The organism is Microbacterium sp. ER1, from assembly GCF_023383675.1.
Lineage (GTDB): Bacteria > Actinomycetota > Actinomycetes > Actinomycetales > Microbacteriaceae > Microbacterium.
The window spans coordinates 168,412-280,601 of sequence record NZ_QCXO01000137.1; the positions used below are offsets into that span (position 1 = coordinate 168,412).

107 protein-coding genes and 5 tRNA genes (2 of these 112 only partly in view) are annotated in these 112,190 nt (G+C 69.9%); 46 read left to right on the forward strand and 66 right to left on the reverse strand.

The genetic code is table 11. The features are described from left to right. The 6 genes from BV453_RS12690 to BV453_RS12715 form a co-directional block, all read right to left on the reverse strand. A protein-coding gene (locus BV453_RS12690; protein WP_249521751.1) for a DUF1206 domain-containing protein crosses the window boundary here: on the reverse strand, positions 1–206 show its start. It extends 598 nt beyond the left edge of the window; only the first 206 of its 804 coding nucleotides appear in the window; it begins with the start codon at positions 204–206; its stop codon lies off the left edge, out of view. Positions 207–276: 70 nt separating this feature from the next. Continuing rightward, positions 277–912, reverse strand: coding sequence for a GyrI-like domain-containing protein (locus BV453_RS12695; protein ID WP_249521752.1), 636 nt, complete (start codon positions 910–912; stop codon positions 277–279). 86 nt (positions 913–998) lie between these two features. After that, positions 999–1,862 (reverse strand): AraC family transcriptional regulator, encoded by an 864-nt coding sequence (locus tag BV453_RS12700; RefSeq protein WP_249521753.1) that lies wholly within the window; start codon positions 1,860–1,862, stop codon positions 999–1,001. A gap of 84 nt (positions 1,863–1,946) precedes the next feature. Next, a complete protein-coding gene (locus BV453_RS12705; protein WP_085603954.1) occupies positions 1,947–2,081 on the reverse strand; it encodes a methionine/alanine import family NSS transporter small subunit in 135 nt (44 codons plus the stop codon). After that, positions 2,078–3,697, reverse strand: coding sequence for a sodium-dependent transporter (locus BV453_RS12710; protein WP_085603957.1), 1,620 nt, complete (start codon positions 3,695–3,697; stop codon positions 2,078–2,080). Before BV453_RS12710 ends, BV453_RS12705 begins: the two co-directional genes overlap by 4 nt. 51 nt (positions 3,698–3,748) lie before the next feature. Beyond that, entirely contained in the window at positions 3,749–4,540 is a 792-nt protein-coding gene (locus BV453_RS12715) for an SDR family NAD(P)-dependent oxidoreductase (protein ID WP_249521754.1), read from the reverse strand. Positions 4,541–4,656: 116 nt separating this feature from the next. On the opposite strand from BV453_RS12715, the gene BV453_RS12720 reads away from it, so the two are divergent. After that, on the forward strand, positions 4,657–5,148 hold the full coding sequence (locus BV453_RS12720) for a MarR family winged helix-turn-helix transcriptional regulator (protein WP_249521755.1): 492 nt from the start codon (positions 4,657–4,659) through the stop codon (positions 5,146–5,148). Between the two features lie 315 nt (positions 5,149–5,463). On the opposite strand, the gene BV453_RS12725 is transcribed toward BV453_RS12720, so the two are convergent. Beyond that, a complete protein-coding gene (locus BV453_RS12725; RefSeq protein WP_249521756.1) occupies positions 5,464–6,498 on the reverse strand; it encodes a bifunctional NAD(P)H-dependent oxidoreductase/GNAT family N-acetyltransferase in 1,035 nt (344 codons plus the stop codon). 54 nt (positions 6,499–6,552) lie between these two features. Here BV453_RS12725 and BV453_RS12730 point away from each other — a divergent pair, with 54 nt between their 5' ends. After that, positions 6,553–7,047: a MarR family winged helix-turn-helix transcriptional regulator gene (locus tag BV453_RS12730; protein ID WP_249521757.1), complete on the forward strand. Its 495-nt coding sequence runs from the start codon at positions 6,553–6,555 to the stop codon at positions 7,045–7,047. Here BV453_RS12730 and BV453_RS12735 read toward each other — a convergent pair. Next, entirely contained in the window at positions 7,024–7,602 is a 579-nt protein-coding gene (locus BV453_RS12735; RefSeq protein ID WP_126893485.1) for a TetR/AcrR family transcriptional regulator, read from the reverse strand. The two genes, BV453_RS12730 and BV453_RS12735, sit on opposite strands and share 24 nt — an antisense overlap. Positions 7,603–7,675: 73 nt before the next feature. On the opposite strand from BV453_RS12735, the gene BV453_RS12740 reads away from it, so the two are divergent. Then, on the forward strand, positions 7,676–8,083 hold the full coding sequence (locus tag BV453_RS12740) for a VOC family protein (protein ID WP_126893486.1): 408 nt from the start codon (positions 7,676–7,678) through the stop codon (positions 8,081–8,083). A 31-nt stretch (positions 8,084–8,114) separates the two neighbouring features. Here BV453_RS12740 and BV453_RS12745 read toward each other — a convergent pair whose 3' ends face one another. Genes BV453_RS12745 through BV453_RS12755 form a run of 3 tightly spaced genes read right to left on the reverse strand, consistent with a single transcriptional unit; the run spans position 8,115 to position 9,978 of the window. Beyond that, entirely contained in the window at positions 8,115–8,909 is a 795-nt protein-coding gene (locus BV453_RS12745) for an ABC transporter permease (RefSeq protein ID WP_249521758.1), read from the reverse strand. Then, positions 8,906–9,622, reverse strand: a complete 717-nt coding sequence (locus BV453_RS12750) for an ABC transporter ATP-binding protein (protein WP_126893488.1) — start codon at positions 9,620–9,622, stop codon at positions 8,906–8,908. The genes BV453_RS12745 and BV453_RS12750 overlap by 4 nt, the downstream gene beginning before the upstream one ends. Continuing rightward, positions 9,619–9,978 (reverse strand): hypothetical protein, encoded by a 360-nt coding sequence (locus tag BV453_RS12755; protein WP_126893489.1) that lies wholly within the window; start codon positions 9,976–9,978, stop codon positions 9,619–9,621. Before BV453_RS12755 ends, BV453_RS12750 begins: the two co-directional genes overlap by 4 nt. Before the next feature lie 72 nt (positions 9,979–10,050). On the opposite strand from BV453_RS12755, the gene BV453_RS12760 reads away from it, so the two are divergent. Further along, positions 10,051–10,578, forward strand: a complete 528-nt coding sequence (locus tag BV453_RS12760; RefSeq protein WP_126893490.1) for a helix-turn-helix domain-containing protein — start codon at positions 10,051–10,053, stop codon at positions 10,576–10,578. 37 nt (positions 10,579–10,615) lie between these two features. Further along, entirely contained in the window at positions 10,616–11,281 is a 666-nt protein-coding gene (locus BV453_RS12765; RefSeq protein WP_126893491.1) for an SGNH/GDSL hydrolase family protein, read from the forward strand. Between the two features lie 94 nt (positions 11,282–11,375). On the opposite strand, the gene BV453_RS12770 is transcribed toward BV453_RS12765, so the two are convergent. Continuing rightward, positions 11,376–11,467, reverse strand: a tRNA-Ser gene (locus tag BV453_RS12770). 163 nt (positions 11,468–11,630) lie between these two features. On the opposite strand from BV453_RS12770, the gene BV453_RS12775 reads away from it, so the two are divergent. Next, complete coding sequence (locus tag BV453_RS12775) at positions 11,631–12,338, forward strand: potassium channel family protein (protein WP_082802896.1); 708 nt, start codon at positions 11,631–11,633, stop codon at positions 12,336–12,338. A gap of 3 nt (positions 12,339–12,341) precedes the next feature. Here BV453_RS12775 and BV453_RS12780 read toward each other — a convergent pair whose 3' ends face one another. Next, entirely contained in the window at positions 12,342–13,346 is a 1,005-nt protein-coding gene (locus BV453_RS12780; protein WP_249521759.1) for a LacI family DNA-binding transcriptional regulator, read from the reverse strand. A gap of 148 nt (positions 13,347–13,494) precedes the next feature. Between BV453_RS12780 and BV453_RS12785 the strand changes: the two genes are divergently transcribed. Genes BV453_RS12785 through BV453_RS12825 form a run of 9 tightly spaced genes read left to right on the forward strand, consistent with a single transcriptional unit; the run spans position 13,495 to position 24,131 of the window. Beyond that, positions 13,495–15,012 (forward strand): sugar ABC transporter ATP-binding protein, encoded by a 1,518-nt coding sequence (locus tag BV453_RS12785; RefSeq protein ID WP_126893492.1) that lies wholly within the window; start codon positions 13,495–13,497, stop codon positions 15,010–15,012. Continuing rightward, positions 15,009–16,028, forward strand: a complete 1,020-nt coding sequence (locus BV453_RS12790; protein WP_249521760.1) for an ABC transporter permease — start codon at positions 15,009–15,011, stop codon at positions 16,026–16,028. Before BV453_RS12785 ends, BV453_RS12790 begins: the two co-directional genes overlap by 4 nt. After that, positions 16,025–17,128, forward strand: a complete 1,104-nt coding sequence (locus BV453_RS12795; protein ID WP_249521761.1) for an ABC transporter permease — start codon at positions 16,025–16,027, stop codon at positions 17,126–17,128. Before BV453_RS12790 ends, BV453_RS12795 begins: the two co-directional genes overlap by 4 nt. Continuing rightward, complete coding sequence (gene rhaS, locus BV453_RS12800; RefSeq protein ID WP_025104566.1) at positions 17,125–18,156, forward strand: rhamnose ABC transporter substrate-binding protein; 1,032 nt, start codon at positions 17,125–17,127, stop codon at positions 18,154–18,156. The genes BV453_RS12795 and rhaS overlap by 4 nt, the downstream gene beginning before the upstream one ends. Positions 18,157–18,212: 56 nt before the next feature. Further along, positions 18,213–18,593, forward strand: a complete 381-nt coding sequence (locus tag BV453_RS12805; protein WP_085603978.1) for an L-rhamnose mutarotase — start codon at positions 18,213–18,215, stop codon at positions 18,591–18,593. Further along, positions 18,590–19,756 carry an L-rhamnose isomerase gene (rhaI, locus tag BV453_RS12810; RefSeq protein ID WP_085603981.1) on the forward strand — a complete coding sequence of 389 codons (1,167 nt, stop codon included), beginning with the start codon at positions 18,590–18,592 and terminating at the stop codon, positions 19,754–19,756. Before BV453_RS12805 ends, rhaI begins: the two co-directional genes overlap by 4 nt. 4 nt (positions 19,757–19,760) lie before the next feature. Continuing rightward, positions 19,761–20,609, forward strand: a complete 849-nt coding sequence (locus BV453_RS12815) for an alpha/beta hydrolase fold domain-containing protein (RefSeq protein ID WP_249521762.1) — start codon at positions 19,761–19,763, stop codon at positions 20,607–20,609. 46 nt (positions 20,610–20,655) lie between these two features. Beyond that, positions 20,656–22,692, forward strand: a complete 2,037-nt coding sequence (locus BV453_RS12820) for a bifunctional aldolase/short-chain dehydrogenase (protein ID WP_249521763.1) — start codon at positions 20,656–20,658, stop codon at positions 22,690–22,692. Continuing rightward, complete coding sequence (locus BV453_RS12825) at positions 22,689–24,131, forward strand: rhamnulokinase family protein (RefSeq protein WP_249521764.1); 1,443 nt, start codon at positions 22,689–22,691, stop codon at positions 24,129–24,131. Before BV453_RS12820 ends, BV453_RS12825 begins: the two co-directional genes overlap by 4 nt. A 7-nt stretch (positions 24,132–24,138) precedes the next feature. On the opposite strand, the gene BV453_RS12830 is transcribed toward BV453_RS12825, so the two are convergent. From BV453_RS12830 to serS, 4 genes are all read right to left on the reverse strand, one after another. Next, a complete protein-coding gene (locus tag BV453_RS12830; protein WP_249521765.1) occupies positions 24,139–25,407 on the reverse strand; it encodes an LCP family protein in 1,269 nt (422 codons plus the stop codon). Positions 25,408–25,455: 48 nt separating this feature from the next. Then, positions 25,456–25,540 (reverse strand) — tRNA-Ser (locus BV453_RS12835). Between the two features lie 42 nt (positions 25,541–25,582). Continuing rightward, complete coding sequence (locus BV453_RS12840; RefSeq protein WP_249521766.1) at positions 25,583–26,404, reverse strand: HAD family hydrolase; 822 nt, start codon at positions 26,402–26,404, stop codon at positions 25,583–25,585. Continuing rightward, complete coding sequence (serS, locus tag BV453_RS12845) at positions 26,401–27,705, reverse strand: serine--tRNA ligase (RefSeq protein WP_249521767.1); 1,305 nt, start codon at positions 27,703–27,705, stop codon at positions 26,401–26,403. The genes BV453_RS12840 and serS overlap by 4 nt, the downstream gene beginning before the upstream one ends. Before the next feature lie 98 nt (positions 27,706–27,803). On the opposite strand from serS, the gene BV453_RS12850 reads away from it, so the two are divergent. Beyond that, positions 27,804–28,802, forward strand: coding sequence for a diacylglycerol kinase family protein (locus tag BV453_RS12850; protein ID WP_249521768.1), 999 nt, complete (start codon positions 27,804–27,806; stop codon positions 28,800–28,802). A gap of 14 nt (positions 28,803–28,816) precedes the next feature. Here the strand turns inward: BV453_RS12850 and BV453_RS12855 are convergent, their stop codons facing one another. The 3 genes from BV453_RS12855 to BV453_RS12865 all read right to left on the reverse strand — a co-directional run bounded on the left by BV453_RS12855 (position 28,817) and on the right by BV453_RS12865 (position 31,341). Beyond that, complete coding sequence (locus BV453_RS12855) at positions 28,817–29,563, reverse strand: hypothetical protein (RefSeq protein ID WP_249521769.1); 747 nt, start codon at positions 29,561–29,563, stop codon at positions 28,817–28,819. Between the two features lie 57 nt (positions 29,564–29,620). Next, positions 29,621–31,081, reverse strand: coding sequence for a cardiolipin synthase (gene cls, locus BV453_RS12860; protein WP_025104577.1), 1,461 nt, complete (start codon positions 31,079–31,081; stop codon positions 29,621–29,623). 86 nt (positions 31,082–31,167) lie between these two features. Further along, a complete protein-coding gene (locus tag BV453_RS12865) occupies positions 31,168–31,341 on the reverse strand; it encodes a hypothetical protein (RefSeq protein WP_164498164.1) in 174 nt (57 codons plus the stop codon). Between the two features lie 112 nt (positions 31,342–31,453). On the opposite strand from BV453_RS12865, the gene BV453_RS12870 reads away from it, so the two are divergent. Further along, positions 31,454–32,563, forward strand: coding sequence for a DUF4192 domain-containing protein (locus tag BV453_RS12870; protein WP_249521770.1), 1,110 nt, complete (start codon positions 31,454–31,456; stop codon positions 32,561–32,563). Between the two features lie 11 nt (positions 32,564–32,574). Here the strand turns inward: BV453_RS12870 and lysS are convergent, their stop codons facing one another. Then, positions 32,575–34,107, reverse strand: a complete 1,533-nt coding sequence (gene lysS, locus BV453_RS12875) for a lysine--tRNA ligase (RefSeq protein ID WP_085604003.1) — start codon at positions 34,105–34,107, stop codon at positions 32,575–32,577. 86 nt (positions 34,108–34,193) lie between these two features. On the opposite strand from lysS, the gene BV453_RS12880 reads away from it, so the two are divergent. Further along, the gene (locus BV453_RS12880; RefSeq protein ID WP_249521771.1) at positions 34,194–36,047 is read left to right on the forward strand and encodes a DUF2207 domain-containing protein; all 1,854 of its coding nucleotides are present in this window, start codon (positions 34,194–34,196) and stop codon (positions 36,045–36,047) included. A 27-nt stretch (positions 36,048–36,074) separates the two neighbouring features. Here BV453_RS12880 and BV453_RS12885 read toward each other — a convergent pair whose 3' ends face one another. The 10 genes from BV453_RS12885 to hpt all read right to left on the reverse strand — a co-directional run bounded on the left by BV453_RS12885 (position 36,075) and on the right by hpt (position 44,913). Continuing rightward, the gene (locus tag BV453_RS12885) at positions 36,075–36,767 is read right to left on the reverse strand and encodes a DUF2520 domain-containing protein (RefSeq protein WP_025104581.1); all 693 of its coding nucleotides are present in this window, start codon (positions 36,765–36,767) and stop codon (positions 36,075–36,077) included. Positions 36,768–36,769: 2 nt separating this feature from the next. Beyond that, positions 36,770–38,848, reverse strand: a complete 2,079-nt coding sequence (locus tag BV453_RS12890) for a PH domain-containing protein (protein ID WP_249521772.1) — start codon at positions 38,846–38,848, stop codon at positions 36,770–36,772. Beyond that, positions 38,845–39,426: a PH domain-containing protein gene (locus BV453_RS12895; RefSeq protein WP_060921542.1), complete on the reverse strand. Its 582-nt coding sequence runs from the start codon at positions 39,424–39,426 to the stop codon at positions 38,845–38,847. Before BV453_RS12895 ends, BV453_RS12890 begins: the two co-directional genes overlap by 4 nt. Next, positions 39,377–39,859: a DUF3180 domain-containing protein gene (locus tag BV453_RS12900; RefSeq protein WP_249521773.1), complete on the reverse strand. Its 483-nt coding sequence runs from the start codon at positions 39,857–39,859 to the stop codon at positions 39,377–39,379. The genes BV453_RS12895 and BV453_RS12900 overlap by 50 nt, the downstream gene beginning before the upstream one ends. Further along, positions 39,856–40,395 carry a 2-amino-4-hydroxy-6-hydroxymethyldihydropteridine diphosphokinase gene (gene folK, locus BV453_RS12905; protein WP_085604017.1) on the reverse strand — a complete coding sequence of 180 codons (540 nt, stop codon included), beginning with the start codon at positions 40,393–40,395 and terminating at the stop codon, positions 39,856–39,858. The genes BV453_RS12900 and folK overlap by 4 nt, the downstream gene beginning before the upstream one ends. Beyond that, complete coding sequence (gene folB / locus BV453_RS12910) at positions 40,392–40,787, reverse strand: dihydroneopterin aldolase (protein WP_085604020.1); 396 nt, start codon at positions 40,785–40,787, stop codon at positions 40,392–40,394. The genes folK and folB overlap by 4 nt, the downstream gene beginning before the upstream one ends. A gap of 34 nt (positions 40,788–40,821) precedes the next feature. After that, the gene (gene folP, locus BV453_RS12915) at positions 40,822–41,631 is read right to left on the reverse strand and encodes a dihydropteroate synthase (RefSeq protein WP_102207986.1); all 810 of its coding nucleotides are present in this window, start codon (positions 41,629–41,631) and stop codon (positions 40,822–40,824) included. Further along, positions 41,628–42,239, reverse strand: a complete 612-nt coding sequence (folE, locus tag BV453_RS12920) for a GTP cyclohydrolase I (RefSeq protein WP_025104588.1) — start codon at positions 42,237–42,239, stop codon at positions 41,628–41,630. The genes folP and folE overlap by 4 nt, the downstream gene beginning before the upstream one ends. 1 nt (position 42,240) lies before the next feature. Further along, on the reverse strand, positions 42,241–44,241 hold the full coding sequence (gene ftsH, locus BV453_RS12925; RefSeq protein ID WP_025104589.1) for an ATP-dependent zinc metalloprotease FtsH: 2,001 nt from the start codon (positions 44,239–44,241) through the stop codon (positions 42,241–42,243). A gap of 120 nt (positions 44,242–44,361) precedes the next feature. Then, positions 44,362–44,913 carry a hypoxanthine phosphoribosyltransferase gene (hpt, locus tag BV453_RS12930; RefSeq protein ID WP_017204674.1) on the reverse strand — a complete coding sequence of 184 codons (552 nt, stop codon included), beginning with the start codon at positions 44,911–44,913 and terminating at the stop codon, positions 44,362–44,364. A gap of 121 nt (positions 44,914–45,034) precedes the next feature. Here hpt and BV453_RS12935 point away from each other — a divergent pair, with 121 nt between their 5' ends. Further along, a complete protein-coding gene (locus BV453_RS12935; RefSeq protein WP_249521774.1) occupies positions 45,035–45,625 on the forward strand; it encodes a DUF937 domain-containing protein in 591 nt (196 codons plus the stop codon). A 26-nt stretch (positions 45,626–45,651) separates the two neighbouring features. Here the strand turns inward: BV453_RS12935 and tilS are convergent, their stop codons facing one another. Further along, the gene (tilS, locus tag BV453_RS12940) at positions 45,652–46,644 is read right to left on the reverse strand and encodes a tRNA lysidine(34) synthetase TilS (RefSeq protein WP_249521775.1); all 993 of its coding nucleotides are present in this window, start codon (positions 46,642–46,644) and stop codon (positions 45,652–45,654) included. A 67-nt stretch (positions 46,645–46,711) separates the two neighbouring features. Between tilS and BV453_RS12945 the strand changes: the two genes are divergently transcribed. Together BV453_RS12945 and ppa are read left to right on the forward strand one after the other, a co-directional pair. Further along, positions 46,712–47,368, forward strand: coding sequence for a TMEM175 family protein (locus BV453_RS12945; RefSeq protein ID WP_249521776.1), 657 nt, complete (start codon positions 46,712–46,714; stop codon positions 47,366–47,368). 44 nt (positions 47,369–47,412) lie between these two features. Then, entirely contained in the window at positions 47,413–47,904 is a 492-nt protein-coding gene (gene ppa, locus BV453_RS12950) for an inorganic diphosphatase (RefSeq protein ID WP_025104593.1), read from the forward strand. Positions 47,905–47,991: 87 nt separating this feature from the next. Here the strand turns inward: ppa and BV453_RS12955 are convergent, their stop codons facing one another. Beyond that, the gene (locus BV453_RS12955; protein WP_249521777.1) at positions 47,992–49,341 is read right to left on the reverse strand and encodes a M23 family metallopeptidase; all 1,350 of its coding nucleotides are present in this window, start codon (positions 49,339–49,341) and stop codon (positions 47,992–47,994) included. Positions 49,342–49,552: 211 nt separating this feature from the next. Between BV453_RS12955 and BV453_RS12960 the strand changes: the two genes are divergently transcribed. The 3 genes from BV453_RS12960 to BV453_RS12970 all read left to right on the forward strand — a co-directional run bounded on the left by BV453_RS12960 (position 49,553) and on the right by BV453_RS12970 (position 49,871). After that, positions 49,553–49,625: transfer RNA gene (locus BV453_RS12960), tRNA-Glu, on the forward strand. Between the two features lie 31 nt (positions 49,626–49,656). Further along, positions 49,657–49,730, forward strand: a tRNA-Asp gene (locus tag BV453_RS12965). Between the two features lie 68 nt (positions 49,731–49,798). Further along, positions 49,799–49,871 (forward strand) — tRNA-Phe (locus BV453_RS12970). 44 nt (positions 49,872–49,915) lie between these two features. Here the strand turns inward: BV453_RS12970 and BV453_RS12975 are convergent. After that, a complete protein-coding gene (locus BV453_RS12975; protein ID WP_249521778.1) occupies positions 49,916–50,950 on the reverse strand; it encodes an alpha/beta hydrolase in 1,035 nt (344 codons plus the stop codon). 35 nt (positions 50,951–50,985) lie between these two features. After that, positions 50,986–51,729 carry a phosphotransferase gene (locus BV453_RS12980; protein WP_249521779.1) on the reverse strand — a complete coding sequence of 248 codons (744 nt, stop codon included), beginning with the start codon at positions 51,727–51,729 and terminating at the stop codon, positions 50,986–50,988. Between the two features lie 107 nt (positions 51,730–51,836). On the opposite strand from BV453_RS12980, the gene BV453_RS12985 reads away from it, so the two are divergent. Then, positions 51,837–52,274, forward strand: a complete 438-nt coding sequence (locus BV453_RS12985; RefSeq protein WP_249521780.1) for a hypothetical protein — start codon at positions 51,837–51,839, stop codon at positions 52,272–52,274. A gap of 7 nt (positions 52,275–52,281) precedes the next feature. On the opposite strand, the gene BV453_RS12990 is transcribed toward BV453_RS12985, so the two are convergent. Both BV453_RS12990 and BV453_RS12995 read right to left on the reverse strand, forming a co-directional pair. Then, positions 52,282–53,127 carry a transposase gene (locus BV453_RS12990; RefSeq protein WP_249521781.1) on the reverse strand — a complete coding sequence of 282 codons (846 nt, stop codon included), beginning with the start codon at positions 53,125–53,127 and terminating at the stop codon, positions 52,282–52,284. 41 nt (positions 53,128–53,168) lie between these two features. Continuing rightward, entirely contained in the window at positions 53,169–54,494 is a 1,326-nt protein-coding gene (locus tag BV453_RS12995; RefSeq protein WP_249521782.1) for a VCBS repeat domain-containing M23 family metallopeptidase, read from the reverse strand. A 178-nt stretch (positions 54,495–54,672) separates the two neighbouring features. On the opposite strand from BV453_RS12995, the gene BV453_RS13000 reads away from it, so the two are divergent. The 3 genes from BV453_RS13000 (at position 54,673) to BV453_RS13010 (ending at position 57,131) form a co-directional block, all read left to right on the forward strand. Then, a complete protein-coding gene (locus tag BV453_RS13000) occupies positions 54,673–54,978 on the forward strand; it encodes a hypothetical protein (RefSeq protein ID WP_025104600.1) in 306 nt (101 codons plus the stop codon). Between the two features lie 23 nt (positions 54,979–55,001). Further along, positions 55,002–55,526, forward strand: a complete 525-nt coding sequence (locus tag BV453_RS13005) for a hypothetical protein (RefSeq protein WP_249521783.1) — start codon at positions 55,002–55,004, stop codon at positions 55,524–55,526. A gap of 201 nt (positions 55,527–55,727) precedes the next feature. Next, positions 55,728–57,131 (forward strand): hypothetical protein, encoded by a 1,404-nt coding sequence (locus BV453_RS13010; protein ID WP_025104602.1) that lies wholly within the window; start codon positions 55,728–55,730, stop codon positions 57,129–57,131. A 64-nt stretch (positions 57,132–57,195) separates the two neighbouring features. Here BV453_RS13010 and BV453_RS13015 read toward each other — a convergent pair whose 3' ends face one another. The 3 genes from BV453_RS13015 to BV453_RS13025 all read right to left on the reverse strand — a co-directional run bounded on the left by BV453_RS13015 (position 57,196) and on the right by BV453_RS13025 (position 59,838). After that, complete coding sequence (locus tag BV453_RS13015) at positions 57,196–58,263, reverse strand: fatty acid desaturase (RefSeq protein ID WP_374209033.1); 1,068 nt, start codon at positions 58,261–58,263, stop codon at positions 57,196–57,198. Positions 58,264–58,414: 151 nt separating this feature from the next. Then, complete coding sequence (locus tag BV453_RS13020; protein WP_146008213.1) at positions 58,415–58,693, reverse strand: hypothetical protein; 279 nt, start codon at positions 58,691–58,693, stop codon at positions 58,415–58,417. A 194-nt stretch (positions 58,694–58,887) separates the two neighbouring features. After that, on the reverse strand, positions 58,888–59,838 hold the full coding sequence (locus BV453_RS13025) for an intradiol ring-cleavage dioxygenase (protein ID WP_085604055.1): 951 nt from the start codon (positions 59,836–59,838) through the stop codon (positions 58,888–58,890). Positions 59,839–60,205: 367 nt separating this feature from the next. Here BV453_RS13025 and BV453_RS13030 point away from each other — a divergent pair, with 367 nt between their 5' ends. Further along, positions 60,206–60,820, forward strand: a complete 615-nt coding sequence (locus BV453_RS13030; RefSeq protein ID WP_172400043.1) for a TetR/AcrR family transcriptional regulator — start codon at positions 60,206–60,208, stop codon at positions 60,818–60,820. Between the two features lie 9 nt (positions 60,821–60,829). Here the strand turns inward: BV453_RS13030 and BV453_RS13035 are convergent, their stop codons facing one another. Further along, a complete protein-coding gene (locus BV453_RS13035) occupies positions 60,830–61,975 on the reverse strand; it encodes a low temperature requirement protein A (protein WP_249521810.1) in 1,146 nt (381 codons plus the stop codon). 354 nt (positions 61,976–62,329) lie between these two features. Between BV453_RS13035 and BV453_RS13040 the strand changes: the two genes are divergently transcribed. After that, on the forward strand, positions 62,330–63,856 hold the full coding sequence (locus BV453_RS13040; protein ID WP_025104608.1) for a sugar transferase: 1,527 nt from the start codon (positions 62,330–62,332) through the stop codon (positions 63,854–63,856). A gap of 4 nt (positions 63,857–63,860) precedes the next feature. Further along, positions 63,861–64,796 carry a glycosyltransferase family 2 protein gene (locus tag BV453_RS13045; protein ID WP_025104609.1) on the forward strand — a complete coding sequence of 312 codons (936 nt, stop codon included), beginning with the start codon at positions 63,861–63,863 and terminating at the stop codon, positions 64,794–64,796. A 56-nt stretch (positions 64,797–64,852) separates the two neighbouring features. Here BV453_RS13045 and BV453_RS13050 read toward each other — a convergent pair whose 3' ends face one another. Continuing rightward, a complete protein-coding gene (locus BV453_RS13050) occupies positions 64,853–70,228 on the reverse strand; it encodes a PKD domain-containing protein (RefSeq protein WP_249521784.1) in 5,376 nt (1,791 codons plus the stop codon). A 187-nt stretch (positions 70,229–70,415) separates the two neighbouring features. Beyond that, complete coding sequence (locus tag BV453_RS13055; RefSeq protein WP_025104611.1) at positions 70,416–71,396, reverse strand: glycosyltransferase family 4 protein; 981 nt, start codon at positions 71,394–71,396, stop codon at positions 70,416–70,418. Positions 71,397–71,509: 113 nt separating this feature from the next. On the opposite strand from BV453_RS13055, the gene BV453_RS13060 reads away from it, so the two are divergent. Beyond that, a complete protein-coding gene (locus tag BV453_RS13060; RefSeq protein WP_249521785.1) occupies positions 71,510–72,697 on the forward strand; it encodes a DUF1972 domain-containing protein in 1,188 nt (395 codons plus the stop codon). On the opposite strand, the gene BV453_RS13065 is transcribed toward BV453_RS13060, so the two are convergent. Together BV453_RS13065 and BV453_RS13070 are read right to left on the reverse strand one after the other, a co-directional pair. Next, on the reverse strand, positions 72,694–74,046 hold the full coding sequence (locus BV453_RS13065; RefSeq protein WP_249521786.1) for a lipopolysaccharide biosynthesis protein: 1,353 nt from the start codon (positions 74,044–74,046) through the stop codon (positions 72,694–72,696). The two genes, BV453_RS13060 and BV453_RS13065, sit on opposite strands and share 4 nt — an antisense overlap. Before the next feature lie 6 nt (positions 74,047–74,052). Next, positions 74,053–75,438: a polysaccharide biosynthesis tyrosine autokinase gene (locus BV453_RS13070; RefSeq protein ID WP_025104614.1), complete on the reverse strand. Its 1,386-nt coding sequence runs from the start codon at positions 75,436–75,438 to the stop codon at positions 74,053–74,055. 69 nt (positions 75,439–75,507) lie between these two features. Here BV453_RS13070 and BV453_RS13075 point away from each other — a divergent pair, with 69 nt between their 5' ends. After that, positions 75,508–76,203 (forward strand): hypothetical protein, encoded by a 696-nt coding sequence (locus BV453_RS13075; RefSeq protein ID WP_081811609.1) that lies wholly within the window; start codon positions 75,508–75,510, stop codon positions 76,201–76,203. A gap of 10 nt (positions 76,204–76,213) precedes the next feature. Here BV453_RS13075 and BV453_RS13080 read toward each other — a convergent pair whose 3' ends face one another. From BV453_RS13080 to BV453_RS13100, 5 genes are all read right to left on the reverse strand, one after another. Further along, a complete protein-coding gene (locus BV453_RS13080; RefSeq protein ID WP_025104616.1) occupies positions 76,214–77,362 on the reverse strand; it encodes a glycosyltransferase in 1,149 nt (382 codons plus the stop codon). Between the two features lie 68 nt (positions 77,363–77,430). After that, complete coding sequence (locus BV453_RS13085) at positions 77,431–79,941, reverse strand: right-handed parallel beta-helix repeat-containing protein (RefSeq protein ID WP_249521788.1); 2,511 nt, start codon at positions 79,939–79,941, stop codon at positions 77,431–77,433. Between the two features lie 163 nt (positions 79,942–80,104). Next, the gene (locus BV453_RS13090) at positions 80,105–81,451 is read right to left on the reverse strand and encodes a phenylacetate--CoA ligase family protein (protein ID WP_102208731.1); all 1,347 of its coding nucleotides are present in this window, start codon (positions 81,449–81,451) and stop codon (positions 80,105–80,107) included. Next, positions 81,448–82,506 carry a hypothetical protein gene (locus BV453_RS13095; RefSeq protein ID WP_025104619.1) on the reverse strand — a complete coding sequence of 353 codons (1,059 nt, stop codon included), beginning with the start codon at positions 82,504–82,506 and terminating at the stop codon, positions 81,448–81,450. The genes BV453_RS13090 and BV453_RS13095 overlap by 4 nt, the downstream gene beginning before the upstream one ends. Then, positions 82,499–83,242 carry a CDP-alcohol phosphatidyltransferase family protein gene (locus BV453_RS13100; RefSeq protein ID WP_029989676.1) on the reverse strand — a complete coding sequence of 248 codons (744 nt, stop codon included), beginning with the start codon at positions 83,240–83,242 and terminating at the stop codon, positions 82,499–82,501. Before BV453_RS13100 ends, BV453_RS13095 begins: the two co-directional genes overlap by 8 nt. Positions 83,243–83,334: 92 nt before the next feature. Here BV453_RS13100 and BV453_RS13105 point away from each other — a divergent pair, with 92 nt between their 5' ends. The 3 genes from BV453_RS13105 to BV453_RS13115 are packed head-to-tail and all read left to right on the forward strand — an operon-like array spanning position 83,335 to position 86,255. Next, on the forward strand, positions 83,335–84,261 hold the full coding sequence (locus BV453_RS13105) for a glycosyltransferase family 2 protein (protein ID WP_025104621.1): 927 nt from the start codon (positions 83,335–83,337) through the stop codon (positions 84,259–84,261). A 51-nt stretch (positions 84,262–84,312) separates the two neighbouring features. Next, positions 84,313–84,954: a hypothetical protein gene (locus BV453_RS13110; protein WP_249521789.1), complete on the forward strand. Its 642-nt coding sequence runs from the start codon at positions 84,313–84,315 to the stop codon at positions 84,952–84,954. A 14-nt stretch (positions 84,955–84,968) separates the two neighbouring features. After that, positions 84,969–86,255, forward strand: coding sequence for a hypothetical protein (locus BV453_RS13115; RefSeq protein WP_249521790.1), 1,287 nt, complete (start codon positions 84,969–84,971; stop codon positions 86,253–86,255). Here the strand turns inward: BV453_RS13115 and BV453_RS13120 are convergent. Then, the gene (locus BV453_RS13120) at positions 86,252–87,433 is read right to left on the reverse strand and encodes a glycosyltransferase (protein WP_249521791.1); all 1,182 of its coding nucleotides are present in this window, start codon (positions 87,431–87,433) and stop codon (positions 86,252–86,254) included. The genes BV453_RS13115 and BV453_RS13120 overlap by 4 nt on opposite strands. Positions 87,434–87,599: 166 nt before the next feature. Between BV453_RS13120 and BV453_RS13125 the strand changes: the two genes are divergently transcribed. Continuing rightward, a complete protein-coding gene (locus BV453_RS13125; protein ID WP_060922253.1) occupies positions 87,600–88,055 on the forward strand; it encodes an adenylyltransferase/cytidyltransferase family protein in 456 nt (151 codons plus the stop codon). Between the two features lie 7 nt (positions 88,056–88,062). On the opposite strand, the gene BV453_RS13130 is transcribed toward BV453_RS13125, so the two are convergent. Next, a complete protein-coding gene (locus BV453_RS13130; protein ID WP_249521792.1) occupies positions 88,063–88,455 on the reverse strand; it encodes an SIP domain-containing protein in 393 nt (130 codons plus the stop codon). Between the two features lie 109 nt (positions 88,456–88,564). On the opposite strand from BV453_RS13130, the gene BV453_RS13135 reads away from it, so the two are divergent. From BV453_RS13135 to BV453_RS13155, 5 genes are all read left to right on the forward strand, one after another. Further along, on the forward strand, positions 88,565–89,065 hold the full coding sequence (locus BV453_RS13135; protein ID WP_249521793.1) for a hypothetical protein: 501 nt from the start codon (positions 88,565–88,567) through the stop codon (positions 89,063–89,065). Continuing rightward, complete coding sequence (locus BV453_RS13140) at positions 89,062–90,039, forward strand: cation transporter (protein WP_249521794.1); 978 nt, start codon at positions 89,062–89,064, stop codon at positions 90,037–90,039. Before BV453_RS13135 ends, BV453_RS13140 begins: the two co-directional genes overlap by 4 nt. Continuing rightward, entirely contained in the window at positions 90,036–90,941 is a 906-nt protein-coding gene (locus BV453_RS13145) for an alpha/beta fold hydrolase (RefSeq protein ID WP_249521795.1), read from the forward strand. The genes BV453_RS13140 and BV453_RS13145 overlap by 4 nt, the downstream gene beginning before the upstream one ends. 9 nt (positions 90,942–90,950) lie before the next feature. Continuing rightward, positions 90,951–91,214, forward strand: coding sequence for a glutaredoxin domain-containing protein (locus BV453_RS13150; protein ID WP_025104627.1), 264 nt, complete (start codon positions 90,951–90,953; stop codon positions 91,212–91,214). A 67-nt stretch (positions 91,215–91,281) separates the two neighbouring features. Next, positions 91,282–93,045 (forward strand): aldehyde dehydrogenase family protein, encoded by a 1,764-nt coding sequence (locus tag BV453_RS13155; RefSeq protein WP_249521796.1) that lies wholly within the window; start codon positions 91,282–91,284, stop codon positions 93,043–93,045. A gap of 10 nt (positions 93,046–93,055) precedes the next feature. Here the strand turns inward: BV453_RS13155 and pip are convergent, their stop codons facing one another. Further along, on the reverse strand, positions 93,056–94,027 hold the full coding sequence (gene pip / locus BV453_RS13160; RefSeq protein ID WP_085604949.1) for a prolyl aminopeptidase: 972 nt from the start codon (positions 94,025–94,027) through the stop codon (positions 93,056–93,058). A 70-nt stretch (positions 94,028–94,097) separates the two neighbouring features. Next, positions 94,098–94,976 (reverse strand): neutral zinc metallopeptidase, encoded by an 879-nt coding sequence (locus BV453_RS13165; protein WP_249521797.1) that lies wholly within the window; start codon positions 94,974–94,976, stop codon positions 94,098–94,100. 51 nt (positions 94,977–95,027) lie between these two features. Here BV453_RS13165 and BV453_RS13170 point away from each other — a divergent pair, with 51 nt between their 5' ends. Together BV453_RS13170 and BV453_RS13175 are read left to right on the forward strand one after the other, a co-directional pair. Further along, complete coding sequence (locus BV453_RS13170) at positions 95,028–96,017, forward strand: malate dehydrogenase (RefSeq protein ID WP_249521798.1); 990 nt, start codon at positions 95,028–95,030, stop codon at positions 96,015–96,017. Between the two features lie 53 nt (positions 96,018–96,070). Next, a complete protein-coding gene (locus tag BV453_RS13175; RefSeq protein ID WP_025104632.1) occupies positions 96,071–96,547 on the forward strand; it encodes a dehydrogenase in 477 nt (158 codons plus the stop codon). A 9-nt stretch (positions 96,548–96,556) separates the two neighbouring features. Here BV453_RS13175 and BV453_RS13180 read toward each other — a convergent pair whose 3' ends face one another. From BV453_RS13180 to BV453_RS13235, 12 genes are all read right to left on the reverse strand, one after another. After that, positions 96,557–97,318 (reverse strand): hypothetical protein, encoded by a 762-nt coding sequence (locus BV453_RS13180; protein WP_249521799.1) that lies wholly within the window; start codon positions 97,316–97,318, stop codon positions 96,557–96,559. Next, complete coding sequence (locus tag BV453_RS13185; RefSeq protein ID WP_025104634.1) at positions 97,315–98,526, reverse strand: hypothetical protein; 1,212 nt, start codon at positions 98,524–98,526, stop codon at positions 97,315–97,317. Before BV453_RS13185 ends, BV453_RS13180 begins: the two co-directional genes overlap by 4 nt. Beyond that, positions 98,526–98,822, reverse strand: a complete 297-nt coding sequence (locus tag BV453_RS13190; RefSeq protein ID WP_062635420.1) for a hypothetical protein — start codon at positions 98,820–98,822, stop codon at positions 98,526–98,528. Before BV453_RS13190 ends, BV453_RS13185 begins: the two co-directional genes overlap by 1 nt. Next, on the reverse strand, positions 98,819–99,121 hold the full coding sequence (locus BV453_RS13195; RefSeq protein WP_085604937.1) for an SAV_915 family protein: 303 nt from the start codon (positions 99,119–99,121) through the stop codon (positions 98,819–98,821). Before BV453_RS13195 ends, BV453_RS13190 begins: the two co-directional genes overlap by 4 nt. A gap of 19 nt (positions 99,122–99,140) precedes the next feature. Next, the gene (gene eccCa, locus BV453_RS13200; protein ID WP_126893567.1) at positions 99,141–103,115 is read right to left on the reverse strand and encodes a type VII secretion protein EccCa; all 3,975 of its coding nucleotides are present in this window, start codon (positions 103,113–103,115) and stop codon (positions 99,141–99,143) included. Continuing rightward, a complete protein-coding gene (locus BV453_RS13205; RefSeq protein WP_249521800.1) occupies positions 103,112–104,347 on the reverse strand; it encodes an FHA domain-containing protein in 1,236 nt (411 codons plus the stop codon). The genes eccCa and BV453_RS13205 overlap by 4 nt, the downstream gene beginning before the upstream one ends. Beyond that, positions 104,344–105,708 carry a hypothetical protein gene (locus BV453_RS13210; RefSeq protein WP_249521801.1) on the reverse strand — a complete coding sequence of 455 codons (1,365 nt, stop codon included), beginning with the start codon at positions 105,706–105,708 and terminating at the stop codon, positions 104,344–104,346. Before BV453_RS13210 ends, BV453_RS13205 begins: the two co-directional genes overlap by 4 nt. A 122-nt stretch (positions 105,709–105,830) precedes the next feature. Continuing rightward, the gene (locus BV453_RS13215) at positions 105,831–107,225 is read right to left on the reverse strand and encodes a hypothetical protein (RefSeq protein ID WP_249521802.1); all 1,395 of its coding nucleotides are present in this window, start codon (positions 107,223–107,225) and stop codon (positions 105,831–105,833) included. Next, a complete protein-coding gene (locus tag BV453_RS13220; RefSeq protein WP_231729395.1) occupies positions 107,215–108,552 on the reverse strand; it encodes a S8/S53 family peptidase in 1,338 nt (445 codons plus the stop codon). The genes BV453_RS13215 and BV453_RS13220 overlap by 11 nt, the downstream gene beginning before the upstream one ends. A gap of 11 nt (positions 108,553–108,563) precedes the next feature. Beyond that, entirely contained in the window at positions 108,564–108,911 is a 348-nt protein-coding gene (locus BV453_RS13225) for a hypothetical protein (RefSeq protein ID WP_025104642.1), read from the reverse strand. Between the two features lie 124 nt (positions 108,912–109,035). Beyond that, a complete protein-coding gene (locus BV453_RS13230; RefSeq protein ID WP_081811619.1) occupies positions 109,036–109,317 on the reverse strand; it encodes a WXG100 family type VII secretion target in 282 nt (93 codons plus the stop codon). Positions 109,318–109,358: 41 nt separating this feature from the next. Beyond that, positions 109,359–109,673, reverse strand: coding sequence for a WXG100 family type VII secretion target (locus BV453_RS13235; RefSeq protein ID WP_025104644.1), 315 nt, complete (start codon positions 109,671–109,673; stop codon positions 109,359–109,361). A gap of 323 nt (positions 109,674–109,996) precedes the next feature. Here BV453_RS13235 and eccD point away from each other — a divergent pair, with 323 nt between their 5' ends. Together eccD and eccB are read left to right on the forward strand one after the other, a co-directional pair. Further along, a complete protein-coding gene (gene eccD, locus BV453_RS13240) occupies positions 109,997–111,331 on the forward strand; it encodes a type VII secretion integral membrane protein EccD (protein WP_060923226.1) in 1,335 nt (444 codons plus the stop codon). A 3-nt stretch (positions 111,332–111,334) separates the two neighbouring features. After that, positions 111,335–112,190, forward strand: partial view of a type VII secretion protein EccB gene (eccB, locus tag BV453_RS13245; protein ID WP_249521803.1) — the 5' portion only. Its footprint extends 500 nt past the window's final position; the window shows 856 of its 1,356 coding nt (coding positions 1–856); it begins with the start codon at positions 111,335–111,337; its stop codon lies off the right edge, out of view.

Sequence of the window (112,190 nt, forward strand, 5' to 3'; positions counted from 1 at the left end):
AGCAGCAGTCCGCCGATGGGGTTGTTGCGCACCTGCTCCATCGCGCCGTCCTGGTCGGCGTCCCCCGACCCGCCGGCCGCGATCGTGATGGCGATCGCGCCGATGATGATGTGGATGATGCCGAGGACCACGAATCCCGCGCGGGCGGTCCGCCGGAACGCGGTGGAGTCCTTCGCCACGCGCGCCGCATGCTTGACGGTGCTCATGCTCGAAGAGTATCCGCCGCGGCGCGTCCCGATCAGGGGGTTGCTTTCCGGACCCCCGGTGCGACAGCGCTCAGGTGATCCGTTCGACGGGCTGCCGCAGGATGGTGCGCAGCTTCTCCGGAGCCGTTCGACGACGGTCACTGAGGTAGATCTCGTGGTGCCGCCCGCGCATCTGCAACCCGTTCTCCGGGACGAAGCGCTCGTGCAGCTCCTCGAGCACGGGTCCTTCATCGTCGAACGGCCCGATGTGCAACGTCTGCACGCAGAGGCCCTCGTCGAGGACCTCCCGCCGAACGGCGGCCAGCGCCGGAAGCTCTTCCCCCTTCTTCGCGCTCTTCGCCGCGACCGTCTCGACCGCGCGGTCGAACAGGGCGGGAGTGACGTGATCGCCCACCATGATCATGAGCGTCCAGAGCCAGGTCGACTTGTCGCGCCGGGTGGTGAACGACGCCATGTCGGGCGCGTGCCACAGGCCTTCCAGGGGCATCACGACCTGATCGATGCCGAGCTCGGCGCGACTGGCGAACTTGAGGGTGTACGCCAGCGGGTAGAGCGCCGCGACCGCATCGAAGAAGGCCGGAGCGGTGTTCGGATCTCCGGCGCCGTTGATCATCAGATAGGTCAGCGGTGGCACCTCGAGGACACGGAAGGCACCCCGCTTCGCCTGATACGCGTCGAGCGTCTTCTTGGGATCGATCGCCGTCATGGCCCGCCTCTCGGTACGTCGTGCGGTCAGTGTGCCACCGGGCACCGACATCGGGTCGAGCCCCAGAGGCCCGACCCGATGGGCGGTCAGCTCTGCTCGACGGGGAGCCAGAGCTCGCAGGAGGCCGTGTCGCCGGTGAACTCCCGGTAGCGGACGATCGAGGGCCCGGGCCGCAGCCGCCATGGGTTCGACGGGAACCACTCGGTCGCCGTCGCCGCCCACAGATTCTGCAGGGTCTCGGGGAAGGGTCCGCTCGCGCCGAACACGGCCCAGGTGCCCTCCGCCACGCGCAGGGCGTCGAGGTCGTCGGGAACCGCGGTGTCGGCGCGCACGGCCACCCCGTGCAGGTACGTCAGCGGCGTCCCCTCCGGGGCATCCGGATCGATGTCGGCGGTCACGGCGAGGATGCCCGCGGGCTCCTCGTTCCCGAGGGCTTTGAGTCGGGCGTGCTCCTCCGGCGGGATGCCGGCGATGTGCGCCTGGATGTGCGGATTGACGCCGACGTGGATCAGCGGGACCTCCGCGGCATGGCCGACGAGGACGAACGCGGGGCGGTGGGTGATGGTGACATCCATCGGGGTGCTCCCTTCGACGCTCAGGCGGAACCGGAGCGTGGGTTGTGTGCGGAGAGGACCCCCGTGCCGACGCGCGTCCGCCGGCCCGATGCCGTGCACGGCGCGGAACGCCCGGGCGAACGCCTCGGTCGAGCTGTAGCCGTGCCGAACGGCGACATCGAGCAGACTCGGCGCGCCGGCGGCGAGCTCCGCGCCGGCGAGCGTCATCCGACGACGCCGCACATACTCGGTCAACGGCATCCCGGCGAGCGCCGAGAACATCCGTCGCAGGTGGTACTCGGTGGTGCCGTGCGCACGGGCGAACGCGGCGACGTCGATCTCCTGACCGTGGTCCGCGTCGACGAGGTCGACCAGGGCGTTGAGCGTGCCGATCACGGGGGCCCTCCTTTCCCCACCATCGTTTCGCCGCAGTCCCCGCCTGCACCCGATCGTCGTGGTCCGATGCGATCGGGCCGGGGATCAGAGCTCGACCGGGACCGCCGGCTCGGCGTCCTCCACCTCGGGATGGCGGGCGAGGTTCACGACGGCGGCGATGAGGCCGCCCCACACCGTGACCATGGCGATGATCATCATGACGATCGCGGTGGTGGTCATGCTCCCGCTCCCTTCGTCTGCGCCGCCGGGACGGCGATGCTCGTCGTCTCCGGGTCGGCGGCGTACTCCTCCTGGTCGAGGAAGTCGTCGTACCCGACGTCGTCCTTGGCGCGCGAGCGCCTGCTCCACGGCACCAGCGACAGCAGCACTCCGCCGACCACCAGCGCGATGACCATGCCCCAGCCGAACACGCCGAGGAACCAGCCGGGGTAGCCGCTGTACGGCTCGGCGATCTTCGTCAGGAGTTCGGTGATGAGCAGGTAACCGAGCACGAGCGGGGCCAGCACACCCACGAGCAGGCGCCAGAGCAGCCCGACCCGGAAGCTGGATCGCCGGTTGAGGTGCTCCTGCAGCTGCGGCAGCCTGTGCAGCACCCACGCCACCACGATCACCGCGACGAGGGCGACCGCCATGATGCCGAAGGCGTTGACGAAGGCGTCGGTGGTGTCGAGCACCGACAGCGCGGTGGTGGTGGAGAACAGGGCCATGGAGATGACGGCGAGCGGGATGGAGACGATGAGGGTGGTGCGCACCCGTCCCCACCCGAGCTTGTCCTGCAGGGCGGCCACGATCACCTCGAGGATCGAGATGAGCGAGGTCACCCCCGCGAAGACGAGGGCACCGAAGAACAGCACGCCGATGATCGAGCCGCCGGTCGCCTGCGACACGATCGTGGGGAAGGCGACGAACGCGAGACCGATGCCCGAGGTCGCGACGCCGGAGACATCCGTGCCCTGCGCCTGGGCCATGAACCCGAGGGCGGCGAAGACGCCGATGCCGGCGAGGATCTCGAAACCGGAGTTGGCGAACGCGACCACGAGACCGGAGCCGGTGAGGTCGGTCTTGCGCTTGAGGTAGGACGCGTACGTCACCATGATCCCGAACGCGACGGACAGCGAGAAGAAGATGTGCCCGTAGGCGGAGGCCCACACGGCCGGATCGGCGAGCGCCTCCCAGTTCGGCGTGAAGAACGCGTTCAGACCGTCCAGCGCGCCAGGGAGGAAGAGGGCCTGAACGACGAGCACCGCGAACATGAGGGTGAGCAGCGGCATCAGGATCATGTTGGCGCGACCGATGCCGCGCTTGACGCCGAGCGCCATGATGATGATGACGATCAGCCACACCGCGATCAGCGGCAGGCCCACCTGCGGCACGAACTCGCCGGAGAGGCCGACCTCCCCGACGTCGGCGGACTTCAGGAAGTCGACGAAGAAGAAGTCGTTCTCGTTGCCCGCACCCCAGGTGAGCTGCGCGGAGAACCAGGTGTACATGCCCGCCCACGCGACGATCACGGCGTAGTACACCGCGATGACGACGCAGATCAGCACCTGCCACCAGCCCAGCGGTTCGGCGGCCCGGTGCAGGCGTCGGAACGCGAGGGGCGCGGAGCCCCGGAACCGGTGGCCGATCGCGTAGTCGAGGAACAGCAGCGGGATGCCGGCGGTCAGCAGCGCGCACAGGTACGGAATGAGGAACGCACCGCCGCCGCCTTCGTAGGCGACGTAGGGGAAGCGCCAGATGTTCCCGAGACCCACGGCCGAGCCGATCGCCGAGAGGATGAACACGTTCCGCGAGCCGAAGGCCTCGCGCTGCGGGGTCTGGGTCGGTTCAGGCATGCCCGCGAGGATACCCGAACCGGGACACCCGGGCGACTCGCCCGGCCACGCTCACAGCATCGCGGTCAGCACCCCGCCGTCCGCCCGCAGCGCGGCGCCGTTCGTCGCCGATGCGCGGACGCTGGAGAGGTAGACGACGAGGTCGGCGACCTCGGCCGGATCGAGGAAGCGCCCCAGCAGTGTGGTCGTGTTCTGTCCGATGATCGCCTCCTTCATCACCTCCTCGGAGACGGACCGGGCCTCGGCGACCGCGGCGACACTCGCCGCGACCCCCTCCGAGTAGGTCGGGCCGCCTAGGACGGTGTTCACCGTCACGCCGGTGCCGCGGGTGAGTTTGGCCAACCCGTTCCCGAGCGCGATCATCGCGGCCTTCGTCACGCCGTAGTGCACCATGTCGGCCGGGACGTTGACGCCGGACTCGCTGCTGACGAAGACGATGCGCCCCCAGCCCCGTTCCCTCATCCCCGGCAGGAGAGACCGGGAGAGGCGCACGCCGCTCATCACGTTCACCTCGAAGTAGTGCGCCCAGTCCGCATCGGCGACGTCCGCGAAGTCGGCGAGACCGAAGAGACCGACGTTGTTGACGAGGATGTCGACGTCACCGAGCCGCTCCGTCAGCCGCGCCACCTGCGACGGGTCGGTGAAGTCCGCGGCGATCCCGGACACGGTCACCTCCGGGTGCGCGAGGGCCAGCACGCCGACCGCCGCGTCGACCCGCCCCTCGTCGCGACCGTTGATCACGACATCGACACCCTCGGCGGCGAGAGCCGACGCGACCGCGTATCCGATCCCCTGGCTCGATCCGCTGATGAACGCCCTCTTGCCGCGCAGCCCCAGTTCCATCCGTCTCCCTCTCACTTCCGCGGACGCCCCGCATCACTTGCCTGAGCAAGTCATACTAGCCTCCAGTCACTTTCCTGAGCAAACGAAGAGCACGGCTCGACCGCTACGGTGGAGGAATGTCGTCATCCTCCCCCGCCCCCTTGAGCACCGAAGAGATGGACGTCTGGTCGGCACTCGCGACGCTCCTCGAACGGCTCCCCGCGGCCCTCGACGCGCAACTGCAGCGCGACAGCGGACTGACCCACTTCGAGCACGGCATCCTCTACGCCCTCGATGCGGCACCGGAGCGCACGCTCCGCCTCAGTGTCCTCGCGGGCTACGCGAACAGCACGCTGTCCCGACTCTCCCGTGCGGTCACCCGCCTGGAGGCGAAAGGCTGGATCCGGCGCGAGGTCGATGCGGAGGACGGGCGCTTCACCCTCGGCATCCTCACCGACGCCGGCCACCGGAAGGTCGAGGAGTCGACCCCCGCACACCAGGCCCTCATCCGCCGCGTCGTCTTCGACACCCTGACCCCGGCGCAGGCCCGGCAGCTCGGCGCGGCCAGCCGGAAGATCTCCGCCGCACTCTCCCCCGACCCGACCTGGATGCCGGGGACGCGGGCGTGAGGAGGGCCCGCCCGCACGCGAGAACACGAAAGCCCCGGCGAGCGGACTCGTCGGGGCTTCTCAGTGCGGAGACGAGGGGATTTGAACCCCTGGTCCCCGTAAGGGGACTCCACCTTAGCAGAGCCCGCGACGTATGCAGTTGTCGAATGATCCCGGTGACCGCTGCCCCCACCCGTATCGAGCACCTCGCGTGGAGCAGCTTCAATCCCGCCCCTGCGGCAAGAGCATTCCTCGAAAGCCTGCCGATTCCTCAACCGGGCGACGACAAGTAGGTGCATGGGCAGGAAGCCGAGTGCCAGTCCGTCGGGTTTCGCTTCAGAAGCGCTTGACGAGTTCGACTGTTCCTTCGGGGTTCTCGGTGTGCTGGACGAACCCTTCGCTCGTGTACAGATGGATGTTCTTCGTGCTCCGCGATCCGGTGCTGAGCTCGATACGGTCGCAGGAGCTCGCGAGAGCATCCGTCGCGTGCCGGAGGAGCCAGCGCCCGATTCCCCGCCCGTAGAGATCGGGAACGACGGCGAGTCTGCCGATGTGCCCTGTTCGCGATGCGCGTCGAGCGCGAACCATTCCGATGAGACGCCCGTGGAGCCAGAGTCCGATGGTCTCCCAGTCGGTGAGCCAGGTCTGCACGTCTTCGAGGGTCTCGGTGAACGGAGCGAGGTCTAGTGTTTCGTTGCTCAACGCCTCGTCGACCCAGCAGCATCGCTGCAGAACCAGTACGTGCGGGGCGTCGTCGGGAGTCAACGAGCGTGTGTAGCTTCCGGGCAACGGCCCAACGTCGATACCGGGTCGTGCAGCCTCCCGCATGGGCTTGAGCGCGTGAGCTAGTCTGACCAGCTCCTCCAGCAAGCCCTTCGCCGACGCGGTCAGCTGTACACTCGGACGAACCCCAGTCGAATCGATCGTGTCTTTCAGCCGCAGGGCGACGGTCGAGCCGAGCGGGACGAGACGAAGCGTCGTTGTCACCTGTTTCGCGTGCTGTACGGATCGGGTGCCTGCTGACGTGTTGCCGTAGCTCACGAATCCCATGGGCTTCCACGCCCATTCATGGCTCAGGTAGTCGAGGGCGTTCTTGAGCGTTGCGGGCATGCCGTAGTTGTACTCAGGTGTGACCGCGATGAAGCCATCCGCCTCGTCGACGATCTTGCTCCACGCTTTGGTGTGCGGGTTTCGATAGGCGCCGAGAGCAGGATGATCCTCCTCGTCGAAGAACGGGAGATCGAGATCGCGCAACGACACATGCTGAAGCTCGACGTCGAGTGCGTCAGCGCGGGGGGTGAGGGCTTGCAGGAGCCAGTCTGCAACCGCCGGGCCCATCGCTCCGGGCCTGGTGCTGCACGTGAGGATCACGACTCTAGGCGATATCGTTGACATGTAAACGAGCATAGATCGTAGAATGATTACATGTCAACGAAAAGGATCGGGTCGGCGGCGCCTTGGTTGAGCGAGGACGAGGAGGTCGCCTGGCGCGCGTTTCGTCGCATGACGATCGCAGTGCAGGCCGGTGTGGTGCACGACCTTGCTGCATCAGGTCTCTCGGAGCCCGACTACGAAGTACTCAGCACCCTGGTCGAAACGCCGGAGATGACGAGCACACTGCATGCCCAGGCGCAGAAGATGGGGTGGTCGCGAAGCAGGCTCTCGCGTCAGGCCGGCAGGATGGAAGCGCGAGAGCTGATTCGCCGTGACCCCGACCCGGCAGACGGTCGCGGCTGTCTGCTCGTACTCGCCCCACTCGGGCTCGACGCCCTTCGCGGAGCGACTGCCGTGCACCTGGAATCCGTGCGCCGCCGCTTCGCCGATCGGCTCGACGCGCGCGACCTCCTTGATATCGTGCGAATCTCTGGAAAGCTCGCCCATGCCCCAGAACCGGCTCTACGACACGTAGGCCGTGAGTAGTCTGTCGAGAACCTTATGAGATTGCCGACGAGCCAGGTCGGTGTCCTCGTGTTGGGCCGTCCAGAGAGCCGCCTCGTTCATCGCGCCGGAGAGCTGCGCGGTCGACGCATCGAGGATGTCTTCTGCAACTCCCGCCTCACGTAGTGCCTCTCGCAGATGCGTCGCCGAGTTCTCCGCGTCGAGTCGGCGCCATTCCTGCCAGCCGGTCACCGCTGGTGCATCGATGAGCAGGATTCGCATGGCCGCCCCGTTCGTGATCGCATCGAGGAACGCGTGCGACCCGGCCCTGAGCTGTTCGAGAGGCTGCGGGTCTGCCTTCTCTGCTGCCGCGACGACAGCTCGTGCGACGTCGGCTTGGAGGCGGGCGACGACCTCGCCGAACAGTGCGACCTTGTTCCGGTAGTGGTGGTAGACCGCGCCTCGCGTGACCCCGGAGTCCCGGGCGACGTCATCGACCGAGACTTCGCTGAAGCCTCGTGCCGAGAAGAGCTCCTTCGCCGAATCGAGGATGCGTTGGGCTGTCTGGGCGGCGTCGGCCGCGGAGGCGCGAGGCATGGTCCTCTCCCTTTACGTACAGTGTGTATGTATACTGACTTCGTTACATTCATATCGTACGTAAAGGAGTGCAATGTCCGTCACCAGCCTCTATCCCGTGCTCATGTCTCGCGATGTCGACGCCGCGGCGTCCTTCTACCGCGACTTCATCGGTTTTGAGACGACCTTTGAATCCGACTGGTATGTCAGCTTGCGCTTAGGGGAGTTCGAGCTGGCGATCTTGGCTCACGATCACCCCACGGTGCCGGACGGATACCGTGAGCTTCCCCGAGGAGTGATCGTCAACCTCGAAGTCAGCGACGTCGATGCCGTCCACACGCAGCTGGCCGGCAAGACAGAGGCGAACGTGGTGTTACCGCTTCGCGATGAGGACTTCGGTCAGCGGCACTTCATCGTTGCCGCCCCCGACGGCGTCCTGCTCGACATCATCCAGCCCGTGGCCCCCAGCGAGGACTACGCGAGCGCGTATGTGCAGACATAGAGGCTTTCGTTCGGCGAGACCCTGGATCCGTTCACCTCAGGTCTCGCCGAAGGGGAACGAAGACGGCGAGAATCGCCGCGATGACCGCGTATGCCACGAGAATCGCAGCGCCGAGCACAGGTGAGACCATCGTCGCAGGCGTCAGCGCTGTCTGGCTCGCGATCGCGCCGGTGAGGAAGTCAAAACTCGTCAGCGATGCCGTCGCGCCGCCCGGCAGGAACGGGTAAATCGCGTTGACGCCGGGAACCAGCATCAGGATGTACTCGACGAACAGGAAGTAGCCGAGCACGACGCCGATCGCGACGAAGGGTGAACGCGCCAACGCGCCGATACCTACTCCGAGCAGCATGTAGGCCGCAGCGGCGAGGGTGAGCTGTATGGGGGCCGGCGCCAGATCCACCGCATCGACGCCCAGCGGTACACCGCGCACCCATGCTGCGACGATCAGGGCGAGCAATGCCGACAGAGATGCGATCATTCCGTAGACGATGCCCAGCGCTGTGTACACGGCGAGCTTGGCTGTTAGTACTCGACCCCGTCGAGGAACGACGAGGAGCGTCGTGCCGATCGTGCGGTGTCGATACTCGCTTGTGATCGCGATGGTCCCGACCAGCGCGGGGATGAACAGAAGCACGGTCCCGATGCCGAGCACGAATCCAACGCCTTCGGGGGTGTCGATGTCCGGCATGGGAGGCTGGGCGTTCTGCGGTCCGGTGAGCGCAAGGAGAAGCGTCAATCCGCCACCACACGCGAGCGCAACCACTGCCGACCACAGTGCTACTCCGGTGGCGCGCAGTCGCACGACCTCTCCGTAGACGGCATTCATGAGAGAGGTCCTTTCTGCGTGAGGTGCAGGAATGCTTCCTCGAGAGGAGCATCTTGCGCCACGAGTCGTTCGAGCGCGCCCGTCCAGACGGTGCGGCCCTGGTCGATGAGGATGACGTCGTCGATCGCGTGCTCGATCTCATGAAGCACATGGCTGGAGAGCAGTACGGCGCCGCCAGCATCGGCGAACCCGCGCAGGAATGTGCGGAGCCACGCGATTCCGCTTGGGTCCAGACCGTTCGACGGCTCATCGAGCACGAGGATGTCCGGGTCGCCGAGCATCGCGGTGGCCAGCGCGAGGCGCTGCCGCATCCCGGTGGAGAAGGCGCCGATTCGACGATCGGCGTACGACTGCGCCCCCACGAGGGATAGCACGGTGTCCACCCGCGACCGGTCCATTCCTCCGAGTGCCGCGTAGGTGTGAAGGTGAGCGCGTGCTGTCATGCGTGGATGCGCTGACGCGATGTCCAGGACCGCGCCCACGGTACTTGCGGGCGCAGACAGGTGGGCGTAGGGCAGGCCGGCGATGAGCGTCTCACCGCTGTCTGAGCGGATCAGGCCGAGTAGCGCGCGCATCAGCGTCGATTTCCCTGCCCCATTGGGCCCGAGAAACCCGACGATGCGCCCATACTCGACTTTCACGTTCACATCTTCGAGTGCAACGACGTTTCCGAACCGCTTGGAGAGCGCCTCTACCTCGATCGCAGCGTTCAAGAGTGCACATCCGATCGGAGGTCTGCCGCGATCGACGCTGCAGCATCGGTGCTCAGGAGGATCTCGTCGAACCCGACGGCAGCCCGGTCGACGGCGATCCGCAGCAGCGGGTGCCCGCGCTTCATTGAGACCAGGCGCCGCACCCCGGAAGGGTGCCTAAACGTGCCCAGTTTGCGGTAGCCGGAGATGACGAGACCGGACTTCATCCCGAGGATCTCGGAAGTCCATCCCTGTTCGCTCGCGACACCACGGATCGCCGACCTCGGAATCAACAGCTTCGGCAAGCCCGTCATCGTCGACTCCCAACCGGGAAACTGCACGTGCACTCCGGCTCGGTCGTATGTGATGTTCGTCATCGTTCTCTCCTCGATCGCTAGAGTGGAATCGTACTGAGAACATTATCATCGTGATAACAGTGAGGAGTCAACGTGCCCGACGGGACTGCTCTGGCAAAGGTCGTACTGCACCCGGTGCGATTGCGGATCGTCCAGCAGCTGGGTGGCCGCAACCGCACGACGGCGCAGTTGCGCGAGGCGCTCCCGGATATCCCGCAGGCCACGCTCTACCGACATGTGGCTGCCCTCCTCGATGCCGAGGTTGTCGCAGTGGTCGACGAGCGCAGATCTCGTGGTGCGATCGAGCGAACCTTGGCGCTGGGCGACCGGATGGCAGCCATTGACCACGCTGAGCTTTCTGCGATGAGCAGCGCGCAGCTGAGCACTGCCTTCCTGGCTTTCCTGGGAGACGTCACGGGTGACTTCGATCGCTTCCTCAGCGCGGATTCTCCCGAAGCCCGCGAGCTGGTCGGATTCGCCCGAACGCCCTTGTACGTGAGCAGGGAGGATCTCGCCACGATTCAGGCAGGCCTCGCTGAGCTACTCACTCCTTACCTGACGGAACGGGAGGACGGTCAGCAACGCGTCAACCTCGCCACGATCCTCCTTCCAGACCCGTGAACGCAAAAAGAAACGACGGCAACGCAAAGGAGCCAAGATGCCAACGACGAAGCACATCCTTGTGTACTCGGACTCGCTGACCTGGGGCATAGTCCCGACGACTCGGCAGCGACTTCCTTTCGAAGAGCGCTGGCCCGGAGTTCTGCACGCCGCGCTCAACGCGGGATGGGACGGTCACATCCGGCTCACGGAGGACTGTCTCAACGGGCGCCGCACCGCCTTCGACGACCCATACAAACCGGGGCGGAACGCCCTCAGCGGCATCCAACAGGTCATAGAAGCGCAATCACCGCTCGACCTCGTGATTCTCCTACTCGGCACCAACGACTTCCAATCCATGCACCAGCACAAACCCTGGCACTCCGCGATGGGCATCGCAGCGCTCATCAACGCGATCAGGACAGCACCGATCGAGCCCGGGATGCCTACCCCGCCGATTCTCGTCATCGCGCCCCCGCAGCTGGAGAACCCTCGAGGACCGATCGGCCCGAAGTTCGCGGGCGGGGATATCGCCGCACAGGGTCTCGCGCAGGCAATTCGACAGGTCAGCGAAGACACCGGCTGCGTCTTTTTCGACTCGAACACGATCACCACCAGCAGCAAGCACGACGGCGTGCATCTCGACGCCGACCAGCACCACGCCCTGGGCGTCGCACTCGCGCCGGTCGTCGCGCACCTGATGGCAGACCGCAATGCTCGCTGAAGCTCCGCTGTCCAGCAACGAGGGTCGGGGCTATCTCGGTAACGGTGGTTCCGGCGGTTTCCCGGAAGAAAACCGGATCTGACCAGGAAAAATTTGGCGGAGACGAGGGGATTTGAACCCCTGGTCCCCGTAAGGGGACTCCACCTTAGCAGGGTGGTGCACTAGGCCGGACTATGCGACGTCTCCAGGCATCCGGCTCGAGAGCACGGATGCACCCCACCATCATAACGGGTCCGGCGCGTGGTCACGAACCGCCGATCTCGGATGCTCCCGGGAGCCGGCCGCATGCCCTGCGATACTGGCCGCACGTTGCGAGGGTCCGGCGCCCGCGGACGCGAGAGGAGACGCCATGTCCGAGCCATCGGGAGCGCACGTCCGCGCGGGGTTCGCCGCCCCGGCCGACCCGAGGCGCGGCGCCCTGGGCTATGCCGCGGTGCTCGCCCTCCTCATCGTGTCGTACGGGCTGTGCGCGGCCCAGCCCGGCACGGTCCCCAGCCCCTGGGCGTTCCTGGCGATGCTGGTCACGGTCGCGATCGTGTTCCGCGTGACCAGGGCGCACGCCCTGGTGCAGCGGGTGTCGTGGGTCGTGCTCTCGGCCGCCGGCCTGGCCGCCCTCCTCGCGGCGTTCTTCGCCACGGACAGTCCGGCGCTCGCCGTGGCGCTCTCCGCCGCCTCCATGATCGCGCTGCTCGTGGCGCCGTGGGCCATCATCGCGCACCAGGTCACCCGCCGAGGCCTCGACGTCGAGGCCCTCCTGGCCGCGGTGACCGCGTACATCCTCGTCGGCATGTTCTTCGCCTTCGTCTACAACCTGCTGTCGCTGCTGCTGCCGACGCCGCTGTTCGGAGATGCGGCGAACGACTCGCTCGGCAATCAGCTCTTCTTCTCCTTCACGGCACTGACCACGACGGGCTACGGGAACCTCGTCCCCGTCGGACCGGGCGTGCAGGCGGTGGCCGTCGCCGAGGGGATCACCGGGCAGCTCTTCCTCATCACCGCCGTCGCCCGCATCATGCGGGGTGCGAGCGCCCAACGCACCACATCGACGCCGGCCTGACGGTCACTCCCCGGTCGTCGAGCGGCGGGCGACGAGCTCCGGCCGGAACAGCACGTGCTCAGGCGCCGGCGCCACCTCGTCCTGGCCTCGCAGCAGCAGGTCGACGGCGGTCGAGCCGATGAGAGCGGCCGGCTGCCGCACCGAGCTGAGCGGGATCACGGCGGCCGCCGCGAAGTCGATGTCGTCGTAGCCCACGAGTGCGATGTCCTCGGGGACCCGGGCGTCGCCGGTCATCACCAGGCTCTGCAGGAGGCCCAGGGCCAGGAGGTCGTTCGCCGCGAAGACCGCGTCAGGCCGGTCCCCGGGGGCGCGGTCGAGGATCTGCGCACCGGCCCGGCGTCCCTCCTCGACGGTGAGCGCGGAGGTCGGGATGAACTCCAGCCCGATCCCCGCCGCGGCCGCCGCGGCCTGCGCGCCGCTCAGGCGGTCGGAGACCTGGCGCAGCGCGACCGGGCCGCCGACGAAGGCGATCCGGCGACGACCGACCGCCAGCAGGTGCTCGGTCGCGATGCGTCCGCCCTCGACATCGTCGACGGCGACGGAGGCGAACCGCTCGTCCTGCGATTCCCGGTCGACGAGCACGGCGTGCGTCCCGCGCTCATGCATCCGCACCAGCCGCGGCAGGGACTCCGCCACGGGAGTGACGAGCACGCCGGTCACCCGCTGCTCCTCGAAGAGATCGAGATGCATCGCCTCCCGCTCCTGCTTCTCGTCGCTGTTGGCGACGAGGACGGAGAGTCCGTGCTGGTCGGCGCGCTCCTCGGCTCCGCGGATCACCTCGGCGAAGAACGGGTTGCGGATGTCGAGCACGACGAGGCCGATCGTCCGACTGCGCCCCGCACGGAGCTGCCGTGCCGCGTCGTTGCGCACGAACCCGAGGCGGTCGATGGACGCCTGCACACGCGCGACGGTCTCCACGGCCACCTTCTCCGGCCGGTTGAGCACGTTCGAGACGGTCCCGACGGAGACACCCGCGTCCTCGGCGACCTCCCGCACACTGACGGCCATCGCGCCCTCCCTCCGGTTCCCGCCGCTGAAACGACTCATCCGCGGGGATCGCCTCAGACTCTCATGCCGTATTGACACGCGTCAACACAGCCCCTAGTCTCATCTCCATCAGGGTTTGAAACGATTCATTCCCTCAATGGAGAGAGAAATGATGTCCTCACCCACGACGGCGCCCGTGCTCGAGCTCGCCGACGTCCAGAAGGCGTTCGGGTCGGTGATCGCCCTGCGCTCCGGCACCATCGCCGTCCGCCCCGGCTCCATCCACGCGCTCGTCGGCGAGAACGGGGCCGGCAAGTCCACGCTCGTGAAGATCGTCGCCGGCCTCTACCAGCGCGACGGCGGGGTCTTCCGGCTTCGCGGCGAGGACGTGGACTTCACCTCGACCGCGCAGTCGAAGGCGGCCGGCGTCGCGGTCATCTACCAGGAGCCGACACTCTTCCCCGATCTCTCCGTCACCGAGAACATCTTCATGGGGCGCCAGCCGACCGGGCGGTTCGGGCGGATCGACCGCAAGGCCATGCGCCACGAGGTCGAGCGGCTCTTCACCCGCCTCGGCGTCACCATCGATCCCGACCGCCCCGCCGAAGGGCTGTCGATCGCCGACCAGCAGGTCATCGAGATCGCCAAGGCGGTCTCCCTCGACGCCACGCTGCTCATCATGGACGAGCCCACCGCGGCGCTCTCCGGCGTGGAGGTGGAGCGCCTGTTCGCGATCGCCCGGAGCCTGCGCGACGAGGGCCGCGGCCTCATCTTCATCTCGCACCGGTTCGACGAGGTGTTCGCGCTCTGCGACACCGTCACGGTCATGCGAGACGGCGCGTACATCGCGACCTCCGCCATCGCCGACACCACGGTCGACGAACTCGTGCACCAGATGGTCGGCCGCGAGGTGTCCGAGCTGTTCCCGAAGCAGGAGGCGACGATCGGCGAGCCGCTGCTCGAGGTCGAGGGGCTCACGAGCCCCGGCCTCTTCCACGACATCTCGTTCTCCGTCCGTGCGGGCGAGATCGTCGGGCTCGCCGGCCTCGTCGGCGCCGGGCGCAGCGAGGTCGCGCGCGCGGTCTTCGGCGTGGACGGGTACCGCGAGGGCAGCGTGCGCATGAAGGGCCGCCGGATCCGCGCGCGCCGTCCGGTCGACGCCATGCGCGCCGGTCTCGCCCTCGTCCCCGAGGACCGCCGGAAGCAGGGCCTCGTCATCGAAGCCGGCGTCGGCGGGAACATCACCCTCGCGATCCGTCGGCGTCTCGCCCGCCTCGGCCTGCTCACCACAGCGATGGAGAACCGCGCCGCCCGGGAGTGGGCGTCGCGGCTCGAGGTGAAGACCCACGCCCTGGACACCGTCGCCGCGACGCTCTCCGGCGGCAACCAGCAGAAGGTCGTCCTCGCGAAATGGCTCGCCACGCAGCCGCAGGTGCTGCTCATCGACGAGCCGACCCGCGGCATCGACGTCGGCACCAAGTCCGAGGTGCACCGCCTGCTGTCCCAGCTCGCCGGTCAGGGCATGGGCATCCTCATGATCTCGTCCGAGCTGCCCGAGGTGCTCGGCATGGCCGACCGGGTGCTCGTGATGCGCGAGGGTCGCATCACGGCCGAGATCCCCCGCTCGGAGGCCACCTCCGAGAACGTCATGTTCGCCGCGACGCACGCATCGGAGCTCAGCTCGTGACCACCGCCATCCCCGTCTCCGCGCTCACCAAGCGCATCTCCGGTCTCGGCAGGGCCCGCGAGTTCGGCATCCTCCTGGCCCTCGTGCTCGTGGTGACCGCCGCGACCCTCAACAATCCAAAGTTCCTGTTCAGCGCCGACGGCTGGCGCGACCTGCTGCTGACGCCGTCGATCCTCGTGCTCGTCGCCGTGGGACAGGCCATCGTCCTCATCACGCGCAACGTCGACCTGTCCGTGGGTTCCGTGATGGGTCTGACCGCGTACCTGACCGGTCGGCTCTTCATCGACATCCCCGGCATCCCGACCGTCCTGGTCGTGGTCGCCGCCGTGGTGCTCGGCGCTCTGCTCGGCCTCATCAACGGCGCGCTCGTCGCGTACGCCAAGGTGCCGGCGATGGTGATCACCCTCGGCACCCTCTACGCCTACCGCGGCATCAACGTGCTGTGGACCGGCAGCGACCGCGTGAACGCCTCCGACATGCCGCGCGACTTCCTCGCCCTCGGCACGGGGCAGGTCCTCGGCATCCCGATCCTCGCGATCGTCGCGGTCGTCGTGCTCGCCGTCGCCGCCTGGTACATGAAGAACACCCGCGGCGGCCGGGAGTTCTACGCGATCGGCTCCGATCCCGCGGCGGCCGAGCTCTACGGCCTGCGCGTCACCCGCCGCGTGCTCACCGCGTTCGTCCTGTCGGGAGCGCTCGCCGGACTCGCCGGCGTCTTCTACGCGGCCCGGTACGGCACCATCAACTCCCAGGCGGGAGCGGGATGGGAGCTGGACGCGGTGGGCGCGGCCGTCATCGGCGGCGTCGCGATCACCGGCGGCATCGGCTCGGTGTGGGGCGCCGCGATCGGCGCCGTCCTGCTGCTGACCATCAACCGCGCTCTGCCGATCCTCGGCATCCCCGACTTCTGGCAGCGTGCCGTCGTCGGCCTGCTCATCATCGGCGCCATCGTGCTCGACCGCGTGCTCGCGGTGCGGCAGAGACGGCGGCTCATCGAGGCGAGGGACGAATCATGACCACCGCGACCGCCACCGCGACCACCCGCGTCATCCGCGACTACGACAAGCCCCTGTGGCGCCGGCTCCTGCTCACGCGCGAGGCCGCGATCGTCGGTCTGCTCCTGCTCGTCGCGGTCGTCTCGGCCTCCAGCATCCGCGGGTTCGGACAGCCCATCACGCTGACCTACCTGCTGCTCGACATCGCGCCGATCCTCCTGATCGCCCTGCCGATGACCCTCATCATGATCACCGGCGAGATCGACCTCTCGGTGGGCAGCATGGTCGGACTGTCCAGCGTCGTCACCGGCGCTCTGGTGCAGTCAGGGATCCCGTTCGAGCTCGCGGCCCTCGCCGCCCTCGTCGTGGGCGTGGTCGGCGGCGCGTTCAACGGCTTCCTCGTGACGGTCGTCGGCTTGCCCTCGCTCGCCGTCACGATCGGCACGCTCGCCCTCTTCCGCGGCCTCGCCGTCGGGCTGCTCGGCACGGCCGCGGTCACCGACTTCCCGGAGTTCTGGACGGCTCTCGCCAAGGCGAAGATCGCGGGCACCCCGATACCCGTCATCACGATCCCGTTCCTCGTGCTCGTCGCGGTCTTCGCGGTCCTGCTGCACTTCACGCCGTTCGGCCGCGGGGTGTACGCGATCGGTCTGTCGAAGGACGCGGCGCACTTCTCCGGTGTGCACGTCGAGCGCACGAAGCTCATCCTTTTCGTGCTGTCCGGAGCGGTCGCCGCATTCGCCGGCATCTTCTACACGCTCCGCTACGGCAGCGCCCGCGGCGACAACGCCACCGGCCTCGAGCTCCAGGTCATCGCGGCCGTCGTGCTCGGCGGGGTGTCGGTGTTCGGCGGTCGCGGCAAGATCTACGGCGTCATCGCCGCCGCCTTCCTCATCGGCGCGCTCGCGAGTGCGCTCCGCCTGGTGAACGTCACCTCCGACGTCATCAACATCATCACCGGCACGCTTCTCGTGATCTCGGTGGTGGCCGCAAGCTTCCTGGCCTGGCTGCAGAAGGCACGCCGCCGACCGGGCAGACCCCCCGCCGGTGCCGCCACAGCGACGAAGGCACCGATGGACGCCGCATCCGCGGCATCTCCCGACGAAAGGAACGAACAATGACGTTTGCACGCAAGCGTGTCACCGCCTTCGCCGCCCTCGCGGTGGCGGCGGCGGTCGCACTGACCGGCTGCGCCGGCTCCACCGACGGCGGAGGAGACGGCGGCGGCGACGGGGCGGACGCCTCGATCACCTTCCTGCCCAAGAACCTCGGCAACCCGTACTTCGACACGTCCAGCGAGGGCGGCAAGAAGGCCGTCGAGGAGTTCGGCGGCACGTTCTCCGAGGTCGGCCCTGCCGAGGCCACGCCCGACGCCCAGGTCAGCTACATCAACACGGCCACGCAGCAGGGTGTCGGCGCCCTCGTCGTCTCGGCCAACGACCCGCAGGCCATCTGCGACGCGTTGAACGAGGCCAGGGACGCCGGGGTCAAGGTCGTCACCTTCGACTCCGACACCAACACGGACTGCCGCGACTTGTTCATCAACCAGGCCGACTCCGAGGGCATCGCGAAGGTGCAGATCGACCTCATCGCCGAGCAGATCGGCGGCGCCGGGGAGATCGCCATCCTCTCCGCATCGGCCAACGCCACGAACCAGAACGCCTGGATCGAGCTGATGGAGGAGTACGTCGCCAGCGAGTACCCCGACATCACGATCGTCGAGACGGTCTACGGCGACGACGACGACCAGACGTCGTTCGACAAGACGGCCGCGCTGCTGCAGACCCACCCGGACCTCAAGGGCATCGTCTCGCCCACCACGGTCGGCATCGCCGCCGCGGCGCGCTACCTGTCAACGTCCGACTTCAAGGGCCAGGTCGCGCTGACCGGACTCGGCACGCCCAACCAGATGCGCGAGTACGTGGAGGACGGCACCGTCACCGCCTTCGCGCTGTGGAACCCGGCCGACCTCGGCTACCTGGCCGCTTACGCCGCCCAGGCCCTGATCGCCGGCGACATCACCGGCGAAGAGGGCGACACCTTCGAGGCCGGCGACCTCGGCGAGTACACCGTCGGCGCCGACGGCGTCGTCCTGCTGGGCGACCCGTTCGTGTTCGACGCCGACAACATCGGCGACTTCGACTTCTGAGTCGCCTCCGGCCGGCGCTCCCCGCGGGCGCTGGCCGGACCCCCGAGAGGAATCGCATGACCCGCGTCGCCTTCCAGCTCCAGGTGAAGCCCGAGCTGCTGCCCGAGTACCTCGCCCGTCACACGCCGGTGCGCCCGGAGATGCTCCGCGAGATCGCGGCCGCCGGACGGCGCGACTACAGCCTCTTCCTCGGAAGCGGTGGGGTGCTCTTCGGCTACTACGAGACCGATGACGATGCGGCCGCGCAGGCGTACCTCGCCGCCTCCCCCGTCGCCGCACGCTGGGAGGCCGAGATGGCCCCCTTCTTCCTCGACCTCGACGGCCGTCCCGATCAGGCCGCCACCCCTCTCACCGAGGTGTTCCACCTCGAAGACCAGCTCGCCGCCGCCGGCGAGAGCGTCACACCCGCCACCGACAACGAAGGCCGTGCATCGTGAGCATCCTCACCCCCGACATCCTCGCCGCGCTCGAGAAGCAGAGCATCGAGCTGCCCAGCTGGGCGTTCGGCAACTCCGGGACCCGGTTCAAGGTGTTCAGCACTCCCGGCACGCCCCGCGACCCGTACGAGAAGATCGCCGACGCCGCGCAGGTCCACGCCCACACCGGGCTCGCCCCCACCGTGGCGCTGCACATCCCGTGGGATCTGGTTGACTCCTTCGACGACCTGCGCCGTCATGCCGAGGACCACGGCGTCGCCCTCGGCACCGTCAACTCCAACACCTTCCAGGACGACGACTACAAGTTCGGCGCCCTCACCCACGAGGATGCGGCCGTGCGCCGCAAGGCCATCGACCACCACCTGGCCTGCATCGACGTCATGGACGCCACCGGCAGCCGCGACCTGAAGATCTGGCTGGCGGAGGGGTCGAACTACCCCGGTCAGGCCGACCTGCGCGGACGGCAGGATCGCCTGCACGACTCGTTGCAGCAGATCTACGCGCGTCTCGGCGACCACCAGCGCCTCGTGCTCGAGTACAAGTTCTTCGAGCCGGCGTTCTACCACACCGACGTCCCGGACTGGGGGACGTCCTACGTGCAGGTGACCGCCCTCGGCGACAAGGCGATGGTCTGCCTCGACACCGGTCACCACGCGCCGGGCACCAACATCGAGTTCATCGTGATGCAGCTGCTGCGCCTCGGCAAGCTCGGCTCGTTCGACTTCAACTCCCGCTTCTATGCGGACGACGACCTCATCGTGGGTGCGGCCGACCCGTTCCAGCTGTTCAGGATCCTGTTCGAGGTGATCCGGGGCGGCGGGCTGAACAACCCCGACGTGGCCTTCATGCTGGACCAGTGCCACAACATCGAGGACAAGATCCCCGGACAGATCCGCTCCGTCCTGAACGTGCAGGAGATGACCGCGCGGGCGCTGCTCGTCGACCGGGATGCGCTGACGACTGCCCAGCGCAGCGGCGACGTGCTCACCGCGAACGCCGTCTTCATGGACGCCTTCTCCACCGACGTCCGCCCGGCCCTGGCCGCGTGGCGAGAGGAGCGCGGGCTGCCCGCCGACCCGATGGCGGCGTACGCGGCCTCCGGGTACGGGCAGCGGATCGCGGAGGAGCGCGTGGGCGGCGTGCAGGCGGGCTGGGGAGCCTGAGCGTATGAGCGCGCGCGACATCCACGATCACGTCTTGGACGGGCCGCACGGGCCGCTGCGTGTGCGCGTCTACTCCCCGAAGTCGCCGAGCGGCCACGGCCTGGTGTGGGCTCACGGCGGCGGATTCGCGGGCGGCGACATCGACATGGCGGAGGCCGACACCGTCGCGCGGGCGTTCGTCGACCACGGGATCGCCGTGGTGAGCGTGGACTACGCCCTCGCCCCGATGACAGCCGAGTGGAGCGCACGCCTCGGCGCGGAGAAGCGCGGCGGCGTGCACTACCCCGTCCCGCACGACGAGATGGTCTCCGCGTTCCGCTGGGCCGCCACGTCGGACGTCGCTTCGCGAGGTTGGGCGATCGGCGGAGCCAGCGCAGGCGGCAACCTCGCCACCGGCGCGGCGCTCCGCCTCGCGCACGAGGGCGGCGTGGTGCCCGCACTCGCGGTCCTCGCCTACCCGACCCTGCAGGCGGTGCAGGCCGCTCCCGACCCGGAGCTGCGTGCCCTGCTCGACGGAGATCCCTCCGCTGACGTGTTCACCCCCGATTTCGTGCAGGGCATGTACGAGAACTACCTCGGGAGCGACCCCGACACGGCGGACGTCTATGCCGTCCCCGGCACCGCAGAGCCGACGGCACTCGCCTCTTTCCCGCCCACCATCATGGTCAACGACGAGATCGACGAACTCCGTGTGTCCGGCGAGGCGTTCGCCCGCTCCCTCGCCGCCGCCGGCGTCGAGGTCGACGTCGTCGTCGAGCCGGGCACCACCCACGGGCACCTCAACCGCCCCGAGGAATCCGCCTTCGCCGCGACGATGGATCGGTTCGCGACTCGGATCCTGCAGCTCCCCTGACTCTCCGGCGTCGACCGGCATCTTCACTCACGAACCGAGGACTCACATGACGAACCCCACCGCCGCCGACCTGATCGCGCGGAGCAACCGCCTGGGCGCCGACCCGAAGAACACGAACTACGCGGGCGGCAACACCTCCGCCAAGGGCACCGAGATCGACCCGGCGACGGGGCAGCCGGTCGAACTCCTCTGGGTGAAGGGCTCCGGTGGTGACCTCGGCACCCTGACCGAGGCCGGTCTCGCGGTCCTCCGCCTCGACCGCGTGCGCGCGCTCGTCGACGTCTATCCGGGGGTCGAGCGGGAGGACGAGATGGTCGCCGCCTTCGACTACTGCCTGCACGGCAAGGGCGGCGCCGCCCCCTCGATCGACACCGCGATGCACGGCCTGGTCGACGCCCCGCACGTGGATCACCTCCACCCCGACTCGGGCATCGCGATCGCCACCGCGGCCGACGGCGAGGAACTCACGACGACGATCTTCGGCGACCGCGTGGTCTGGGTGCCGTGGCGCCGCCCCGGCTTCCAGCTCGGACTGGACATCGCGCAGATCAAGGCGGAGAACCCGCAGGCCATCGGCACGATCCTCGGCGGCCACGGCATCACCGCGTGGGGAGACACCTCGGAGGAGGCGGAGGCGAACTCCTTGTGGATGATCGACACCGCCGCCGCCTACATCGCGGAGCACGGCTCCCCCGCGCCGTTCGGCGGCACGCGATCGGGCTTCGAGGCCCTGCCGGAGCCGGAGCGCCGCGCACGGGCGGCCGCCCTCGCCGGCACCGTCCGCGGTCTCGCGTCGACGGACAAGCCGATGGTCGGCCACTTCACGGACAGCGACGTGGTCCTCGACTTCCTGGCCTCCGAGAAGGCTCCGGCCCTCGCCGCCCTCGGCACGAGCTGCCCCGACCACTTCCTGCGCACCAAGGTCAAGCCGCTCCTCCTCGACCTGCCCGCCACCGCGACCCTGGAGGAGCAGACGGAACGCCTGCGGGAGCTCCACGCCGCCTACCGCGCCGACTACCAGGCCTATTACGACGCCCACGCGACCGCCGAATCCCCCGCGATCCGAGGCGCGGATCCGCTCATCGTCCTCGTGCCCGGCGTCGGGATGTTCTCGTACGGGGCGAACAAGCAGACCGCACGGGTCGCCGGCGAGTTCTACGTCAACGCGATCAACGTCATGCGCGGTGCCGAGGCCCTGTCGACCTACGCCCCCATCTCCGACGCGGAGAAGTTCCGCATCGAGTATTGGGCGCTGGAAGAGGCGAAGCTGCAGCGGATGCCGAAGCCGAAGTCCCACCAGGGCCGCATCGCCCTCGTCACCGGTGCCGCGAGCGGGATCGGCAAGGCCATCGCGACCCGCCTCGCCGCGGAGGGCGCCTGCGTCGTCGTCGCCGACCTCGACCTCGACAAGGCCAGAGCCGCGGCCGCCGAGCTCGGGAACGAGGACGTCGCCATCGGCGTGGCCGCCGATGTCGCCGACGCCGACGCGGTGCAGGCGGCGATCGACGAAGCGGTGCTCGCGTTCGGCGGCCTCGACCTCGTCGTGAACAACGCGGGCCTCTCGCTGTCGAAGCCGCTGCTGGAGACGACCGAGAAGGACTGGGATCTCCAGCACGATGTGATGGCGAAGGGCTCGTTCCTCGTCTCGAAGGCGGCAGCCCGGGTGCTCATCGATCAGGGGCTCGGCGGCGACATCATCTACATCTCCTCCAAGAACTCCGTCTTCGCGGGTCCGAACAACATCGCCTACTCGGCGACGAAGGCCGACCAGGCGCACCAGGTGCGGCTGCTCGCGGTGGAACTCGGCGAGCACGGCATCCGGGTCAACGGCATCAACCCCGACGGTGTGGTCCGCGGTTCCGGCATCTTCGCCTCCGGGTGGGGAGCGAACCGGGCGGCCACGTACGGCGTCAAGGAAGAGGACCTCGGCCAGTTCTACGCCAACCGCACCATCCTCAAGCGCGAGGTCGTGCCGGAGAACGTCGCGGATGCCGTCTTCGTGCTGACCGGACCGGAGCTGAGTCGGACCACCGGGCTGCACATCCCCGTCGATTCCGGCGTCGCCGCGGCGTTCCTGCGATGACCGACGACCGCTCGCCCGCAACCGCACGGCACGTCCGTGCGGTCGCGGCGGTGGATCTCGGCGCCACGAGCGGCCGCGTGATGATCGGCCGCGTGGGGCCGGGCGTCCTGGAGCTCGAGCCGGTCTCCCGCTTCCCGAACGGCCCGGTCGCCCGCGCCGACGGTCTGCACTGGGACTTCGACGCGCTCGTCGCCCATGTCCTCGACGGCCTGGCCGAAGCGGTCCGCCGGGAACCGGGCATCGAGTCGATCGGGATCGACTCGTGGGCTGTCGACTACGGCCTCCTCCGCGCCGGCGAGCTGCTCGCGGAGCCGTTCCACTACCGCGACGACCGCACCGCCCGCGGGGTGGACGAGGTGCACTCCCTCGTCCCGTTCGACGACCTCCACGCACGCAACGGCCTGCAGTTCCTCCCGTTCAACACGCTCTACCAGCTCCGGGCGGACGAGCTCCGGCACGACGCCGATACCGCGCTCCTCATCCCGGACCTCCTCGCCTTCCTCCTCACCGGCGCCCGCGTCGCCGAACGGACCAACGCCTCGACGACGGGGCTGCTGGATGTGAGGGCCGGCACCTGGGATCAGGCGCTCGCGACCCGCCTCGGCATCGATGCCTCCCTCCTGCCGGACCTCGTCGATCCCGGCACGGTCATCGGTCGGCTGCGCCCCGGGGTCGCGGAGCGCATCGGCGCGGATCTGCCGGTGATCGCCGTGGGCTCGCACGACACCGCCTCGGCGGTGGTCGCCGTCCCGATGACGTCACCCCGTGCCGCGTACATCTCCTGCGGCACCTGGGGACTGGTCGGGGTCGAGCGGGTCGAGCCGATCCTCACGGCGGCGGCGCGGGACGCCAACTTCACCAACGAACGCGGCGTGGACGACCGCTTCCGCGTCCTCCACAACGTGACCGGACTGTGGCTCCTCAGCGAGACCGTGCGGGCCTGGGAGGCCGAAGACGGAGAACCCATCGATCTGTCGGGACTGCTCGCCGAGGCCGCCGCCGCGGAGCCGCCGTCGGCGGTGTTCGATGCGAACGACCCCGCGCTCTCGGCCCCCGGCGACATGCCGGCGCGTATCGCCGATCGCCTGCGGGCGAGCGGCGTCGCCGCCCCCACCTCGCGCCCGGCCTTCGTCCGGCTCGTCGTGGAGAGCATCGCGGCCGCGTTCGCCGACGCCGTCGGGACGGCGGGCCGGCTCTCCGGGCAGCCCCTCGACGTCGTCCACCTCGTCGGCGGCGGGTCTCTCAACCGGCTGCTGTGTCAGGCGACCGCGGACCGCACCGGGCTTCCCGTCCTCGCCGGTCCTGTCGAGGCGACCGCTCTCGGCAACGTCCTCGTCCAGGCGCGGGCCCGGGGAGCGGCGCCGGCCGCGCTCTCGGAGCTCCGCGCTCTCGTGGCGACGACGCACCCGCCGACGGTCTACCGCCCGCGGGGCGCCTGAGGGCCGATCAGCGCACGTTGCCGTTCGAGCAGGTCTGCTGGGCGGCGGAGTTGCCCTTGATCGAATCCGGCAGCGCCACGACGTCCGGAGCGGTCGTCGGGGCCGGCGTCGCCTCCTGCGTCGGTTCGGCGGGCTCGGTCGGCTCGGTCGGCTCGGTCGGAGTCGTCGGGTCCTGCACGACGACGCCGTCGTTGCTGGTGTTCTCGTGGGTGATCTGCAGCTGGGCGTTGGCCTCGATCGCGTCCCAGAGCGCGACGGCGGCCTCCTCGTTCGGCACGACCTTGTTCGGGTCGTTCCAGTCGGTCAGCGTCGGGTACTGCACGAACACGATGTCCTCGAACGGCACCGACTTCACGGCGAGCGCGATCTGCACGATCATCATGGGATCGGCGAGCGACGTGCTCGTCTCCAGGTTCTGGATGCCGGTGTTGGCGAGCTTCAGCATGACCGGCACGTTGCCCAGCACCTCACCGCTGATGAGCTTGCGCGCGAGGCTGGACATGTACTGCTGCTGGTTGCCGATGCGGCCGAGGTCGCTGCCGTCGCCGACACCGTGCCGGGTGCGGAGGAACTGCAGGGCTTCGAGACCCTGGACGGTGTGGGTGCCGGCGGCCATGTCGAGACCGGTGTAGCGGTCGCGGATCGGGTTGGCGAGGCAGACGTCGACGCCGCCGATCGCGTTGGTGATCTCGATGACGCCGCCGAACGTCACGGAGGCGGCGAACTGCACCTCCTGGTCCGTGAGGGCGGAGATCGTGCGGACGACGCAGTTCAGCCCGCCGTCGGTGTACGCGACGTTCAGGGGCTGCTTGCTCATCGCGGCAGTGGCGTTGCCGTCCTCGTCCTCACAGGACGGGATCGGGATCATCAGGTCGCGAGGGAAGCTGACGACCGTGATCCGCCGCGGCTCCTCCGAGACGTGCACGAGCAGGTTCACGTCGTTGAGGGTGCCCTCGGCGTCGCCGCCCGTGCACCGGTCGCCGAAGTACTGCTTGTAGTCGTCCTCGCACGTGTCGACGCCGGTGAGGACGAGGTTGAACCCGCCCTTGTACGCGCTGATGTCCGGCGGGAGGTCTTCCTGGCCGTCGAGATCGACGGCGTTCGCCGAGACCGTGCTCGAGAAGTCGAACCAGATGTAGGCCGCGACCCCGATGCCGCTGACGAGCACCACCGCCATGCTGATCGCGAGGAGCTTGAGCAGCTGACTGGCGGCGCCGGGCGAGCGCAGCTGACCATGTCGCGCGACGGTGCGGCGGCGGCGGGTGTTCTCGCTCACTCGGGCCCTTTCGAATTCAGCGACGGCGGGGGTACCGCGCTCAGGAAGCGGAGGGTGTGGGATTCGAACCCACGAGACATCTCTGCCCACTGGTTTTCAAGACCAGCTCCATCGGCCGCTCGGACAACCCTCCCGACAGAAACATCTGCCGACCAGGCGCGAGTCTAGCCGAGTTCTATTCTCCTGCGTCGACCTGGGCGGGTGCTGGAAGCGTGTTCAGCGCCGCCGCCAGCCCTCCCTGCTCGACGTCGGCGGTCACCTCACCCGCGGCGTCCTTCACCTCGGCGGGCGCCTGTCCCATGGCCACGGCGCGGCCGCCGCCGGTGCGCGCCCAGCCGAACATGCCGATGTCGTTGCGTCCGTCCCCGGCGACGAGGACCCGGGCCGCGTCGAGGCCGAGCTCGTCGCGCACGCGCTCCAGCGCCGTCCCCTTGTCCACGCCCTGCGGGGCGATGTCCAGCCACGCCGTCCAGCCGATCGCATACGAGACCTCGTTGAGCCCGGCGTCGGCGACGAGTCGGTGGAAGTCGTCCTCGTCGTGTCCGGGCGAGACGACCACGATGCGGGAGACGGGGAGGGCCCCGAGCTCCTCGAAGTCGACCTGGCGGCCGCCGTCGAGCGTCCAGTCGTCGAGCTGCTCGGTGAACAGCCGCTGCCCCGACCCGAGCTCGACCATGTAGCGCGCGTCCGGAAGGCGCTCCTGGAGCAGGGCGAGCACCGGCGTCGGGTCGAAGGTCTCGACGTGCCAGCGCTCCCACTCGTCGCCGTCACGGCGCATGGTCACCGCACCGTTGGAGCACACCACGTAGTCCGCGGTCAGCCCGAGCTCCTCCACGTAGCGGCGGGTCGCCATCCAGCTGCGTCCCGTCGCGATGGTCACCACATGACCCGCGTCCCGCACCCGGGCGACGGCCTCGGGCACGCCGGGGCTCATCGTCTCGTCCTGCAGGAGGATGGTCCCGTCGACGTCGAGGCCGACCAGCCAGGGCACTGTCATCGGGCGGCCTGATCGTCGGCGAGCGGGCGGATCACCTCGAGTCCGCCGAGGTAGGGGCGCAGGACCTCGGGGACGCGCACCGAGCCGTCCGCCTGCTGGTGCGTCTCGAGCAGAGCGACGATCCAGCGCGTGGTCGCGAGCGTGCCGTTGAGCGTCGCGACGTGCTGGGTCTTCGGCGCCGTGCCGCCGTCCTCCGCGGCCGGGCGGTACCGGACGTCGAGACGCCGCGCCTGGAAGGTCGTGCAGTTCGACGTGGAGGTCAGCTCGCGGAAGGCACCCTGAGTGGGCACCCAGGCCTCGATGTCGTACTTCCGCGCCGCGCTCGACCCGAGGTCGCCTGCGGCGACGTCGATCACCCGGTAGGCGAGGCCGAGCGAGGTCAGCATCTCCTCCTGCAGCGCGACGAGCCGCAGGTGCTCCGCCTCCGCGTCCTCGGCGGTCGTGTAGACGAACATCTCCAGCTTGTTGAACTGGTGCACACGGATGATTCCGCGGGTGTCCTTGCCGTGCGAGCCGGCCTCCCGGCGGTAGCAGGTCGACCATCCGGCGTAACGGAGGGCCCCACGCGCGAGATCGACGATCTCGTCCTTGTGGTACCCGGCGAGCGCGACTTCGCTGGTGCCGACGAGGTAGAGGTCGTCGTCCTTGTCGAGGTGGTAGACCTCATCGGCGTGCTCGCCGAGGAAGCCGGTGCCCTGCATGATCTCCGGACGCACGAGCGTGGGCGTGATCAGCGGGACGAAGCCGTTCTGCAGCGCCTTGTCGAGGGCGAGGTTCATGAGCGCGATCTCGAGGCGGGCACCGATTCCGCGGAGGAAGTAGAACCGCGCACCGGAGACCTTGGCACCACGCTCCATGTCGATCGCGCCGAGCATCTCCCCGAGCTCGAGGTGATCCCGCGGCTCGAAGTCGAACGCCGGCACCTCCCCGACGCGCCGCAGCTCGACGAAGTCCTCCTCACCGCCGGCGGGAACACCGTCGATGACGACGTTCTCGATCCGGGCGAGGGCCGCAGCCGCGGCGTCGGCGGCCTCGTTGGCCGCGTGCTGGGCCTGCTTGACCCGGTCGGCGAGGTCCTTGGCCTGCGCGACCAGCGCGGCCTTCTCCTCCTTGGGCGCCTTCGCGACCTGCTTGCCGAAGGCGTTCTGCTCCGCGCGCAGCTCCTCGAACGCGGCCAGTGCCGCGCGGCGCGATCGGTCGGCCTCGAGTGCGACGTCGACGGTGCTCTGGTCGTTGCCACGGGCAGCCTGCGAACGGCGGACGATCTCCGGATTTTCGCGGAGGAGTGCGAGGTCGATCATCCCGCAAGTCTACGAGGTGCGCGGCGCGGGACCGGGCGTCCTGGTTTTCCCTCCACCGGCGTCCCGCCCCTCGGCGGATGCCGGTCTAGAGTAGCGCCATGACCACGAGTCCCCGCGTTCTGAAGCAGGCGGCGCTCGTGTACAACCCCGTGAAGGTCGACGGGAAGCGCCTGCGCGCGCAGGTCCGCGATCTGTCCCGAGAGGCGGGATGGGATCACCCCGCCTTCTATCCGACGACCGTGGAGGATGCGGGCCAGGGGGCGACGGCCGAGGCACTGGCGCGCGGCGTGGATGTGGTGCTCGTGGCCGGCGGAGACGGGACGGTGCGCGCCGTCGCGGAGGCCATCGCCGGCACGGGGGTCCCCCTCGCCATCCTGCCGAGCGGCACCGGGAACCTCCTCGCCCGGAATCTCGGGCTGCCGCTGGCCGACCCGGCGGAGATGATCCGCGCCGCCCTCGGCGACTTCCGTCATCCGATCGACATCGGCTGGGCGCGGATGACCAGGGAGGACGGCTCCGAGGAGGAGCATGCCTTCGTCGTGCTCGCCGGCATCGGCCTCGACGCCGACATGATCGCGAACACCCGTGCCGATTTGAAGAAGTCCGTCGGCTGGATCGCCTACGTCGACGGCGCCGCCCGATCCCTCCCCCGCGCCAAGCCCTTCCGGGCGGTGTACCAGATCGGCACGGGGCGCCTGCATTCCACCAAGGTGCACAGCATCCTGTTCGCGAACTGCGGCACGCTTCCGGCCGGCATCTCCCTCATCCCGGACGCCTCCATCACCGATGCGACCCTCGACGTGGCGGTCATCCAGCCGACCGGCGTGCTCGGCTGGCTCGGGGTCTGGCGCAAGATCTGGTGGGACAACTCCGTGCTGCGCCGCTCACGTGCCGGTCGGTTCGTGCTCGAGCGCCGCGGCACGGATGCCTCGGTGCACTACTTCCGCGGTGCCCGCGCCGAGGCCGCCGCCTCCGCCCCCACACCCGTCGAGCTCGACGGCGACGAGCTCGGCGAGGCCGTGCACCTCACGTGTCGAGCCGACCCCGGCGCGCTTCTGCTCGCGCTGCCCACCGGTCACCCGGTGCACATCCTCTGACGAAGGCGTCGGGCTCAGCGGACCTCGACCGTGCCGTCGAGACCGCCGCCGACGAGCGTCAGCTTAAACGAGGCGTCGTCGTCGACCTCGTCCTCGGCGAACTCGACCACCGTGGCCCGCGGCGCCATGTCCATGGTGCACACCTGATCCTCGTCCGTGACGAAGGTCACGGTTCCCGTCGAGCCGTCCGCTTCGACGGAGTCGACGACCGGAGCACAGCTGGAGGAGCCCCAGGTCAGCAGCACCAGACCGCCGTCGTCGAACCAGGCCGCGGACGGCTGGTACTCGGTCGACGAACCGGGAGTGGCCGTGGCGGCGGGGTCGCCGTCGACGTCGATCTCGTCGATCAGGTCGCCGTACGTCACCACCAGCGTCACGTCCTTGGTCGGGTCGACGCCGTCCGGCAGCGCTCCGAGGCTGGCCCGGGGCGCGAGGTCCGCCGTGCAGGCCTGCTCCGTGGCGCCGTCGCCTTCCGGCTCGACGAGCGTCACGGAGACCCGCTGCCCCTCGGCGGACACCTCGTCCACCTGGGGGAGGCAGGTCGACGACCCCCAGCTGACGACAGCGAACATCCGCCCCTCGTCGAGGAGCGCTCCGTCCATGTCGTCCTGGTCGTCCGCGCTCCCGGCACTTCCCGGGCCGCTGGAGGGGTCGGACGTCGAACGCGGTGCGGCTCCGCCGGGACCGACCGTGCAGCCGGCGAGGACGAGGGCCGCGGCGAGCGCGGAGGACACGGCGAGCACGAGCCTGCGGGGAGTCATGCCCTCAGGGTAGCGGCGGGTTCCGCTCCCCGAAACCGGGGTTGACGGATCGCGCGATCACTGCAGAGCGGAGGTGAGCCGCGCGAGGTTGTCGAGCACGGTGGAACGCAGCGGCTGCTGCAGCCACTCCTCGAGCGTCAGCTCCCGGCTCAGCGACCGGTACTTGTCCTCGACCTCGCGCATCTCGGCGACGAACTCCTCGCCGCGTACGAGCATCGACACCTCGAGATTCAGGCCGAACGAGCGCATGTCCATGTTGCTGGAGCCGATGACGGCCACCTCGTCGTCGATCGTGAGGCTCTTGGTGTGGAGGATGTAGGGCTTCCGATACATCCAGATCCGCACCCCCGCCCGGAGCAGCGCCTCGTAGTAGCTGCGCTGGGCGTGGTAGACCATCGCCTGGTCGCCCTCTTCCGAGACGAAGAGCTGCACCTCGACACCGCGATCGACGGCCGCGGTGACCGCGAGCAGCAGGGCCTCGTCCGGGACGAAGTACGGACTGACGATCATGATCTGCTTCTTCGCCGCGTACAGGAGGGCGAGGAAGAGCCGCAGGTTGTTCTCCACCTCGAAGCCCGGGCCGGACGGCACCACCTGGCAGTCCAGGTCGCCGGAGCCGATGTTGGCGTGGGAGATGTCGATCTCCTCGAGCACGACGTCCGTCTCGCTGTACCAGTCGCTGAGGAAGATCGCGTTGACGCTCAGCACCACCGGCCCGTCCAGGCGGACCATCAGGTCGACCCAGTGCAGGCCCCGCCGGATGTTCTTCGGCAGGTTGTAGGTGGAGTCCGTGATGTTCTGCGACCCCAGGAAGGCGATGTTGCCGTCCACGACGAGGAGCTTGCGGTGATTGCGTAGATCCGGGCGCTGCATCTTGCCCTTGAGCGGCTGCACGGGAAGCATCAGGTGCCACTCCGCACCCATGTCGTTCAGGCGGGCGATGGTCTGGCGGTAGCGCGGCTTGCCCCGGTTCGCCCAGTGGTCGAGGAGCACGCGCACGGCCACACCCCGCGCAGCCACCTCTTCGAGGGCGCGGAAGAAGTTGTCCGTCGAGTCGTCGGACTGCAGGATGTAGAACTCGACGTGCACGTACTCCTGCGCCGTGCGGATGGCCTCCGCCATCTCGTCGAGCGACTCCTGGTAGTCGGAGATGAGGTGGGCGCCGTTGTCGCCGGAGAGCGGCAGGGCACCGAGACGCTGGTTCATCTGCACGATCGGCCCGAACCAGGCGGGGGCGTTCGGCCGGAGCGTCCCGAAGTGGAGGTGCTCGCTGGTCTCCGCGATGTACTGGTTGATCTGCTCCTGCTTGCGGCGCCGTGCGCGCGGCAGGCGGGGATTCCCGATCAGCAGGAACAGGAAGACGCCGACCACCGGGATGAAGAACACGGCGAGGAGCCAGGCCATCGCCGCGGTGGGACGGCGGTTGCGCGGGATGACGATGATCGCGGTGACGCGGATGATGATGTCGAGCACCAGGACGAAGGCGGCGACCCACCATCCCCAGGACTCCGCGGTCATCTCGCCCCCTCACCCACACCGAGGATGATCACCCCGGGGCGCGCCGGACCGGGCGCGCTCGCTTCACAGTAGCGGATGGGTCGGACTCAGGGGCGCGGCGGCAGCCCACGCGCGGCGCGTTCCTCGGCCTCGATCTGCGCGTGCACCTTGCGCTCCGTGCGATCGAACCGGAGGATGCCGCGAAGCACGACGAAGAAGACGATGCTGACGCCGACCGTCGGCAGGAGCGACCATGCCGCGGCGAGCCAGAAGTTGTCCATGCGTCCATCGTACGCGAGCGACTACTCGTGCACAGGTGGCGCTTCCCAGGATTCTCATCCACAGCGCCCCTCCGGTGCCCCGTCACGTGCGCAGAAACGTCACCCTCTCCTCATGACAACCGTGCTCCGCGCCTCCGACTCCGCCCAGTTCCTGTCCATCGTGCCCGCCCTCGCCGGCTTCACGCCACGCGAGAGCATCGTCCTCCTCCCGTTCCGGGGCTCCCGCAGCGACGGGGCGATGCGCCTCGACCTCCCCGATCACGTCATCCCCGTCCTCCACTACGCCACGGCGGCGGTCGACCTGGTCGTCCGGGTGCCGGGGACCGACGCCCTGGCCGTCGTCGTCTACACCGACACCCCGGCGGAGCAGACGCCGGACGGCCTCGTGCTTCCGCACGCGGTGGCGGTCGACACGCTTCTGGGTTGCGCCGAGGGCGCGGGGCTCCGAGTGGTCGAGGCCCTGTGCGTGACGCCGGAGGGCTGGAGCCGGTACGAGGACACCGATCCGGTGCTGCATCCGCTGACCGACATCGTTCCGCCGCCCGGGGCCGCCGCGCTCGGCGATGTCTCGGGAGACCAGTTCTCCGGAGCGGCGTTGCCATCCGCCCCTGCGGCGGAGGCCCGCCAGGTCGCCCGCATCCTGCACGGCCTCGACCGTGCGCTCGGTCCGGAGCGCACGACGCGCGCCGGCGAGCCGCAGGTGATCGCCGCCGCCGCTCTGCTCGACGACATCCCCGCGTTCCTCGAATCGGTTCTCGAGGCCTCGGATCCGCTCCCGCCCCTCACCGCCGCCGCGCTCGTGTGGTGCCTGGGGCGACCACCGGTCCGCGACACGGCGATCGCGCAGTGGGCGACCGATCACCGTCAGGGCATCCGCACCATGGAGGCGCAGCTCGCCTTCACCGCCGCCGGGGCACCCGTGCCCGACGACATCGGGCGTGTGTTCCTCGGCCGCGGCACGGCGCCGGACGGCGAGCGACTCCGCACCGCGCTTCGTGCCGTACGCGAGGCCACGGCACGAGCCCCGCGGGAGGCACGCCCCGGCCCGCTCACCGTCGCGGCCTGGTTGTCCTGGGCGCTCGGACGCGCCACGCACGCGGGCCGCTACCTCGAGATGGCGCGGGAGATCGACCCGACGTACAGTCTCGCGCTACTGCTCGACGCCATGATCGGCGGTGCGGTCCTGCCGGAGTGGGCCTTCCGTGGGCGGCGAGGAGAATGAGCGCCCCGCTGCTACTTGACGAGCGGGAAGAGGATGGTCTCGCGGATCCCCAGGCCGGTGATCGCCATCAGGAGACGGTCGATGCCCATGCCCATCCCTCCGGACGGCGGCATGCCGTGCTCCAGAGCCCGGAGGAACTCCTGGTCGATCGGCATGGCCTCGACGTCGCCGCGGGCGGCGAGCTTCGCCTGCTCCTCGAACCGCTCACGCTGGATGACCGGGTCCACGAGCTCGGAGTACCCGGTCGCCAGCTCGAATCCACGGATGTAGAGGTCCCACTTCTCCACGACGCCCTCGACGGAGCGGTGCTCCCGCACGAGCGGGGAGGTGTCGACGGGGAAGTCCATGACGAACGTCGGCCGGACGAGGTCGCCCTTCACGAAGTGCTCCCAGAGCTCCTCGACGAGCTTGCCGTGCGTGGCCTGAGGCGGCACGTCGACGCCGTTCGCCTCGGCGAAGGCGATCAGGTCCGCGACGGCGTCCGTCGGCGTGACGGTCCGCCCGGACGCGGCCGACAGCGACTCGTACATCGAGATGCGGTCCCACTCGCCACCCAGGTCGTATTCGGTGCCGTCCGCCCACGTCACCGTGGTCGACCCGGCCACCGCGATCGCCGCCTGCTGCACGAGTTCCTGCGTCAGTGCCGCCATCTGGTTGTAGTCGCCGTAGGCCTGGTAGGCCTCGAGCATCGCGAACTCCGGGCTGTGCGTGGAGTCGGCGCCCTCGTTGCGGAAGTTCCGGTTGATCTCGAAGACCCGCTCGATGCCGCCGACGACCGCGCGCTTGAGGTACAGCTCCGGGGCGATGCGGAGGTAGAGCTCCGTGTCGAACGCATTGGAGTGGGTGACGAACGGGCGAGCGGACGCGCCGCCGTGCTGCACCTGCAGCATGGGCGTCTCCACCTCGAGGTAGCCGTGGGAGGCGAACGTCGCCCGCAGGCTCGCGTTCACCGCCGCACGCGCACGCACGGTCGTCCGCGCCTGCTCCCGGACGATGAGGTCGAGGTAGCGACTGCGGACGCGTCCTTCTTCGCTCAGCTCGGCGTAGGCGTTGGGCAGCGGGAGGATCGCCTTCGACGCGATGGCCCAGTCGTCCGCCATGATCGACAGCTCGCCTCGACGGCTGGAGATGACCTCACCGTGCACGAAGACATGGTCGCCGAGGTCGACGTACTCCTTCCAGTCCGCGAGCGACTCCTCGCCGACGTTGGCGAGGGAGACCATCGCCTGGATCCGGGAGCCGTCGCCGGCCTGGAGCGTCGCGAAGCAGAGCTTGCCGGTGTTGCGGCTGAACACCACGCGGCCGGCGACACCGACGACGACGCCGGTCTCGGCGCCGGGCTCGAGGTCTCCGTACTCCGCGCGCAGCGCGGGAATGCTGTGCGTCACGGGCACCGCGACCGGGAACGCACCGCCGCCGGCGTCCGTGCGCTTCTCGATCAGACGCTCGCGCTTGGCGAGGCGGACGGCCTTCTGCTCGTGGATGTCCTCTTCGGCGGAAGGGGCGGCCGAGGCCGTTTCGGGCGCGGCGGGCGCGTCAGTCATGTGCGGGGCTCCTTGAAAGTCCTCCCCAGTTTACCGAGATGGCGCGGGACGTCCTCGCCGCGCGGCGTGCTGGGTAGCCTCGAGGCATGGCCCCCACTCGGATCCTCCGCGCGAGCGCCGTCGTCGCTCTCGCCACCGTCCCCGTCCTCGCGCCGGAGATCGCCATCGCGGCGGCCCCGACGACCGCGACCACCGTCGTCTCCGCCGCCGACGTGGACGACTTCTCCTACGCCTCCTGGGACGCGGTGTACGACGTCGGGCTCGACGAGGACGGGCGGGCGCGCATGCAGGTGACGGAGACCGTCGTCGCGCGATTCCCCGACGCCGACCAGAACCGCGGCATCGTGCGGGGGCTGGCCACGACGTACAAGGACGCCGCGCTCGACACCCGGGTGCTCGCGGTCACCGACGAGGACGGAGCCGCCGTCCCGTACGAGACCGACGAGGACGACGGGACGCTCTTCATCCTCACCGGTGACGACGACTTCGTCCACGGCCTGACCACCTACGTCATCGAATACGAGATGCGCGACATCATCGTCGGCAGCGCTCCGGACGCGTCGGGTTCCCGCACCGCGGACGAGTTCTACTGGGATCTCCTCCCCCTCGACAGCACGCAGCCGATCGAGGCGTTCCGGGCCGACATCCGCTTCGACGCGGCCCTGGCCACCCACCTCACCGGCGCGACGAGATGCTACATCGGCCCTGCCGGATCCACGGCTCCCTGCGAGCTCGCGGGGCCGATCGCGGGCGGGGAGGGCGCGACGTTCCGTGTCGAGGCCCGGTCGCTTCCCGCCGGGGACGGGGTGACGGTGGCCGTCGGCTTCGCACCGGGGACCGTGACCCAGCCGGCCGCCCGCCAGCCCGATCCCGTCGCCGACCTCGGGCCCGTGCTCGCTGCGGTCGGCGCCGTCGGCCTATCCGCGGCCGGGTGGGCGGCCACGGTGAGCTCGGGACGACGTCGGCGCCGCGCCAGCGGGATCATCGTGGCGCAGTACGAGGTCCCCGACGACCAGCCTCCCCTCCTCGCGGCCGCGCTCCTCCCTGGTGCCGAGAACGTGGTGCCCGCCGAGATCGTGCACCTCGCCGTCCGCGGCGCCCTGCGCATCGAGGAAGGCGCGTCAGCCGAAGCGCCCCGGCTGCGACGACAGCCCCACGGCAGCGCGCCGAGCCCCCTCGATCAGGCTGCGCTCGACGCGCTCTTCCTCCACGCGGATGCGGACGGCGTCGTGGACCTGCCGACCGAGAGCGAGGCCTTCGCGACGCGGATGACCGCGCTGACGACGAAGGGCCAGGAGGAGGCCTCCCGCCGCGGTCTGACGACCACGGCGCGCAGCCGCGCTGCCGTCATCCTGCAGTCCGTGGCCATCGCCGTCGCCGTGGCCGGTCTCGTCGTCGCCATCGTGGCCGTGGCATCCGGACGCCTGTCCGCCGGCCCCGCGCTTCTCGCCATCTCCGTCGGGACGCTGCTCGTCGCGGCCTCGAGTTTCTTCACCTTCTCGCGGCACACGGTGCTGACGCCGGAAGGTGCGCAGGCGTACGAGCATCTGCAGGGGGTGCGCGAGTTCATCCGGGTCGCGGAGGCGGATCGGTTGCGGATGCTGCAGTCCTACACCGGCGCGGAACGGCGCACCGAGGAGGGGGCGGACGTCATCCATGTCTACGAGCGCCTCCTCCCCTACGCGATGCTGTTCGGCATGGAGGACGAGTGGGGCCGGGTGCTGGAGAGTGCGTACAGCCGGGAGGCGCACGGCCCGACCTGGATCGGCGACCCCACGTCCTTCGCTCTCCGCACGTCGCTCGTGGCGTTCATGAGCTCCTCGACCGCGGCCGCGACCTACTCGGCCCCGTCCACCGGCACCTCGTCCGCTACCGGCGGCTCGTTCGGCGGCGGGTTCTCCGGGGGCGGAGGCGGAGGCGGCTTCTCCGGCGGACGCTGAGCCCGAGACGCCGCGCCGGGACGGCGATCAGACCAGCGGGGGCGGGTCCGAGGCGTCGCGCAGCGCCCGCTCGACCGTCGACTGCACCAGAGCCGACAGGAAGCCACCCGGGTTCTCGACCCCGATGTCACGGAGCCGCGAGGTCGACTGTCCGATGATCGAGCGGGAGAACTCCGTGGCCGTGGCGATCGCGTCGGCGTAGACGGCACGGTCGGCTTCCGCGATGACCACCGGTTCGCACCCCATCTCCACGGCCAGCGCCTGGGCGATCGGGAGCACGGCGGCGGGAGCGGTGACCGCCGCGAAGCCCGCCTGCAGCTGTCGGAGGTCGATCGAGGTCCCCGTGAACGTGATCGCCGGGTGCACCGCCAACGGGATGGCACCGCGCTCCGCCGCCGGGCGCAGGACCTCGATGCCCTGCGCCGGATCGGTGTGCAGGACGAGCTGGCCGATCTGCCACCCGCCGACCTCCGCGATGCCCGAGACGAGGGACGGAAGCTCGGCGGAGGGGACCGCGAGGATCACCAGTTCGGCGCGCCGCACGACCTCCTGCGTGTCCAGCACCGGGACGCCAGGGAGCACCGCGGACGCACGCTCGTCGTCCGATCCGCTCGTGATCCCGATGATCGCGTGCCCGGCTCCGGCCAGTGCCGCGCCGATCACCGGACCGACGCGCCCGGCCCCGACGATGCCGACGCCCAGGCGCCCGTCGCGCACCACGCTCACTCCTCGCGCGACGTGTCCGGTCGCGCCGGCGGGGTGGGTGGCGGGGTCGGAGCGGTCGGCGCCGGAGAGGTCGAGGGGGCAGCCGTCTGCGGCGGTGGCGGCGCGACCGGCGGAGCGGGCGGCGGCGCGACCGGGGGCGCCGTGACCGGCGGGGCCGGCGGCGGCGCGACCGGAGGCGCCGTGACCGGCGGAGCCGGCGGCGGCGTCACCGGAGGAGTCCGGACGGGCGGGACCGGCGGAGTCGCCGACCCCGGAACACCGGTCGGCGGAGCAGGCGGCGCGAACGGAGCCGGTGGAGCGGGCGGAGCAGGCGGAGCGGATGCCGCCCCTCCGAACGCGGGAGACGCCGGCGTCGCAGGACCACCGAACACCGGCGGAGCGGGCGGCGCCACCGGATCTCCCGCGGCGTGCTCGCTCCAGCGGTGCGTGTGGTCTCGGGACGCCGCCTCGGCCGCGGCGACGCTGACCTCGTTGAGCAGTGCGAGGGCGTCCGCGCGCTCGAGCCCGGAGAGGAGGCCGGTGATCGGCCCGGGCACGGTGTGCACCTGTGCACCGGAGACCCCCTGGGCCCGGTCGATAGGCCCCTGGCTCAGCGAAACGCCCTGGAGACGCGCGAGCGGGAAGACCGCGAGCTTGCGCCACACGATGCCGCGGCGCAGGAGCAGGCCGTCCGTCGTCACCGTATAGCCGTGGCGCTTCCAGGAGAACGGTCGCCGCCACCAGGCCCGGCGCGGCATCGTCCGGTAGGGGTCGGCGTCGGTCGGACCGACGACGCCCTGGTCCCACAGCGCGGGGATGCTCTCAGCCGGCACGTCGGGCAGCACGAGCGACAGCACCCGCTCCACGTCCGCGCGCTTGCCGACCGGAAGCACGACGTTGAACTGCTGACCGCTGCTCGACGACTGCTGCGCGGCACTCTTGCCGCTCATCCGGTTGATCTTGATGGTCCACCAGCCGAACGGCCGCCAGAGCAGGGACTGCGACACCTCGACCGCGAAGATGCGGCCGGGCGGCAGGGTCTCGGTGACGGTGGTGAGCAGCCCGTAGGTGATGCGCACGCCGTCGGGGGTGGGTGCGATGGAGTAGCGCAGCGACTTGGAGATCTGCGCCCACGTGATACCGACCACGGCGATGACCATGGGGACGCCCATGCCGAGACCGATGCCGAGGAGGACGATCCCGCCGTCGGGATCGCCGTCGACGAGGATGCCGATGAGGGTGCTGCCGATCGCGATCGCGAAGATCACGCCGAAGAAGACCAGCCACAGCAGCCCGGAGATGAGCTGCGAGCCGATCAGCCGGCCGGCCGGGATCTTGACGACGCTCTCGGGGACGACGTCCTGCAGGTCCACACCGGCGAGCAGGCCGTTGACGCCCTCGTTCATCGAGCCGACGAGCTGTGCCCGGGTGGAAGCCGGAGCGGTCCCGCCCGGCGTCGCTGCGCCCTGCGGATCCAACGCCGCGTGCCGCGCGGCACGAGCCCCGGAGGCCAGGCGCAGGATCTCGGCGCGCACGCCTTCGGCGCGCGGCGTCGCCAGGTACTCGAGCGCGACGTTCGCGTCGGTGCCCGCGCCGACGACCTCGAGCTTCGCGAGGCCGATGATGCGTGCCGGGAACGGCCGCGTGAGGTTCACACCCTGCACACGGTCGAGCGGGGCGCGACGGTGCGACCGGAAGATGATTCCCTTGCGCACCTCGACGTGCTCCCCGGTGATCCGGAACTGCTGGAAGCGCCAGACGAACCAGAAGACGGCCACGAGCACCACGACGAGCGCCAGGACACCCAGCAGCGCGATCAGGGCGAAGTTGTTGGCGATCACCCAGTCCACCGGGTCGCCGCCGGTGTAGTCGTCGTAGTGCGCCTCCTCCGGCGCGAACTGCCCGACGAGCCAGGCGATGACGCGGTCGCGCATGTTCGCGATCACGATGCCGCCGACGATGATGAGCGCCAGGCCGCCCTTGAAGAGCGGCGTCAGCGGATGCATCCGATGCCATTCGCCGTCCGCGAGGTGCGTCGACGGTGCGCCCGCGGAGGTCTGCCCCGGCGCGGCGGTGGGGAGCTGCGACTCGCTCACAGTCCGGTCCGGCGGGTCTCGGCGACCTGGATGAGCGTGTCGCGCAGCGCCTCGGCCGCCGCCTGGGTGAGGCCGGGGATCTGCACGCCGGTGGTGGCCGCCGCGGTGACCATCTTGAGCTGGGAGATGCCGAACGCCCGGTCGAGAGGCCCCTGGGTGATGTCGACGAGCTGCATGCGACCGTACGGCACGGCGATCATGCGCTGCCAGAGGATGCCCTTGCGGAACACGATGTCGTCCGCCCGCAGCATGTAGCCGATCGCCCGCGCCTGACGCGGGAGGATCACCAGCGTCACGAGGGTGATGAGGATGATGACCCCGGCCGGGATCCACACCCAGTCCTGTTCGAGCACGATGTTCAGCACGACGGCCGCCGCCACGACGATCGCCAGGAAGATGACGTTCTGCACGATCTGCGACACCACGTAGCGCGGCGAGATCTGGTGCCAGGTGCCGTCGAGCTCGAGGCGGGCCTCGTTGCGCGCCGTGCGCAGGCCCGTGTAGGTGCCCTGGTCGAGGGCGCCGAGGTCAGTGCCCTCCGCCGGGTTCAGGGGCGCGGTCTCTGGGTTCTGAGTCATCAGGATCCTTCGGCAGGGTGCAGAACTGTTCGGCGACGAGAGCGGCGATGACGAGCACGACCGCACTCGCGATCAGCGCCACCATGGCCACAGTCGACCCTATCGGGGGATCGATGGGGCGCGTGAGGAGGAAGGCCAGCAGTCCTGCCCCGAAGCCCGCCAGGATCGCCCCCAGCAGACTCGACGCCCGCGCGAGGGTCGCGGCCCGGAGGGCACGGAACGGGTCGATGCGCACCCCGGAGCGGACGCTGCGCCGCACCGGCCAGGCCACCCCGAGCGATGCGCCCGCGATGAGGACGAGCAGCACCGGGAGGAAGAGGGACGGCGTGAACGTGGCCCGCCCCGACGCCGTGAGCATCTGGTCGAGGATGAAGCCGGCCCCGGCGCCGACGAGCGCGAGGACGGCGAGAAGTCCGGCGGAGGTGCGCTTCATCCCTCGCCTCGCGCGCGAAGGTCCGCCGCCAGATCGGCGACCCGGCCGCGCCCCACGAGCTCGGCGTCGGGGTCGACGTCGAGCCACGGCTCCAGGACGAACAGCCGCTCCGCCGCCCGCGGATGCGGCAGCTGGATGCGGGGGTCGTCCGAGACGACGTCGCCATAGGCGATGAGGTCGAGGTCGAGGGTGCGGTCGCCCCACCGCTCGCCGCGCACGCGGCCGTTCTCGTCCTCGATGGCGTGAAGCATGCCGAGGAGGATCTCGGGAGCGAGCCGGGTGGTCACCAGGGCCACCGCGTTCACGTACCCGGGGGCGTCCGGATCGGGGCCGTCCACGCGCAGCGCCACCGTCTCGAACAGGCGCGACAGGCGCACGTCCGAGACGAGCGGCAGCCGAGCGATGCGCGCGGCCGCGGCGCGGATCGTCTCCTCGCGGTCTCCGAGATTGGCGCCGAGCGCGACGACCGCCACCGTCTCGGGGCGCGGAGCTCGGGGGCCCGGCACCTCCGGCGGGCGGGTGAGGTTGCGGCTCATGTGGTGATGTCCTCCAGCGACTCCGGAGCCCGCGTCCGATGCACCGTCACAGCCACGTCGCCGAAGGTCAGGGCGATCGGCGCCTGCGGCTTGTGCACCGTGACGGTCACCTGCTGCACGCGGCGGTCACCGAGGGCGACGTCCGCGATCCGCTCGGCCAGGGTCTCGATGAGGTTCACCGGCTCCCCCGCGACGACGGCGGCCACCCGCTCCGCGAGCTCGCCGTAATGCACGGTGTCGGCCACATCGTCGGACGCGGCGGCCTGTTCGAGGGAGAGCCGCAGCCGGAGGTCGACCGTGAACTCCTGTCCGTTCTCCCGCTCGTGCGGGTAGACGCCGTGGTGGCCGAACACGGTCAGCCCTGTCAGCACGATCTCGTCGAGGAAGTCCATGCCTCTAGGGTACGGCGACGCTCCGACCTCGCACTCAGCCTTCCCAGGCGCGGGTGATCGCGAGGGCGTCGCGGGTGGCCGCGACGTCGTGCACGCGCACCGCCCAGGCGCCGGCGCGCATCGCGAGCGCACTCGTCACCGCGGTGGCCAGGTCCCGGCGCTCCTCGGACACGCCGTCACCGCCCGGGGCCGCCTCCTGCAGGACGTCGGCGAGGAAGCGCTTGCGCGACGTCCCGACCAGCACGCGGAAGCCGAGACCCACGATCTCGTCGAGGCCCCGCAGCACGTCCCAGTTCTGGGCACCGGCCTTGGCGAACCCGATACCGGGGTCGACGATCAGGCGGGAGGGCGCGATCCCGGCGGCGGCCGCCTCCCCGATGCGCTCGCGCAGTTCGCCGGCCACCTCTCGGGCGACGCGGCGGTAATCGGCGTTCGCGTACATGTCGGCGGAGAAGCCCCGCCAGTGCCCGATCGCGAAGTCGGCACCCGACTCCGCCACCGCGGCGCGCATGTCGGGGTCGGCCAGTCCGCCGGAGACGTCGTTGACGATGCGCGCCCCCGCGCGCACGGCGGCCGCGGCGGTCGACGCGTTGAGGGTGTCGATGCTGACGACGGCGCCGGCCGCCGCGAGCTGTTCGACCACCGGAAGGACGCGGCGCTGCTCCTCGTCCACCCCGACGCGTTCCGCGCCCGGCCGGGTCGACTCGCCCCCGACGTCGAGGACGGACGCCCCTTCCGCGCGCAGGCGAAGGCCGTGGGCGACCGCGCGGTCTGCGTCGAGATACCGCCCGCCGTCGCTGAACGAGTCGGGGGTGACGTTGACGATGCCCCAGATGCCGGTCATGCGCGCGACGTCCCGGCCCCCGGCACGGTCATGCCGATCAGGGTCACCAGCTCCGCGCGTGCCACGGGATCCGTGTAGACCCCGCGCGCCGCGATGGTCAGCGTCGAGGCCTCGGTCTGCCGCCCGCCCCGCATCGTCACGCAGCCGTGGCTGGCATCGAGCACGACGAGCACGCCGCGCGCGTCGAGGTTCTCGGCGATCGTGTCGGCGATCTGCTCCCCCAGCCGCTCCTGCACCTGCGGCCGCGCGGCGAGGATCTCCACGACGCGCACGAGCGCACCGAGGCCGACGACCTGCTCGCCCGGAAGGTAGGCGATGTGCGCGTGCCCTGCGAAAGGCAGGAGGTGGTGCTCGCACACCGAGCGGAAGCGGATGTCGCGCAGCAGCACCGCGCCGGACGGCAGGGTGTCCGGCGCCGGCCCGCGGGTCACGCTGATCGTGTGGGCGAGCGGCTCGGCGGGATCCTCGCCCACCCCGGCGAAGAACTCCGCGTAGAGCTCGGCCATCCGGGAGGGCGTCTGCTTGATCCCCGGACGATCGGGGTCCTCGCCGATCGCCTCCAGGAGTTCCCTGGTGAGCCGCTCGACGCGTCCCTTGTCGACGGTCACGTCACGCCGTCGCGGGACGAGGGTTGCCCGCTCCGGCGGAGCCCTGCTGCGGACGCGGCGGGGCCGTCGGCGCCTCGACGGAGGCGGCGAGCGAGACGTCCTTCTTCGGGACCTCGATCGGCGGCCGCTCCGAGACCGGGCGGTCCTCGCTGGACAGCCACAGCGGACGCTCGGGGAGCTTCTTCACCTCGGTGAAGATCTCGGCGATGCGGTTGTGGTCGAGGGTCTCCTCCTCGAGGAGCGCGAGGGCGAGACGGTCGAGGATGTCCCGGTTCTCGCTGAGCACCGCGTACGCCTCGTTGTGCGCCTGCTCGATGAGCGCTCGCACCTCGGCATCGACACGCTCCGCGACCTTCTCGGAGTACTCGCGGCCACGGCCCATGTCGCGCGCGACGAACATGTCGCCGCCCTCGGTGCCGAGCTTAACCGGACCGACCTGCGTCGTCATGCCGTACTCGATGACCATCTTTCGGGCGATCGAGGTCGCCTTCTCGATGTCGTTGGAGGCGCCGGTGGTGGGGTCGTGGAAGACGAGCTCCTCGGCCACGCGACCACCCATCGCGTAGGTGAGCTGGTCCTGCAGCTCGTTGCGGGTCACGGAGTACTTGTCGTCCAGCGGCAGCACCATCGTGTAGCCCAGCGCCTTGCCGCGGGGCAGGATCGTGATCTTCGTCACGGGGTCGGTGTAGTTCATCGCCGCCGCCGCGAGCGCGTGTCCGCCCTCGTGGTACGCCGTGATGAGCTTCTCCTTGTCCTTCATCACGCGAGTGCGACGCTGCGGACCGGCGATGACGCGGTCGATGGCCTCGTCGAGGGCGCGGTTGTCGATGAGCTGCGCGTTCGAGCGGGCCGTGAGCAGCGCGGCCTCGTTGAGCACGTTCGCCAGGTCGGCACCGGTGAAGCCGGGGGTCTTGCGAGCGACGACCTCGAGGTCGACGTTCTTCGACAGCGGCTTGCCCTTGCTGTGCACCTCGAGGATCTTCTGGCGGCCCTTGAGGTCGGGGGCGTCGACACCGATCTGACGGTCGAAGCGGCCGGGGCGCAGCAGTGCGGGGTCGAGGATGTCGGGACGGTTGGTGGCCGCGATCACAATGACGTTCGCGTTCGGGTCGAAGCCGTCCATCTCGACGAGCATCTGGTTCAGCGTCTGCTCGCGCTCGTCGTTGCCGCCGCCCATGCCGGCGCCGCGGTGACGGCCGACGGCGTCGATCTCGTCGATGAAGATGATGGCGGGAGCGTTCTCCTTGGCCTGGCTGAACAGGTCGCGCACGCGGGAGGCGCCGACGCCGACGAACATCTCGACGAAGTCGGAACCGGAGATCGAGTAGAACGGGGCTCCTGCCTCGCCGGCGACGGCGCGGGCGAGGAGGGTCTTCCCGGTTCCGGGAGGGCCGTACAGGAGCACGCCCTTCGGGATGCGGGCGCCGATGGCCTGGAACTTCGCCGGGTCCTGCAGGAACTCCTTGATCTCGTGGAGCTCCTCGATGGCCTCGTCGGCACCGGCGACGTCGGCGAAGGTGACCGTCGGGGTCTCCTTGTTGACGAGCTTGGCCTTGGACTTGCCGAACTGCATGACCTTGCCGCCGCCGCCCTGCATGGACGACAGGAGCCACCAGAACAGCAGGCCGAGCAGCACGAGGGGAAGCAGCAGGGAGAGGAAGCCGTCGAACCAGGTCGCGCGCGGCACGGCGTCGTTGAAGCCGTCCTTCGGGGCGGCCGCATCGATGGCGGAGACCACCTCGTCGGCCCGGGCCTCGACGTAGTAGAACTGGACGTTCTCGGAGCCCTCGAACGGCTTGGACAGCGTCATGTCCACGCGCTGATCGCCGTCGGTGGTGACGACCTCGGTCACGGTCTTGCCGGAGAGCAGCTCGAGCCCCTCCTGCGTCGTGATCTGCTTCGGCGCACCGAGGTTCGAGATCAGCAGGAATCCGCCGAAGAGCAGCACGCCGATCAGAGCGACGTAGATCAGCGGATTGCGGGTGAGCTTCTTCACATCCATGGTCGGATCAGCGTATCGCCTCCGTGCTAGGGGGCCGCTGTGCGTTCACCCACGGCGCAACGCCCTCGGCGCTGCCGCCCGGGTCCTGGGCCCGCCTGGGCCGCTGAGCCTGTCGAAGCGTCAGCTGTAGACGTGCGGTGCCAGCACGGCGACGTCGCGGAGGTTGCGGTAGCGCTCGGCGTAGTCGAGCCCGTAGCCGACGACGAATTCCACGGGGATGTCGAAGCCGACGTACTTGCAGTCGATCTCGACCTTCGCGGCCTCCGGCTTGCGCAGCAGCGCGAGGACCTCGATCGACTCCGCACCGCGGGACTCGAAGTTCTCCAGGAGCCAGCTCAGGGTGAGGCCGGAGTCGATGATGTCCTCGACGATGAGCACGTGCTTGCCGTGCAGGTCGGTGTCGAGGTCCTTCCGGATCTGCACGACACCGCTCGACTTCGTGCTGGCGCCGTAGCTGGACACCGCCATCCAGTCCATCGGCGCGTGGAAGGGCAGCGCGCGTGCGAAGTCGGCCATGACCATGACCGCGCCCTTCAGCACGCCGACGAGGATGAGGTCCTTGCCCTCGTAGTCCTTCGCGACCTGCGCCGCGAGCTCGTCGAGCTTGGCGTGGATCTCCTCCTCGGTGACGAGGATCTGTGCAAGGTCGTCCTGGATCTCCGCGGCGCGCATGGATCGATTTTAGGCGACGCGGCAGTGTGCTGCGGTCGCGGGCGCGTACCCTCCCCCGCAGGGCGACACCGCACTACTCTGACGGTGACGCGGGCGCACGCCCCGACGGAAGGAGATCCCCATGGCGACCCAAGACATCCTCAGCCAGGTCCCCCTCGACGACATCGCGCAGAAGCTCGGAGTGTCGCGCGACGAGGCCAAGGTCGCGGTCGAGCAGGGCGGCGCCGTGCTCCTCGGCGGGCTGGCCAAGAACGCGGAGAGCTCCGAGGGGTCGGCGGCCATCGAGAAGGCCCTCGGCAAGCACCGCGGCGCGTCGAGCCCGGCGACGATCGACGACATCGATCAGGAGGACGGCGAGAAGATCGTCTCCCACATCCTCGGCGGGAAGGAGAAGGAGGTCACGAAGGAGCTGACGGATTCGAAGGCGACTCCGGGAATCGACTTCGGAAAGCTCCTCCCCATCCTCGCGCCCATCGTGATGGGCCTCATCGCCAACGCGACCAAGGACAAGACGGCGAAGGCGGACGCGGGCACGGAGGGCTCCGGCGGGATCGGCGACGTCATCGGCGGCATCCTCGGCGGCGGCGACTCCGGCTCCGGCGGCGGGTTGGGTGACGTGCTGGGTGGCCTCCTCGGCGGCGGCAAGAGCGGCTCCGGCGGCGGCATCGACCTCGGCGGCATCCTCGGCGGCCTCTTCGGCGGCAAGAAGTAGGACGCGACGCCGCCGCGGCCCGCGGTTCAGCGGGTCGCGGCGGTGAACACGATCCGGCCGCCCTGGCGCACGGCGGCGCACCCCGGCAGGTCGATCGGGCCCTGACCCGACCAGTCGGTCACGAGGCGGGCGACCTCGATCGTCTGCGCGCGGCTCAGGCTCGCCCCGAACTCGCTGTCGACCACGAGACGGATGATGCGGTTGCGCAGCGCGGCCGGGTTGGCGGCGAGCGCGGCGACGCTCACCGAGATCCCGGCCTCGGCGTGCTCGACGATGTCCTCGATCGTCTCGTGGATCATCTCGTCGAACGCCTCCGCGTCCTCCCGGAGCTGCTCGGCCGTGCGCGCCAACGCCTCGGCGATGCCCGGGCCGAGTTGCGTCTCCAGCACCGGGAGCACGTGGCGACGCACCCGCACGCGCGTGTAGCGGTCATCGGTGTTGTGGGGGTCGTCCCACGGCTGCAGCTCCGCCGCGGCGCAGAACGCACGGGTGGTCTCGCGGCGCACGCCGAGCAGCGGGCGCAGCCACCGGAGGCCGTCATCGTCCTCCCGGTCCGGCGCCATGCCCTGCAGGCTCGTCGCCCCGGAGCCGCGGGTGAGTCCGAGCAGGACCGTCTCCGCCTGATCGTCGAGCGTGTGACCGAGCAGGACCGCCCGCGCGCCGATGTCGCCCGCCGCGTCCCGGAGCACGCGGTAGCGCGCGTCGCGCGCGGCCGCCTCCGGACCACCGTCGCCGTCGACCTCGACGCGGACGACGAGCGCCTCGAGCCCGAGCCGTCCGGCGATGCGCGCCGTCTCCGCCGCGACGTCGGCGGACCCGTCCTGCAGACCGTGGTCGACCGTCACCGCGGTCGCACGCACCCCGACTTTCGCGGCCTCGAACGCGGTGGCCGCCGCCAGTGCGAGCGAGTCGGCACCGCCGGACACCGCGACGACGACGGTCGAGCCCTCGGGCAGGTCGGCGAGCGCGGTGCGCACGGCGAGGCGGATCTCGGCGACGGCGGGGTCGAGGGATGGCATCCCTCCACGCTAGGGCACCGTCTCGGCTGCCGTGTCGCCCGAAACCGCGCAGGGCTATCCTGGCGCCGTGACCGGTCGCTCCCCTGCTCCGTCGTTCCGCCCTGAGCGCTTCAAGGCGTTCGTCGATGCGGTCGTGGCGATCGCGATGACGTTGCTGATCCTGCCGCTCACGGACTCGGTCGCCGAGGCGGCCGCCGATCACCTGGATACGGCAGAGTTCCTCGCCGCACACGCGGGCCAACTTCTGAGCTTCGGATTGAGCTTCCTCCTCATCGCGGTGTTCTGGATGGGGCACCACAGTCAGTACCGGGACGTCCAGGCGGTCACGCCGGCGCTGCTGTGGATCAACGTGGCGTGGATGGCGACCATCGTGTGGCTGCCAGTGCCGACGGCGATGATCGGTCAGATGGAGCCCGACCCTCTGCAGGCGGTCCTCTACATCGGCACGCTCCTTCTGACGCAGGTCACGACGCTCGCCGGCTGGCTCTATCTGCAGCGGCACGGGGAGCTCATCACGACACCCCCGGCGGTGATCCGCGGCGGAATCGCCGGTGATCTCGCGGCGATCGTCCTTTTCGCGATCGCCCTGGTCATCGCCGTCGCCGCGTCGCCGAACGGATACCTGGGGTTGCTGGTCCTCCTGTTGAGCAGTCCTCTCTCACGCCTCCTGAACCGGATCGTCCAGCGGCGGCACCGGGACAGCCATCCCGCGACCCCCGAGTAGGCTGGTCCGCGGCATCCCAACCGATCTTCCTGAGGAGCACACGCATGGGCGCACACGACGCCGTCATCGAGATCCCGCGCGGCAGCCGCGTGAAGTACGAGGTCGACCACGAGACCGGGCGAGTGCACCTCGACCGCGTGCTCTACACGACCTTCGGCTACCCGGCCGACTACGGCTACTTCGACAACACGCTCGGCGAGGACGGCGACCCGCTCGACGTGCTGGTGCTCCTCGACCACCAGATCTACCCCGGCGTCGTCGTCGAGGTCCGCCCCGTCGCCGTGCTGAAGATGAGCGACGAGGCCGGCGGAGACGACAAGCTCGTCGCCGTGCTCTCCAAGGACCCGCGCTGGGCGCACATCCAGGACATCGACGATGTGCCGGAGTACACGAAGAAGGAGATCGCGCACTTCTTCGAGCACTACAAGGACCTCGAGCCCAACAAGTGGGTCAAGGTCGACGAGTGGGGCAACGCCGCCGAGGCGCAGCGCATCCTCGACGAGGCCATCGTCCGCTTCGGCGAGCAGGGCCACTGACCCGACCCTCTCTGGGTCGCTGAGCCTGTCGAAGCGAAGACCCCCGGACGCCAGGCGTCCGGGGGTCTTCTGCTGTCCAGCCGTCCGTCAGACGGAGATGCCCTTGCCCGCCATGAAGTCGATGGGGTTCGTGTAGCGGCCGTTGATGTAGACCTCGAAGTGCAGGTGACAGCCGAAGGAGCCGCCGGTGTTGCCCGCGTAGGCGATGACCTGTCCGGCCTCGACCCACTGGCCGCTGCGCACGGCGAACCCGCCGGGCTTGATGTGCGCGTAGCCGGTGGCGATGCCGCCGCCGTGCTGGATGCGGACGTAGTTGCCGTAGCCGCCGTTGTAGAAGGCCGCGTCGACCGTGCCGGAATGGGCCGCGTAGATCGCCGCGCCGCAGCCGTTCGCGAGGTCGACGCCGTAGTGCCAGCTCGAAGAGCAGCCGTTGGCGTTGCACTGCTGCGAACGGGGGCCGTAGCCGGAGCTGCGGTAGCCGCCATGCGGACGCACCCAACCGCCGCTTCCCGGGGTTCCGCCTCCGCCGCTGTTCCCCCCGGCGTTCGCAGCGGCCTCGGCGGCTTCGCGGCGCTTGCGCTCCTTCTCGCGCTCCTCGACGCCCTTCTGGTACCCGGCGACGGTGGTCGCGGTGGTGTCCTTCAGCGCGGCGAGCTGGGCCTGCATCGTGGCGAGGTTCGCCGACTGCTCGTCGAGAGCGGCCTGGGCGGCGTCGGCGGCCTGCTGCGCTGCGACCATCTTCTCTTCGGCGATCTTCTGGAGCCGGTCGCGCTCGTCCCGGGCGACGACCGCCTGGTCGCTGAGGGACTGCGCGGAGTTCCGCGCGGCGACCGCGTCGTTGTAGACGGTCTGGTTGTACTCGAGGAGCTTGTCCATCGAGCCGAGGCGGGCGAGGAGCTCGTCGGCGTTGGCTGCGGAGCCCGCGAAGAACAGCTCCAGCGAGGTGTCGTCACCGCCGTTGCGATAGAGCTGGGCGGCGACCTGACCGGCCTTGCGGGCGGACTCGTCGGCGACGGCGGCCTGCGCGTCCGCCTTCTCCTGCAGCGAATCGGCCTCCGCGATCGCGGCGAAGTAGGCCTGCTGCGCGTTGTAGAACTCGGTCGAGGCGACCTCGGCGGCGGCCTGCGTCTCGGAGACCTTCTGCGTGAGCGACTGGATCAGCCCCTCGATGCGCTTCACCTCTGCAGCCTTGGAGGCCTCGTTCTGCTTGGCTTTCTGCACGTCGTCCCAGCTCGGGTACGACGCGGCGTGGGCGGCCGTGACTCCGGACGTGATGCCGAACGCGCTGAGGGCGACGACGCTGAGCGCGCCGAGTCCGAGAGCGCCGCGGCGGCTGATGCCGTCGCCGAAGAGGGTACGTCGCTCCGTCGGGGTGGGCGCACACCCGCAGTCCGCGGATGCCGCGAGTGCCGCATCCTGCGTGGTCTTGTCGTTCACACGGCCCCTTCCGCCGGTTTCACAGATGCCACAGTAACAACAACTTTCACACCAGCACCAGACTCCTGGAGCGGCGTGAACGGCATCCCCGGCCCCTCCATGGTCCCGCTCGAACACGCCCGGGGGAAGCGGGTTCCGGCCTCGATTCGCGATTTGCCCGGATGATCCCTTATGCTTGAGCGTCGGCAAGGAAGTCCCCCGGGACTGACTCGGCCCCATCGTTTAGCGGCCTAGGACGCCGCCCTTTCACGGCGGTAGCACGGGTTCGAATCCCGTTGGGGTCACTCCATCCGATACAATTGAAAACACCAGTATGGCCCTGTAGCGCAGTTGGTTAGCGTGCCGCCCTGTCACGGCGGAGGTCGCGGGTTCAAGTCCCGTCAGGGTCGCTCCGTGCGACGAGCTCTTTCTTCGGAGAGGGCTCTTCGTCTAGGACGCGGCAGCATCATCGCCGCGCGGCTCTGTAGCTCAGTTGGTAGAGCGTTCGACTGAAAATCGAAAGGTCACCGGATCGATGCCGGTCGGAGCCACAAGGCTGATCATTACAATCAGCCCAGAAACCCTCGCCTAGCTTCTACATGGCGGGGGTTTTGCTTTGCCCTGCGGCGACCGCATGCGGCAGCGCGTGGGTCACGAGGCTCACCAGGAACTTCCCCGGTTCCTCGAACATGCAGAGGTGCGCGGAGTTCTCGAACCACACGACGTGCGTCGACGGCGCCGTCACGGTCTCCAGCCAGCGGGCGACCGGCCCGGTGGGGGTCGTCCAGTCGTGCCGGCCGAGGAACTGGAGCATCGGCACCTCGAACGCCGTCTGATGGCGGGCGTCGAAGCCGAGCAGGGCGGGCAGCACCGCGGGCATGGTCGCCCGCTGCCCGACACCGATGAGGCCCAGGTCGGCGTCCGTGTAATACGGGGACAGCTCCTGCGACTCGGTGAAGTACGCGAAGTCGGAGCGATACGCCGAGAGGCCGCCGTAGTACTGCGCCCATCTCCGGCAGGTCACGATGCGTTCGACGGTCAGCGGCTCCTCGCCGGGATACTCCCCGAGCGCCCGCAGCTCGGAGATCGCCCGCTCGTTCCCGTCCGCGACAGCACTCCGCATCGCGTGGCGGAAGCTCTCCTCCTCGTTCTCGGGACCGGAGATGACCTGGCCGACGCCGACGTACGCCCACAGCAGGTCGGGACGCCGTCGGGCGAGGGTGAGCCCGAGGACCGTCCCCCAGCTGTGCCCGAGCACCCCGACCTTCTGCACGCCCAGCTCGCCCTGTAGCCACGCGATCAGGTCCACGAGATCGTCGACGTACCGGTCGACGCTGAGGTCCACGTCCTCGGACACGGACTCCGCGGACTTGCCGCTCGCGCGCTGGTCGTAGTTGACGACCGTGAAGTAGTCCTCCACGCCGCGTTGCCAGGCCCACGACGAGGGCAGCGACGGGAGGGCAGGACCGCCGTGACAGACGACGAGCACGGGGTTCCGTGTGCTGCGACCACGGATGGAGACGAACTGGGAGACACCGCCGAGGTCGACGTACGTCGTCCTGTCGATCGACTCCGGGTTCGGGATCCGGCACAGATCTGCGATCACTGCGCGGCCGACGTCGTCACTCATGTCGATCACCCTAGGAGAAGCAGACCGGCGGAACGTCATCCCAGCGCGCGCTGCCATACACCCCGATGCGCGGTGACGTAGTCGAGCACCGCCGCCCAGTGCGCCCCGTGACCCGTGCGGTACATGGTGCCCCACGGCTCGCGCCCCGTCTCCGCGGACGAGCGCAGCAGGTCGAGCATCGCCTGCGTGCGCCGGCGCATCATGTCCGGGAGCACCGCGCGCAGCTCCTCGTCGGCGCCGTATCCGTCGATGAACGCCGCGAGGTCGGCGGCGGAGCGCTCCGGGTCCCGGGTCGGATTCGGAAGCGCGAACGTCTGCGCGGAGAAGGCGAGGTCCCATGAGCGGGTGCTCGGGGAGGCGCCGTCCCAGTCGATGAAGACCCAGCGGTCGCCGAGCATCAGGTTCCACGGCGCCAGGTCGTTGTGGCAGATGAGCTCCTGCGCGGGCGCCGAGAGGGGCGGCTCCCAGATCGCGTCGGCAGCAGGGACGTACCGCGCCGAGACGTCATGGATCCGGCGGACCATCCCGCCCACGCGGCCGAGCTCGGCGGCGGAGAGCGGTGCGGCGTCCATGGCGAGCGTCCCGGGGAGGAACTCGATGATCTGCCGCCCCTGCGCGTCTCTGCCGAGCGGTTCGGGCGCGTCGACGCCGCCATTCCGCAGCGCCCGCACATAGGCGATGACGTGCGGGGTCGCGGGTGTCCACGCCTTGCGGACGGTGTCCCCGACCCGCACGACGGGTCCGCTCGCATTGCCGCCCTCGAGGACTTCCTCCCGCATCCCCCGAGGCTATCGGAGGCGCCTTCGGCAGAGATCACTCCTCCGGGCGACGAGGGATACCTCCCCCGGCGGACGCCGCCCGCGAGCCGCGACCGCAGAGTGGAGGTATGACACGACGACACCTCCTCCCCGCTGCCGCCCTGCTCCTCAGCGGCACCCTGCTGCTCGGCGGATGCGCCGCCGTGGAGGGTCTCGTGCACAAGCAGTCGACCACGACCTTCGACGACGCCGAGGCCTTCCGCGCGGACACGCCGGTCAACGCGGACTGGGTTCCGGACGACGCGACCGCTCTCACGCTCCGGACGTCGACCCTCGAGGATGCCGACGACGCCGTGCTCCTGCTGACGAGCACGACGGCGCTGCCGGACGAGTGCGTGGAGACGGAGCGGACCTCCGCCCCGACCTGGACTCTCGACGACGGCCCGTCCGCGTACAAGGCGAAGACCGTCTTCGTCTGCGGGGACTGGAGCATCATCCCGTCCGACGACGGCTGGTTCGGTTGGACACCGAACTCCGACGAGGAGAAGGCCTCCGCCGGCAGCTGAGGCCCGCTCAGAGGTCGTCGAGGGCCTCGCGCGCCGACTCCACGGCCTCGGCAGCGGCGTCCTTCTTCTCCGCGGCCGCCGTGCGCCTCTGCTCCGCGGCAGGACGGTCGCGCTCGACGCGATCGGCCTCCTGACGCAGCTTCTCCAGCTGCGCCTCCACCTCGGCGATGCCGTCCGCAAGCTCCTCGGCGCTGTCGCTCAGTGCCCGCACCGCCTCGTCCTCCTTCGTGAGAGCCCGCTCCGCCTCGGCCAGGGCCTTCTCCGCCGCGGCCACCTGCCGCTCCGCGTCTCGCCGCTTCCGCCGCTCCTGCAGTTCGTCCCGCGGGCGCGGGGGTTGCGGCTGCAGGGTGGGGAGCGTGCCGGCCACCGCGTCGCGGATGTCGTCCGCGGTCCCCGACGGCTCCAGAGCCCTCACGAGTCGTCCGGATGCGACGGCCGCGGCGGCATCCTGATCGAAGAACGCCGCGGAGATCGTCTGCTCGACGGCGTCCCGCGTGGCCGCCGTGACGCGCTCGCCCCGCGACCCCGCGAGGTCCGCCGCACTCTCGGCGAGCCGTCGGGTCAGGGCACGGCGCTGCCGGCTGAGCGTGGTCAGCGCGGCGGCATCCAGGTCTTCCTGCGCCTCGCGCAGCTCCCCGGCCAGCGCCAGGGCCTCCCCGAGCTGGGCGGCCCGCTCCTGCGCGAACACGTTGACCACCCAGGCCGCGACCGACGGCTTCCGCAACGCCTTCACCGCCGCGGCGAGCGCAGCGTCCTCGATCTCCTTCGCCCTGGCGTTCCGGCTGGCGGTGAACGCTTCCGGCGGCCCCGCGTACAGCGCCGCTGCGATGTCGTCGAACGTCCCCGCGGCCATGCGCCCACGATACGCGCCCCGGAGTGCTCGACTCCGGCCGGTCACTCGATCGCGAGGTAGTCCGCGGCGTCGGAGGCGACGAGCACTCGCGCGCCGAAGGCGCCGTTCCCGTTCCCCGGATAGAGGTAGAGCTGTCCGGCCGGGGTGCGCGCGAGCAGGTCGGCGCGCCCGTCGCCGTTGTAGTCCACGCCTCCGGTGACCTCGGTGAACTCCTGCCAGCCCACGCCCACCTGTCGCACCGTGCGCAGGCCTGACGCCCCGGTGTAGAGGAGGAGCTGACCGTCGGCCGCGACTGCGACGATGTCGCCGCGTCCGTCCCCGTCGAAGTCGCCCGCGATGAGGTAGTGGACGCTCTCCCAGCCGCCGCCGATCATCGTCTGCGAGGAGGTCAGGCCGCCGCTGCCGTTGCCGTGGTAGACCCTCAGGTTGCCGGACCCGGAGACCCCGAGGATGTCCTGACGTCCGTCACCCGTGAAATCCGCACCCGAGGCGATGTGCCGCATGCTGTACCACCCCGAGCCCAGCCCGACCGCCCCACGGAAGCCCCCGCGTCCGTTTCCGGCGTAGAACTCCAGGACCCCGTCGGAGCGTGCCACGAGGAGGTCGGCATTGCCGTCGCCGTTGAGATCGGTGTGCGTGATGTGTCGCCGCGAGTTCGCCCACCCGCTGGCGAACAGCGTGGTCGGGCCGGCGAGGCCGCCGCGTCCGTTGCCGGCGCGCAGCCGCAGATCGCCGTTCCCCGCGACCACGAGGAGGTCGACCTTGTCATCGCCGGTGAAGTCTCCGGCGCTGACGCCGGCGGGCGATCCGGCACCGAGACCGGGGAAGAACAGCGGGATGGTCCCCCCTCGTGTGACGTCGGAGAGACACGTGAAGCCCTGGTTGATCTGCGAGTAGACCTTGCCGTTCAGCCACACCTCGAAGTGCAGGTGGTACGCGGCCGAGTTGCCCGTGTTGCCGACGACGCCGATCTGCTGCCCGCGGAGGACCTTGGTTCCCGGTGCGAACCACCCCGGAGCCGCCATGTGCGCATAGCGGGTCACGTATCCGCCCGCGTGCTGCACGTCCACGTAGTTGCCGTAGCCGCCGTTCGACGTACGACTCTTGATCACCCCGTCGTACGCGGCGAGGATGGGCGTGCCGCCGTTGCGGGAGATGTCGATGCCGTCGTGCGCGCGGTAATTGTTCCGGCAGCCGTCGCCGACCTTCGACTGGATGTTGCCGGACGCCGGGTAGACCATGTAGCCGTCGGACGCGGCGGTCGCGGTGCCAGCCGTGGAGACAGCGGGGACGAGCGCGCCGACCACGATCGCGAGCACGGCGACGATCCCGATCCGGCCCCGGCGCCAGCGGGACGTGCGCGTCATCTCGAAGCTCTCTCTTGGTCTGCGGGCCCCAGGACAGGTTGTCTCCCGCGGTCACCGTACCAAGAGCGGGCCCTCCGCGACGCGAACGCCACTCCCCCGGTCGGCCGGGATGCCCTCCGCGACCGGCGCGGGCGCACAGGATCCGTACGCCCCCGCGCTCGGGTGTACCGTCAGCATCATGGGAAGACTCCGGTACGACGGGCACTCGGATCCGATCCTCATCGAGGACGAGACGCTCGCGCATCTGAAGATCGTCATCGGCACGAAGCTCCGCCGGCAGGAGAGCTTCATGATGACCTGGCGGCCCGTCGAGGGGGGCGTCGACCGGCGCGCGAGCGTGTGGATCCATCCCGCCATCCCGCTGCAGTTCGGGTTCGACGACGCCGAGCCGCCGACGGTGGACCCGCACCGCATCCAGGAAATCATGCAGGCCCTCAACGCCTCCGGCGAACTGGTCCTCGATCACCTGTCCGGCCCGCGCTGACGCGCGACCGGGAGGTCGTCTCCATGGACACCGTCCTCACCGTCGTTCTCGTCGTCGTCATCATCGCTCTCCTCGTCGGCGCGGCCTTCCTCCCTCGATGGGTGCGACGCAGCTCCACCGCGGCCGGCGCCCGCGCGGGCGCGCGATTCACCGCAGAGCGGATGACGCAGCTCCTCACCGAGCTCGGCACGACGCTCCGGATCCAGGCGCCGCCGGAGGTCGCGGCCGCGCTCCTGCACGCGGCGGTCGCCGGGCACGAGAAGGCCTACGCCGTCCTCGACGACGGCACCGTCGGCATCCGCTTCGTCGAACCGGACGACACCGTCGTGCGGCTCGGTCCCGACGCCGAGGGGACTCTCCTGCGCGTGGAGACGTTCCGCGACTACCTCGGCTTCCCGCAGACCGCGCCGCTGTGGCGGGAGCTGCGGGAAAGGGTGACCGCAGAGGCGGCAGCGCGCCGGATCGAGGTGAGCGACGGACCCGTCTCCATGTTCGAGCGCGGAGACCTGCTCGACGACCGCAACGCCCGCTGGTTCCGCCGCGCCTGATCGTGCCGCTGCCCGCCCGTGCAAATGGGGGTCACGATTCACAGGCGACGCAATTAGGCTAGACGCGCGCCGCGCCCCGCAGGGACTCCGATGAGGACCCGGACGCGGTGCACGCCGGGGCCTCCTTCCCCGTGCTTGCGAACCCGTCCACGGAAACGAAGACCGCTTCGTGTCGCGGACACGCCAGAAAGGCTTGAACCCATGAGCGATTCCTCGGGCACCCCCCGCGACGACGACCGGTCGCCGGACTTCTTCGATCAGCTGATCGAGACCACTCCTCGCGAGTCGTCCTCCTCGTCCACCTCGGCGTTCACGATCGGCTTCCGGGGCTACGACAAGAACGAGGTCGACGCCGCGCTGGCGTCGATGCGCACGCAGCTCCAGCAGGCGGCCGACGAGCTGGCCGAGGCGAAGGCGCGCGAGGCCGAGTCCGTCGAGGCCATCAAGGCCGAAGAGCGCGAAGCCCGCGAAGCCCTGGAGGCGGAGCTCGCGGCCGCGAACGCCAAGGCCTCCGACGCCGAGCAGCAGGTGGCGACCCTGACCTCCGAGCTCGTCGACATGCCGCAGGCCGATGGCGAGGAGGCACCGTCGCGTCAGCAGTTCGAGGCGATCCTGCGCGTGGCCGAGGAGCAGGCGAACGTGCTCATCCAGAACGCCGCCGTGCAGGCCGACCGCCTGATGACCTCTGCCCGCGAGGAAGTGGCCGCGCAGCGTGCCGAAGCGGAGGCCGACGCCGAGCGCATCATCTCGCAGGCGCAGCGCGACGCCGACCAGGTGCGGCTGAAGATGGAGACCGAGTACACGGCCCACGAGGCGCGCATCGAGCGCGAGGCGGCGCACGCCGCGGAGAAGGTCAGCCAGGCCTCCCAGGAGGCCACCGCCATCCGCACCGAGGCCGAGAAGGGCGCCGCCGCGCTCCGCTCGCTGGTCACGCGCGAGACCACGCAGTTGCGTGCGGACGCCGAGCGCGAGGTCCGTGAGATGAACGCCCGCGTGCTGGAGTTCGAGGAGACCCTCACTCGTCGTCAGGACGACGCGCAGCAGGAGTTCCTCGTGCTGCACAACCAGGCCGTCGCCCACGCCGAGCGCATCACGACCGATGCGAACGAGCAGGTCACGGCCTCGCTGGAGCACGCGCAGCGCATCTCCGCGAAGGCGGACGGCTACGAGAAGCTCATGCGCTCGCAGGCGCAGGCGATCGAGGCCGACGCCCAGGTGCGCGCCAGGGAGATCCTCGAGCGTGCCCGCGTGAAGTCGCAGAAGATCGTCGACGCGGTCACCGGACACACCTCCACCGTCCTCCGCGACGCCGAGGACCGCGCCCGTCAGCTGCGGTGGCAGCAGCAGCAGCTCACGAGCTTCATGGCCGAAGTGCGCGAGCTCATCCGCCCGGACGGCATCTTCAGCGACGACAGCCTTCCCACCGAGATCGCGGTGACCGAGGCCACGATCGACGAGGACGACGACGACATCGAGGACGACGTCGTCGAGGCATCGGTCGAGACCTTCCGCGGCGACGAGGTCCTCGACGACGAGTTCGACGACGACCGCCCCCTGGAGAAGATCACGATCGACGTGATCGAGACGGACGACTCGAAGCGCTGATCCCGCGCAGAGACGACGAAGGGGCGAGCAGGTGTCTGCTCGTCCCTTCGTCGTATCCGTGTGCTCAGGCGCGGCGGAGCTGTGCCGCCGCCGGGCAGTCGAACGGGTCGCGCGCCGCCAGGCCCACGCGGTTGAGGTAGGCGATGACGATCGCGTACGACTGCCCGAGGCTCGTCTCCGTGTACGGGATGCCGTTGGCGGCGCAGTAGTCGCGCACGATGCCGCGTGCCTTCGACAGGTGCAGCCGCGACATGTTCGGGAACAGGTGGTGCTCGACCTGGTGGTTGAGGCCGCCCATCAGCCCCGTCACCCACCATCCGCCGCGGATGTTGCGCGACGTGCGCACCTGCTTCGAGAAGAAGTCGAGCTTGGCGTCGGGGGCGATGACCGGCATGCCCTTGTGGTTGGGGGCGAAGGACGCGCCCATGTAGACGCCGAAGACCGCGAGCTGCACGCCCAGGAACGCGAACGCCATGCCGACGGGGAGCAGGAGGAACAGCGGCACGAGGAGGACGGCGAACCGGAGGACGATGAGACCGAGTTCGGTCCAGCGTCCCTTCACGTTCTTCCGCGTCATCAGGTGCTTCAGGCCGAGGTAGTGCAGGTTGAGCCCCTCGAGCGTCAGGAGGGGGAAGAAGAGCCACCCCTGCGTGCGCGTGATGAGCCGGACGATGCCACGCGACTGCGCCGCATCCTCCTCCAGGAAGGAGATGGTGTCGACCTGGATGTCGGGGTCCTTGCCGACCTGGTTCGGGTTGCCGTGGTGCCGGGTGTGCTTGGAGTCCCACCAGTGGTAGCTCATGCCGATGATGCCGGCGAGCACGCGGGCCAGGCGGAAGTTCGCCGGTCCCGTGGAGAGGATCTGACGGTGCGCCGCCTCATGGGCGAGGAAGGCGACCTGCGTGAAGACGACCCCGAGGGCGGCGGCGATGAGGAGCTGGAACCAGCTGTCCCCGAGGAGGAGGAAGCCCGCGACGCAGCCGGCGAACGCGACGACCAGCGCCGCGCCGACCAGCGTGTAGAACACGGGCGTGCGCTGCAGGAGCCCGGTCTCCTTCACGACCTGCTGCACGTCCCGGTACGCCCGGGTGAGAGGCGGGAACTCGGCGTTCCCGGCGTAGGTCTGACGCACCGGGCCGAGGGTGGCGGTGACGGACGGGGAGGATGTGCGGGAGATGATGCTCTCCTGTCGATCGGGAGCCCTTGAGCTGAAGAAGCCAAGGGCGGTTGCCGATCGCTGTGGCCACACTAACCGCGCTCGCATACGCGAGGCGGCATACGACTCAGGCCCGTGCTCGACGCGGCCGCCGACCGCGCGTCCGAGGGAGGGCCGGCGATGCCGCCGGTCGCGCGGGCTGCTGCGCGACGGCGAGCGCACGGAAGGCGTCGTCGAGCGACGGGAACGACCCGAGGTCGGTGCCGCGCTCGTCGCGCAGCCGGTGCGCGGATCCGTCGAACTCGACGAAACCGGCGAACTCACCGTTGCGGGTGGCGACGTGCACGTCGACGTCGGCCTGTTTCCAGGTGAGAGGGATGGAGGAAGGGACGGTGGTGGTACTCATGCTCATGCTCATTGCTGTGGGGCGGGCGCGCTGTGGCGCTCCGCGCGTGAAGAGACCGAGGGCGGATTCCGCGCGCGTCGATGTGCGTGGTCCGTGGATGGCCCTGATCAGTGGCGACGAGGCGGCCGAGAGGGGGCGAAACGCACACGTTGCACGATCAGCTTAGCAGATCCACGAACCACGCGCCGAGAGCCTCAGCTTCCGGGGGGACGACCACCGCCACCGGTGGGCGCGACGCCGGCGCTCGGCGTGGTCGTCGTGTCGACGCCGACCACGAGGGTCGCGGTGTATCCGCCGGTGACGCTCCCCGTCGTCGTGGCGAGCTGCGACACTCCGCCGTCGTCGCCGAAGACGTTGTCGGAGGTCAGGGAGATCCGGGCGAGATTGTCCGCCGATCCGGAGTACGCCGTCTCCGCATAGACCGCACTGCAGGCGTCCTCGGGCAGCGCGAGCTGGGACGTGGCGATCGCGTTCGACGCGTCGGTGATCGCGGTCGCATCCGGATAGACCTCGAAGTGGATGTGCGGCCAGCGCCCGGAGTAGCACCCGGGGAAGACGGAGGTGAAGGATACCTTGCCGTCGTCGTCGGCGACCTGCACCCCGCGCAGATAGGAGACGTCCTCGAGCCCGGACGAGTACAGCGAGTACTCCCCCTGCGCGTTGCAGTGCCACGCGTAGACCGCGACGCCGGCGAAGGGCACCCCGCCGTTCGCGAGGTCGAGGATCTGGAGCTCGAAGGAGAGCGGGACGCCGTCGGCCGTGGCCCCGCCGTCGATGGACGAGCGGATGTCCTGGCGGATGATCCCGGCCTCGTCGAGGACGTCCGGACCGTTCGAGCCGTCGCCCGGATAGGGGCCGGCGGTCTCGTCGGGGATCTCCGTGACCGTGTCCGACGCCGTGCCGGTGGCGCTGGGCGTGGGGGTGGCGGTCGTCGACGACGATCCGGTGGCGCCGGGAGCGCAGGCGGCGAGGACGACGGCACCGAGGCCGAGCCCGCCGCCGATCAGCAGCCCGCGACGGCTCATCAGCGTCCGGAGGTCGAAGGCGACGCCCTGGTCGACGACCTCTTCGTCCGCGCGGTCCAGCAGTCGTCCTTCGTACATGGGGCCCTGCGGCGTGGGGGTCGGTTCGGGGATGCGGCTCATGATGTGCTCCTCTCGAGCGTCGGCGGCGTTGCCCCCATGCTCGACGGGTGAACAATCAAGAAGCTATGCGTGATCCCTGGGGCTCCTGTGGAGTCAGGAGCAGAGCGGAGGATGCGGGGACATCGCTCCGCTCTGCAGCGCTGGCGCTCGAAGAACTCGGCGGACAACGCAGGGCCGGGGCGATGGGGGAATCGCGCGCGCGGCCACGAAGACGGCCGTCATGCAGGGGACATGCGCGGCCGTGGCGCATCCAGTGGAACATGCCACTTGGCACCTGTCAAGTTTTTCCCGGACACCTGTCCAGATCGGGCGAGATGCCATAGCATTGCCCGCACCGATCCCGAAGGGGACGAGACCGGGGGACAGCATGACGACAGCGGACAAGCGCGCGGAACGCGCAGGGGTGGACAAGTTCGCGCTGCGCCGGCGGGCGCTGGCCGAAGCGGCCTTGGAGGCGATCGCCGAGCGGGGGTTCGCGCGGACGGGACTCCGCGAGATCGCGCAGCACTCGGAGCTCTCCCACGGGTCGCTGCACTACTACTTCACCGACAAGAACGACCTCATCGCGGAGGCCGTGCGGATATCCAAGGGCGGGCTCGGCGACCGCTACCTCGCCGTGCTGGAGAGGGCCGAGACCGCGGAGGAGCTGGCGGCCGGGGCCGCCGAGGAGCTCGCCAGGAGCGTGCACGACGACGCCCGCCTGCACCGGCTCTGGTACGACCTCCGCAACCAGTCCCTGTTCGAATCGGGCTTCGGCGACACGATCGCCGAAGTCGAGGCCGACCTGCAGGATGCCATCTGGCGCGTGGTCGAGCGCTACTCCGAGCTCTGCGGACGCCCGTGCCGCTTCACGCCGCTCTTCGCGTACGCGCTCACGGACGGCATGCTCCAGCACGCCCTCATCCGCCACCTGCGCGGCGACGGCGAGGCGATCGCGCGCCTGCGCCGCGAGTGCCGGGACCTCTTCGCCGCCAGCGTGTGACGCCGCGGATCACTCGTCCGTGACGACGGTTCCCCGAGCAACGGGCGGCCGGATCACCAGCACGATCACGATCGCCACCATGACCGTCGCCGTCAGCGCCACGGGCACCGGCACGAACGGATCGAGCAGGATGAGCAGCGCGCCGACGGGGATGACCGCGTTGACGACGCGGTCGGCGTTGTCGCGGATCGCGATCCACCAGATCCCCAGGAGGAAGACGGCGATCGGCACCGAGACGGTGAACGTGGCGATCACCGGGGCGAGGTGGCTCTCCCCCGTCATCACATCCAGCTCGACCTCGACACCGGCCGAGAACGCCGCCGCCGCGGCGAACACGAAGTAGTGCGTGTAGCCGTAGCGCAGGGAACGCCCCAGGGTCGTGATGGCCCGGTGGTGGGGCGGCCAGAAGTAGATCCACCACAGCGCGGCCGTGACGATGAAGGCCAGCGCCGAGATGGCGAGGAGCGGACCGAGCGCCTCCACCTCGTCGAGCGCGTCGATGATCGCATTCGCGGAGGCGAGGAGGCTCTCGCCCAGCACGATGAGGGTGAAGAGACCGTAGCGCTCGGTGATGTGGTGCGGGTGCCACGGCGTCTGTCCTCGGCGCTCCGCGAACACCGGGACGCTGACCTCGATGAGCGCGAACACGACGAACGCGACGAGCTGGACCGGACCGGACGGGATGAGCAGGAACAGGATCCACAGCACCTGCACGACCGCGATCCCGAGCGCGTAGCGGAGCGCGACGCCCCGGAGCGGTTCCTCGGTCCGCGAGGCGCGCAGCCATTGGGCCACCATCGCGACGCGCATCACCACGTAGCCGACGACGGGGAGCGTGAAGTTCCCCTCGTCGAACGCCTGCGGGACTCCGGCGGCGAGGATGAGGACGCCCGCCATCTGGACGAACGTGGCGATCCGGTACGGCCAGTCGTCGGTGTCGAACGACGTCGCGAACCACGTGAAGTTCATCCATGCCCACCAGATCGCGAAGAAGAGCATGGCGTAGGAGGTGATGCCGTGGAGGAAGTCCCCGTGGCTCAGCGCGTGGTGCAGCTGGGCCGAGGCGATGCTCACGGCCACGACGAAGACGAGGTCGAAGAAGAGCTCCAACGGGCTCGCCGTGCGGTGGGGCTGCCCCGGGTCCCGCGGTGCCATGGGACGCAGGTGGAAGCGCGTGCTCGGTGTCTGGTGCGTGGTCACCGCGAAAGAGTAGCCCCGCCCGCCCGGCGCTGTGCGGTATTCCGGAACGGATTTCACCGAGTCGGCGGAACGGCTTCCCTCCGACGAGCGGATCCGCTACAGTGTTGGACGTCTGCAGTGCCTGCTGCACGCCTCGTCGGTTGGGACGACGAGGACCTTCACGATGTGGGATCGCGAAGCATCAGCAGGACCCGAGGGGTCGGGACGCAGACGTGTCCGTGAACGTGGGGTTCACGGTCTGGGGAAAACTGGGGAAACGATGGCGCACTGGGGTTATCTGCGTACATTCACGGCTCAAGGGGCCTCGGCATGACTTCCGTCGAGGATGCTCTGAGCATCGCTCGTACGGGTTTCACGCCGATCACGGCACCGCGAGCGACCGCGTCGGTGACGCCTGCGGCGAGCACGCCGCGCGTGTCGGCGACGCTCGAACGACGCCGCCAGTGGGAGCGTCGCTATCGGATGCGGCTGCGGATCACGGATGCGGCTGTCATCCTGATCGCGGTCGCACTGACGGCGATGGTCCAGCTGGTCTCCGGCGTCGCGGTGATCGAGGCCGTGCGCAACGCCGCATTGCTGGGTCTCGCCTGGTACCTGATGCTGTCGGCGCTCAACAGCCGAGCCGCCGCCATCTTCGGGTCCGGGGCCACGGAGTACCGTCGCGTCGCGCACGCGGCGGGACTCGCCTTCGGCATCACCGCCATCGCGGGCGTGCTCCTGGAGTGGGAAGGACTGCAGCCGCTGTTCTTCATCGCCCTCCCGGTCGGCATGCTCGGTCTCCTCTTCGCCCGCTGGACCTGGCGCCGCTGGCTGCAGCGGCAGCGTCTGTCCGGTCGGTTCGCGTCGAGGACACTGGTGGTCGGCGCCACCGAGGACGTCGAGTATGTGATCGACTCCCTGCAGAAGGGCGGGGAGAACGGCTATCACGTCGTGGGGACGACGCTGCTGGATCGCAATGCCGGCGCGCTCAGGATCGGGGAGAGCATCTACCCGGTCGTGGGCGATCTGGACACCGTCGCCGCGGCGGCGGCACAGCTCGGGGCGGACACCATCATCGTGGCGAGCCGCCCCGAGGGGTCCCCCGACTTCGTCAAGCAGCTCAGCTGGCAGCTCGAGGGCACCGCCGCCGAGCTCGTGCTCTCCAGCCGTCTGACGGACGTCGCGGGGCCGCGCATCTCGCTGCGCCAGGTCGACGGCCTGCCGCTGATCCAGGTGAAGATCCCGACCTACGAGGGCGGGGTCCACCTTCTCAAGCGCGCGCTCGACATCGTCGTGGCCACCGTCGCGCTCATCCCGATCGCGCTGCTCACCCCCGTGCTCAGCGCGCTCATCAAGCTCGACTCGCCTGGCCCGGTGTTCTTCTTCCAGGAGCGCGTGGGACGGGACGGCCGCCGGTTCAAGATGGTGAAGTTCCGCTCTATGCGCACCGACGCCGAGAAGCAGCTCGCGGCACTCAAGGAGCAGAACGAGGGCGCCGGTCTGCTCTTCAAGATGAAGGACGACCCGCGCGTGACCCGCGTCGGGAAGGTGCTGCGCAAGCTGTCGCTGGACGAGCTCCCGCAGTTCTGGAACGTGCTCGTCGGCGACATGAGCGTCGTCGGCCCTCGTCCGCCGCTGCCCAGCGAGGTCACGGCCTATGACGGCACCGTGTTCCGCCGCCTCTACATCAAGCCGGGCATCACGGGTCTGTGGCAGGTCTCCGGACGCAGCGACCTCTCGTGGGACGAGAGCGTGCGGCTCGACCTGCGGTACGTGGAGAACTGGTCGGTCATGAACGATCTGCAGATCATGTGGCGCACGGCGAAGGTCATGGCGCAGCCGAGCGGGGCATACTGAGTCCATGAACCCCGCGCGACCCGAGGCCGAAGAACGACCCCTCCTCGTCGCCGTGACGACCTTTCGTCGCACCGAGCTCCTCGCTCCGCTCGTCATGGCGATCCGGGCGGGGGCCGGCGCCTCGGCGGAGCGCATGCGCATCGCGTTCGTGGACAACGATCCCGCCCGCTCGGCGGAGGAGGTCGCCGCAGAACTCGACGTCACCTACCTCCCTGAACCCACCCCGGGGATCGCGGCGGCGCGACAGGCCGCGCTCGACGCGGCGCGCCCGGGCGAGCTGGTCGCGATGGTCGACGATGACGTCGTACCGCTGGAGGGGTGGCTCGACGCCCTCGTGGAGACATGGTCGAGAAACGGGCGTCCCGCCGTCGTGATGGGGTACGTGGACTACGTCTGGCCCGAGGGCACCGACCCCTGGATCGTCGCCGGTGGGTTCATGCGGCGACGACGCCGACGGAACGGGCAGCGACTGGACGCCTTGGCGACCGGGAATGTCCTGATCGACGCTTCGCAGGTCGCGTCACTCGGAGTGCACTTCGACACAAGCCTCGGCCTGGCCGGCGGAGAGGACATGCTCTTCGGGCGATCGCTGCTCGCCGCTGGCGGGGCGATCATCGCATCCGCGGACTCGATCGTCCGCGACGAGGTCCCCGCGGAGCGCACGACCCGCGAGTTCGTGCGACGGCGGACCATCTCACAGGGTCAGATGCGTACCGAACTCCTCACCCGAGACGGCTCCCTCGCGCGGCGCATCATCCTTCGCGGCGCCCACCTCGTGGGCGGCGTGGCCCGCCTTGTGATCTTCTCCCTGCGAGAAGTCCTCGCCCGCGCGCGCGGCGACCGTGCCGCACAGGCCGTGCTGCGGCGGCGCATCTGGTTCGCCCAGGGGCGCACTCTCGGCGCCCTCGGCCGGATCACCCCGGCGTACGCCCGGAGCTGACGGGAACGGATGAGGGGCGGGGCCATCCGGCCTCGCCCCTCATCCGTTGTCCGATGCTACTGCGGGACGACCACGGCGAACCGCTCGAAGGAGAGCCGCGTGGTGGTGTTCGTCGAGGCCGAGCTGACAGACGTCTTTATCCCGATGCCACCGGCGACCTGCATCGCCGCCACCGCGTCCGTGCCCGTGAGCTGCCAATCCGCAGGCTCGGTCTGCCCCTCGACCCAGACCTTGGCCGCCAGGCTGGTCGGGGCGGTACCACTGACCGCGAGGCGGGCGTGGAGCACCTGTCCGGGCGCATAGGAGCCCGGCAGAACGTAGCTGTTCCCGATCGCCGTCTCATTCCGGAGGAGGTACAGCCGGATGACGCCGGCGGGCTCCAGTCGCACGCGCGCCGAGTATGTCGATGCCCCAACGGTCCGGCCGAGCAGCGTGATGCTCGCGGTGCCGCCGGTCGAGGCGACATCCGACGAGAAGAGGGCATCGAGCACCGTGCTCGTACCGGTCACCGCCAGTCGCGCCTCCCGCGTCTGCGACGGCGCGAGGGACACGACGCCCTTTCCGCCTGCCGTGCTGAATGCGGCGTTTCCTCCCGACAGCGTCCACGCGCCACCGAGGTCGGCGCTGCCCCAGCCTCCCGTCGTCGCCCGGTCGAACTCATCCGTCGCGAGGGGAGTCGGCCCTGTGGGGTCCGGCGGCGTGACCGGCGCGGTCACAGTGACCGGCTTCGTGACTGAGTGCGTTCCGCCGTCGTCGTCGGTCACCGTCAGGGTGACGTCGTACGTCCCCGATGCCGCATACGTGTGCGATGCCGTGACTCCCGTCGCGGTACCGCCATCCCCGAACGTCCACGCGTAGGACGCGATCGTCCCATCCGCGTCGCTCGATCCGCCAGCGTCGACAGCTGCACTGAGTGCGGAGGTCGAGGAGACGAAGGATGCTGTCGGGATCTGGTTGGGCGCAGCGACCACGGCCCCGGTGACGACCTTGTAGTCGTCCACCGAGAAGACCGAGGAGACGGAGGAGACCGAGCTGATCGCCATCTTCACGCCGACCGCACCCGCTGTCTGCAGAGTGGCAGTGGAGTCCGTCCCCTGCAGCTGCGGGTTCGCCGGCTCCGTCGTCCCCGTTCGCCAGACCTTCAGCGCGAGCGTGGTCGGCGACGTTCCGCGTACCGTGAGCACAGCCGACAACTTCTCGCCCGCCACGTACGTACCGGGGATCACGACGCTGTTGCCGATCGCCGTCTCGTTGCGCAGCAGGTAGAGACGGATCGCGCCACTCGCCTCGATCTTCACGCGTCCCGAGTAGACGTCGTTGCCGACCTGACGACCGTTCACCGTGAGGTTGAAGGCTCCGCCGTTGGTCGCGTTGCTCGAGGCGATGGTCAACGAGGTAATCGTCGACGTGCTCGAGACCCCGGCGAGGCGAGCCTCTCGCGTGGCGGCAGGAGACAGGGAGATCCGTCCCACGCCATCCCCCGCCGAGAACGCCGCCGCCCCTCCGGACACCGTCCAGGCGCCGCCGACGTCGGCGGAGCCCCACGAGGACGACGCCGTGCGCTCGAACGCGTCTCGGGCGATGACCTCTTCCGTGGCCGCCGGCGCGACGGCGACGGATGCGGTCGCCTGATGCGTTGCGCCGTCGTCGTCCGTGACCGTCAGCGTGACCGTGTAGGTTCCCGCTGTCGTGTAGGTGTGCGTCGCCGTCGCTCCCGTCGCGGTGGTGCTGTCACCGAAATCCCACGCGTGCGACACGATGCTGCCGTCGGTGTCGGTGGAGCCGCTTCCGTCGGCGGAGATCGACATACCATCCGCGGCGCGCACCACGTTGGCCACAGCCTTGGGCGGCACGTTCTGAGCTTCGACAGCGATCGTCTTCGTCTCGGTCGATGAGGCACCGCGGTCATCGGTCACGGTGAGCGACACCGTGTAGGTTCCGGAAGCCGCATAGTCATGCGTCGCCGTGGCCCCTGTCGCCGAGGCACCGTCGCCGAAATTCCACGCGTACGCCGTGATCGTGCCGTCCGTATCCGCGCTCGCGGATGCGTCGACCGCCACGGAGAGGAATTCCACCTTCTCGGTGAACGCGGCGGTGGGAGGCACGTTCGGGTTCCGCGTCGTCACGTCATGAGCGACGGTGGACGCGAGCCCGCCGGCATCGGTCACCGTGAGGGTGACCGTGTAGGTGCCGGCCGTGTCGTACTCGTGCGTAGGCGCGACACCGGTTCCGGTGTGGCCGTCGCCGAAGTCCCACGCATAGCCGGCGATCGGACCCTCAGGGTCGCTCGAGGCGGAGGCGTCGAAAGCCACCGACCGGTCCGAGGTCGCCGCGGTGAACTGCGCCGTCGGCAGCTGGTTCAGCTCCCCGGTGTCGCCGAGCTGATAGTGCTGCAACACCTGGCTGACCGTCAGGGGCGCTGAGTAGACCGCCGCCTCATCGATCGTGCCGACCCAGAAGGGATCCCCTTCCCAGGTGGTGTCGCCGCCCACGCGCCAGTAGCCGTTGTAGTTGTCGGCACCCGCTTGCGCGTTCGAAGCGACCTCCACGCCATCCACGAACAACTGCATCCCTGCCGCCGACTGCTGCGCGACGACATGGTGCCACTGCCCGTCACGGTAGGTGCCCGGCGCCGTGAGGACGTATGACCCCCCGTTGTAGACGCCGAACTTCAGCTGTCCCGATCCGTTCATGTAGATGTGCCGGTCGTAGTTCGAACTGGGATTGGCATTGTTGGAGTTGCTGTTCCCGAAGCCGATCAGCTTGCCGCCGCCCGTCGAGGTGGTCTTGAACCAGGTCTCGATCGAATAGGTGTTCGGCGACGGGTACTGCCGCGCGCTCACCACCGTCTGGCGGTTGTTCCAGCTGGAGAACAGCTTCGAGGACGTGAACCGGATGGCCTGGTCCGCGACGCCGGACAGCGCTCCGGTCTGGCCTCGTTGGATCGTGGCCGACCCACTGGTCTGGTACGTCCCGGTGCTTCCGTCGCGGCCCGAGTCTTTCGCGACCGTCCCGCTGGTCTCGCCGAGGCGCCAGTACAGTGTCGGGTCGAGGTCGTACACGGCTTTGCCGTAGGCGTCTGCGGGCGCAGCGGGGAGCGACGACGTGCGCCCAGAAGCCACCCAGTGCGCATCCACCGCGTCACGGGTCAACGCACTGCCGTACACGGCCACGTCCGCGATGCGGGCGTTGAGGTAGTTCGACGACCCCGCGGACGGCCAGCCGCTCTGGGAGTCCCCGCCGATGCGCCAGTAGCCTGAATAGCTCTGACCGGTCGTCGTGTCGGAGCGCGAGCTCACCCGCACGCCGTCGACGTACAGCACCATGCCCGAGCTGTTCATCGTGCCGACCACGTGGTGCCACTTGCCGTCGTTGAGACCGGCCCCGCTGGTGAGCGTCCGCGCAGTCCCGGGGTACACGCCGAACGTGACCTGCCCCGAATTGCTCAGGTAGAGGTGCCGGTCGTAGCTTCCGGACAGCCCCTTGGCGTTGTTGCCGAAGCCGACGATCTTCCCGCCGCTCGTGCTGGTCGTCTGGAACCATGCCTCGATCGAGAACTCGTCAGGACCGACCTCGGAGACCGAACTGGCAGAGGTGCCGTCGGTGCCGTTGAAGGCCGTGGAGGCCGAGGTCTCACCGACGACCTGGCCCGCCTGGCCACGGGTCGTCCCTCCGGACAGCGTGAGGTCGTTCCCGGAGATCCAGTCGGTCGCGGACGAACCGGACGCCTCGTTCATGGGCCAGTAATACCTCGGCGAGGACGAGAGCACGGCTTCGTTGTACGTGTTCGAGGTCCCGGCGGCCGCGATCGTCACCGGCGTCCAGTCGGACGTCGTGGTGTTCCCGTTGGGGTCGGTCACCTTGACCCGGTACTCGTATGTCTGGCCGGCGGTCACCGCCGTGTCGGAGTACGTGAGCCGCGGTCGCACCCAGTAGGTGGAGTCGGCAGTGGTCGTGTGGATCGGCTGCGCGAGGTCACGACGGAAGACCTCGTAGGTCAAGCGGGCGTTGTCGGCGTCGTAGTTCGCGGACCAGGCGACGCGTGCCTGCCCCGCGCGGAAAGACTGAGCGCTGATCTGGTAGGCGCCGCCCTTGATGGTCGGACCGATCTTGTTCGGCGCCGTCCCGGGCTTCGCGAAGCGCACGAGTCCCTGTTGTGCGCTACCGCTCACGGCCGTGAACTCACCGCCGTAGACGAGGTAGTCGCCACCGCCCGTGACCGACCATGCGGCCTGATTCATGCCGGACACCGTGCCGGGCTGCCACGTCGGGTACCAGTGCAGCAGACGGGCCGCCGGGTTGCCGGTGAAGCTGCGGTACCCGTAGATGTCAGGAGTGATGGTGCGGTCCGACGGGTTCTTGTCGAACGCGAGCGAGAAGTTGAAGCTCCACGGGTCGAGCTGCGGGAACTCTCCGATGTTGCCGCAGTAATGCGAGTGCGCCGCCGTGTAGAGCACACCCCCGGTCGGGTACACCGAATAGGTGTCGCCGTGGCAATCCTCCATCCACACCATCGAGCCGTCGCTCCAGCGCGCGCGGAACGCGCCTTCGAAGTCGTCCTCCGTCTTCGATCCTCCGAAGTCGTACCCACTGCCGTAGACGCTGTCCCCGTCGGAGGCGAGCGAATAGATGGAGGCGCCGGTGCCGGCGTTGCGGATGACACTGTTGATCGCCCAGGGGAGGCTGGCTCCGCTGGAGGCGTCGAGCGCGGCCATGCCGCGACCCGGGTTGGTCGACCCGTTGGTGGACGTGAACGAGCCGGCGATGACCACCTTCGAGGCATCGGGGGACACCACGACGGAGCGGACGCCGTACCCGCCGGCGAGGACCGGGTTGAAGTCGAGCACGGCACCGGTCGACGCGCTCACGGCCGCGACGCCGGTACGTGCGGTGTTGTTGATGTTCGAGAACTCCCCCGTGACGTACACGGTCGTATCGGTGGCGACGATGCCCTGCACGATCGTGTTGGTACCGGGGGTCCAATTGCCGATCAGCTGGCCGGTGGCCGTGTCGAAGGCCGCCAGACGGTAGCGGTTCTGACCATTGACGGCGGTGAAGCCGCCGCCAATGTACAGCCGCGAGCCGTCGGGCGACACCGCCGCGGCGAGGATGCGGCCGTTGACCTGGGGGGCGAAGGATGTGTCGAGCACACCGGTTGCGAGATCGTAGGCGAGGAGGTTGGATCGCGGCGTCTCGTTGGTGCCGGCCGGCGCTCCCGCCGGGCGCGCGCTCGTGAACTGCCCGCCCGCGTACACCTTGGTGCCGCCCACCGCCTGAGCCCAGACGATGCCGTTGATCTGCGTCGTCGGCAGCGGGTCAGCGCTCACCGTCGCCGGCAGAGCGGGATCGGTCGGCACTGTATCCGCCTGCGCGGCCGGTGCGGTGATGGTCGCGCCGAGGAGCGCGGTCACCACGACGGCGACGACTCCCATCGCGAGACGACGGAATGGACGTGCGCGCGATTCTTCGTCGCGTTCGATTGCCTCGAGTCGCTGGACTCGCATGGCGCCTCCCCACAGGCACATGCCGAAATATCGGCGGATGATGGATCCCCTCGCGTCCCCCAAAGACGCATCCGCCGTCAGAATAGCGCAGCACTCGCCGCAGCGCTACCCGACCTCAGGACCCGATGGCCGTGCGATCCGCGGTGGGCACCAGGATCTCCGCGAGATGGGCGCACATGATCGCCGTAGTGAACGACGACTCGACCGCCGCGCGGCCGGCGAGCCCCATCCGTGCCGCCTCCGCCGGGTTCGAGAGGAGGGACAGGAGCCGATCGGCCAGCGCCTCGGCGTCTCCCACCGGAGCGAGGTGGCCCGTCACTCCCTCCTCGACGTACTGCGACATCCCCGGCGTGTCCGTGTTCACGACCGGTCGTGCGGTCGCGAGTGCCTCCAGAGTCACCGTCATCCCCGACACGTGAAGATTCGGTCGGGTTGCCGTCGCCACCACTGTCGCTGTCGCGTACAGGTCCCGGAGATCGCGATGGCTCATGCGCTCGACGACACGGACGCCGTCCGGCGCGCCGGTCGCCGATGTCTGCACGACGGCCTCCACGTCGGGCCGCTGCGCCCGGACGATCTCCAGCGCTCGGAAGAGCGTCTGCGGATCACGATCCCTGTCGTTGCCGATGCTCACGATGCGCGGCCGCTCCGGGTAGGGCCGCGGCGGGAAGAAGTCGGCGTCCACTCCGAACGGAACGGCGGTGATGCGTGGCCCTCCGGCCCCGATCACTGCCCGGAGCGGTTCGACCTGTCCCCGGCTCAGCACCCACAGATCGTCCGCGCTCTGCAGCACCTCGATCAGACGCTGCGGAACGTGGCCCCGCTCCACCATGTCGGTCAGCCAGATGACGCCTGACGCGAAGCTCCGCCGAGGACGCCGCACCTGCATCCGAAAGGCGGCGTTCTCGTCCCAGGTGAAGGCGCGGCCGTCGACCGGGCGCGGGCCGAGGCCGACGCGGCTCCGCATTCGCGCCACCCGTCCGGGCGCCGGCAGGTCGAGCACGTCGACGGGCGCGAACGCGCGCAGGCCGTCCAAGCCGTACTGCCAGGCGCTCGGCACCTCACCTGCCGCGTGACGGCGCTCCCACGCGCTCACCGACTGTTCGGCAGGAAAGCCCCAGGCGAGGGATGAGTCCGAGGAAGGTTCTGACGACACCGCCCCAGATTAGCCGCCGCACTCGGCGATCAAGGCTCGGGCATACTGTTCCGATGCACTCCGCCGCGACGTCCCCCTCTCCCTCGCTCCGCATCGCGCTGATCGGCACGCGCGGAATCCCCGCCGCATACGGAGGATTCGAGACGGCCGTCGAAGAGGTCGGGCGGCGGCTCGTCGCCCGGGGACACCGTGTGCTGGTGTACGGGCGGGATGCCGGCACCGCGGGCGACGTACACCTGGGCATGCGGAGGGTGACCCTGCCGGCGGTACGGCACAAAGCGCTCGAGACGCTCAGCCACACCGCGCTGTCGACCGCGCACGCGGTCACCAGGGCCCGTCCCGACGCAGCTTTCGTCTTCAACGCCGCCAACTCGCCGTTCCTCCCGTTGCTGCGCGCCCGGGGCATCCCCGTCGCGCTCCACATGGACGGACTCGAGTGGCGACGCTCGAAGTGGGGGCCCCGTGGAAAGGCCTACTATCGCTGGGCCGAGTCGTTCGGCGTGCGGACGGCCGATGCGATCATCGCCGACGCTCCCGGAATCGCCGAATACTACGATCACCAGTTCGGCGTGGCCAGCGAGATGATCCGCTACGGCGCCCCTCTCCTCGACGACGCACCGGTGGCCGGCATCCGCGCGCTCGGCCTCGAGCCCGGCGAGTACCACCTCGTGGTCGCGCGGTTCGAACCCGAGAACCATGTCCGTGAGATCGTCGAGGGGTACGCCGCGTCTGCGGCCGGGAAGCCCCTCGTGGTCGTGGGCTCCGCCCCCTATGCCGCCGACTACACCGCGGCCATCGACGACCTCGCGGCCGCGGACGACCGAATCCGCCTCCTCGGCGCGGTGTACGACCAAGACCTTCTCGACGCGCTCTACCACCACGCCTTCACCTACCTCCACGGTCATTCCGTCGGGGGGACGAACCCGTCGCTCCTGCGCGCCATGGGAGCCGGCACGGCCGTGATCGCGTACGACGTCGTCTTCAACCGTGAGGTCCTCGACGGCCATGGTTGGTACTTCTCGGACCCGGCCCAGGCGGCCACCGCGATCACCGCCGCCGAGGCCGACGCGGACGGCGTGGCCAGAGCCGGAGCTGCCGCCCGGACCCGCGCCGCCGATGATTTCACGTGGGACGCCGTCGCCGAAGCCTACGAGGATCTGGCGCTGCGGATCGCGCGCGGGGAGTCGTTCCACGACTCGGCGAGGCGCGCGCATCGCCGAGCCGAGGAGTGGACCGGCTAACCCGGCTGGCCTGCGGAGGCCGGATCGTCTTCGGCCGCCGGATCGTGGGCGCGGTCGGAAGCGAGCAGGCGCCCACGGTGGCGGTGGATGTAGATGGCGTACGGGATGAGCTGGCAGACGGTCAGCGCGAACGCTACGCCGAGCAGCGGCCCGATGATGCCCAGCAGCGGTGTCAGCACGACCGACAGCACGATGCTCAGCGCCGCCATCGCCAACGTCGGAACGACCTGGAAGCGGATACCCGGTTTGTCCATGATGAACATGCCCAGGGGATAGACGGCGGCCGTCAGCATGATCATGGCGCCGAACGCGAGGATCGTCGAGGGGCGGACCTCCAATTCGCCGCGCGTGATGAAGTCGAACAGCCAGGGACCGATCACCCAGACGAGCGCCGTAGCCATGGCCACAGCACCGCCGAAGAGGAGGGACAGCAGATACGGCCCGCGCGTGAGCTCGCCGCGGTGCCGCCGCCGCGCGAACTGTGGCCAGAGCGCCACCCCTGCGGCCATGACCAACCCGTTGAGCGCGAAGAACACCTGGCCTGCGACACCGTACTCCGCGACGTCGGTCGGCGTGCCGTACTGGGCGAGCACGTACCGCTGCGAGCCGACGGCGATGGGATACGTGACCATCTGCGCCAGCATCGGCCACCCCACGTCCATCACCCGCACGCCGGGCACACGCCGCCATCGGAACAGGACGCGGAGGGCGTCGGGGATGAGAGGCGCGGTCGAACGCGTCACCAGGGTGAACCCGATGACGGCGGTGATCAGGGAGGCGCCGTACGAGGCGAGTGCGAGGAAGGAGTCGAAGGCCCGGCCTCCGACGGTGAGCAGGAGCCAGACGCCGCCGAGCGTGAGGGGGGAGATGAGGCCTTGCACGAGGATGACGAGGTGGTTGCGGCGCTGTCCCAGCAGGATCCGGAACCACACGCCGAGGGTCACCGTGAGGCTGAACAGCGTGATGCACAGGAAGGCGGCGAGGGGAGCCCCGGGGATGGCTCCCGCATCCCCGAACAGCACGCGCCATCCCCCGCTGACGAGCAGCACGGTGTTGGTGATCATGAGGCCGGAGGCGAAGAGCAGCAGGATCCGTCCGACCGACGTCACCTGAAGGCGCAGCTTGCGGTCCGTGCGGACGTCTTCGCTGGTCGCCACCGCATTGACCAGCACCGCACCACTGCCGAGGTCCGTGAACGTCAGCAGCGATGGAATCGTGATGAGCAGTGTATAGAGCGCGTAGTGCTCGACGTCGGTCTCGCCCAGGATCATCCTGGTGGTGATCACACCGCAGACGAGGGAGACGACCATGGTGGCCGCGCGGGCGCCGAGCGCCAGGAGCGAGTTCACGGGGCCTCAGCCTCGGGCGCCGCGGCGGCTCAGCCGAGGACGCAGCCCGCGAGGGCGCTCGTCCGTATAGTACGGGCTCTTCGCCGCGCCGCGGATGCCGTTGAGGACGATGCCGAGGACCGGCGTCCGCGTGGACTCGAGCGACGAGAGCGCACGCGCGAGCTCGGTCCCCTTCGTGCGATGGGCGCGAACGACGAACAGGGTGCCGTCGGCCGTGGTCGAGAGCCAGAGAGCGTCACTCACGGAGAGAACCGGCGCGGTGTCGATGATGACGTAGTCGTACTTCTCCCGCGCGTCGTCGACGACCTTGTGCAGCTCTCCACTGGACAGCAGCTGCCCCGGGTTCGGAGGCTGCGCACCGGCCGTGAGGATGTCCAGCCCGGGGCGACCCCACTGCTGCACCGCATCATCCAGCTCGACGTCACCGATCAACACCGTGGTGAGACCCACCGCCCCTTCGAGCTGGGTGTAGCGCGCGGTACTGGGGCGCCGCAGGTCCGCCTCGATGAAGAGGACCGTCCGTCCCCCCTCGGCGAGCGTCAGCGCGAGCCCCAGACCGACGGAAGACTTGCCCTCCTGTGCCGAACACGAGGTCACCAGGATCACCCGTCGGCTCTTGTCGACGTCGACGAATCGCAGGCTCGCGGAGACCTGCCGCATCGCCTCCGCGATGCGTCCGTCGGGCTGCGAGCGAATGACCCGGGCGAGCGTCTGATTGTCCGCGGCCTCGGGGATCTCCCCGAGAACCGCGACGTCGGTGATCTCGCCGAGCGAGCTCGCGCTCACGATACGGGTCGCGAACCGTCGGCGCAGCACGGCGTACACGACACCAAGGAGGAGGCCGCCTGCCGCGCCGAGAGCGACATTGTTGCGGGTGTTGGGCGATATGGGCACTGTCGGCGTCCGGGCGGGCGAGATGGTCTCGATCCGCACGGCGGGCTTCTCGTCAGCCCCCAGTGGGGAGATGTCCCGAACCGCGACAGCGAGCTCGCTCGCGATGGCGTTCGCGGTCTCCTGCGCGGTCTCGCCGTCGGCGTCGGTGACGCCGATCTCGATGACGACCGTGTTGAGCGGCACGTTGACGTCGACGCGGCGGGCGAGCCGGTTGGGCGTCTCGTTGAGGCCGACCTCCTCGATGACCGGACCGAGCACGGTGGGCGAGACCACGAGGAGCGTGTATGTCTGGACGAGACTCTGGACGTAGTTGGAGCCCTGCAGCAGTTCGCTGGTGCTCTCGCCGCGAGTCGGGATCACCATCACCTGGGCTTCCGCCCGGTACTCCGGGTCGACGAGCTGAGAGTACCCGTATGCCGCTCCGCCCCCCAGGAGCGTGAGCACGATGATCACCACCCAGTGACCCCTCAGCGCCTGGAAGTAATCCTGCAGTGTCATGTGTTCCCGTCCCCCTCGGCACGACGCCGTGCGATCTGTGCGCCGGTTCGCAGCACCTCATTATCGCCTATGTTGGAAAGCGGGTCGGCGGTTCCGACTCGGCACCGAGGGGAACACGTGGCACACAGGCTCATCTTCGTCTGCGAGGCGAACATCTGTCGGTCGCCCCTGATGGCACAGGTCCTTCGTGCCAGCGCTGAGGAACAGCTCTGGGACATCACCAGCGCCGGGATCCGCGTGGGCCCCGGGGACCGGCCGATGTGTGAGGCGGCGGTCGAGGTGGCGCGCGCGGTGGGCGCGGGTGCCGGCGCCGACGACCATCGCTCCTCCGCCGTCGACGCCGACCGGATCCGCACCGCCGATCTCATCCTCACGGCAAGCCGAGCGGAACGCTCTTTCATCTCTCAGCTGGTCCCGCAGGCGCGGTCCAAGGCGTTCACCCTGCGCGAGGCCCTCCATCTGGGTGCCGCGGTCTTCGGCGAGGAGAATGCGAGCGCCCTTCTGGATGACGGGCGCGCAGCGGACGGCCTCGCCGCATACGCGGCGGCCTTGCACGGGCGACGCGGGTTCGTCGCCCCACCGAAAACCCGAAGGACCCTCCTCGGTCGTCGGCGCTCGAACCCGTTCGACATCCCGGACGCCCACCACGACGCCGCGCGGGCGCACCGGGCGATGCTGGAGCGCACCGCCCTGGAGGCATCGGCGCTCTACCGACAGGTCTCGGCGTTCCTCGTGCCGCCCACCCCGGATCTCCTCTCCCGCTGAAGGCGGACGGTCAGCGCGGCGCGACCGAGGTCAGGAACTCCGCCGTGGTCCGGCGGTAGGTCGCCGGAGCAAACCTGTGCAGCGCCGACGCGCGGGCGGAGAGCGCGTCGGCCCGCCGCTCCTCCCAGCCGTCCACCACGGACCGCAGTGCCGCGGCGAGCTCCTGGGATTCCCCCGGCGTCGTGAAGGCGACGCTCTGATAGCTGCCGACCGCCTCGCGAAGCCCGGGGATGTCCGATGCGACCACCGGCCGAGCGGCGAGCACGCCCTCGACGGCGGTGTTGCCGAAGGACTCGTCCTGCCGGGAAGGCACGACGAGCACATCGATGCCGGCGAGGAACGGCCAGACGTCGGACTGGAATCCGAGGAACGTCACGCGATCGCCGACGCCGAGCGCCTCCGCACGCTCGCGCAGCTCCCGCTCGTATCCCGCGTTCTCCACGAAGGCGGCACCCACCAGATGGAGATCGGCGTCGACGCCGGCGACGGCGAGCTCGGCCAAGGCCTCGACGGCGAGGTCGGGGCCCTTCCGGTGCGAGAGCCGACCGACGTAACCGATACGGAGGCGGTCCACGTACGGCCGCGGCTCGTCGACCTCGGAGGGGGCGGCCACACCGTTGGGGATAACCGCTGCGCGCCGAGCGAGGGCAGGAAGCGCCGCTTGAACGGTCTGCAACGTGAAGCGGCTGTTCGCGACGACCCGATGCGCCGCGAGATGCGGTGCGTAGAGTGCGAGGTTCACCCAGCGGGACGCGGAGGCCTCCGCCTCGTGGACATGGGTGACGGTCGGTATACGGCTCAGTCGACCCACGAGGGGCCAGGTGGGCAGGACGATGGTGCTCACGTAGATGCTCCGGGGACGCAGCCGCCGGACGATCGCGATGGAGGCAGCGAATCCCTGAACCGCGTCCCGCGCGGACCGCAGCCAGTTCCGGGGCCGCAGGTTCGACTTGCGCAGCACGAACATCGGGGGAAGGAGCACCTGCGCGCCGAGTGCCTGCAGTTCGTCCACGAGAGGGCCACGTCGCGGCAACACGACGACGACCGGCTCCCCTCGCTCCCGCAGCGCTGTCGCGGTCTCGAGGAGCATACGATCGGAGCCGAACAGCTCCCATCCCGGGTGCACGAGGAGATGCGGGGCACGAGAGTCGTGGGTCACACCTCCATTGTGCCCGGACGGAGCCGGGACGCGACCCGGTCCGCCCCGGAGGGCGGACCGGGAGATGCTCACCGGCCGCTGCCGAGCATCACTGTGCCCGTCGCGATGCCCAGCAGACTCGCGACCGCTGACGGGAGCGGCCGGGCGATGGCGGTGTTCGCGGCGATGTCGTCCCTCATGTCCGCGAAGGGTTGGGCAACGGCCGTCTGCGCGTTGCGCCAACCGGGGTTCTTCGCCGCGGCGAGCTGCGCGGGCGTCGAGAACGTCTCGTAGACGTCGCCAGACCCTCCCCAGGTGACCATCGACGGGCCACGAGTGGAGCTGCTGAACAGGTTGCCGTCGATCGTGACATTCCACGTGTTCACCGCGCGCCCCGTCGCCGTGTCGTGGGCGAAGATAGCGCGGGGTCCGCCCGCACCGAACACGTTGTTGCGGATGGTGATGTTGCGCGTGATCCACGTCACGGTCGGATCCACTCCGTCGACACGCGGGTCGCGGCCCACACGATGGGTGGCCTGGCGTCGTTCGTCCTGCATGAGATTGAGATCGTGGCGCGCATTGTTCCCGAGGTCGTTGTTCGTGATCAGTACGTTCTCGGTGTCGAAGATGCGAATCCCTTCGCGGTTGTCGAACGCCTGACTCCGCGCGATGGTGACCTGGGACGACAGTTCCGCGTGGATCCCGATCTCGGTGTTCCCGTTCGACGTCACGTCGAGGATCTTGACGTCGTAGCACGACTCGTCGAACCAGGTCCCGCTGCCCACGTTGCGGCTCGTGTCGACGTTGCTCATCACGATGCCGCGGGTGCGAGTGACCTTGACCCCGCCGGCGACGGGCGAGCCGTTGAACCGCTCGGTGTTGTTGTCGGTGATGAGAGAGTCCGTGAAGGTCGTGCCGTACGCCGTGGTTATAGACATCCCGAGCAGCCCGTTCCTGCGGACGGTCAGATCGTCGATCTTCGCCCGGTCGTTACCCACGAACAGCCCGATCGTCGCGTTGTCCTCGATGACGAGGTCGCGTACCGTGACGCCGACGTTGTGCATACGGACGGTGCCGAGCACGTCGTAGGAGGTTGCGTAGCGCCGGACACCGAAACCCTGCAGCACGGAATTCGCCGACTGTACGTTGAGCGCCTGTCCGAGGTCGCTCGCCCGCACCTCCTTACCGGAAGGGTCGGTCCCGAGGATCAACCGGTCGCGCGCGTCGTCGACGGCGAACGTCCCGGCAACGACCTCAGCGGCCGTGGCGACCTGACGCTGCGGGACACCGTCGATGTAGAGCTGGTCCGGGTGGTTCGCCATCGGGTATGCCGGGTCGACGAACCATCCGGCATTGCCGTTGAGCATGTCGTCGTCGAATTCCGCCGTCCATCCGGCACTGACCCATGCCGACCCCGACTTCGTCCAGTTCGCGACCCGTGTCGAGCCGTCGAACCAGACGGCCTCTCCCGGGTAGGCCTGGATGGTCAACGTCTTGCTGTACGGGACGTCGACGGACTGATGATAGACGCCAGCCCGAAGGACGACCGTGGATCCGGGGCGGGCGGCGTTCACGGCGGCTTGAACGGAACGGTACGGTGCGACCATTGTGCCTGTGGGGCTCTCCGCGGTGCTCCGCGCATCGACGAACAAGGCACCGGCGGGCACCGCGTACTGGGCGGTGCCGACAGGAGCCGCACCGCGTTCGGGGGTCCCGGGCTGCGGCTCGGGCTCCGGCTGCGGTTCCGGCTCCGGCTGCGGTTCCGGCTCCGGTTCGGGCTGCGGCTCCGGCTGCGGCTGCGGTTCGGGCTGCTCGGCACTCAAGGGCGCGTCGGCGACCGTGGCATCCAACGAGTCGATCCGCAGGTCGACCGGCGCGGTCGCGCTGCTCGATGCATAGGCCCAGACGGCGAAGCCTCCCGCGCCGGAAAGCCGGGCGGCGGAGGAGTCGGTTGTCCGGAGCTGGGGCGCCCCAGGTGAGGAGCCGACCGGCGTGAGGCGCGCTTCGAAGTCGACGGCGTCGGCCCCGGTGACCGTGGCGTCGAACGTGACCCATCCGTCGCCGAGAACGCTCAAGGGAACGGCCACGCTTTTCAGCTCCGTCTCCATACCTCCCCGGGTCCGGATGACGGAGAGCTGCGCCTGCCCCTCGGCGTCGGTCAGCAGTCGGACTCGGTAGGCGGAGCCGTCGGCCTGGACGCGCGTCGTGTAGGCGTAGTAGCCCCGACCACCGGTTGCTTCGAGGCGGAGATCCGCCGAGACGCGGACGTCTCGCGCCCGGACGGCCTGCGGGGTGAGATAGGCGGACTCTCCGGGGTCGAGGGTGAGGGCCGCCGCGCCATCGGCCACACTGGCCACCTCGGCGCGGGACGACCACGACGAGTAGGCGAGGCCGTTGTCGGAAGCCCCCCATCCGGACGGTGCCGCGCGATCGAAGTCATCGCGCAGCAGCACGTCGGCGGAATCGCTGTCGGCGGCCGCCGCGGGGGAAGCACCGAAGAGGCCGGCCACGATCGTCGTGGCCGCGACGACCGACGCCAGGGCGGCCGAGGTTCGTGAAGGGGAGGGTCGGGTGAGGGTCGAGCGACGTCGCGAACGCAACTGAGTCTCCTAGGGGTCTAACCCGCGTACACCGCGCCCCTCCAACCAGCCCCCTCCGGGCGAGATGGTGTGCAGTATCGGTACGCACCGCCTACCCGGACGGGCGACGGCCACGGCACAGTTTACACACGCTCGGACGACGATCGTTGTGTAACCGAGATATTCACGACGGATCCCCGGACAGATCGGTGCCGACCGAACTACGGATGAAGCGCATCTTCCCGCCGACCTGAGGAATGTGGTCGACGCGCTCGACACGAACGGGGACGAGGCCTCTAGTCGCATGACGCAGCTTCGCCTCCGCGCCGTCGATGCCGGCCTGTACGTCCTGCCCGTCCGCGGGTATGCACCTCAGCGTCACCGCGTAATCCGAGTCCTGGACGATCTCGAACTGACGGATGGACAGGGGCGCGTCGTCGAAGATGTGTCCGAGAGCGCCCGCAATCGTGGTCCCATCCGGCAGGCGCACGGCATCGGAGGAGCGGCCCGAGATCGCGCCCAGGCGAGGAAGCCCCCGCCCGCACGCGCACACCCCTGGTCGATAGCTGCTGATGTCGCCGAGACGATATCGGACGATCGGGAAGACCCGGTTCGTCAAATCCGAGACGATGACCTCTCCTTCCCGTCCCTCGGGCAGGACCCGATCCGCCTCATCGACGATCTCGATGCGTCGCACGTCGGAGAAGACGTGGAGTCCGCTCTGCTCGGCGCACTCACCCGCCATCCAGGGGATCTCGGCCGAGCGGTAGTGGTCGTAGCACGGCGCGCCGAAGGCGTCCTCGATCTCCGCCCTCGTACCAGGGGACAGCGGAGCAGCCGTCACGGCCACGGCCGCCGGCGGAACGACCCGGAGCCCCAGTCGACGCATCCGTCGGACCGTGTCCAGGACGCCGCCGCCATAGCCGATCAGGAAACGGGGCTCCACCCGGTTCCAGCGCTCCACGAACGCTCGCACCGCATCGTCCGTGATCTGGAAGGCGTCGAGCTGCACCCGTCGCGAGGGGAGCCACCCGAGGTCGTGGCGCAGGCGGGCCGCCCCGGTGAGCACGTGGCGCGTCACGATCGCCCGGTCATCCCAGGGTTTCACCCCCCACCAGTCGAACAGGCGCCACTCGAGTGCGCGGGCAGGAAAACGGAGGTCTCGCAGCAGGTGCAGCGGCAGACCCGTACTCCCACCCGTCTTCGAGACGACGCTGGTGCGCGCATCGGCTTCATCCGTGCGAATGCTCTCGAAGTTCTCGCGGAGCATCGTCTTGTCGACGATGGGCAGCGAGGAGAACGACGCGGGGTCGCGCAGATCCTCGGCGGAGAAGCCGTGCGCGGAATACAGCTCGCGGTAGAACGCGCTGTGCTCGAACGCGAAGCGCGCGTGCGCGGCGGACCTCTGGGCGCTCAGCTCGATGGCCTCCTCCGGAGGCAGAGCATCCACGACGAGGAAGTCCCGATAAGCGGCCGTGCTGCTCCGTCCGCCCGCCGCAGTCTTGAGACGGAAAGCCGCTTCTCGCATCATGTCTCCTCCTTCGTGCGGCCACGGGGACGGACGCGGGAGTGCCGAGCTCGAAGCGCCGAACGGTACGCGTGTGCGTGGGCAGCGCCGGCGTCGTCCCACTCGCGCCGAGACAGGTCCGGTCTCTCCGTGGTGATCTGCCGCACCGCGGCCAGGGCGGCACGCAGCCGCTCACCATCCAGCTCGCCGTCGTACATCTGCACCCACTCCGGCCCCACCTCGGCGGCGAGCGCCTCATTGGGCGCATTGCGCGGCACGAGGACTGGCCGATCGAGCGACAGCGCTGCGAGCACGCTCCCAGAGTTGTGCATGAATCGGTAGGCCAGCACGACCAGCTCGGAACCCGTGACGAGCTCGACCAGCTCGGCGTCGCTCAGAAACTCCAGACGGAGCGTGACCTGCGGCAGGTCCGCCACACGCTCGCGCAGATCGTCGGCCAGGTCCGCGCTCGACGCCTTCCCGCCGATGACGACACTCATCTCGGGATCGACGGCGACGGCAGCGGCGTAGGCATCGACGAAGCCGGACACTCCCTTGTACCGTCGGACCCCTCCGAACGTTCCCATTCGTCCGCGGATCCGCTCCGCTCGCGGCTGCGGCCGGTACCAATCCCGGTAATGGCCGTGCAGGATGAGCGACTGCGCCGTTCCGGCAGGGAGCGGAGTCGTCTCGTTCAACACGATGCGGTGATCGGCCTGGCGGTCGATCCGTCGCAGCAGCCACAGCCGGGCGGCGTTGTCGTCCGGCAGTTCCAAGTTGTGCACCGTGCGCACGACCGCGATCCGCCGTGACAGGGAATGCCGTAACGAGAGCAGCGCCGTCAGGACGTATTTGCCGACGGAAGAGACGGCCGATCCCCCGTGGAGTTTCACCTCAGGCCAGTGCCAGTGGAACACGTCGTATCGACCGAGAAGGGCCTCGCGCCAGGAGAACCGGAGATGCTCGATGCCTGGCGTCGCAGTGAGCGCCTCATCCAGCATGGTGATGTAGGGATTCGTGGTGACCCGAGGCGCACCGAAGGACTGCATGACGCGGATCGGACGCTGGCCCTCAGACATGGATCGCCAACCCTCGGATCGACCGGTACCAACGCATCGCGGCGAGAAGAAGCATGAGCACGTTGATCACGGCCAGCGCGGTATAGAGGACGACGAAGACCGGCTGCCACCACAGCACCGCGAACACCAGGCAGAGGAAGCCGTAGTCCGTCGGGATGACCGCCAAGGAGTACAACCCACCGGACCGCCAAGCCTCCCGAGGCGTCTCAGCGGGCGCTTGAGGGTGCCGCAGACGGTGCACGCGGCGGAGGAAGTCGGCGGCGATGATCCCGAAGAAGAACACGTTGGCCGAAGCCGCGAACACCAGCGGGACGAGCAGCCAGCCGTCCGGAAGGTCGAAGAACCGGAACCAGCAGACGAGCACCGCGAGATGGATGGTCGCGAGCTTGATCGCATCGAAGAAGTGGTCGAGCCACTCTCCCGCCAACGATCCGGAGCCTGTCAGCCGCGCGAGCTGGCCATCGGCGGAGTCGAGCGCGTAACCGAGGACGAGCAGGACGGATACGAGGATCGAAGACCAGATCTCGGGCGGCAAGGTGGCGATCAGGGCGACACCGGTCAGGGTGAACGCCGCGCTGACCAGTGTGACCTGCGTGGGGGTCATCCCCATCACGTACGCGAGCGCGGCCATCGGCCGACCGAGTGGTCGGTTGATGTAGCGGGAATAGGCCGCCGCCCCTTTGGACGACTTCTGCGCCTGCTGCAGGCGTCCCATCGCCGCTCGGATCTCTGACACGACAACTCCCCCAGGCGACGTCGAATGTAGCCTTCACTATATCCACAGGCTGCGCCCGGCTGATCTTCGCGTGCGGCCAGAGAGGAGCATGGATGAGCGCGCGGGTCCTCGCGGTGGTCGTCGTCAATTACGGCGCCGCCCGACTGCTCGAGTCGAACCTCGTCTCCACGGCCTCCGATGTTCCGGAGGCCCGGATCGTCGTCGTCGACAATCTGTCCACGCCGACGGAGCGGGAGACCGTGTCGGCGCTCTGCGCCGCGCGGGGCTGGGACCTCGTCCCGATGGCGACGAACGCTGGCTTCGGCGGCGGGGTGAACGCCGGCGCCGCGCACGCGTTCGACGTGCTCGGTGCCACCGACCTCCTGCTCCTCAACCCGGACGCCCGTATCGACGGCGGTTCCGTCGCCGCTCTGCTGGATGCCACGGCGGACGACCTGACCCTCGCCTCTCCCCGCGTGGTCGACGCGGACGGTCGCGTGTGGTTCGCCGGGATGGACGTCTATCTGGACGACGGTGCGATGGGCGGCCCGCGGAGGCGGCGGGAGCAACCCTCGGCACGGCGGCTGCCGTGGATCAGCGGCGCGTGCATGCTCATCCCGCGATCCGTGTGGGAACTGACGGGAGGCTTCCACGAGGAGTACTTCCTCTACTGGGAGGACGTCGACATCTCCGTGCGCGCCGCACGCGCGGGTGCGCGGCTGGTGGTGGTCGACGACGCGACGGCCATCCATGACGAAGGCAGCACTCATCGCGGTCGCGGGCAGCGAGCCGAGGCGAAATCCGAGCTCTACTACTACTACAACATCCGGAACCGCCTGCTCTTCGCGGCGCTGCATCTCGACGACGATGACGTCGCGGCATGGGAACGGTCGGCTCCGCGCAACGCCTGGCAGGTGCTGCTCCGGGGCGGCCGGCGACAGTTCCTCCGCCCCCTTCCGCCGCTGCGCGCAGCATGGCGCGGGGTCAGGGATGGAAGACGATTCCTGTCCCGGCACCGCTCGACAGGGGCGCCAGTCTAAACTCGGAGCACCGTCTCTCGCACCGCGAGGACACCGGGGAGTGGGGATCACATGAAGGACGTGCACGAGGACAACGCACCGGGACGCCGACGCGTCTGGCTTCCCCTGACGATCCTGGTCGTGGTGGTCGGTCTCGCCGTGGCCGCCGCGTTCCTCGTTCCCCCGATGCTGACTCCCGCCGGGCAGCCGGAACCGACGAGCACGCCGACCGTCCCGCCCCGTGACATCGTGTCCACCGACGCGCCGCGCCCGACGGAGACGCCGCGGCCCGCTCCGTCGGAGAGCGGCCTCCCGTTCGCCGAGCTCACGCCGGTGGGGCCCAACGCCACGATCGTCGCGGAGGGTGCGGACATCCTCCTCGCCCGCGTGGAAGCCGTGCAGGGCGAGGCGGCACTCGCCGGGGAGACTTCGGGTCCTGCCGTGCGCGCCACTGTCAGGATCGTCAACACCGGCTCCGAACCGCTCGACCTCGACTACGTCGCTGTGAACGCGTATTCCGGCGCCGACCGGGCACCCGCCGGCACGCTGACCCGGCCCGGTGGCGTGCCGTTCGAGGGGATGCTCTCCCCCGGAGACGCCGCGGAGGGCGTCTATCTGTTCACCATTCCGGAGGAGGACCGTGAGGACGTCACCCTCACGGTCGACTACCTCTTCGGCGCGGAGGTCGGTGTCTTCCGCGGCGACCTCCGCTGATCGGAGACCTCCGTATGCGCAGCGTGACGTCGTGGACGACCACCTCCATCGTCGCCGCGGCCGCAGCCGCAGCGTCGGCGGTGCGGTTCACGTTCGGCCCCGGTATCAGCATCTCCGTCGTCGTGGCCGTGGTCCTGCTGCCGGTCTGGTGGCCGGCGTTGCGCGGCTACCGTTTCGCTCGGCCGTTGCTCGCGCTCGCAGCCGGCGCGGCGGTCTGGGGAGCGGCGACCACCCTCCTCGAGACCACGCGGGCGACCTCGACGAGCCTCATGCTCGAACAGTCCCTCACGCTTCTGTCCCTCGCGGGAGGCATCGGCGTGCTCCTGTGGGCGCGGAGCGAGCTCGGCCTCGGCGCCACGGCCATCGCGTTCGGGGTGGGAGCACTGGCGAATGTGGCTCTCACGGGAGGCAACCCCGCCAACCTCTGGAAGTACTCCCTCGCTGTCCCGGTCATCATCGTCATCCTGGGCTTCACGTCGACCTCCCGGCGGCGGTCGTTGGATCTGCTGGCACTCGCCCTCCTCGCGGGCGTCTGCCTCTTCTCGGACTCGCGATCGATGACGTCCTTTCTCCTCCTTGCCGCCGTGATCGTGCTGTGGCAGATCTTCCTTCCGGCGGGAACCAGGCGTCCGCGCCCTGCACAGACCCTGGTGCTCCTGGGCGTGTTGAGCCTCGCCGCGTTCAGCATGCTGCAGGCTCTGATCCTTGAGGGAGTCCTCGGCGACGCCGCGCAGCAGCGCACGCAGGCCCAGATCGACACCTCCGGGTCGCTGATCGCCGGCGGGCGGCCAGAGTTGGGCGCCGCGACCGCCTTGATCTCCGCCCGCCCGCTGGGCTTCGGGAGCGGGACCCTGCCCACCTCACAGGACGTCTGGATCGCCAAGACCGGCATGAGCGAGCTCAACTACGATCCGGACAACGGGTACGTCGAGGGCTACATGTTCGGCGGGCAGTACGAAGTGCATTCGGTGCTCGGCGACCTGTGGCTGCGCTTCGGTCCGTTGGGCGCGGCGTTCGCGCTCGTCCTTCTCGGATGCGCAATCTACGCCGTAGCCCGCGCCGTCTCCCTCAAGGCCGCCCCCGGCATCGTCGTGTGGCTCACTCTGCTCGGAGCGTGGGACACGTTCTTCAGCCCTCTGCTCACCTCCTCCCGGACTCTCGCGCTGCTGTTCGCGCTGACCGCGATCCCCGCCGCCGTCGCCGTCCATCGCGGGACCGCACCGGCCCCGAGATCTAGTCTGCCCTTCTCTGCGCCGCGCCGCGACCACGCCGCCCGCACCTCGCGGACGGTCGAGGACTAGAGCTCGCCCGGCTTCATGGCCTCGGCATCGATGGCGCGGATGATCCGCAGCGTCGCGGTGTCCGGCTCCGGCTCGCCCGCCGCCGCCCTCTCCTCACGCCGCCGACGGGGCGCGTAGACGACGAGGGAGTGGAACAGGAACCGGGCGAAGAAGGCCACGATGAGAGACAGCGCGGTCGCCAGGACGCTGGAGATGTGCCAGGTCTCGACCATGAGCGCCATCACCGGGATGCGCAGGGCCGCCTCGACGTTGTTGAACGTGAAGGACGCCGCGAAGCGCACCCCGGCGCTGCGGGCGTCGGTGCGCATGTCGGCGAAGACGAAGCGCTCCTGCAGCAGGAAGTTGCCGATGATCGTGACCTCGGCGCCGATGATGGCCGCCCAGACGTAGGGGACGCCCGCCGCCGTCAGCGCCCACATGATCGCGAGGTTGGCGATGGCGCCGAGCACGCCGATCGCCGCGAACAGCGACATCTTCCCGAACCGCAGCCGTGCGAGATGTGCGATGAACGTGGCACCCTGGCGCAGGCTCGCCTTCGAGGTGCCGTGTCGACGCTCGGCGAACTCCATCGGGATCTCCGCGATCCGCAGATCCGTCCGGGCGAGGATCTCCAGGAGGATCTTGAAGCCCTGCGGCTGCAGTGCATCCAGCCGCAGGCGACGCCGGTCGACGAGGAAGAACCCGGTCATCGGGTCGGTGCTCCGGGCGAGCCGCCGCGGGAACATCGCGCGGGTCAGCCACGTCGCGGCGCGGGACACGCCGAAGCGCACGGCCGTTCCCAGGCCGCTCGTGTCACCGCCGCCGACGTAGCGGGAGGCCGCGACCACGTCCGCGTCGCCGTCCGCGAAGCGGTCCAGCAGTGTCGGCAGCAGCTCGGGGGGATGCTGGAGGTCGCCGTCCATCACGATGCAGACATCGGCCGCCGCGGCGCCCAGGCCGACGACGACCGCTCCGCCGAGGCCTCCGACGTTGTCCGAGCGATGGATCACCCGCACCGGGATCGGGGCGTCGACCGCGACGCGCTCCACCTCGGCCGTGGTGTCATCGCTGCTGTCGTCGACGAAGAGGATCTCGGCGTCCCGTCCCGCCAAGGCCGCGGCCGTGCGCTCCACGAGCTCTGCGACGTTGTCGCGCTCGTTGTACGTCGGCACGATGACCGTGACCCCTGCCCCCAACATGGTCCCCTTCGTCGTTCCGCAGCCCCATCGGCTCCGGCATCCATCGTTCCATGGGTTCCTATGGGCTGCAGGACACGTTCCTGCTAGAGTGTCGTCTGCGGCTGTGGGAGTCGCGCCGAACGGGTGGGGATCCGTTCGACTGGGGAATGATCGATCTGGGGAGATCATGGGGACGCGTATCGGCTATGCCGTCGGAGCTTTCGACCTTTTTCACGTCGGGCACCTGAATCTGCTGCGACACGCCAAACAGCACTGCGACATCCTGATCGCCGGCGTCGTGAGCGACGAGATGCTGCGTCAGGTCAAGGGGATCGAGCCGGTCATCCCGACCGCCGAACGTGCCGAGATCGTCCGGCACATCTCCTTCGTCGACGACGTCTACGTCGAGACGACGCCGTCGAAGATGGACTCGTGGCGCGACGTGCGCTTCACCCACTTCTTCAAGGGCGACGACTGGCGCGGCACCGAGAAGGGCCTCCGGCTGGAGAGCGAGTTCGCGGAGGTGGGCGTCGAGGTCGTGTACTTCCCGTACACCGCGCACACGTCGAGCTCGGCGCTCCGCCGCGCGCTCGATGCGATCACCGCCAACGCCACGGCATCCGCGGTCGGCGCGACCCGCTGAGGCGGGGTCAGTTCGCGACGCCGAGGAGGCTGCGCGCCATCCGCGCCACGTGCGGCGGCGTGTGCGGACCGAGCCACACCGTCCAGTGCTCCGGGGGCTCGCTGCACGTCCACTCCAGGCACCACGCATACACGGCGTTCGCAAGGCGCTCGCCGCGGGCATGAGCGCGCGGACCCTCGGCGCGCAGGAGCCAGCGGACCGAGACCCCCGCGGGGACGTCGACGTGCCGGAGCTGGATCCGGGCCGCCGCCTCGATGAGGATGACGCCGTGCGCATCCCACGGGAGCCGGGACGCGACGCGCGCGATGGCTCCGACGTCGGCGGCATCCCCGGCGATGAGCACCGCTCCTTCCATCGCTTCCCAGTCCGGATCCTCGAGATGCTCGCACGCGCTGCTCATGCCTCCACTATAGGTAAGGCTACCCTTACCTTCAAGAGCGACTAGCTTTCCACCGCGGCGCTCGTCAACGCCGTTGCCGGGCGACGACGCCGCGGGCCAGCCTGATCCCGTGAGCAGCAACAGGAATCGACGGATCTCCGCCGGACCACGCCTGATCGGCGCCCTGGCCGGCCTCCTCGTGGCCACAGCCCTCGGCGGGTGCGGGATGACGGTCCCCGCGGACCCGGACGGCACCCTGGACCGGGTCACGGGCGGGGAGCTGCGGGTCGGCACCTCGCCCGAGCCCGGCCTCGTCGAGATCGACCGCGGCGAGCCGCGCGGGCCGGTCGTGGATCTCGTCGACGACTTCGCCGCGAGCATCGACGCGGACGTCGCCTGGACTGTCGCGACCGAGGAGAGCCTGGTGGGCATGCTGGAGACGGGAGACCTCGACCTCGTGGCCGGCGGACTGACGCCGGACACCCCGTGGATCGACAAGGCGGGCGTGACCCGCGGCTATCCGGGTATCGAGGGCGCGGGAGATCGGGAGCTCGTCATGCTCGTGCCCCTCGGCGAGAACGCCTTCCTCTCGGCCCTCGAGGCCTCTCTCGACGAGGAGGTCGCTCGATGACCGGGACGAAGCAATTCGGGCGCACCGAGCTCCCCGACGAACAGCAGCAGGCCACGCGCAAGGCCGTGCGCTGGGAGATCTTCACGATCGTCTACACCTCGATCACGATCACCGTGATCGCGCTCGTCGTGGGCGAGTCCCAGGCGATGCGCACGGCGTGGATCGAGGACATGCTGTCGCTCATCCCGCAGTTCGCCTTCCTCCTCGCGCTCCTGTTCGTGCGGCGACGCCCCACCCGGAAGCACCCCTATGGCCTCCACCGGGCGATGGGCGTCGGCCACCTCGTCGCCGGTGTCGCGCTCCTCGCGGTCGGCCTGAACCTCGCCGCCGAGGCCGTCGCCGGGCTCATCCGCGGGGAGCATCCGACCATCGGCACCGTGCAGGTGTTCGGACAGACGATCTGGCTCGGCTGGCTGATGGTCGCCGTCATGGCCGTCGTGATCGTCGGGCCGGTGTTCTTCTACGGTCCAGCCAAGGCCAAGCTCGCCCCCGTCCTGCACAACAAGCTGCTCTACGCCGACGCCGACATGGCCAAGGCCGACTGGCAGACGACGGTCGCCTCCATCGTCGGAGTGCTGGGTGTCGGCGCGGGCATATGGTGGCTCGACGGAGCTGCGGCCCTCTTCATCTCCCTGGGGATCATCTGGGACGGTTTCCGCAATACGAAGACGGCGATCGTCGACCTCATGGACCAGCGGGCCCGCACCTTCGACAGCGCGGAGCCGCATCCGCTGGCCCGCGACGTCGTCTCCTACCTGCGCAGCCGCCCCTGGGTGGATCAGGCGGCCGTGCGCATGCGGGATCAGGGCCAGGTGTTCCACATCGAGGCGTTCGTGGTGCCGCATCATCGTGGCGTCCGCGCGGCCGACCTGACGGCCGCTTCCGAGGGCATCGCCGACCTGGACTGGAAGGTGCAGGACGTGGTGGTCGTCCCGGTCGAGAAGCTGCCGGACGAAGCGGACCCCGGTCGATGAGCGCCGCCGACGAGGCGCTGTTCCCCGGCTTCACGACCGCGCGGATCCCGACCGACGAAGCCGACATCCTCGTGCGTCACGGGGGCTCGGGACCGCCCGTGGTGCTCCTGCACGGTCACCCCCGCACCTCGGCGACCTGGCATCGGGTGGCCCCGGTGCTCGTCGAGCGCGGCTTCACGGTGATCTGCCCCGACCTGCGCGGATACGGGCGTTCCCGGGGCCCGGCGCCCACCGCCGATCATGCGGCCCATTCCAAACGCGCCGTCGCCCGCGACATCCGCACCGTCGCCGAGCGACTCGGCCATGAGAGCTTCCGCCTGGTCGGGCACGACCGTGGCAGCTACGTCGCGCTCCGACTCGCCCTCGATCACCCGGAGACCGTCGAACAGGTCGCCCTGCTGGACTGCCTGCCGATCTCGGAGCACCTCCGACGCTGCGACGCGACCTTCGCCGCGCACTGGTGGCACTGGTTCTTCTTCGCCCAGCCGGACATCCCGGAGCGCGTCATCGGCGCGGACCCGGAGGCCTGGTACGCGCCCAAGGCCGACCCGGCGACGATGGGCACGGCGAACCACGCCGAGTTCCTGCAGGCGGTGCGGCAGCCGTCGGTCGTCCGGGCGATGCTCGAGGACTACCGTGCCGGCCTCACGATCGACCGCGCGCACGAGGAGGCCGATCGCGCCGCCGGGCGTCGGCTCCGGATGCCGACCCTCGTGCTGTGGTCCGAACGCGACGATCTCGAGGAGCTCTCCGGCGACCCCCTCCGCATCTGGCGGGACTGGGCCGACGATGTCCGCGGCCACGGCATCGACAGCGGGCACCACATGGCGGAGGAGGCGCCCGAACCTCTCGCCGCCGCACTGGCGGGCTTCTTCGGAGCCACCCCTCCCCCACGGCCGTAGGCTGGAGGCATGACCAACCCCGCCTCCGACACCATCACGATGTTCGGCGCCGACTGGTGCCGCGACTGCATCCGCACGAAGAAGCAGCTCGACGAGCTCGGCGTCGCGTACACGTATGTCGACCTGGTCGCCGACCCCGCCGCCGCGGACATCGCGAAGGACATCTCGGGCCGCACGAACATCCCCGTCGTGGTCTACCCCGACGCCTCGCACCACGTCGAGCCGTCGAACGCCGACGTGGAGTCGAAGCTGCGCGAGCTCTCGATCATCTGATCGTCCTCGCACTCGGCGGATCTCCGCGCGGACGCCTATGCTGAAAGCCCGTTCGAAGGAGACGCCGATGACTTCTGCGCCCACGACCGCGCCCGCCACCCCCGCCCTCGGCGAGGGCGAGAAGGAACGGCTCGACGCCGCCGTCGCCGAGCTGCAGACGGGGACCGCGGTGTGGACCGCGCTCACCGTAGCGCAGCGCGCGACGCTGCTCCGGCAGGTCCGCACGAGCGTCGCCGCGACCGCGGAGGACTGGGCGACGATCGCCGCCGCCTCCAAGGGCCTGGACGCGCGGCATCCGCTCCGCGGCGAGGAGTGGCTGAGCGGCCCGTACAGCGTCCTCGGAGCACTCGACGCCTCGATCGCCACGCTCACCCGGATCGCGAACGGCGCGAATCCGCTCGACGGCATCCGGGTCGACCGCGCACCCGGCGGCCGTGCGCGCGTACATGCCTTCCCCCTCACCGGCATCGACCGGTTCCTGCTGTCCGGCTTCACCGGCGAGGTCTGGCTCGAACCGGGGACCACGCCGAACACCGCCCGCGCGACCGCCGGTCTGGCACAGCGCACGCCGACGGTGTCCGGGGGCGTCGGACTCGTGCTCGGCGCCGGGAACGTGACCTCCATCCCCGTGCTGGACGTGCTGTACGAGCTGCTCGCCCACAACCGCACCGCCCTGCTGAAGGTGAACCCCACGCAGGATGCGCTGGTCCCCGTCTACAAGCGCGCGCTCGCCCCACTCATCGAGCCGGGCCTGCTGCGGATCGTGCGGGGGGGCCCGGCCGCCGGCGCCTACCTCACCCAGCACCCCGGCATCGCCCACGTGCACATCACCGGCTCGGCGGCGACCTTCGACACCATCGTCTGGGGACCGTCGACCGGCGAGGGGGCGGCCGCGACGAAGCGCCGCCGTCGCGAGAACCGCCCGCTGCTGAAGAAGCCCATCACCGCGGAACTCGGCGGGGTCTCCCCCATCATCGTCGTGCCGGGGAAGTGGACGGCCGCCGACCTCGCGTACCAGGCCGAGCACATCGCGACCATGCGCCTGCAGAACAGCGGCCACAACTGCATCGCGGGGCAGGTCGTCATCCTCTCCGCGGACTGGGACCAGGCCGACGACTTCCGCGCCGAACTGCGCCGCGCCTACGCCACCGCTCCGGAGCGCCCCATCTGGTACCCCGGCGCCCCCTCCCGCATGCAGTCCGCCGCGGACGACTACCCGGACGCCCTCGTGCTCGGCGACCGGCTCCTCGTCGAGATCGATGCCGACGACGACCCCTCAGCCCTGGAGAACACGGAGTACTTCGCGCCGGTCCTCGGCGTGGTGAGCCTCCCCGGCACGGGCCAGGAGTTCCTCGACGCCGCGGTCGCCCACGCGAACGAGAAGCTGCAGGGCACGCTCGGCGCGAACCTGCTCATCGACCCGGCGACCGAGAAGGCGCTCGGCAGCGGGTTCGAGCGCGCACTCACCGCGCTGCACTACGGCTCGATCGCGATCAACGGCTGGACCGCCTTCGGGTTCATCACGCCGACGCTCACCTGGGGCGCATTCCCCGGCGGCACGATCGATGACGTCGGCAGCGGCATCGGCGTCGTCCACAACGCCCTGCTCCTGGATCGGGTGGAGCGCTCCGTGCTGCGCGGCCCCTTCCGGCCGTTCCCGCGCTCGCTCCCCGTCGCGAACGGCGGAGGGCGGATGACCATCCTCCCCAAGCCGCCGTGGTTCGCCTCCTCCCGCACCGGTGCCGCCGTGAGCGAGGGCCTCACCCGCCATCGTGCGGACGGCGGCGCCCTCGGCCTCGTGAAGACACTGCTGCGCGCGCTCCGCGCCTGAGCGGAACGCGTCAGCCCTCGGGGCGGAACCGATCGGTCGCGGCGCGGAGAGCTGCGCGGATGCCGGGTTCGGCGGCGGAGTGCCCCGCGTCATCGATCACCTGGAAGTCGGCTTCCGGCCAGGCACGGTGCAGGTCCCACGCCGTCATCATCGGCGTGACCACGTCGTGGCGGCCCTGCACGATCACGGTCGGGATGTGCCGGATGGCGTCGATCCCCGCGAGCAGCTGCCCCTCGGCCCACCAGCCGCGGTGCACGAAGAAGTGGTTCTCGATGCGTGCGAAAGCGACGGCCCGGCGGGGATCGGCCATCGCCGCGATCTGCTCCGGGTCGGGGCGCAGCGTGACGGTCGCCGCCTCCCACGCCGCCCATGCGAGGGCCGCCGGTTCATGGACCGCCGGGTCCGGGTCGAACAGCCGGCGGTGGTACGCCTCGATCATCCGGGAGCGCTCCAGGACCGGGATCGGCGCGATGAAGTCCTCCCACAGGTCGGGGAACAGCGCCGCCGCCCCGCCCTCGTAGAACCACTCGAGCTCGGCGCGACGGAGCGTGAAGATCCCGCGCAGAATCAGCTCGGAGACCACGTCGGGGTGGGCCTGGGCGTAGGCGAGCGCGAGGGCGCTGCCCCAGGACCCGCCGAACACCTGCCACGTCTCGATGCCGAGATTCTTGCGCAGCAGCTCGAGGTCGGCGATGAGGTGCGCGGTGGTGATGTGCCGGAGATCGGCCTCCGGCTCCGCGGCGGACGGCGTGCTCCGACCGCATCCGCGCTGATCGAGAAGGACGATCCGGTAGACGTCGGGGTCGAAGAACTGGCGCTGCCACGGCGAGGTGCCGCTGCCGGGGCCGCCATGGAGGAACACGACGGGTTTCCCCTCGGGGTTGCCGCTGATCTCCCAGGCCACGCGATGCCCGTCGCCGACGAGCAGCACTCCGGTCTCGTGCGGCTCGATGGGCGGATAGAGCCCCTCGGTGTTCGTCATGTTCGGTCCCCCAACCGGTCGTGCGGTCCTGCCGAGTCCACGTTATCTGACAACGGCGGGAGCGCCGGGTCTACGGGTCGAGCTGATCGGCGGGGAGGGTGAACACCTGCTCGCACGCATCGAGCCCGTTCTGGTACCCCTCCGCGAACCAGCGCTGACGCTGCTCGCTGGAGCCGTGGGTCCAGGTCTCCGGGTTCACCTGTCCTGACTGCTCCTGGATGTGATCGTCCCCGACGGTCGACGCCGCGTTCAGGGCGTCCCGGATCTGCGCCTCCGTCGGCTTCTCGAGGTACGGATCACCGTCGGCGTCGGTCTGCTCGGTCGCGCGGCCGAGCCAGCCGCCGGCATAGCAGTCGGCCTGCAGCTCCATGCGCACGCCGTTGCTGCCGGGACCCGTCCCGTTGTTCGGGTACCGCTCCATCGCCCCGAGGAGGTTCTGGATGTGGTGACCCCACTCGTGCCCGACGATGTAGAGCTGCGCGAGGTTCCCTGCCGAGGCCCCGAACTGCTGCTGCATGAGCTGGAAGAACGTGGGGTCGATGTAGACGGTCTCCTCCGGCGGGCAGTAGAACGGCCCGACCGCGTTGGAGGCGGTCCCGCACTGCGTGGAAGTGGCTCCGTCGACGACGATGAGCTGCGGAGCCTGATACCCCTCCACTTTGTCCTCCCAGAAGGCGTCGAGCGCGAGCTGCGCCCCCGCCATCCGGCAGTCGACGTTCGCGTTCGCGTCGGCACCGCTGTCGCAGTTCTCGATGGCCGAACCGCCGGCGGGCTCGCTCCCACCGGGCGCGCCGCCGACGAGTCCGCTCAGGTCGATGCCCAGCAGGGGGCCGGCGATGAGGGCGAGCAGGGCGAGCACGCCGACGCCGGAGCCGCCCGCGATCGCCGCCGTGCGTCCGCGGCGGCGCGTGGTGTTGCGGGAGAGGTCGGCGTCGGGATTGAACGTCATGCGTCGAGGGTACTCCGCGCGCCGACACCGCGACGGACGTAGGCTCGTGACATGGCCACCACGATCACCATCACCGGCGCGGGCGGACAGATCGGCTACGCGCTCCTCTTCCGCATCGCCGCCGGCGACATGCTCGGTCCGGATGAGAAGGTGCGGCTGCGGCTGCTGGAGATCCCGCAGGGGCTCGGCGCAGCGGAGGGCGCGGCGCTGGAGCTCCAGGACGGCGCATTCGACCTGCTTGAGCACGTGGAGGTGACCGATGACGCCGCGGTCGGCTTCGACGGCTGCGACCTCGCCCTGCTCGTGGGCGCCCGCCCCCGCGGTCCCGGCATGGAGCGCGGCGACCTCCTGGCCGCGAACGGCGGCATCTTCGGGCCGCAGGGCGCCGCCATCGCCGCGAACGCCGCCCCCGGCGTCCGCGTGACCGTGGTGGGCAACCCCGCCAACACGAACGCCCTGATCGCCTCCGCGGCGGCCGACGGCGTGCCCGCCGACCGCTTCACCGCCCTCACGCGGCTGGACGAGAACCGCGCACGGGCCCAGCTCGCCCAGACGCTCGGCGCCCCCGTGCACACGGTGCGGCGGGTGCCCATCTGGGGCAATCACTCGGCCACGCAGTTCCCCGACGTGTCGCATGCGACCGTCGGTGGGAAGCCCGTGCAGGATGCCCTGGAGCGGATCGTCGGCGACGTCCCGGCGTGGCTGGACCAGACGTTCATCCCCCGGGTCGCCAAGCGCGGCGCGGAGATCATCGAGGTCCGCGGGTCGTCCTCCGTCGCCTCCGCCGCGAGCGCGACGATCGACCATGTGCGCGACTGGGTCCGCGGGACCGAGGACTGGACCTCCGCCGCCGTCGTCTCGCGCGGGGAGTACGGTGTCCCGGAGGGCCTCGTCTCGTCGTTCCCCGTGCAGTCCGTCGACGGCGAGTGGCACATCGTGGAAGGCCTGGAGATCGACGACTGGGCCCGCGCGCGCATCGACGCCTCGGTCGCGGAGCTCGTGGAGGAGCGGGACGCGGTCCGAGCCCTCGGACTGCTCTGATCCGGTCGCCGCGGGACACCTGGGCAGGGCAGAATAGAGGGCGGAGGTGCGGGATGAGCGACACGATTGACCCGGCGGGAACGACGCCGTCTCTCGACGATGCGCTGACGAGCCCGCTCCACCTCCCGCACGACGCAGCGAAGTGCCCGAAGTGCTTCACGGAGCTGCAGCAGAACCGCAACTTCTGGACCGCGCGTCCCGCCGGCTCCCGCCTGGTCGGCCTCGTCGTCGCCCGCGAGGGCATGCCGTCGGTCGTCGAGCAGCGCGCCGACCTCACCCGCTTCGGCGTGCCCATCGAGGGCTTCCGTCACCCGGCGCCGGACATCCTGGAGAGCTGGAACGACCGCCTCGCGCGGCTCATCTCGACGCTCCGGACCGGAGACGTGGTCGTGGTGGCGAACATCCGGGCTCTGGGGCTCGACGCCGAGGAGGGCGCGCGCACGGTCGCCGAGCTCCGGCGCCACGGGATCATCGTGAAGGTCCTCGGCCACGAGGCGCGTCATCTCGCCGACGCCGCCGGCGCCCGCTGAGAGGCGCCGCTAGAACTCCCCGGACCGCAGACGGGCGAGCGTGCCCGCGCCGATCTCGGCACGGACGTCGGGACGGTTCGCGTAGAAGGTGACCAGCTCGGCCAGGAGTACAGGGTCGCTGGCGAGGTCGGCCGCCGCCCACGAGGACGGCTGAGCGGTCGCCGTCCGCAGCACCACGCGGTTGCCTTCCAGGCCGGCGCCGACGACCTCCTCCCATGCCACGGCCACGTTGTTGCGCGGGATTCGAAGCTCCACGCCGTCCGGGCGCAGCGTCAGGCGATGGGCGGAGGGAGGCCGGAACCACGACCGGATGCCGGCGATCGTCATGATCAGCGCAACCACCGGGAGGAGGAGCAGGGTGAGGAGCGGCAGTCGGTCTGCGGGCACCGTGAAGATGCTCCATGCCCACGCCGCGAGGAGCAGGGCCCCCACGGGCGCGAGGGCGCGCAGCGGCCAGACGATCCCCGCGGCCCCGCCGAACGCGATCGCCGGACCGTCGACGACCGGCCGGACGACTCGGACCCGCGAGACGCGGGCATGGGCCACCAGCAGCCAGACGCCCACGGCGACGGCCGCGAGCACACCGATCCCCAGAGCCTTCATCGCGGGAGCCGGATCGGCGAACAGGATCAGGCTGAACAGCAGGACCACGATGGCGAACACGACGCCGAACACGGTGAGTGCCGTGGTCGCCCGCTGCTGCCCCTGCCACCCCGGATGACCGGGTACCCAGATCGTCTCCGGAGACGTCGACTGCTGCTGCCCTGTCACCCGAACAGTCCCTTCCACGCCTTGCCGATGTTGTGCCCCGCGTCGCCCACGAAGTCGGTCGTGTTCTCCCAGGCGTCCTCCGCGAAGTCCGTCGTGGCGTCCCATGCATCCGCCATGCCGGCGTCGATCGACTCCCGGACGTCCTGCGGCACCCAGTTCTCGTACGCCCACACCGCACCGGCACCGACCGCCACCGCGGCCCCGCCGACGACCACCGCCGTGCCCCAGACCGGGAGCGTGACGACACCGGCCGCCGCGAGCGCGGCGACCCCGGCAGCCGCAGCCGCGCCACCCGCCGCACCGCCGATGATCTCCACCGCGGTGGACGACGGGTCATCGCCCGACGACATCGCCGAGCCCAGGTTCCAGGCGTCGACGCCCCAGCCGATGAACGGCACCGCCCGACTCGCGCGAGAGAGTCCGCGGGCCAGATCCTCGGCCTCGTCCGCCGCCCACCGCATGCCGGTGGGGTTGGCGGCCTCGGCGGCGGCCTTGACGGCAGGGTTGCCGGAGCGCAGCTCGCGAACGAAGTCCGATGCTCCGAGACGCAGATCCTCCGCGTGGGAGGTGAGCTCGGCCGCCGTCTCCGCCCACGCCAGGCCCTGGCCCTCGAGGTAGATCTTCGGGACCTCGCCGCTCGCCTCCCGCAGACCGGACAGGATCTTGTCCGCCGTGGACTGGCTCGGCATGGTCCCGAGGAAGCCGTCGAGGTTCTCGCTGATCCACACCTCGAGCTCGCCCCACCAGGAGCCGACGTCGGCGGCGATCTCGTTGTACAGCTCGATGCGGTCGAGGTGCTCCTGCCACTCGTCCCAGTAGGGGTCGTCGCGCGAGGTGGGGCACACCGGGATCAGGGACACCGGCCGGCCGATGATCATCCCGTTGACCGGGAGCCCCGCCGCCCGCGCATTGTCGCGGTGCGTCGCGAAGTCCTCCTTCATGCGCCGCAGCTGCCCGGCGTACGACCGGAGCTTCTCGGCGGCGTCACGGGCGAGGTCCTTGATCTCCTTCGCGGCGTCGGTCGTGCGCGAGAGGATCGTGACGTAGTCGTCCGCCGACTCGCCGTACCAGTGCCCGCGCACGCCGGTCGGGATGAAGGTCGTGACGTTGGAGGAGACGTCTGCGGCGTCCTTCAGGTCGGGGTCGAGCCAGTCCGCGGCCGCCTGCACCTGGTCGGCGTCGCCGTACGTGGTCGTGTCGATCGTCATCAGAGGTCCTCGACGATGGCCGCGACCGGGTCGAGCTGGTCGATCACGTCCTGCTCGTTCGTCTCCGCGTCGTCGGCGATGGCGCGGACGATCTCTCCGAGGGTGCCGTTGATCCGGTACAGGGCGTCGACGCCCTCCCCCACCCGCTGCATGATCGCGGCGACCGTATCGGAGGCGAGCCCGCCGTCGACGGCCGTCGGAATGCCGGAGAGCTTCGTCTCGATGAGCTCGACCGCCTCCTCGTGCATGTCCGCATGGACGGCCATCACCTCCGGGTCCATCGCGATGCGGCTCATGCGATGGCTCCGTTCCGGCGGTAGGACGCGGGCACGTCGAGGTCGAAGATCACGACATCGTAGGGCTGCGCCTCCTTGATCTGACCGAGGTCCTCGGTGCGCACCAGCACCCAGGGCTGCCGCTCGCCGGCGAGCTCCAGCAGCCGGTCGAGGGCGGTGTAGGCGAGCAGTGCACGCCGCCCGTCCTTCAGCTCCCGGATCTCGACGAGCTGCTCCTCGGGCGTCGACGTCACGCTCAGGGGCAGGTACAGCACGGGTGGGACCATCGGCGTTGCGGCCGGCATCGGTTCGAAGGTCATCTCGGTCTCTCCTCGGTTGTCACTCGTAGCTCGGCGGCACCCACAGCAGCTGCGCGGAGACGAGGCCCCGATCGCGGCTGACGATCTGCGCACGGCCCGGAATCGCGGGAACGGCCTTCACCTTGCCGATGAGCTGGCCCTCCTCGGGGCTGCCCGAGAGCAGGATGCCGGTCGCACCCAGGTCGGTCATGCGCTGGATGATCGGATCGTACGCGGCGCGGCTCGCCCCGCCGGTGCGGCGGGTGAGGATCACGTGGAGGCCGAGGTCGGCCGCCTGCGCGAGCAGCGGCGCGAGGACCGCGACCGGATTGCCCTGCGAGGTCGCCACGAGGTCGTAGTCGTCGATGAGGACGAAACCCTCCGCCCCCTTCCACCACGACCGGCTGCGGAGCTGGTCGGGCGTGACGTCGGGTCCGGGGATGCGGCTCCGGAAGAACTGCGCGAGCTCGTTCATCCCGCCCTCGGTCATCTCATGCGACGTGAGGTAGGCGCCGAGGTATTCCTGCGGGATCTCGCCGAGCAGGGCACGACGGTAGTCGACGACGAAGATCTTCGCCTCGGTCGGCCCGTACAGACGCGTGATCTCGTGCACGACGCCGCGGAGCATCGACGACTTGCCGGAGTCCGCGTCGCCGTACAGGTACAGCAGCGGCTCGGCGACCGGATCGATCGAGAACGGGGCGAGGTTCGCCTCGTCGATACCCAGCAGCAGTTCGCGGGGCTCCGCGCCGTCCGGCGACTGCGCGGCCGCGACGGCGCGCAGATCGGCATGGCTGATGCGCGAGGGCAGCAGGCGCAGCTTGGGTCCTGCCGGTCCGTGCCACGCCGCCGCGACGCGGGCCACGAGGTCGTCGATCCCGTCCGGCAGGCTCGACGCGTCGTCCACGCCGTCGACACGCGGCAGCGCCGTGAGCATCTGCAGACCGCGGTCGTTGAGGCCGCGGCCGGGGATGGCCGTGACGTTCTCCGCCGCCTTGCGGTTGACCTCGGAGTCCGTCGGGTCGCCCAGACGCAGCTCGATGCGTGTGCCGATGAGGTCCTTGATGTTGGCCCGGATCTCCATCCAGCGCGCCGCCGTGATCACGACGTGGACGCCGTAGGTGAGACCGCGGGCGGCGATCGCCTGGATCTGCGGCTCCAGCATCTCGAACTCGGCGCGGAGCGTGCCCCATCCGTCGACGATGAGGAAGATGTCGCCGTAGCCGTCGTCGGCCAGTCCCTGCCCGCGGCGCTGCCGGTAGGCGTCGATCGAGTCGATGCCGTGCTGCCGGAAGTACACCTCGCGGGCGTTCAGCAGGCTGGTGACCTCAGCCACCGTGCGGCGGACGACGTCCGGCTCGGACCGCGTCGCGACGCCGCTGATGTGCGTGAAGTCCTGCATGCCGGTGAAGCTGCCGCCGCCGAAGTCGATGACGAAGAACTGCACCTCCTGCGGCGTGTGCGTGAGCGCCAGGGCGGCGACCGTCGTCCGCGCGAGCGTGCTCTTACCGCTCAGGGGCGCGCCGACGATGGCCATGTGTCCGGCCGCGCCGCCGAGCGAGACCGCGAGGTTCTCGCGGCGCTGCTCCAGCGGCACGTCGACGATGCCGAGCGGGACCGTGAGCGCTCCCGCCTTCCGCCAGCGCGGGGAGACGAGACCGAGCGACGGGTCCTCGACGAGGTCGCCGAAGAGCTGGTCGAGGGTGGCCGGTGTCACCAGCGGCGGCAGCCACACCTGATGCGCCGCGGGGCCGCGTCCCTTCATGGACTCGACCGCGATCTCGAAGGTGTTGCGCTTCTCCTCCGGCTCGGCGTCGACCACGACCTCCGGCTCGTCCACCGGCGCCTCCGCCCGCCACACCGGCGCGGCGGTGAACAGCTCGACCGCGGTCGAACCCGTGCTCTGGCCGGAGCCGGACGAGGCCCGACGACGACGACGCGGCGGTGGTCCGGACACGTACGCGGCGCGGAACTGCGTCATTGTCTCGGTGTCGGACTTCAGGATGCCGGCGCCCGGCTGCGTGGGCAGGTGATAGGCGTCCGGCACGCCGAGGACCGTGCGGGACTCGGCCGCCGAGAACGTCCGAAGACCGATGCGGTAGGAGAGGTGCGTGTCGAGGCCGCGCAGCTTGCCCTCCTCCAGCCGCTGGGAGGACAGCAGCAGGTGCACCTGCAGCGAGCGGCCGAGCCGGCCGATGTTGACGAACGTGTCGACGAACTCCGGTTTGGCCGACAGGAGCTCGGAGAACTCGTCGGCGACGATGAGCAGGGCCGGCAGCGGCGCCAGGTCGGTGCGGCCGCCGCGACGCGCCTTCTCGTAGTCGGCCACGTTGGCGAACGGACCGGTGGCCCGCAGCAGCTCCTGTCGGCGCACCATCTCGCCCTGGAGCGCGTCCTGCATGCGGTCGACGAGGGAGATCTCCTCACCGAGGTTCGTGATGATGGCCGAGACGTGCGGCATGTCGGCCATGCCGGCGAACGTCGCGCCACCCTTGAAGTCGACGAGCACGAAGTTGAGCTGCTCCGGCGAGTGGGTCATCGCGAGCGCGAGCACGAGCGTGCGGAGCACCTCCGACTTCCCCGAGCCGGTGGCACCGATGATGAGGCCGTGCGGGCCCATACCCTGCTGCGCCGATTCCTTGATGTCGAGGATGAGCGGGCTGCCGTCGTCGGTCTGACCGATCGGCACGCGGAGCCGGTCGCGCTCCAGGCGCGGTGCCCAGGCGGCGTCGAGGTCGAGGTCGCGCACATCGGGAAGACCGAGGAGCTCGACGAGCTCGGCCTGGCCGGTCGCGCTCTTCTTGCTCGCGATCGCCGTGCCGCCCGAGTACAGGGCGATGAGCCGACGAGCGGTCGCCTCGGCCTCGACGATGGTGATCGCGTCGGCCTCGAACGGGCGTGCGGGCACCTGCAGGCTGACGAGCTCGGCGCGTGTGCTCGCACCGCCGGTCTCGAACGCGATGCGCAGGGCGTTCGGGTCGTCGAGGTCGCCCCACCGGGCGGGCAGGTCGATCACGGTGACACCCTGGACGCCGTCGCCGGTGACGAGGGCGTCGTTGAACGACGTCGTGGCGCCGTCCGTGACGATGACGATGTGCGGCGTCTTCGGTCCGGAGCCGTCGCGGGCGAAGCGCGAGCGCTCGCGCACCTCGGGCGGCAGCATGTCCTCGAGCTCGGACAGCTGCGAGCCGATCATCCGGGCGGCGCCGAGGCCGTCCCGCACGGTGCGCGAGTGCGTGTGCGGCAGCCACTTCGCCCACTCCCACTGCGGGAGCACTCCGGTGTCCGCGGCGATGACGATCTGCAGCACGTCGGGGTCGTGCATGGTGGCCGCGTGCAGCAGCATGGCCCTGGCCAGCGCCCGGGTCTCGTCCTCGTCGCCGGTGATCTCGATGCGGGCGTAGTCGCGGAGGGTGACGCCGAGCGGGAGGTTCTTCTGGACCTCGTGCGTCAGCATGAAGCGGTGCGCGGCCGAGGCGGCGACGGGGTCGAGCTGCGCCAGCGGCGGGAGCTCCGGGGCTTCGAGCGTGACGCACAGCGGCTGATCGGTGACGCCCACGCGGACCGACAGGAAGTCGGGGTCGTTCACGCCGCGCTCCCAGACGCGGGTGCGCTCCTCCGCGAGGTACGGCAGGGTCGACGGCGCCGGCAGGTGCCAGTTCGCGGAACGGCGCTGCTGGCGGGCGGCGACCCGGACGGTCTGCCGCAGCTCGGTCAGATACGCCAGGTACTCGCGACGGGCACCGAGCGTGGCCGCCTGCCGCTGAGAGCGCTGCCGCCAGCCGTTGACGGCGACGAAGCCGAGCGAGGACAGCAGGAACATGCCGCCGGTGAGCAGACCGGTGACGGACTGGTTCGACATGGTGACCATGACGATCGCGCCGACGCTGCCGAGCATGGGCAGTAGCGACCCGAGGATCCCGATGCCGCCGTCGTTCGGCTGCAGCTCCGGCGGGGCCTGGACCGGGAGCCTCCCGGAGGGGACACGGGGCGGGGCGAGACGGGGTCCTGTCATGCTCTCTCTCCGGCGCTGCTGTCGGTGCCCAGCAGGAGGCTGATGGTGAAGCTGCGGTTGCCCATGCGGACACGGTCGGCATCGTCGAGGAGCACGCGCTCGCCAGCGACGAGCTCGGTCGTCTGGCCGTCGTCGCTGCGGACGTCGGAGCCGTTCGTGGAACCGAAGTCGGTCACCCAGGTGCGGCCGCGGGAGTGCTCGATGCGCAGATGGGTCTTCGAGACGGACGCGTCGGGGTCGGTGACGACGATGAGGCGGTCGTCGTGCTCGCTGGCGACGGGGCCGCGCCCGAGGTTCGCGGCCACGGGGAGGGCGAGCTGCACCCGCTGGCCCGTGTCGAAGATGAGCAGGAGCGCCCCGGTCTCCGGCGCGGGAGCCTCGGCGCCCGTCTGCGGCGCCGGGGCGGGGGCGACGGTGAAGAGCGGCCGATCCGATCCGGGGGCCGCCGGTTCCGGGGTCTCGGTGCGGCGGGAGGCGGCGCGGGCGTCGGTGGGCTGGGAGTCCTCGTCGACGACGGACGGCGACGCCACCAGCGGCACGACCTGCGGCGGAGCGAGCGGAGCGGCCTCCACCGCGGCGGGAGCCGGCGGAGCCTCGACGGCCGCCTTGGCGGGAACGGCGACCACGACGGTGCCGGCGACGCGGTCGGCCCAGGACTGCCGTCTGCCGCCGCGATCCCAGGCGCTGGAGGCGACCACCACCCAGCTGCCGACAGCCACGAGGAAGCCGGCACCGGTGATGATGCCGCGGACGAACTGGCGCCCGATCCCCGGCGACCACGGCCGGTCGGCTCGCGCGCTGCGCAGGCGCAGCACGGCGTTGCCGAGGGTGAGGCCGGTCCGCGCTTCCAGCACCCAGAGAAACAGGGCGAGCTCGAAGACCGTGAGGGCGGCGAGCAGCACGCTCTGCGTCAACACGAGGACGACGGCGGAGGCGAGGAACACGGCGGCCGCGTCGAGGGTGAAGGCCGCGATCCGCTGAACGGTGCCGGCGGGGGCTCCGCGGAAGGCGGGGCCGAGTCCCTCGGCCGGCCGAGGGACGGTGCGCCGCGACGAGGCGATCGGCGTGGGCGGCGCGGGCGTCTGGCGCAGCGGCGTGCCGTCGACACCGGGGGGCGCCGCGATCAGGGCGGGCGGCAGCGCAGGGATCTCCCCCGGACGGTCTCCGCCGGGCGCCATCGGCGGGATCGGACCCCCGCTCGGCCAGGACTGTGATGGGCCGTTCCCGCTCATCCGGCCATCATTCCACGAACCAGGGAGAGCGCATTCGCGTACAGCAGGGCCGACGGCAGAGCGAGCGCGACGGCGAGCCATTCGAACGCGTCTCCGACCCGCGACCAGACCAGCGACTTCGCGCCCTTGGACACCGGGATGACGACGGCGACCGCCGCCAACCCGACGAGGAACAGCAGGGCCGCTCCGAGCAGGTGGAAGCCGCTCCCGAGGGCCGCCGCGACCTGGATGCCGGCGACGAGGCAGACCACGGCGCCCGCGGCACGGGGGAACCACCGGAGGAGGCGCGAGGTGGTGTGCCGCGGCGTGAGCAGCAGGGCGAGCGCGAGGCAGCAGAGCAGGGCGATCCCACCCGAGACCACGAACGCGTCGTCGGGCCAGGGCCGCAGGAACGCGACCGGAGCCATCACCGCGGCCACGATGCTCAGCACGGCGGTGCCCGCGATGAGTCGCGCGGAGGAATCGTCGACGACCGCGGTGATGCGCTCCGGACGCAGCAGCCCGACCGAGTCGGGGATGGCCCCGCGCACGGTCCACCGGCTGGTCATGAAGTGCTTGTAGTCGATGAAGTAGCCCTCGGGCAGGTTGACGAGGCTGCTCGGGAGGGCACGCAGGCCCAGCGGCACGAGGCCGAGCGAGAGGGCGGCGGCCTCCGCCTCCCCCCACCGCAGCAGCAGGGCGAGGCCCCAGACGGCGGCGAGGCCCACGAGCAGCACCGTCGCCGTCCCCGCCGCGGCGCGCATCGGCCGAGCCCTGGCCGTGACGGCGATGATCGCGGTGGTGATGCCGGCCGCGAGGAACCCGGTGGCGGTCGACAGGTGCGACGCGTCCTCCAGCCCGGCCGGGATGAGGAGAGCGCCGGCCGCGAACGACAGCAGCACCGGCGCGAGCACCCCGAGGATGCCGCGCACTCCCGCCGCGGAGTCGCGTCGCGCCCACGCGACGGCGCCGCCGACCGCACCCGCGGCGACGAGGAGGGCGACGAGCAGCCGGATCAGAGGATCGACGGCGCCCTGGGCGAAGACCGCGACGAGCAGCATCCCGCTCACGGCCAGCAGCCACCACCGTGCGCCGTGGTCGGCGCGCGTCGGGCCCGACGCCTTCTCTGCCGGGCGCACCGGCGGAGCCAGAGCCGTACGGTCGATGAGCGCGTAGAGGCCGCCGTCGACGAGGTCTTCGCACTCGGTGTCGCCGGGGATCTCGTATCCCCCGGGGCCGATCGTGACGAACCGGTCCGCGTCGGGGATCCCGCTCAGGGTGAGAGCGTCCTCCAGCGTCTCGTCGAGCGGCAGGGAGAGGTCGATGCGGCGGTCTTCGCTCTGGAGGACGATCCGACGCCGCTCTACGATCTCGACTGACACACCTGCACCTTATCCACTGCGCGCGACTCTCGCTGCGGGGCACCGCCTCCGGCGTTCCCGGGGTTCACGATGCCCCCGCGTCGACCCTCGTACCGCGCCTTCTCGAACCGGAGCGGCGTCATTCAGTCGGTGGGTTCGTCGCGGGATCCGGCGCGCGCTCCCTTGGCGCGGGGACCAGCTTCCTCGTCGTCCTCCAGCTTCGGCGCGATAGGACCACCGAGGCCCGAACGCTTCGCCTTCTCCTCCTCGTCGGCGCCACCGGCGCCGCCCATCATGCCCATGCCCGGTCGGCCACCGGCTCCTGCCGCGCCGGAAGACCCGGTGCCCGCGGCACCCGCCCCGCCGACGCCGCCAGTACCGGCCATACCGCCAGGGCCGCCTGCACCACCGACGCCGCCAACACCACCGACGGCGGAGTTACCGAGCAGACCGCCACCGGCCTTGAGTCCGGCACCGGCACCCGGGCCCAGGCCCGCACCGCCGAGTCCGCCCATGCTGCCGAAGCCGGCGATCTTCGAGCTCGCCGCGATCGCCGCCGCACCGGCGCCGCCGCCCACGATCCCTCCGAGGCCCCCGCCACCGCCGGGGAAGACCCCGCCCGGAAGGGCACCGCCGGGAAGCGAGCCGGAGCCGCCGGGACCACCGGAACCGCCGGGAAGACCGCCACCGGGCCCGCCCGGAAGCAGGCCACCGCCGGGAGAGTCGATTGAGGGATCATCGATACCCACATCGCCCGGGCGATCGCCGGGACCTTCTGGAACCCATCCTCCGCCGCCCGGCCCGGTGGGGACCGAGGGCACCGAAGGGTTCGTCGGGACCGGGGGATGATACTCGCCGACACCGGCGCCGGAAGGAGGCACACCTCCGACGCCCGGTGCGGAGCCGGACGGGCCGCCGATGCCGCTCGGATACGAGATCCGTGGAGCCGTCACACCGGGATCGGATCCGCCGGGCGGGTCATCCGTGCCGCCGGGCACGGTGACGTCCATGTCGAGCGACGCCACCCGCGCGGAGGACTCGCGGAGTTCCTTGGCCGGCTCCTGGAGCGACGCCTCGACCCGCTCGACGATCTTGCGGGCCTCTTCTTCCCGCTTGTTGCCGAGGAAGTTCCCGATGGCATCGAGTGCGGTGTCGGCGGCCAGCGGCCCCAACACAGGGTGGACGACCACCGAGCCGACGCGCGCGGCGTTCGCCCAGAAGGAATCGACCTGCGCGCTCGGGAGTTCTGCCGCTGCGGTCTCCCGGCGGATCGAGTTCGCCGTGTCGATGACCCGCGTGATGTGTGAGACGTGCGCTTCCACGTTGCGGAACCGTGCACGCAGGGTGTTCAGCGACGTCCTGGCGCTCTCAGCAGCGCTCCCCTCCCAGGCAGACGATGCGAGCACAGCAGCAAGCGCACTGTCCAACGAGCGCAGCGCGTTCTGAAGCGCAGGAGCCTTCGGGATGCGCCAGTCCTCAACAGCTCGGATGCGATTGAGTTCCGCTTCGTAACCGCCACCAGCCTGCTTACCGGCCATGGGCTCCCCCTTGCTCGTTGTTCCGTCGTCGTGAAGATCGTGTGAGCACGACCGCGAGAATGATGCCGCCCACGAGAAGGACAGCGACCAGGATGCCGCCCCCGACCAGCAGCGGCACCAATGCGTCCTGCGTGGACGAAGTCTCGCCAGGCTCGTCGCTGTCGGCGGTCGGCGCCGGCGTCGCAGCAGCAGCTGCAGCGCGGACGTCGGCCGCCGACGGCTGGGCGTTCGGGTCTTCTGCATCGAAGATCGGGTTGACATCCGGGTACGCCGTCGGATCGACAGCGAGCATCCCCGTCAGCGAGACCGCTCCATAGCCGACGCTGTCGTTCCACTCCGGCTCGTGCTCGCCCTTGGTGCCCGTGTTGCGGATGAGGCTCTGCAGCAGCTGACCCGAGGTGGCATCCGGGTACTTCTGTTTCACCACGGCGAGGAAGCCCGCCGCGATCGGCGTCGCATACGACGTGCCGGTGAGGAGGACCTGCTCGTCCCAGGAGTTCTCGCTGCCCTGCCCGAGCAGACCCATCCCCGGCGCAGCGACGATCACGTCGTCGCTCTGATTCGGCGAAGGCTCGCCCACGCCCTCGATGGTGGTGGAGCTCTGGATCTTCCCATCGGCACCGAACGACTGCACTGCAACGACGCCGTTGCCCGACGCAGGCTGCGAGGCCACCCCGGAGTTGTTCGGAAGAGCCGCCACCACGATCACGCCGGCGGCCTCCGCCTTGGCGAGGGCGTCGGTCAGATCGAAGCCCTCGAGGGAGATGGAGATGATGTCGGCGCCATCCTCGACCGCATCCTCGATCGCACGCGACACCCCGGTCGTCCCATCAGCCATGACCGTGCTGCCGTCTTCGAGCAGACACTGCTCGTCGAACTTCTCCCCCATCGCGGTATCGAACACCCCGTCGGTGACGATCGCCGGGTAGTAGAGAACCTTCGCACCAGGCGCGGCCCCGGTAACGGGAAGGCCGCCTGCCGGCGCATCTCCGGTCCCTGCGATCATCGAGACGACGTGCGTCGCATGCGACGCCGCCACATAATCGGTCGACGTCGCCGGCACCGGGTCTCCCTTGGCGTCGCGACAGTAGGAGTCCTTCACCTCGAGATCCGCGCCGCGGAGACCGACGATGTCGGGATTGATCTGACCGTCGATGACCGCGACGGTGACACCCGTCCCGTCGAAGCCCGCATCGTGCGCTGCCTGCACCTTTCCGCGATCGAACCACCACAGACCCGACTCCAGCGTCGCTGCGTGAGCGGACGCAGGGAGGAGAAGCGCCAGCGCGACGATCGACGCGACCGCAGTGGATGCGCCGGATAGCACACCGCGTCGCATCAGTAGTCGGCCTCCGCGCTCGTGTCCGAGTCGCTCTGCGCGACGGCAGAGTCGAGGAGCGACAGGATCAGCTTCGAGTCATCAGCGATGGCTGCGTCCTGCTCCGCGATCATCATGACGGCCTGACGGATCGTCTCCTGCGTCTCGTTCAAGGAGTCCACAGCATTCTGCGTGGCCACGCTCAGACGACCGGCCGCGTATGCCACCGCGTTCCGCAGCTCATCCGTCGCCTTCGACGTGCCACCCTCGGACACGGCGACTTCGTTCGCGGCAGGAAAAGCCGCTGCTTCACGGGCCAGCCGCTTGAGCTCGGCCATGATCTGATCGAAGTCGATTCCGATGGTCATCGACGCCCCCTCTTCTTTCCTCCGGCGATCCCGTCACGCCTGCTGTGCCGTCCGGTGGCTCACCGAAAAGCACAGCAGACGGCGCGGGCCCGACGCATCTCCGCGCCAGACCCGCGCCCCGGGTTCACGCGCCGAAGCGCCCCGCAGCCGACTTGTCGGTCTGCACGTACTGACCCGAGATCTCCTCGGTCTTCCCGGCGATCTGCGTGAGCAGCTGCTGCATCTCGCTCAGCGAGCGGTTCCACTTGGCCTGCGCCTGGTCGTAGGCCTGCTGCGCGGCACCATCCCACGCCGCACGCAGCTTGCTGACCTCGGACTCGAGGCGATCCAGCTCGGAACGAATACCCTGCGACCCGCTGCGGATCTGCGCCGCGAGAGCGTTGACCTGCTCCGGGCGAACGGACATCGACTGCATCATGTTCTCCTTGAAATCTCTGCGGACTGCGCTCAGGCGCCCATCATCGAGCCGAGGCCCGCGATGGTCTGCTGGTGGGATTCTTCGGTCGCGGCCTGGTCGCGCTCGGTGCCGGCGAGGGCATCCTCGAGCGTCACGAGGACCTCGTTGAGCTGACGAGCCTGCTCGTCCCACCGCGACATCAGCGTGGTGAACGATGCGGCGGCCGCACCCGTCCAGAACCCGCGCAGCTGCTCGATCTCACCGCGGACCTTCTTGGTCTGCTGATCGATCCCGGACTTCGTCTCCCGCACGGCCTGGGCTCCGCGACGCAGAGCCCCCTCTTCTGCGGAGATGACATCAGCCATTACTCACTCCCTCCGGTCCCCATGAGGACACACGCGGGGGAGCGCCTTCCCGATACGGGACGACTTCGGAACAACCCCCGACAATCTGTTTCCGCACATAGGCTAAAGCAGGTCGGTGCCCATTTCCAACGGCCTGGACAGATCCGTATCGAAATTTCTACGTTCGATCGATGAATGGCCTGACGCAGGCCCGATCCGCCTCAGCCGCAGCCCGCGCGTGCGCAACAGATAGTATCTGGCCTGTCAACTAGAGTGAGTCCGGGCCGGACCCCCGCAATGCCTGCGGCGGGAGAGCATCACACACGTGGGGGGACACCACCGATATGAGCCAGAGCGGCACCGTGGCAGGAACCGTGCTGCGGATCTCCGTGGTCAGCGACGACCGCAGGCTCGACGTGGGGGTGCCATCGCAGGTCCCCCTGGTCGAGATCATCCCCGGCTTCGCCCGCAGTCTCGGCGTGCTGGACCCGACCCTCACGCACGGCGGGTACGCGCTGCAGCGGGCGGACGGCACGCCCCTCGACCCCGCTCGTGGCGCCGCGGCCCAGGGCGTGCACGACGGCGAGCTGCTGACCCTGGTGCGCGGCGGACTCATGCGCGAGCCGCGCATCTACGACGACGTCGTGGAAGCCGTGATCGACGCGACCGCGGAGCAGCACAACTCCTGGACCCCCGCGGACAGCTCCCGCACCGCCCTCTTCGTCAGCCTCACCTTCCTCGCCCTCTGCGCCGTGCTCCTCGTCGCGACGCCGCCGACGTCTCTGCTCCCGGCGATCATCGCGGGATCGGGCGCGGTCGTGCTCAGCGTGGCCGCCGCCGTGCTGATGCGGCTGCGGCAGCCCGAGGCCGGTCATGCGCTCGGACTCACCGCCGCGGCGTACGGCGGGCTCGCGGGCTACCTCGCGGTCCCCGCGCAGAGCATCTGGGGCTGGCCGCTCGCGGCTCTCGGGCTCGGACTCGTCGTCGTCGGGGGCCTCAGCCTGGCCGTCACCCAGGACAAGCCCGAGATCCACCTCGTGCCCATCGCCCTCGGTGCCTCGATCGGGATCACGGCCACGGCGGCCGCGGTCTTCGGCGACCCGCTCGCCTCGTACGCGCTGATGCTCGCGACCACGGCGCTGCTCGCGAACGGCATCCCCTGGCTGGCTCTGAGCTCCACCCGCATCCGGGTGATCTCGCCGCAGAGCGACGCCGACATGTTCTCCGCGCCGCAGCCCATCGACGCCGAGGAGGTGAAGCGTCGCGCCGCCGCCGGCACCCGCACGCTCATCGCGCTCCGTGCCGCGCTCGGCCTCGCCGCCCTCATCGCGACCCCGCTCGTCGCCGCCAGCGGCGTCACGGGCGCCGTGCTGTGCGTGCTCGCCTTCGTCGGCATGATGTTCCAGTCGCGGCAGATGCACGCCCGCCTCGGGGTGCTCGTGCTGATGGCGATCGGGGCGATCGGCCTCGCCGCGACCGGTGTGACCGTCGCGCTCGCCCTCCCCGACGTGCGCACCTGGATGCTGCTCATCCTCGTGGTCGCCACCGTGGTGCTCATCGGGCTCACGCTGCTCACGCCGAAGGCCCGCCTCCGCCTCACGCGGCTCGGCGACACGGTCGAGGTCGTCGCGCTCGCCCTCCTGCTCCCGCTCGGGGTCATCACGGCGGGGCTCGTCTGACCGATGGCGACCAAGAAGGACCTGATCGAGGCCCAGGGCTTCAGCCGGCGACGGCTCCTCTCCGCCTTCACCGGCGGCGCCCCCGGCGGCAAGGAGCTCGAACCGGCCAAGCCGCTGCGCGCCGTCATCGCGGGCATCGCCCTCACCGTCGGCGTGATCCTCGTCGGCGTGTTCTGGGGCATCATGCAGCCGGGCCTCCCCGGCGACTGGCAGAACAACCGCCTCATCGTCGCCACCGACACGGGCGCCCGCTACGTCTCGGTCGAGGGGACGCTGTACCCCGTCATCAACACCGCCAGCGCCCGCCTGCTCATCCCCGCCGGCGAGTTCAAGGTCGTGCGCACGGATCAGGCCGCCCTCGACGGCATCCCGGTCGGCGGTTCGATCGGCATCCTCGGTGCCCCTGACGACCTGCCCACCCCGAGCGCCCTCATCAACACGGCATGGACCGCGTGCATCGACGACTCTGCCGGGACCGCCGTCTCGCTGTCAGGGGCGCCGATCGCGGAGCCGTCGACGGGCACCGGCGCGGTCGTGCAACGCGGCGACGAGCTCTTCGTGATCGCGGGCGGCCTCCGGTACGCCGTCCCCGCCGACGACGCCAACGCGGTGCTGCGCGCGGTCGGCCTCGGCACCAGCGACGTCATCGAGGTCGACGGACGCTGGCTCAACCTCTTCGAGAGCGGCGCCGACCTCGAGCCGATCCGTCTGAACGCCGTCGGCGCCCGGGTGCCGGGGACCAATCTGACGGCGGGCACGATCGTGCACGTGCAGGGCAGCCCCGCGGACGAGCGCTACGTGGCCCTCGCGACCGGAGAGCTCGCGCGCCTCAGCCCGCTCGCGTACCAGCTCTACCTGC

What these genes read in the sequence shown, in the direction of transcription:
- BV453_RS13165 (WP_249521797.1), bottom strand. Translation starts at nt 94,976, where the DNA reads ATGACGTTCAATCCCGACGCCGACCTCTCCCGCAACACCACGCGCCGC.
- BV453_RS12785 (WP_126893492.1), top strand. Translation starts at nt 13,495, where the DNA reads ATGATGTCCTCACCCACGACGGCGCCCGTGCTCGAGCTCGCCGACGTC.
- BV453_RS13150 (WP_025104627.1), top strand. Translation starts at nt 90,951, where the DNA reads ATGACCAACCCCGCCTCCGACACCATCACGATGTTCGGCGCCGACTGG.
- BV453_RS13125 (WP_060922253.1), top strand. Translation starts at nt 87,600, where the DNA reads ATGGGGACGCGTATCGGCTATGCCGTCGGAGCTTTCGACCTTTTTCAC.
- folK (WP_085604017.1), bottom strand. Translation starts at nt 40,395, where the DNA reads ATGAGCCGCAACCTCACCCGCCCGCCGGAGGTGCCGGGCCCCCGAGCT.
- BV453_RS12865 (WP_164498164.1), bottom strand. Translation starts at nt 31,341, where the DNA reads ATGGACAACTTCTGGCTCGCCGCGGCATGGTCGCTCCTGCCGACGGTC.
- BV453_RS13130 (WP_249521792.1), bottom strand. Translation starts at nt 88,455, where the DNA reads ATGAGCAGCGCGTGCGAGCATCTCGAGGATCCGGACTGGGAAGCGATG.
- BV453_RS13155 (WP_249521796.1), top strand. Translation starts at nt 91,282, where the DNA reads ATGACTTCTGCGCCCACGACCGCGCCCGCCACCCCCGCCCTCGGCGAG.
- BV453_RS12825 (WP_249521764.1), top strand. Translation starts at nt 22,689, where the DNA reads ATGACCGACGACCGCTCGCCCGCAACCGCACGGCACGTCCGTGCGGTC.
- BV453_RS13235 (WP_025104644.1), bottom strand. Translation starts at nt 109,673, where the DNA reads ATGGCTGATGTCATCTCCGCAGAAGAGGGGGCTCTGCGTCGCGGAGCC.
- BV453_RS13005 (WP_249521783.1), top strand. Translation starts at nt 55,002, where the DNA reads ATGGACACCGTCCTCACCGTCGTTCTCGTCGTCGTCATCATCGCTCTC.
- BV453_RS13140 (WP_249521794.1), top strand. Translation starts at nt 89,062, where the DNA reads ATGACCGGGACGAAGCAATTCGGGCGCACCGAGCTCCCCGACGAACAG.
- BV453_RS12990 (WP_249521781.1), bottom strand. Translation starts at nt 53,127, where the DNA reads ATGGCCGCGGGGACGTTCGACGACATCGCAGCGGCGCTGTACGCGGGG.
- rhaS (WP_025104566.1), top strand. Translation starts at nt 17,125, where the DNA reads ATGACGTTTGCACGCAAGCGTGTCACCGCCTTCGCCGCCCTCGCGGTG.
- BV453_RS12935 (WP_249521774.1), top strand. Translation starts at nt 45,035, where the DNA reads ATGGCGACCCAAGACATCCTCAGCCAGGTCCCCCTCGACGACATCGCG.
- BV453_RS12695 (WP_249521752.1), bottom strand. Translation starts at nt 912, where the DNA reads ATGACGGCGATCGATCCCAAGAAGACGCTCGACGCGTATCAGGCGAAG.
- BV453_RS12850 (WP_249521768.1), top strand. Translation starts at nt 27,804, where the DNA reads ATGACCACGAGTCCCCGCGTTCTGAAGCAGGCGGCGCTCGTGTACAAC.
- folB (WP_085604020.1), bottom strand. Translation starts at nt 40,787, where the DNA reads ATGGACTTCCTCGACGAGATCGTGCTGACAGGGCTGACCGTGTTCGGC.
- BV453_RS13185 (WP_025104634.1), bottom strand. Translation starts at nt 98,526, where the DNA reads ATGACGATCGACACGACCACGTACGGCGACGCCGACCAGGTGCAGGCG.
- BV453_RS12900 (WP_249521773.1), bottom strand. Translation starts at nt 39,859, where the DNA reads ATGAAGCGCACCTCCGCCGGACTTCTCGCCGTCCTCGCGCTCGTCGGC.
- BV453_RS13040 (WP_025104608.1), top strand. Translation starts at nt 62,330, where the DNA reads ATGACTTCCGTCGAGGATGCTCTGAGCATCGCTCGTACGGGTTTCACG.
- BV453_RS13145 (WP_249521795.1), top strand. Translation starts at nt 90,036, where the DNA reads ATGAGCGCCGCCGACGAGGCGCTGTTCCCCGGCTTCACGACCGCGCGG.
- BV453_RS13070 (WP_025104614.1), bottom strand. Translation starts at nt 75,438, where the DNA reads ATGACACTGCAGGATTACTTCCAGGCGCTGAGGGGTCACTGGGTGGTG.
- eccCa (WP_126893567.1), bottom strand. Translation starts at nt 103,115, where the DNA reads ATGACAGGACCCCGTCTCGCCCCGCCCCGTGTCCCCTCCGGGAGGCTC.
- BV453_RS12735 (WP_126893485.1), bottom strand. Translation starts at nt 7,602, where the DNA reads ATGCCTCGCGCCTCCGCGGCCGACGCCGCCCAGACAGCCCAACGCATC.
- BV453_RS12840 (WP_249521766.1), bottom strand. Translation starts at nt 26,404, where the DNA reads ATGACAGTGCCCTGGCTGGTCGGCCTCGACGTCGACGGGACCATCCTC.
- folP (WP_102207986.1), bottom strand. Translation starts at nt 41,631, where the DNA reads ATGACCGGCATCTGGGGCATCGTCAACGTCACCCCCGACTCGTTCAGC.
- BV453_RS13045 (WP_025104609.1), top strand. Translation starts at nt 63,861, where the DNA reads ATGAACCCCGCGCGACCCGAGGCCGAAGAACGACCCCTCCTCGTCGCC.
- BV453_RS12795 (WP_249521761.1), top strand. Translation starts at nt 16,025, where the DNA reads ATGACCACCGCGACCGCCACCGCGACCACCCGCGTCATCCGCGACTAC.
- BV453_RS13025 (WP_085604055.1), bottom strand. Translation starts at nt 59,838, where the DNA reads ATGAGCCGCATCCCCGAACCGACCCCCACGCCGCAGGGCCCCATGTAC.
- BV453_RS12765 (WP_126893491.1), top strand. Translation starts at nt 10,616, where the DNA reads ATGCCAACGACGAAGCACATCCTTGTGTACTCGGACTCGCTGACCTGG.
- BV453_RS13195 (WP_085604937.1), bottom strand. Translation starts at nt 99,121, where the DNA reads ATGACCTTCGAACCGATGCCGGCCGCAACGCCGATGGTCCCACCCGTG.
- BV453_RS12730 (WP_249521757.1), top strand. Translation starts at nt 6,553, where the DNA reads ATGTCAACGAAAAGGATCGGGTCGGCGGCGCCTTGGTTGAGCGAGGAC.
- BV453_RS13060 (WP_249521785.1), top strand. Translation starts at nt 71,510, where the DNA reads ATGCACTCCGCCGCGACGTCCCCCTCTCCCTCGCTCCGCATCGCGCTG.
- BV453_RS12975 (WP_249521778.1), bottom strand. Translation starts at nt 50,950, where the DNA reads ATGAGTGACGACGTCGGCCGCGCAGTGATCGCAGATCTGTGCCGGATC.
- BV453_RS12745 (WP_249521758.1), bottom strand. Translation starts at nt 8,909, where the DNA reads ATGAATGCCGTCTACGGAGAGGTCGTGCGACTGCGCGCCACCGGAGTA.
- BV453_RS12995 (WP_249521782.1), bottom strand. Translation starts at nt 54,494, where the DNA reads ATGACGCGCACGTCCCGCTGGCGCCGGGGCCGGATCGGGATCGTCGCC.
- BV453_RS12895 (WP_060921542.1), bottom strand. Translation starts at nt 39,426, where the DNA reads ATGACTCAGAACCCAGAGACCGCGCCCCTGAACCCGGCGGAGGGCACT.
- BV453_RS13030 (WP_172400043.1), top strand. Translation starts at nt 60,206, where the DNA reads ATGACGACAGCGGACAAGCGCGCGGAACGCGCAGGGGTGGACAAGTTC.
- BV453_RS12775 (WP_082802896.1), top strand. Translation starts at nt 11,631, where the DNA reads ATGTCCGAGCCATCGGGAGCGCACGTCCGCGCGGGGTTCGCCGCCCCG.
- BV453_RS12710 (WP_085603957.1), bottom strand. Translation starts at nt 3,697, where the DNA reads ATGCCTGAACCGACCCAGACCCCGCAGCGCGAGGCCTTCGGCTCGCGG.
- BV453_RS13175 (WP_025104632.1), top strand. Translation starts at nt 96,071, where the DNA reads ATGAGCGACACGATTGACCCGGCGGGAACGACGCCGTCTCTCGACGAT.
- BV453_RS12805 (WP_085603978.1), top strand. Translation starts at nt 18,213, where the DNA reads ATGACCCGCGTCGCCTTCCAGCTCCAGGTGAAGCCCGAGCTGCTGCCC.
- eccD (WP_060923226.1), top strand. Translation starts at nt 109,997, where the DNA reads ATGAGCCAGAGCGGCACCGTGGCAGGAACCGTGCTGCGGATCTCCGTG.
- BV453_RS12740 (WP_126893486.1), top strand. Translation starts at nt 7,676, where the DNA reads ATGTCCGTCACCAGCCTCTATCCCGTGCTCATGTCTCGCGATGTCGAC.
- BV453_RS12855 (WP_249521769.1), bottom strand. Translation starts at nt 29,563, where the DNA reads ATGACTCCCCGCAGGCTCGTGCTCGCCGTGTCCTCCGCGCTCGCCGCG.
- BV453_RS13170 (WP_249521798.1), top strand. Translation starts at nt 95,028, where the DNA reads ATGGCCACCACGATCACCATCACCGGCGCGGGCGGACAGATCGGCTAC.
- BV453_RS13010 (WP_025104602.1), top strand. Translation starts at nt 55,728, where the DNA reads ATGAGCGATTCCTCGGGCACCCCCCGCGACGACGACCGGTCGCCGGAC.
- BV453_RS12980 (WP_249521779.1), bottom strand. Translation starts at nt 51,729, where the DNA reads ATGCGGGAGGAAGTCCTCGAGGGCGGCAATGCGAGCGGACCCGTCGTG.
- pip (WP_085604949.1), bottom strand. Translation starts at nt 94,027, where the DNA reads ATGACGAACACCGAGGGGCTCTATCCGCCCATCGAGCCGCACGAGACC.
- serS (WP_249521767.1), bottom strand. Translation starts at nt 27,705, where the DNA reads ATGATCGACCTCGCACTCCTCCGCGAAAATCCGGAGATCGTCCGCCGT.
- cls (WP_025104577.1), bottom strand. Translation starts at nt 31,081, where the DNA reads ATGACCGCGGAGTCCTGGGGATGGTGGGTCGCCGCCTTCGTCCTGGTG.
- BV453_RS12820 (WP_249521763.1), top strand. Translation starts at nt 20,656, where the DNA reads ATGACGAACCCCACCGCCGCCGACCTGATCGCGCGGAGCAACCGCCTG.
- BV453_RS12815 (WP_249521762.1), top strand. Translation starts at nt 19,761, where the DNA reads ATGAGCGCGCGCGACATCCACGATCACGTCTTGGACGGGCCGCACGGG.
- BV453_RS13095 (WP_025104619.1), bottom strand. Translation starts at nt 82,506, where the DNA reads ATGTCTGAGGGCCAGCGTCCGATCCGCGTCATGCAGTCCTTCGGTGCG.
- BV453_RS13215 (WP_249521802.1), bottom strand. Translation starts at nt 107,225, where the DNA reads ATGGCCGGTAAGCAGGCTGGTGGCGGTTACGAAGCGGAACTCAATCGC.
- BV453_RS13120 (WP_249521791.1), bottom strand. Translation starts at nt 87,433, where the DNA reads ATGTTGGGGGCAGGGGTCACGGTCATCGTGCCGACGTACAACGAGCGC.
- ftsH (WP_025104589.1), bottom strand. Translation starts at nt 44,241, where the DNA reads ATGGATGTGAAGAAGCTCACCCGCAATCCGCTGATCTACGTCGCTCTG.
- BV453_RS13020 (WP_146008213.1), bottom strand. Translation starts at nt 58,693, where the DNA reads ATGAGTACCACCACCGTCCCTTCCTCCATCCCTCTCACCTGGAAACAG.
- BV453_RS13225 (WP_025104642.1), bottom strand. Translation starts at nt 108,911, where the DNA reads ATGACCATCGGAATCGACTTCGATCAGATCATGGCCGAGCTCAAGCGG.
- hpt (WP_017204674.1), bottom strand. Translation starts at nt 44,913, where the DNA reads ATGCGCGCCGCGGAGATCCAGGACGACCTTGCACAGATCCTCGTCACC.
- BV453_RS13230 (WP_081811619.1), bottom strand. Translation starts at nt 109,317, where the DNA reads ATGTCCGTTCGCCCGGAGCAGGTCAACGCTCTCGCGGCGCAGATCCGC.
- BV453_RS13115 (WP_249521790.1), top strand. Translation starts at nt 84,969, where the DNA reads ATGCGCAGCGTGACGTCGTGGACGACCACCTCCATCGTCGCCGCGGCC.
- BV453_RS13035 (WP_249521810.1), bottom strand. Translation starts at nt 61,975, where the DNA reads ATGGCACCGCGGGACCCGGGGCAGCCCCACCGCACGGCGAGCCCGTTG.
- BV453_RS13090 (WP_102208731.1), bottom strand. Translation starts at nt 81,451, where the DNA reads ATGATGCGAGAAGCGGCTTTCCGTCTCAAGACTGCGGCGGGCGGACGG.
- BV453_RS12755 (WP_126893489.1), bottom strand. Translation starts at nt 9,978, where the DNA reads ATGACGAACATCACATACGACCGAGCCGGAGTGCACGTGCAGTTTCCC.
- BV453_RS13110 (WP_249521789.1), top strand. Translation starts at nt 84,313, where the DNA reads ATGAAGGACGTGCACGAGGACAACGCACCGGGACGCCGACGCGTCTGG.
- BV453_RS13050 (WP_249521784.1), bottom strand. Translation starts at nt 70,228, where the DNA reads ATGGGAGTCGTCGCCGTCGTGGTGACCGCGCTCCTCGGCGCGACCATC.
- BV453_RS12705 (WP_085603954.1), bottom strand. Translation starts at nt 2,081, where the DNA reads ATGACCACCACCGCGATCGTCATGATGATCATCGCCATGGTCACGGTG.
- BV453_RS13205 (WP_249521800.1), bottom strand. Translation starts at nt 104,347, where the DNA reads ATGAGCGGGAACGGCCCATCACAGTCCTGGCCGAGCGGGGGTCCGATC.
- tilS (WP_249521775.1), bottom strand. Translation starts at nt 46,644, where the DNA reads ATGCCATCCCTCGACCCCGCCGTCGCCGAGATCCGCCTCGCCGTGCGC.
- BV453_RS13075 (WP_081811609.1), top strand. Translation starts at nt 75,508, where the DNA reads ATGTTGGAAAGCGGGTCGGCGGTTCCGACTCGGCACCGAGGGGAACAC.
- ppa (WP_025104593.1), top strand. Translation starts at nt 47,413, where the DNA reads ATGGGCGCACACGACGCCGTCATCGAGATCCCGCGCGGCAGCCGCGTG.
- BV453_RS13000 (WP_025104600.1), top strand. Translation starts at nt 54,673, where the DNA reads ATGGGAAGACTCCGGTACGACGGGCACTCGGATCCGATCCTCATCGAG.
- lysS (WP_085604003.1), bottom strand. Translation starts at nt 34,107, where the DNA reads ATGACTGACGCGCCCGCCGCGCCCGAAACGGCCTCGGCCGCCCCTTCC.
- BV453_RS12720 (WP_249521755.1), top strand. Translation starts at nt 4,657, where the DNA reads ATGTCGTCATCCTCCCCCGCCCCCTTGAGCACCGAAGAGATGGACGTC.
- BV453_RS12985 (WP_249521780.1), top strand. Translation starts at nt 51,837, where the DNA reads ATGACACGACGACACCTCCTCCCCGCTGCCGCCCTGCTCCTCAGCGGC.
- BV453_RS12880 (WP_249521771.1), top strand. Translation starts at nt 34,194, where the DNA reads ATGGCCCCCACTCGGATCCTCCGCGCGAGCGCCGTCGTCGCTCTCGCC.
- BV453_RS13105 (WP_025104621.1), top strand. Translation starts at nt 83,335, where the DNA reads ATGAGCGCGCGGGTCCTCGCGGTGGTCGTCGTCAATTACGGCGCCGCC.
- BV453_RS13190 (WP_062635420.1), bottom strand. Translation starts at nt 98,822, where the DNA reads ATGAGCCGCATCGCGATGGACCCGGAGGTGATGGCCGTCCATGCGGAC.
- BV453_RS12870 (WP_249521770.1), top strand. Translation starts at nt 31,454, where the DNA reads ATGACAACCGTGCTCCGCGCCTCCGACTCCGCCCAGTTCCTGTCCATC.
- BV453_RS12780 (WP_249521759.1), bottom strand. Translation starts at nt 13,346, where the DNA reads ATGGCCGTCAGTGTGCGGGAGGTCGCCGAGGACGCGGGTGTCTCCGTC.
- BV453_RS12715 (WP_249521754.1), bottom strand. Translation starts at nt 4,540, where the DNA reads ATGGAACTGGGGCTGCGCGGCAAGAGGGCGTTCATCAGCGGATCGAGC.